Source organism: Reyranella sp. GW821-FHT12G01 (assembly GCF_058806575.1).
Genome location: NZ_JBXAPV010000002.1, coordinates 279,927 through 391,979, shown reverse-complemented (window position 1 = coordinate 391,979; position 112,053 = coordinate 279,927). Strand labels below are relative to the sequence as shown.

Sequence of the window (112,053 nt, the reverse complement as noted above, 5' to 3'; positions counted from 1 at the left end):
GCCGGTGTCGAGCACCAGACCGAGATCCTTCACGAAGATCTCGACCGCGGAGAGCGGCGAGTAATCGTCATCCAGCATGTGCGGCACCCGGTTGCCGAACATCCAGGAATTGCCGGCGCTGGCCGAGATCACCTCATAGACCGCGCGCGTGTCGGCGCCGGCCTTGGCGGCGAGCGCCATGGCTTCGGCGGCCGTCGCGATGTGCACGCCGGCCAGCAGCTGGTTCACCGTCTTCACCAGCGAGCCGATGCCGGCCTTGTCGCCGAGGCGGAACACCTTGGCCGAGGTGGCCGAGAGAATGGACTCCGCGGCGGCGTAGGCGCCGGCGTTGCCCGAAGACATGAAGGTGAGCTCGCCCGACTCCGCGCGTGCCCGTCCGCCGGACATCGGCGCGTCGAGCAACTCGTGGCCGGTCGCGGCCAGACGCTCGTCGAGCTTGCGGATGAAGGCGGCGGGGCAGGTGGCGCACTGCATGACGAGGCCGCCCTTGCGCAGCGTGCCGGCCGCGCCGCCTTCACCGTAGAGCACGCTCTCGACCTGCTGCGCATTCACGACCGCGACGACCACCACGTCGGCGGTCTTCGCGGCCTCGGCCGGAGACGCAGCCGTGGTGCCGCCGGCCGCCACGAAGGCATCGCGCGCGGCGGCGCTAGGATCGACGCCGATCACCTTGTGGCCGTGCTTCAGCAGGTTCTTCGCCATGCCGAGGCCCATCGAGCCCAGGCCCACGAAAGCAACGACGGGCGTGTTCTTGTCGGTCATCGGTCAGGCCTTGATGCCGTACTTGGCGGCCCAGCCGAGGCCGGCGCCGGTGGTCGTCTTGGGCTTATATTCGAGGCCGACATAGCCGTCGTAGCCGAGGCGATCGAGTACATCGAGCAGGTAGAGGTGATTGACCTCGCCGATGTCGGGTTCGTTGCGATCGGGATTGCCAGCGATCTGCACGTGCGAGGTGATCGGGAACAGCCGCTCGGTCCGCTTCTGCAGGTCACCCTCGGTCACCTGCATATGATAGAGGTCGAGTTGCAGGCGCAGATGCGGCGCGCCGACTTCCTCGATGATCGCCTTCACCTGGTCGGTCGTGTTGGTGAAGTAGCCGGGAATGTCGCGATGGTTGATCGGCTCGAGCACGATGGTGATGCCGTTCTTGGCCGTGCGATCACAGATCTTCTTCAGGTTGGAGACGAAGGTGCGGTGCATCGCCTTCACGTCGGCGCCGGGCGCGATCATGCCCGACATGACGTGCAGTGTCCGGCACTCCAGCACCTGGGCATATTCCAGAGCCTTGTCGATGGCGGCGTCGAACTCGGCTTCGCGACCCGGAAGCGCCGCCAGCCCGCGCTCGCCCTTGCTGGCGTCGCCCGGCGGCAGGTTGAACAGCGCCTGCGTCAGTCTGTGCTTCTTCAGCTCGGCCGCGATCTCGGCGGCGGGCGCCTCGTAGGGAAACAGGATCTCGACGGCCTTGAAGCCGTGCGCGGCGGCGGCGCCGAAGCGCTGCAGGAACGGCACTTCCTGGTAGATCCACGAGAGATTGGCGGCGAGCTTGGGCATTCTTCTTGTTCCGATCAGGAAGGATAGGCTTCTTCGACGTCGCGCACCTGTGCGTCCGACAAGGTACGCAGCTTGAACCCCTGCAGCAGCAGGTGGAGCTTGGCCGTTTCCTCCAGCTCCTCGATCGAGGCGGAGGCGGCCGACAGTGAGGTGCCGGCGACGACAGGACCATGGTTGGCCAGCAGCACGGCGCGATGGCCCTTGGCATAGTCGCGGATGGCGTCGGCGAGCTTGGGATCGCCCGGCTTGAAGTAGGGGACCAGCGGCAGCTTGCCGACCCGCATCACGAAGTAGGGCGTGATCGGCGGCAGGGTGGTCTCGGCATTGTGGTGGCAGGACGGATCGAGGCAGGAGATCGCCACGGCATGCGTGCAATGGAGATGCACGATTGCGCCGTCCTTGGGCCGCACGTCGTAGACCGAGCGATGCAGCAACGCTTCCTTGGTCGGCGGATCGCCCGCGACATGCTTGCCCGAGAGGTCGATCTTGGAGAGCTGGCCCGGTTCCAGTTCGCCCAGCGAGGAGTTGGTCGGCGTCATCAGCCAGCCGTCGGCGATCCGGGCGCTGATGTTGCCCGAGGTGCCGGGGCAAAGGCCGCGCGCGGCCAGCTTGGCGCCCAGCGCGCAGATCTGCTCGCGTGTCTTGGTCTCTGCGGTGCTCATAGCCGTTCGAAAGCCTTCGTGAAGAAATCGGGGGCGCCGAAATTGCCGGACTTCAGCGCGAGCAGGAGCGGCTTGGCGCCGACGGAAGCCGTCCACGGCACGCCGGGATCGATCTCGGGTCCGATGCGTAGCGCGGTGACGTCGAGCGCGCTCACGACGGCGCCCGAGGTCTCGCCGCCCGCGACGACCAGCCGGCCGACGCCGGCGGCAACGAGGCCGCGCGCCAGCGCCGCCATCGTCTTCTCGATCGCCTGGCTCGACTTCTCGACGCCGTACTTCGCCTGCAGCGCCTTCACCACCTCGGGCTTGTCGCTGGCCGACAACAGGACCGGGCCATTCCCGAGCTTGCCCTTGGTCCAGTCGAGCGCCTTGCCGGCGACGTCCTCGCCGCGGCAGATCGCGTCGGTGTCGAGCGCCAGATGCGCGCCCTTGAAGGCGGCGATCTGGCCGAGCGTGGCGGCGGAGCAGGAGCCCGCCAGCACCGCTGAAGCACCGCCGACCTTGGGCAGGGTATCCGCACCAGAGCGATGTTCCATCAGGCCGCGGCGACGATAGGCGGCCGGCAGGCCGAGCGCGACGCCGGAGCCGCCCGTGACGAGCGTGTCGTCACCGATCGCCTCGCCGATGATTCCGAGATCGGTGTCGGCCACCGCATCGACCACGACATGGCGCACGCCGTCGGCCGCGAGCTTGTCGAGCGACTCGCGCAGAACGGCAGAGCCGGACTGAACCTGCTTCAACGCGACGAGCCCGACCTTGTGCGGAGTCTGCCGCGCCAGCACACGCACCAGGCTGGCGTCGGTCATCGGCGTCAGCGGGTGATGCCTCATGTGCGAGTCCGACAGCAGGATATCGCCGACGAAGAGATGGCCGAAGAAGATGGTGCGGCCGTTCACCGGGAAAGCCGGGCAGTAGATCGCCTGCTTGGCCTTCAGCGCGTCGAGCAGCGCATCGCCCACCGGGCCGATGTTGCCGGCGTCGGTCGAGTCGAAGGTCGAACAGTATTTGAAGAAGAAGCGCACGCAGCCCGCCGCCTGCAACGCCTTCAGCGCCTCGAGCGACTGGGCGATCGCCTCAGGCGCGGGGATCGAGCGTGTCTTCAGTGCGACGACGACGGCATCGACGTCGTCGGGGATGGTGCCTTTAGCCGGCACGCCAATTGTCTGGATCGTGCGCATGCCGCCTTTGACAAGCATGCCAGCGATGTCAGTTGCGCCGGTAAAATCGTCGGCGATCACTCCAAGAATGGCCATGGGGCGACGTTAGGCGATGACGGTCGCTGGCATCCAGAACTTTCGGCGCCGGGCGCGCCGCCGCGCCTCGTCCTCGCCGTCGTAATGGTGCAACGGCGGTGCAGCATCGAAGATATCGCGGATATCGAGGGCGTTGACGTTGACGATGCCGATGGTGCCGTTTTCCTCGGGCATCACGGCGCCAACATAGGCGCCGCAGTTGGCGCAGAGCAGGTAGTCGGTGATGCCGAGGCCAAAGCGGTAGCGCGAGAGGGCATTTGGTGCGCTGCGAAACTCCACTCGGCCGCCAGGATCGCCCATGGTGCGCGCCCCATGGCGGCGGCAGAAGCTGCAGGCGCAGCGGCCGACTCGCATTTCCTCGGGCTTCTTCTCCGATGAGAGCGCGATCGTGATCGCGCCGCAGTGGCAGGAGCCCGGATAGGTCGTCATGGCGCGATCAGGGTGACCCGGAAGTCGTTGACGTTGGTCCGCGTCGGACCGGTGATCAGGCCATCGCCCAACAGCTCGAAGAAGCTGTGCCCGTCATTGTCATCGAGCATGGCCTGCGGGTCGCGCCCCTTGGCGCGCCCGCGAGCCAGCGTGTCGGGTGTGAAGATGGCGCCGGCAACTTCCTCTGCGCCGTCGACGCCGTCGGTATCGGCCGACAAGCCCCAGATGCCGGCCGCGCCGTTCGCGGCGATGGCCTGCGCCAGCAGATATTCGACGTTGCGTCCGCCGCGGCCCTTGCCACGCACCGTGACCGTGGTCTCGCCGCCGGAGAGGACCGCTACCGGCTTGCCGCCGCGCTTGGCGATCTCGATGGCCTGCTGTGCATGTGCGGCGCCCAGCTCGCGCGCCTCGCCTTCGAGATTGTCGCCCAGCATGACGACTTCGACGCCGTGTTCCTTCGCGACGGCGGCAGCGGCTTCGAGCGAGCGCTTGGGAGTCGCGACCATGATCGTCTCGACCTTCGCGAGACGCGGATCGCCGGGCTTGGGCGTCTCCTCGATCCGGCCGGCGGCGCCTTGCTTGAGATGGGCGAGCACGGCAGTCGGCGGATCGATCTTGTACTTGGCGAGCACGGCAAGGGCGTCGGCGAAGGTCGTCTTGTCGGCGACGGTGGGGCCCGAGCCGATCACGCCCGGATCGTCGTTGGGCACATCGGAGATCAGCCAGGAGAGCACACGTGCTGGCTGGGCGGCGATGGCGAGCCGGCCGCCCTTGATCGCGGAGAGGTGCTTTCGCACCGTGTTCATCTCGACGATGTTGGCGCCCGACTTCAGGAGCGCGCGGTTGACGTCCTGCTTGTCGTTCAGCGTCAGCCCTTCGGCCGGCAGCGCGAGCAGGGCAGAGGCGCCGCCCGAGATCAGGCAGAGCAGGAGATCGTCGGCGCTGAGACCCTGGACGCGCTGGAAGATGCGGCCGGCGGTCTCGCGGCCCTTGTCGTCGGGCACGGGGTGCGCGGCCTCGACGATCTCGATGCGCTTACAGGTCTCGCCATATCCGTAGCGCGTGACCACCAGTCCTTCGAGCGGGTGCGGCCAATGATCCTCGACGGCGCGCGCCATGGCGGCGCTCGCCTTGCCCGCACCGATGACGATGGTCCGTCCCTTCGGCGGCTGCAGCTTCGCGATGTAGGGCGCAAGGCAGGTTGCGGGGCGAGCGGCGGCGAGGGCGGCATCGAACAGGGCGCGCAGCAGGGCGCGGGCGTCAGCGTCTTTCATTTGCCCGATCTTCGCACTATAGGGGCGCGATGCAACCGTTGCTCCAGCCGGACGATCCGCCACCGTTTTCCGTTTTCAACGAGCAGGGCAAGGCGCCGCTGTTGCTGCTCTGCGATCATGCCAGCAAGGCCGTGCCGCAAACGCTGGGCGATCTCGGCATTCCAGAGAGCGAACTGGCGCGCCACATCGGCTGGGACATCGGCGGCCTTGATTCGGCGATCGAGCTGGCCAAGGCGCTCGACGCGCCGCTGGTCTCGTCCGGCTATTCGCGGCTGGTGATCGACTGCAATCGCTGGCCGGGCGGCGAGGGCTCGACGCCCGAGATCAGCGACGAGACGGTCGTACCCGCCAACAAAGGACTCACCAAGGAACAGGTCGACGCGCGAGCCGAGGCCTGCTTCTGGCCTTATCATCGCGAGGTTGACCGCCTGCTCGACGCGATGACCGAAGGCGGCCGCCAGGTCTGCATGCTGGTGATGCACAGCTTCACGCCGGTGATGAAGGGCTTCGTGCGGCCCTGGCATGTCGGCGTGCTGTGGAACGACGATCCGCGCCTGCCCGAGCCGCTGCTGACCGAGCTGCGGCGCGATACCTCGCTGGTGGTGGGCGACAACGAGCCATACTCGGCGCGCGCCTCGTACGAATACACGCTGACGGCCCACGCGCGGCCGCGAGCGCTGCCGCATTGTTCGGTGGAAGTGCGGCAGGACCTGATGGGCACACCGGACGATGCGCGTGCCTGGGGGCGCCGGCTCGCGCCGGCGATCTCTGCCGCGGTCGAACAAGCGCTGGCGTCTGGTTAATCCCGCCGGTCGAGCCTATATCCTGAGCAAGATTTCAGCCTGAGGTTCAGGAGAGCATCATGGACGACAAGACCCGCACCGAACTCGAGGCCGCCGCCTTTCGGCGTCTGGTGTCGCACCTCCAGGAGCGCACCGATGTCCAGAACATCGACCTGATGAACCTGGCCGGTTTCTGCCGAAACTGCCTGTCGCGCTGGTATCGCGAGGAAGCGGGCAAGCAGGGCATCGAGATCGCCGATCCCAAGGCCCGCGAGATCGTCTACGGCATGCCCTACGAGGACTGGAAGGCCAAGCACCAGAAGGAGGCTTCCGGCGCCCAGAAAGAGGCCTTCGACAAGGGCGCTCACAAGCACGGCTGACGCAGGCACTGCCAGCATAGTTGGTGCGACTTCGGGGCCCGTCCCCGTTATCCCCATCATTCATCACATCGTCACGATTGAGCCGACCGGTCCGCTCCCCCTATGGTCCGGCGGTCGAGAGCAAGGAGCAGGGACATGCCGGACGGCAGCGACATTTCCAAGAAAGTTAAGGCCGGCCCGATCTCCGCAGACCGCCTGAAGGCCTTCGTCGAGCGCATCGAGAAGCTCGAGGAAGAGCGCAAGGCCATCGGCGGCGACATCAAGGACGTCTACAGCGAGGCCAAGGGCGTCGGTTACGACGTCAAGACCATGCGCAAGATCGTGTCGCTCCGCTCGATGGATGCCGCGGACCGTGCGGAGCAGGAGACGCTGCTCGACGTCTACAAGCACGCGCTCGGGATGGTCTGACCCGAGCGGTCCGAATACGGAAATTTGATTTCGCGCGCCCAGCGCAGGCGCTAGGGTCCTCCACGGCACGAACGCTCCACTAAGGAGCCGGCCCTGGAGGAAAACCCATGCGAAACACCGTCATCACTGGCGTTTGCGTTGCCTTGAGTCTCGGCGCTGCGCAGGCGCACGCACAGCTCGCCGTCTCCTCGAACGATCACAAGATCGTCCAGGAGAACGGCGTCAACCGGAACCTCACCAACCCGCCGCCGGACACGATCACGGTCCTCGATCTCGGCGCCCTTCCGGTGAAGGTCGTGGGGACGGTCAGCAACGTTCCGGGCAGCGTCGTCGGCCCGCCGCTCTCGGTCGCGATCACGCCGGATGAGTCGATCGCGCTGATCGCCTCCTCGTCGAAGCTCGATCCCGCCGACCCGACCAAGCTCGCCAACGACGATCGCGTGACCGTGGTCGACCTCAAGGATCGCAAGATCCTGGGCACGCTGAACACGGGACCGGGCGCGGCCGGTATCTCCATCACCAAGGACGGCAAGCGGGCGTACGTCGCCAATCGCATGGCGGGCTCGATCTCGATCCTGTCGATCGACGGCAAGGACGTGAAGCTGGTGAAGACCGTGCCGCTGATGGACGCCAAGACGCTGCTCAGCCACATGGCGGTCTCGCCGGATGGTGCGACCGGCGTGGTGACGCGCAACGGTGACGCCAAGGTCGAGCTGATGAAGCTCGGCGGCGACAACATCACCTCGTCTTCCGTGCTCGACGTGGCGCCGCGACCCTATGCCGTGTCGGTGACGCCCGACAGCAAGACCGCGGTCGTCGCGAGCCTCGGCGATCCCAAGGCCAACGGCATCCTGACCGTGATCGACCTCGCCACCGGCAAGATCGTCGGCACCGCCGACATCGGCCACGAGAGCCTCGAAGGCATGATGATGTCGAACGACGGCCGCTGGATCGCGGGCGTCGCGCATGCCGGTTCGACGCGGCCCAAGGATGCGCCGCAGTTCAAGCCCAACGGCATGGTCGTGCTCTACAAGCTCGACGGCACCACCCTGACCAAGACCGGAGAGGCGCCGATCGGCGGCTGGTCGCAGGGCGCCTCGTTCTCGCGAGACGGTTCGGCCATTGTCGTCCAGAACATGAACGAGAAGAACCTGCAGGTGTTCAAGAACGACGGCGGCAAGCTCAGCGACACCGGCCAGAAGATCGATGTCGGCGGTGGCGCGGCGGCGGTGCGGGCCTCGACCGATCGATGATCGAACGGCGTAGCGTACTGCTTCTTCCGCTCGCCGCTGCTGCGGCGGGCGGATTGCCGGCACGGGCCCAGAGCTTTCCATCCCAGCCCGTCCATCTCGTGGTGCCGTTCCCGCCCGGAGGCGGCACCGATTCGCTGGCACGTGCGATCCAGGAGCCGATGCAGAAGGCGCTTGGAGGCACGGTGATCGTGGACAACAAAGGCGGGGGCGGCGGCAGTATCGCCCACGAGTTCGTGGCCAAGCAGCCGGCCGACGGCCACTGGATGGTGGTCGGCGCCAACAACCTGCCGCTCTATCCGCACATCGTGGCCAAGCTCGGCTTCGACGCAAAGACGGCCTTCACGCCCATCGGCTTCATCGCCAAGCAGGAATCCGTGCTCGTCGGCAGCCTCGATGCGCCATGGCCCGACCTCAAGGCGATCATCGCGGCGGCCAAGGCCGCGCCCGGCTCGGTGCAATACGGCACCGCCGGCCTCACCACGCCGATGCACCTCTCGACCGAGCAGTTCGCGATGCTGAATGGCATCAAGCTGACGCACGTGCCGTTCCGCGGCACCGGCCCACTGGTGACCGATCTTCTGGGCGGCCACATCAAGCTCGGCATGTCGAGCATCACCAGCGTCTCGCAGCAGATCGCGGCCGGGAAGCTGAAGCCCTATGCGATGGCCTCGCTGGAACGCTCGTCGGTCGCACCCGATATCCCGACCTTCAAGGAGCTGGGTGCGGGCGATGTCGACGGCACGATCGTCTACACGCTGCTGGCACCAGCCGGCACGCCGCCGGCCATCGTGGCGAAGCTGAACGAGGCATTGAATGCCGCGGTGGCGACGCCGGAGCAAAAGGAGGATCTCTCCAGGCGCGGCTTCGTCGCCATGGGCGGCACGCCGCAGCAGCTCGGCGACTGGCTAAAGGTGCAGGAGCCGATCTGGGTGCCGGTGCTGCAGGCGGCCGGCATCAAGCCAGAGTAGGGCAGTAAGGGTCCTCGCTTTCTTCATCGCCAACTGCTCAGAACCAGATGTTCATCGGTAAGCCGTAGCGGTCGCGCGCGTCGGCCAGACCGAGGCGCGTCGCCGTGCCGTTTGCGATCAGCGTTGCCGTGCGACATACGGCGATGGCGTCGAGGACGTCGTCTCGGGCGGCGCCGGAGACGGTTTGAGGCTTCCAGTCGAAGCCGTGCCGGGCCAGCAGGTCGAGGCGTTCGGCAAAGCCGTCGGGTTTGCGCTTCTTGGCAAGCACCGGCTTGCCGCCGTTCATGCGGGCGAAGGCAAGTTCGGGATGCGCCTCGTGGACGATCGAGTGCAGGGCCTCGTTGCCGCGCATTAGCGCGTCGACCTCGCGCATCTTGGGGAAGAGGTGAAACGTCTGCTGGTTCAGCCCGACCCCCAGGCTCTTGCTCAGCGCATTGGCCTCGGCATGTGTGGTGCAGTCGAGGGCGGGGCGGCAAGGCGTGGGGAAGACCGAGCTCGCTTTGCCCGGCAGCAGCTTGCGGGCTTCGACTTCGCAGGCGCGCGGCGGGCGCGGCACGTCGACGAAGCCGATCGGCATGTCGACCGCCAGAATCGAAAGACCCTCGCAGGCCTCCGCGAGGGTCTTCACGACTCTTATGTCGAGGGCGCCATTGCTCTCGCGCCGGCAGACGACCCAGCCGGTGCGGCAGCCGTCGGCGCCGGCGACGATCAACGGCGTCCTACCAGCTCGCCATTCTGGTCTTGAGGCCGCCATCCAGCACCGCGAGGAATTCCTCGGTGGTCTGGTAGGCCTGGTTCGGACCGATGAGGAGCGCGAGGTCCTTGGTCATCTTGCCGCTCTCGACGGCTTCGACGCAGACCTTCTCCAGCGTGTCGGCGAACTTCACGACGTCGGGCGTGTCATCGAAGGTGCCGCGATACTTCAGCGCCTGCGTCCAGGCGAAGATCGAGGCGATTGGATTGGTCGAGGTCGGCTTGCCCTTCTGGTGTTCGCGATAATGACGCGTCACCGTGCCGTGGGCGGCCTCGGCTTCGACGGTCTTGCCGTCCGGCGTCAGCAGCACCGAGGTCATGAGGCCGAGCGAGCCGAAGCCCTGGGCCACCGTGTCGGACTGCACGTCGCCATCGTAGTTCTTGCAGGCCCAGACGAATTCGCCGTGCCACTTCAGCGCCGAGGCGACCATGTCGTCGATCAGGCGGTGCTGGTAGATGATGTTCTTCGCCTTGAACCTGTCGGCGAATTCCTTGTCGAAGACTTCCTGGAACAGGTCCTTGAAGCGGCCGTCGTAGCGCTTGAGGATTGTGTTCTTGGTCGACAGGAAGACCGGCCAGCCACGCATCAGGCCGTAATTGAACGAGCTGCGCGCGAAGCCGACGATCGATTCGTCGAGATTGTACATCGTCATCGCGACGCCGCCGGCGGGGAAGTCGAACACGTTGTGCTCGATCACCTTGCCGTCCTCGCCCTCGAAGCGGACGGTGAGCTTGCCCTTGCCCGGCACCACGAAGTCGGTGGCGCGATACTGGTCGCCGAAGGCGTGGCGGCCGATGACGATGGGATGCGTCCAGCCCGGCACGAGGCGCGGCACGTTCTTGCAGACGATGGGTTCGCGGAAGATCGTGCCGCCGATGATGTTGCGGATCGTGCCGTTGGGCGACCGCCACATCTCCTTGAGCTTGAATTCCTCGACGCGGGCCTCGTCCGGCGTGATGGTCGCGCACTTCACGGCGACGCCGTACTGCAGCGTGGCCTTCGCCGACTCGACCGTGACCTGGTCGCTGGTCTTGTCGCGGTTCTCCATGCCGAGGTCGTAGTACTTCAGGTCGACGTCGAGATAGGGAACGATCAGCTTTTCCTTGATGAACGCCCAGATGATGCGAGTCATCTCGTCGCCGTCCATCTCGACGATCGGGTTCTTCACCTTGATCTTCGGCATCACGCTTCCTTTCGCACCTCAAAAATCCGGTGCGGGCGCGTTCTACCGAAGCAGGGAACAGCCGGCAACGCGGCTTGCCCGCGCATCGGCGTGCAAAAAGGTCAGACCCGGTCGAGGCGCTTTTCGAAGCCGGCCGACTGCGGCATTGCCCGGATGGCGGGCAGGACGTCCTTCAGTTCGCGCACGAAGGCCACATGGGCGAGATGTGACGGTTCCGCGAACCCGCCGGCCACGACGTTCTTCAGGAGATCGGCCAGCGGCTGCCAGTAACCGCCCTGGTCGATGATGACGATCGGCTTGCTGTGGAGGCCCAGGGTCCGCCAGGACAGGACCTCGAAGAACTCCTCCAGGGTGCCGAGGCCGCCGGGCAGGACGGCGAAGGCGTCGGACCGCTCGAACATCTGCAGTTTGCGTTCGTGCATGGTCTCGACGACCACTGTCTCGGTGAGAGCCGGATGGCCCGCTTCACGCTGCAGGAGGAAATTCGGGATGATGCCGATCGCCTTGCCGCCGGCGTCGAGGGCTGCGTTGGCCACCAGACCCATCAGGCCCACGCCGCCGCCGCCATAGACCAGCGTGATGCCCTCGCCGGCCAGCAACCGGCCGAGGCCGGTCGCGGTCTCGCGGGTCGCGGGATCGTTGCCGAAACGGGCGCCACAGAAGACGCAGAGGGAAGAGAGGGTGAACTCGGGCACGAAAGCTGCTTTTCTGGGACGATCCAGCGCGTTTCAGCGCGGGTGTGACATGGTATTGTTACGCAAAGGTTGGCTGCGACGCCAATGGGGATGGTGGTCGCACCGTTGGGAGGGCGATGTCACGAACTGTTTTCGGGCTGGTCGCTGTGGGCGCGGTGATGATCGCGATCGCGCTGGGAGTCGCATGGCGCGGGAAACTGAGCGAACAGGCCGCCATCGACCGGCCGTCCCACAGCGTCGCCGCTGCCACGCCTGAGTCCCTAGCCGCCACCCCCAAGGGGCCGGCCGCGGCAGCCGCCGCCACTGCACCCGCGCCGCCGCCCGCCGCTGCTCCGCCCGCAGCCACGGGAGCCGCCACGGGCGTGCCGACCTTCGACGTGGCCCGTATCGGCAACGACGGCCGCGCCGTGATCGCCGGCCGCGCCGCACCCGGCGCCAAGATCGTGCTGCTCGATGGCGGCAAGGAGATTGCCAAGGCCGAGTCCGACCAGCGCGGCGAATGGGTCGTCATCGTGCAGGATCCGCCGCTCGCCGTCGGTCAGCACGAGCTTCGCGTCGTGCAGCACATCGACGGCAAGGCGCCGCTGACCTCCGAGCAGGCCGTGGTCGCCGTCGTGCCCGAGCCGCCGGCGGCAAACGCCCCGGCCGGACAGCCGCGGGCGGAGACGTTGGTCATGATCACACCGCCTGTCGGGACGCCGACGGTCGTGCAGCCCCCCTCGACCGCCGGCCTGCCGAAGTCGGCCGATCTCTCCGTGTCGACCCTGGACTACGACGACCGCGGACATGTCACCGTGTCGGGCCTCGCCGCGCCGGGCACCGTCGTCAGGGCTTACGTGAACGACAAGATGGTGGCCGAGGGCACGGCGGCGCCGGATGGTCGCTGGCGATTGAAGCCGGTGGATCCGATCGCCCAGGGCAAGCATGTGCTCCGCCTCGACCGCCTCGCCACGGACGGCAGACCGGTCGCGCGCCTCGAGATGCCGTTCGAGCGCGTCATCGTCGAGCCGGTTTCCGGCACCGATGGACGGCGCCTGCATATCGTGAAGGGCGACAATCTCTGGAGCATCGCCCAGGCGCACTATGGTGCGGGCTGGCGCCACACCGTCATTTTCGCCGCAAACAAAGATCAGGTTAAAAACCCCGATCTGATATACCCCGGGCAAATTCTCAGCCTGCCCAAGGTCAATAACTGACCTTCGGACAACGGAGACTGCGCGACCCATGCTGGCCAATTTCCTGGTGCCGATCCTCTCTGACGGTTGGCGCTTCATCGCTCTTTTTGCCGCCGCGACCTTTCTGGCCGCGCTGACCGGCGTGGCCTGGCTGTTCTGGCCGCTGATGGTCGTGACCTTGTGGTCGATCTATTTCTTCCGCGATCCACCGCGCGGCGTGCCGCAGGATGACGGGCTGCTGATCGCACCGGCCGACGGGCTGGTGCAGATGGTGGTCGACGCCGTGCCGCCCCAGGAGCTGGGGCTGGGCGACAAGCCGCTGACGCGCGTCTCGATCTTCCTCAGCGTCTTCGACGTCCACATCAACCGCAGCCCCTGTGCCGCGACCGTCGAGGTCGTGGCCTACCGTCCGGGCAAGTTCCTCAGCGCCAACGCCGACAAGGCGAGCGACGAGAACGAGCGGACGGCGCTGGCGCTGCGCCGCGCCGACGGCCGCGTCATCGGCTGCGTGCAGATCGCGGGCTACGTGGCCCGCCGCATCGTCTGCTACGTGAAGCCCGGCCAGACCGTCACGGCAGGGGAACGATTCGGTCATATCCGCTTTGGTAGTCGTACGGATCTCTATCTGCCGGAAGGCGCGCGTTTGCTGGTCTCACCGGGCCAGCGCATGATCGGCGGCGAGACCGTGATGGCCGAACTCGATCCCGTGGTGGCCGGACCGCGCACCGCCATCGAGTTCTAGTCCCGAAATCCAGGGAGCCCGATATGGACAACGACCTGCGCTCCAACCGCAGCGGATTGCGCGGCTTCTCCATCAACCGCCTGATCCCGAACATCCTGACGCTGGCGGCCCTGTGCTCGGGCCTGACGGCGATCCGCTTCGGCCTGCAGGGCAAGATGCAGCTGGCGGTGATCGCCATCCTCGTCGCGGCGATCTTCGACGCGCTGGATGGCCGCGTGGCGCGCCGGCTCGGCGTCACCAGCCGCTTCGGCGCCGAGCTCGATTCGCTGTCGGACTTCCTGTGCTTCGGCGTGGCCCCGGCGATCGTGCTCTATCTCGCCTCGCTCACTCACGCAGGAGCACTGGGCTGGGTCGTGACGCTCATGTTCCCGATGTGCTCGGCGCTGCGCCTGGCGCGCTTCAACACCGCGCTGGAACCCGATACGCCGCCGCCGGCCTGGACGGGGTCGTACTTCACGGGCGTGCCGGCGCCGGCTGGTGCGTTGCTGGCGCTGATGCCGCTGATGGTGAGCTTCGAAGTCGAGGCCGCGTGGCCGCGCCATGCGGTCGTCGTCGGCATCGTGCTGGTGGGCGTTGGCGGCCTGATGGTGAGCCGCCTGCCGACCTTCTCGTTCAAGAAGGGCAGAATCCCGCGCCATCTCGTGCTGCCGGCCATGCTGGCGGCGGCGCTGGTGATGGGCGTGCTCGCCAGCGCCCCGTGGATCGCGCTGTCGATGATTTCGCTCGGATATATGGGCCTCATTCCCTTCAGTGTGATGGCGCATCGCCGCCAGACCCTGCAGGACCGCAAGGCCGCCGAGGCCGCGGCCGTCGTGCCGCTGCGCTCCGTCGACAAGGGAACGCCGCCGCGCGACTGAAGACGCGGCGACGCCGATGCTCGACTCCGTCCTGCGCCCCTGGATCGATCCGCCGCTCGATCGTGCCGGCGCCTGGATCGCCGCCCGCGGCCCGTCGGCGAACGAGCTCAGCCTCGCCGGATTGGCGATCGGGCTCTCCGCCGTGCCGCTGCTGGCCTTCGGCCACTATGCATGGGCGCTGGCTGCAATCCTGTTCAATCGTCTGCTGGACGGGCTAGACGGCGCGGTCGCGCGACACCGAGGGCCCACGGCGATGGGCGGTTATCTCGACATCGTCTGCGACATGGCGTTCTACGCCGCGGTGCCGCTGGGCTTTGCCCTGGCGCAGCCCGAGAACGCGGTCTGGGCGGCGCTTCTGCTCGCTTCCTTCGTGTGCACCTGCGCGTCGTTCCTGGGGCGGGCCATCGTGGCGGCCGGCCGGGGCGAGGCGGATACTGGGGCGAAGGGGCGCAAGTCTTTCTTCCATGCCTCCGGCCTGATGGAAGGCACCGAGACGATCCTGGCGTTCGTCCTTTTTTGCCTGTTCCCGGCGGCGTTTCCCTGGCTGGCCGGCTGCGTCGCCTTCCTGTGCTTCTGGACGGCGGTGGTGAGGGTCGCGATGGCCTTCTCGTCCGAGTCAGAATCCTGATTTTCCGGTTTTTGGAACGGTCCGGCGATTCGCACAGCGAGCGAAGCGTTCCTCAAAGATTCCCCATTGGAATCATATTGTTAGAAATGATGACACAAATTCGTCTAGTTTCAATTGACCTGCCAATTTACATTAAGTACGGTCGCTAAGTTGATTCGGCGCAGGACTGCTGCCGGCCTCGGGATTAAGCTGGAGACAGGGAATGCTTTCGATTTTCCGCCGCTTGATGAAGTGCACCGATGGCGCCACCGCGGTCGAATACACCCTCATCACCTCCCTGATCGCCGTCGCCGCCATCGCGTCGATGCGCTCCGTGAGTGGCAAGGTGAGCCACGTCCTGGGCGCGGCGACCAACGCCCTCAACTGATTCTGCCGACGCTCCTCCAGACCGGCTGCCTGATCGCCTTCGCGGGCCTTTTGGTCGTTGCCGCTTGGCAGGACCTCAGGACGTTGCGGATCGGCAACGGCCTGTCGATCGCCATCGTGATCGTCTTCTGCGTCTGGGCCGCCAGCGGCCTGCAGGCGGGAAGCTTTAGCCTCCAGTCCCTCGGTCTCTCCGTCGCGTGCGCGGTGGCGCTGTTCCTCGTGGGCGCCGCTGCTTTTGCCGCCGGCATGATCGGTGGCGGAGACGTGAAGCTTCTGGCCGCCGTTGCCCTGTTCGCGGGGCCTGCCTTCGCCACGGACCTGCTGCTCGTAACAGCATTGGTCGGGGGCGTGCTGGGCGTCGCCATGCTGGCGGGAGCGCGGCTCGGGCCCGTCGCGATCCCGGCCGAGGCGACGATGCACAATCGCCTGCGCGGCAGGGTGCCCTACGGGCCGGCCATCGCCGTCGGTGGCTTATGGGTTGCCATGAGGCTGGCTGTCGGCTGAGATCGGTCCCTGAAGTTAGGGGAGAACCGATGCCGCCGTTTGCTCTGAAGACGATCCTCGCTGCCTTTGTGGGAATGACGCTGGCCACCGCAGCGGGCGCGCAGGCGCCGATGCGCAGTTCAGTGGACGTCGCATCGACGCCGGGCGTTCCAGAATTCCGCGATCCCAAGACGGGCCAGATCTGGACGCCGCTGAATGTCGGCCGCGGTCCGATCGGCAAGCCCACGCCGGCCGACCTTGCGTTCGACCCGCTGGCCCAGGCGGTGCGCATCGAGGGCGTGGTGATCCAGCGGCCGGTCTTCGTGCCGCTCGGCTGGTCGGCGCCGAGCGCCGGACCGGGCGTTCCGCTGGTGACGCTCGACAATGCGAGCCTCCGCGCCGTGCCGGCGCGACGCTGGCAGGTCGTGCTCTACGTCAGCAACAACAGCGCCGGCACCCTGGCGCCGATGGTCGACTGCCGCTTCACCAACGCCGGCAAGCCGGTCGAGGAGACGCGCGTGCTCGTGCCGGCGGTCGCCGCCGGCGTGCGTGGCGGCCTCACGATCTACGGTCCCAAGACGGACCTGTTCGTCGATCGCGCGGCCTGCCGCGTCGTCTCGCCGTAGTCGACTGGCTAGCCCTGCACCGAATAGCCGCCGTCGACGGTGATGGCGGCACCGGTGACATAGTCCGACGCCGAAGCGGCGAGGAAGACGGCGATGCCCGCGAAATCGTCGGGCGTGCCCCAGCGTCCGGCCGGCGTGCGCTTCAGCACCGAGTCGTGCAGCGCCGGCACGTCGGTCCGCGCGCGCCGGGTGAGAGCGGTATCGATCCAGCCGGGCAGGATCGAGTTCACCTGGATGTTGTCCTTGGCCCACGCCGTGGCCATCGCCTTGGTCATCTGCACGATGCCGCCCTTGCTCGCGGCATAAGCCGTGGTGAAGGAGGCGCCGAAGATCGACATCATCGATCCGATGTTGATCATCTTGCCGCTGCCGCCCTTCTTCATCTCGGGGTAGGCGGCGTGGCTGCACAGGAAGGCGCTGGTCAGGTTGCTGTCCAGCACCTGGTGCCATTCGGCCAGCGTGTATTCCTGCGGCTGCTTGCGGATGTTGATGCCGGCATTGTTCACGAGGATGTCGAGGCGCCCGTAGGTCTTGACCGTGTCCGCGATCAACGCGCGGCAGGACTCTTCCTTCAGCACGTCGACCGCGATGGCGCTGGCGTTGGCGCCCGTCGCCTGCAGCTCCTTGACCGCGGCCGCATTCTTCGTGGCATCGCGGCCCGCGACGACAACCGTCGCACCGGCCTGTGCCAGACCCATGGCCATGCCGAGACCGATGCCCCCATTACCACCCGTGACGACGGCCACGCGGCCCGAAAGATCGAACAGCTTCATCGCAGTGCCTCCCGTTTCCATGACCGTCTGTATAGCGGAGCGGCGGAACCCCAAACAGGGCGGCCCCGTTAGCTTCCCGCAGCGGCGCCAAGCGATTGGCGACAGGAAATTGGAAGGACGAGTTCGCGGCGCGTCGGCCGGGCTGACCGGCGGGTTGTGAACAAGGGTGGCGGCGGTCTCACGACCGCCGCCATTTCTTTTGAGTTCAGGTTTTCAGTGAAGGGATCAGGGCCCCACCTTGGTGGCCGGACCGTCTTCGCGCAGTGCAGGGGCGTCGAGGCGTTGCTGAGCCTTCTTCACGTCGGCGAACAGGCTGTGCTCGCCGTCGTTCATGCCTTCCTCGCTCGCGACCTGGAGCAGGCGGGCGTCGAGCTCCCACTGCTTGAGGATTCGGGTCTTGTCGGCTGTCTCGAGTTCGCGGCTGTCGACGACGTCGGCAGGATGGCGAAAGATGCTGCTGGGGTTCGTCAGCGCCTTCTTGAGGTCTTCGTTGCTGAGCATTGAGTGCCTCCATGTCGGTGAGGCACTCGCAACGAACGGCGCGGGGAAGAAGTTCCTGAAACTACTTCTTCGGTGGTTCTTCGGACGCGTCGCCCTTCTTGCCGCTCTGGGCCGCGTCCTTGTCGATCAGGTTCAGAAGATCGTCAGGCAAGGGCTCGCTCGCGATCTCGTCGTACATCGCGTGCAATTGCTTGTGGAGCCACATGTCGAACGGTCGATCGTTGCTGCGAGGCTTGGAGCGCGCCGGCGTGCCGGCGCGTCCATCCTCGGGCTTGTCGTCGTTAGTGGCCATAACATGCTCCCCGGAGGCGGAAGTCCACTCCGCGGGATCCTGTCCGACCCATTCAACTCTCCCCCTGGGACCACTCATGACTATTTTGCACTCAAATGCCGGACTGGGAAGGAGTCTCTTTAGCGGGTCGCGGCAATAGCATCGGAGTCATGATCGTCGGCAGAGATCCTGCCGGACTCGGACGGGCGGCGGGTCTCGCCTTCCATCAGCAGTCGCTCGAGCGTGTCGCGCGCGCGAGAGATACGGCTCTTCACTGTGCCGACGGATACGCCGGTGTGCTCGGCAATGGTTTCATAGGGAAGGCCCTCGAGAACAGCCAGCAACAGCGCCTCGCGCTGCGCCGCGGCAAGCTTACCGAACGCGGACATGAACTCACGCATGACCAGACCACTATCCTGATGAGGGGGATGGGAGAGGGTTTCCGCGATCGCGGTGTCGACCGGAACGGTCGGACGACGACGACGGAGGCCGGAGATGAATTCATTGCGCTGAATACGGAAGAGCCATGCCGCCAGGTTCGTGCCCGGCTGGAAGCTGTTGCGGCCCGTGAGTGCCTTGATGACGGTGTCGTGCACCAGATCGTCCGCCGAGTCGCGGTCCCGGGTGAGGGACAGGGCGTAGATGCGCAGGCGGGGCAGGATGGTCTTCAGCTGCTCATGGAAGTCCAGAGTGCCGGCGTCCTGCTTGGTCTGCGTCGTCGTCATTAGGTGTCTCCCGATGATTGCGTCGTGTGCAGGATGAATGTCGGGGACGGAGATTGGTTACACGAGTTCGAATGTAATTTTATAAGCCTTTGAATTTGCTTGATAATTTTCTGCAAATTTATTGCAACTTGTCCGACAAATACTTCCGCGCTCGCGAAACGCGGGCCTTCAAGGTGCCCACCGAGCAGCCGCACAGGCTCGCTGCTTCTTCATAGGAGAAGCCACCCGCGCCGATCAGCACCAGCGCTTCGCGCGATTGCGGATTGAGCTTCCACAATTCCGACGACAGTTCCTTCAACGCCAGGGTGGCTTCGGGATTGTCGACCGCAGGGAGAGGCGTGGCCGCCTCATTGTCTATGGTCAGGGGGCGACGGCGCTGGGTGCGAAGATCGGAATAGAAGCGATTGCGCATGATGGTGAACAGCCAACCTTTGAGGTTGGTGCCGGGCATGAATTGCTCATGCTTGTCTAGCGCGGCGAGGATGGTGTTCTGAACGAGATCGTCGGCGGCTTCGCGCTCGCGGCACATGAAGCGCGCAAACGCACGCAAATCCGGGAGAAGCGCGACGATCTCATCCTTCATCATCTCTCACTTGGGGATTGTCTCGTCATCGTGAAAGGGCAAATCGAGAGGGCAACCACATCTAGGCGCATTTGTTGTGCATGGGATACCTGGAATCGGGCAGTGCGGAACCGATCGTGCAGTCATGCGTTGTTGTGGCGATATTCAAACCTGCCATGACGGCGAAGCGGAAGAGGATCGTATGGGACGCGCGGCAATCCTGTGGCTTCTTGGGGTACCGATCCCCGTGCTGTTGCTGATGTGGGTGCTGGGCTGGCTTCACTGAAGCATCGGATTTCGAGGAAGCGACAATGATCAAGAACGTGATGCCCGTTGCGGTGCTGGTTACCCTGGGGTTATTGACGGCAGCCTGCGGCGATCGACCGGTCGACCGGGCTCTGACCGGTGGCGCCATCGGCGCCGGCACCGGCGCGGTCGTGGGCTCGACGGTAGGCAATCCGATTGCCGGCGCGGTGATCGGCGGCGCGGCGGGAGCGACGATCGGTGCCGTAACGGCGCCGGGACGCTAACACACAAGATGGAGTAGAGACCTTGCGGACGGGTACTTCGAGCCCGTCCGCAAGCATTTCCGCAAGGTCGGACGCGGGGCAGCGTCCTCCGGAAAGTCCATTGGCGAGTTGTCAGTACGCTCACACAGCGTAGTGTAGGCAGGGACGACGGTACGACATGCGGTGCGAGACGATTTCCGAGTGATGAGGGAGAACGACGTGGCTGAAGAGCAGGTAGCTTCCAAGAAGGTGTCCGAGGCAATCACCAGGACGTTGCCGTTCCTGCGTCGGTACGCTCGCGCCGTTACCGGCTCGCAGCAGCAGGGGGACGAATGGGTCCGCCTCTGCGCCGAGGTCGCCGTAGAGCAGCCGGAACTGATCGCCGAAGCCCAGGACACCAAGCTCGGCGTGTTCGCGCTCTTTCATCGCCTGCGTCAGCCGTTTGGCGATATGGAAGCGGCAGCGGCCGGTGGCGAGAGCGTGCGCGGACGCCTGAAGGAATCCCTCACCGACATGGCGCCGATGCAGCGCCAGGTCCTGCTCCTCACCGTCCTCGAAGGGTTCACCGTGGGCGATGCCGCCCACATTCTCGGCGTCAGCATCGATGCCGCCGAGCGCAGCCTCGAGGAGGCGCGTCGCGAATTGCAGCGCGTCGCGTCGGTTCGCATCTTGGTGATCGAAGACGAGGCGGTCATCGCGCTCGACGTCGCCGACATCGTGCGCAACGCCGGCCACGAGGTCGTGGGCATTGCCGCCACCGAGAAGGCCGCCATCGAACTCGCCAAGAAGCATTCGCCGCATCTCGTGCTGGCCGACATTCAGCTCCGCGGCTCCGACAGCGGCATCTCCGCGGTGAACCAGATCATGAAGTCGATGTCCGTTCCGGTCATCTTCGTGACGGGCTTCCCCGAACGATTGCTGACCGGCAAGCAGGTCGAGCCGGCGTTCGTGATCTCCAAGCCGTTCGATCCTGATCTTCTTCGCGCGGCGATCGCCCAGGCACTCGACACCGTATCGATCTAGGGTCCGAGACGGCTCGTGGCGCGTTGGTCGCTTCGCTCCAAGCTCGTCACGCTGGTCGCGCTGGCCCTGTTGCCCGTCCTGGGATTGGCGGCTTGGCAGGCTAAACAGCAGGAAGAAGCCGGGCTGTCGCTCCGGGGGGCCGCCCTGAGCTCGGTTTCCGATCTGGCGGTCGCGCGATACAGCGGCCTCTTCGACGCGTCGAAGCGCATGCTGTCGGCGGCCTGCGCCGACGACCAGGTGGAGCAGAGCGCCACGCCCGAGCCCGTCGCGGCCAATGTCGGCCAGTGCGGCGGCTATCTGACGAAGGTGCTTAGCCCTTATCCCGGCCAGTATTCCACGATACTGGTGACGGACGAGCAGGGCGTTGCCCGCTGCGCCACGGCCGCCAATGCGATCGGCATGAGCTTCGCCGACCGCGATGTCTTCCAGAAAGCGCGCACCGCCAGGGACCTCATCATCGGCGACACCATCGCCAGCCGCATCGGCCCCAATGCGATCATCCCGATCGCCGTGCCGATCGTGCGCGACGGGACGTTCCGCGGCATGTGCGCTCTCGGGATCACCTTGAAGGCGCTGGCGCAGGCCGCAGCCCAGGCGGATGGGCCGGTCGGCACAGCCGTTGCCGTCGTCGACAGGTCGGGCGCTGCCATCGGCGGTGACGCGCAGGCGATGCGCCGGCTGCCGGTGCCGGCCCGCCTCGCCGAAGTGCTGACCGGCAGCCAGGTCGGCTTCTCCGATTTCGGGCAGGACGGATCGTTCTACGAATTCAGGATAAGGCCGGTCGGCGGCAATGCACTCTTTGCCGTCGTCTCGGCCCCGGTCGTTGACGGCCCGATGGCCTTCGCCGGCGCATGGGCGCCTTTCTTTTTCGTCCTGCTGTCGGCAGTGGTGGTGCTGCTGGTGATCTGGTTCGGCGCGGATCGCTGGTGCGTCAAGCCGCTGCGCTACATCCAGGACTTTGCCGACAAGGTCGCACGCGGCGAGAACATCACGCTGGCGCCGCCGCATCCCTGGTCGCCGGAAATGGCGTCGGTCGGTGCCGGCGTGACGGCGATGGCCGAAGCCATTGCCAGCCGCGAGGCTGCGCTTCGCGCCAATGTCGAGCAGCGCGACCACATGCTTCGTGAAATCCATCATCGGGTGAAGAACAATCTCCAGATGATATCGAGCCTGCTCAACCTCCAGGCTGGCGAGATCAGGTCGCCGCGCATCCGGCGCTTCTTCGGCGATGCGCAGAACCGCGTGCTCACTTTGTCGATCCTGCACCGCCACCTGTACGAGCGGTCGAGCTGGTCGCTGGTCGACTTCCAACAGTTCATCAGCGATCTCGTGCGGCAGATCTCGGTCGGCCGCACGCCGGCCGGCAGGCAGGCCCCGCGCTACCATATCCGCGCGCCGATCATGGCGGTCGGACCCGATACCGCCATTCCAATCGGGCTGATCGTGACCGAGGCCGTCAGCATGGCGCTGACCCATGATTTCAGCCGCAGCCCGACGCCGGAGATCCGCATCGAGACGGCCGAGCACGGGGAAGAAGTCCAGCTCGTCATCGAGGACAATGGCGTTGCCCGGGACGAGGTCGCGCCGGTGCCCGAGGGAAGGGGTGGATTTGCGCTCACCCTGATTCGCGGCCTTGCAATGCAGCTCGGCGGAGAGGTCACGATCGAACGCAAGCCCGTAGGCGGGAGCCGTGTTACCGTGGTGTTCCCGACACCGGCCGCGGACGAACCGGCAAATGCCTAGACTGCTGCGATCCGCACGTTCGACCGGCGTCATCGCCGGCATCACGCTCGCCGTGCTGATCGCGACCGGCCTCATGCTGGCCTTCACTCACTCGAAGTCGGCGGCGCGGCAGCAGCGTCTGGTCGTGGCGAACTACGAGACGATGGCGCTGATGCGCGAGATGGTGATCGCGGTGCAGGACGCCGAGATCGGCATGCGCGGCTTCCTGCTGACCGGCGACGTCACCAGCCTCGAACCCTACGAGCGGGCGCGGCTGCGGATCGAATCGAGCATGCGCCAGCTCGAGGCCGCGGTCGCGAGCGATCCCGACACGACGCGCCACTTCCAGGAATTCCGCAACGTCACGGCGCAGAAGTTCGACCAGCTCAACGCCACCGTCGGCGCCTATCAGGTGAACGGCCGCGATGCGGCGCTCAATCTCGACCGGACCGGCGCCGGTCGCGCCATGCTGGGACAGGTCAGGCTGCTGGGCGACGCCCTCGTCGAAGGGCAACGGCTGCTGTTGGCGCGACGTCTGACGGCGCTGCGCTCGGAGCAGGAGCAGGCCGACATTGCCGGTCTGCTGGTGATGGCCGGCGCCTTCGTCTGCCTGGTCGTCGGCATCTGGATCGTCGTGCGGAGCGCGGGCCGGCTGGAGCGCAGCCAGTTTGCGCTGGCGGGCAGGACGCGGCTGCTGCAGGCGACGCTTGAGAGCCTGCGCGATCCGATCTTCGTGATCGACGGCGAGCGGAACGTCGTCGCCTGGAACGAGGCCTTCGCCAAGCTCGCGCAATGGGAGCCGGGCAAACAGGCGCCACCGACCCTCGATCAGCTGCTGTCCGAGCGTTCGGCCGCGACGCGGGCGCTGCTCCAGCCGCTTCAGCTCAATGCGACACCATCCAAAGGCCCCGCGGTGACACGCGTGGCGCATGACGGGCGCGATTACGAGATCTATCGCGGCGAGATGTCGGGCGGCGGCGCGGTGGTGCGTTGCGTCGACATCACCGAGAAGCTGCATGACGAGGCAGCCCTGCGTCAGGGCCAGAAGATGGAAGCCACCGGCCAGCTGACCGGCGGCATGGCGCACGACTTCAACAACATCCTGCAGGTCATTCGCGCCAACCTCGATCTGCTGAAAGGCGAGGTCGGGGCGAACGAGGCGATGCTGTCGCGTGTGCAGAGCGCGACGGCGGCGGCCGATCGCGGCGCCCGCCTGACGCAGCAGCTCCTGGCCTTCGCGCGGCGCCAGCCGCTGACGCCGCAACCTACCAACGTGGCGCGGCTGGTGGCCGACCTCGCCGACCTGATGCGCCATTCATTGGGTGAGCGCATCGGCATTGAGCTCAAGACGGCCGACGATCCGTGGAACGCCAGGATCGATGCCGGCCAGCTCGAGAACGCCATTCTCAATCTTTCGATCAACGCCCGCGACGCCATGCCGGACGGCGGCACGGTCCGGGTCGAGGTCTCGAACGCCACGCTGGATCGCCGTTACGCCGCGCTGCATCCCGACGTGACGCCCGGACCCTATGTCCTGGTCGATGTCAGCGACACCGGCACCGGCATGCCGCCCGAGGTCGCCGCCCAGGCCTTCGATCCGTTCTTCACCACCAAGGGCGACGGCAAGGGCACGGGCCTCGGCCTCAGCATGGTCTACGGCTTCGTGCGCCAGTCGAACGGCCATATCCGGATCGACAGCGCGATCGGGCAGGGGACCAGCGTGAAGCTCTACCTGCCGCGCACCGAGGATCCGGTGGTCGAGGAGAGCACCGACGCGGGCAGCGCGGTGAGCGGCACAGAGCGCATCCTGGTGGTCGAGGACAGCGAGGATGTCCGTCGCGCCGTCGTCGACATGCTGACGGGCTGGGGCTATCGCGTCGAGGCGGCCGAGGATCCCGATGTGGCCGCCGCCATCCTGGAAAAGGATCCGGCCTTCGATCTGCTGTTCACCGACATCGTCATGCCAGGCACGATGACCGCGGTCGAACTGGCGCAACTGGCGCAACGGCTTCGGCCGGGCATCGCGGTGTTGCTGACTTCCGGGTTCGCGCGCGGCCTGATCCCGGATCATACGCGGTCGGGTTATCCGATGATCGCCAAGCCCTACAGCAGCGACGCCCTCTCGGCGAAGCTGCGCAGCGTGCTGGCCAACCGGCGGCCCGCTCCCGCGCCGCCGCCGGAGGAGTCTTCCGAGGACATTGCCGCGCAGGCCGCTGCTGTCGGCCGGGCGAGGCGGGTGTTGCTGGTCGAGGACGAGGTCGTGCTGCGCATGTCGACCACGGACATGCTGGAGCGCCTGGGCTGTTCGGTGTCCGGCGTCGGCAGTGGCGAAGCGGCCTTGGAACTGCTCGGGCAGGAAGGCGACTACGATCTCCTGCTCACGGACGTGGGCCTGCCGGGCATGAGTGGGGAGGAACTCGCAGCGAAGGTGCGGGAACAGTATCCTTCTTTGCCCGTCGTCATTGCCAGCGGCTACGGCCGGTCCGGCATGCAGGCCGAGGGCATGCAATTCATCTCCAAGCCTTACTCCTCGATCGATCTTCAGCAGGCTCTCGACCACGCGATCCGCAAGGCGGCGTGAGCGCTCCCTCAGTTTTCCCCCGAGGAATCACGCGCGGCGGCTGCAACCCCTGACGAATTTGCGGCGTTCATCTGGCGAGCGTGGGGCAATCGTGGAGGGGAATATGAAGTCCAAGCAAGCGCCCGAAGCGTCCAACATCATTCGTCAGGATCATGCGGACCACAGCCCGCTGGCCGATGAACTGATGGACCTCTACGTCGCGTTGCTGATCGTCGTTCCGATCGCCTTCCTGCTGAAATCGATCTGGATCTGACCTGGCATCGGCCACGGCAAGCCGTCCGGTTCTGCCTTAATTGAGACCGGCAACCTCGGTTTGGGCGCACCGTTAACAGGTCCCAATCAGGAGGTACTCCATGCGTTCAATCGCAATGCTGGCCGCGTGCGCCGGCCTCGCCGTCGTTTCCCTTCCGCTCGTCGCCAGCGCCCAGACGTCGAGCCAGACGACCACCCAGAATGACGTGAAGACGATCTGGGAGAAGTTCAAGGGCAATTGGACCCAGACAAAGGGCTCCGTGAAGGAGCAGTGGGGCAAGCTCACCGACGACGATCTGCTGGCCATCGAGGGCCGTCGCGATCAGCTCGTGGGCAAGATCCAGGCCCGCTACGGCATCACCAAGCAAGAGGCCGAAGCCCAGGTCGGGACCTGGGAGCAGCGCCGCTTCCGTGACATGTAAGGAGGGATGACCATGAAGCGCTCCATCAGCCTGGTCGTCCTGACCGGCGCCATTGCGATAGTCTCCTCCGCCGCCGCTTTCGCGCAGGCTCCCGGTACCGTGGGAGCCGGCGTGTCGGCGAACGGCCTCACGCAATTCAAGGACGAACGGACCGGCAAGGTCTGGACGCCCGAGAATGTCAGCAAGGACAACCAGACCCCGCAGCAGCAGGCCGCGATGCCGAAGACTGCCGCCGACAAGGCGTTCGATCCGAACAGCCAGATGGTCGGCACCCAGATCGTCGTGCAGCGTCCCCGCGGCAACCTGATGGGCACGGTGCCGATCACCGCCGGTCCGACGGTGCCGGCGGTCGTCATCGACAGCCCGTGGCTGCAGGCCGTGCCGCAGCAGAACTGGTTGTCCGTGCTCTACGTCACGAACAACAGCGCCAATGTCGTCGACGCGGTGGTGGGCTGCAGCTTCACCAATGGCGGCCGACCGGTTCAGGACACGCGCGTCGTGCTGCCGCCATCAGGCCCCGGCGAGCGGTGGGGCGTGCCAGTCTACGGCCCGCCGGTCTCGACCTTCGTGGACCGCGTGACCTGTCGCATCCTGTCGCCGGCGTAATACGCCGTGTCGTTTCGGCCATCGTGGGCCGGCCTTCCGAAAGGAAGGCCGGCCCGTTTCGTTTGGCGTGAAAGACGGCTACGTTGTCTGTCCGGGGTTTAAGGGGATTTAAATGCGTAGGACTGTATTGGGACGTCGGACGGCACTGGCAGGCGGTGTCGCCCTGGCGAGCGCTTCATTGATTCGGCCGCGCGAGGCGAGGGCGGCCAAGGGACTGACCGTGGTCCTCGAATCCGAGGTGACGATCCTCGATCCGCACGCCACCACCGCCGCGATCACGCGCACCTTCGGCACGCACGTCTTCGACACGCTCTTCGCCATGAACGACAAGGGCGAGATCAAGCCCCAGATGGTCGAGAGCTTCGACAGCAGCTCCGACAAGCTCACCTGGAATTTCGTCCTGCGCGACGGCCTCAAGTGGCACGACGGCACGCCGGTGACGGCGGAGGATTGCGTCGCTTCGCTGAAGCGTTGGGCGCCGCGCGATGCGCTGGGCAAGATGCTGCTGGCCGACACGGACGTGCTGGAAGCCTCCAACCCGAAGACCATCAAGCTCGTGCTGAAGCAGCCGTTCCCGCTGCTCCTCGAAGTGCTGGGCAAGCCCAATGCGCCGCTGCCGGTGATGATGCCGGCGCGCCTTGCCGCGACGCCGGGTGACCAGCGTATTGCCGAGCCGATCGGCTCGGGCCCGTTCCGGTTCGTGAAGGACCAGTGGCGGCCGGGCAACGCGATGATCCTGGAGCGCTTTGCCGGCTACGTGCCGCGCAAGGAAGCGCCGGACTTCCTGACCGGCGGCAAGAACGTGAAGATCGACCAGCTCACCCTGCGCGTGATGCCGGACCAGTCGACCGGCGCCAATGCACTGATCGCCGGCGAGATCGATTACATGCAGTACCTGCCGTTCGACATGCTGCCGGTGCTGGAGAAGGAAAAGTCGGTCAAGCTGCTGGGCCTGGGCGGCATCCACCAGTTCCAGGGCAACTTCCGCCTGAACCATGCCTTCCCGCCGTTCGACAATCCCGCGGTGCGCAAGGTGATGTGGAAGCTGGTCGATCCGAACGCGACCCTCCAGGCGATCGGCGTGCCCGACAAGTACCAGACCAAGGACTGCTCCTCGTTCTGGATGTGCGGCGCGCCGTTGTCGACCGACGCCGGCGCCACCGGCAACAAGTTCGACCTCGCGGCCGCGCGCGCCGAGCTGAAGGCCTCGGGTTACAAGAACGAGCCGGTGATCATCCTCGAGGTCGCCGGCTCGATCAGCCAGACCGCCTCGCGCGTGCTGGCGCAGAACATGAAGGACGTCGGCTTCAACGTGGAGCAGCAGCCGCGCGACTGGCCGACCGTCCTGGCGCGCCGCGCCAAGAAGGACGGCTGGTCGATGTTTCCGGTCTATTCGAACGGCACGGACATGTACTCGCCGCTCACGCACTTCTACGTGGCGGCGACCTGCAACGACTTTCCCGGCTGGTCCTGCGACAACCGCATTCCGGACCTGCTGAAGGCCTTCACCCGCGCCGCCACGCCGGAGGAGCGCAAAAAGATCGCAGCGGAGATCCAGGTGCTCGCTTACGACCTGGTGCCGGCCGTCATGTGGGGACAGTTCACGATCCCCGCCGGTTACAGGAATGACCTGAAGGGCCTGATCCAGTCGTCCTACCCGATGTTCTGGGAAGTCGACCGCTAGGAGGAACCAGCCATGCGATCCAGCGTTGTCGGCCAGGGTGCGGTGCGCACCCGGAGGAGCCGAAATGCTGGGTCGCAGTCTGCTGATCGTCGTTGCCGCCGTGACCCTCGGGGCCTGCGCCACCGAAACCCGCGTAGTGGTTGCCGACGATTCCTGCACGGCCTACGGCTTCCGGCCGGGCACGACGGAATATGCCAACTGCAAGTCGCGCGAGCTTGCGGCCCGTCGCGAGGGACGGGTGGCGGTCGCGACATACTCTTCGCAGCAGGTGCTCGCGGATTCGCAGGCAGCTTGCCGATCCTATGGCATAGTTCCCTACAGCGCCGGCTTCGACCAATGCGTCCAGCGGGAGTTCGCGGCGCGCCGACCTGTATGATGGATGTTCAATGACCGTTACGCACAATGCCGCGCAGCAAAGGTACGAGCTGGCGGTCGATCATGGTCTGGCGATCGCCGCCTATCGCCAGCAGGGTGACAGCCGCATCTTCACCCACACCGAAGTCCCGCCCGAGGACGAAGGCAAGGGCATCGGCGCAAAGGTGGTGAAGGCAGCACTTGAGGATACCCGCCGCAGCGGCTTCAAGATCGTGCCGGCCTGCAGTTTCGTGGTTGCCTACGTGCGCCGCCATCCCGAGTTCGACGACAGCAAGCGCTGATCAGGGTTTTACGACCAGGAAGGCCACCAGCGTGGCCGCCGCGGTCGCCACCGCGCCCCAGGCGAGATCGACCGCACTCACGGCCATCGGCCAGCCGCGCAACGTCGCGAGATTGGTGATGTCGTAGGCGGCGTAAACGCAGAAGCCGAACAGGCCGCCATAGAGGAGGGCGCTGGGCCACGTCCCGGCGTTCACCGCCAACGGCACCGCGAAGACGGCGATGCCGGCCGCGTGGATGAGATAGAACAGGATCGCCACGCTCCAGATCGGTGTATCCAAGAGCATCTGCCCCAGTCGCGCCTTGTAGAACTCGCGACTGACGACGCCGAGCCACAGCGCATCCAGGATGGCCAGTACGACGAGCGCGACGAAATAGCTGACCACCAGGGTTTTCATGGTGCGCAGTGTAGCCTAGCCGTGCGGGACAAGCAGGTACCAGGCAAGGGCAAGAGCTGCGACCGCGCCGATTGAGGACAGGGTGAGAACGAGAAAGACTCGGCCGGTCGCAACGCCGCTTCGGGCCTCCGTGGGGGTGAGTTCGGGCTGCATCGGGTACTCCAGTGTTGGGTGTTCACTTCACCAACGCTGTCTCGGCAAGGAGGGTTGCCCGGCGGAACCGACGCGAGCGACCCGGCGTTACCCGCACAACAACTGCCAATGCGCACAAGGAGCGAGCAATGTTGTACTGGGCCCTCATGTTTCTCGTGATCGCGCTGCTGGCCGGCATTTTCGGTTTCGGCGGCATAGCCTCGACGGCGACCGGCATGGCGCAGATCCTGTTCGTGATCGCGCTGGTGCTGTTTATCGTCAGCCTGTTCGCGGGCTTCGTTCGCCGCAATCTTTAAGCGGCGAAATGATCGCGGAGCAGGGAACGGGCTTCGTTCCCTGCTGCACGATCCAGGCAATTGACGATGGCGACCCGGAAGCCGCCGGGTGGCATTGCGTGGCGCTCGGGCGCCACACTTTCATGGAAAGTGATCTGCGCGCTCGAGACATCCTGCATCTCCTCGATGCGTCGAAGGAGAGACTGCGGTGGATGCCGGTAGCGCCGCCCATGCGGCATGAAGAGGACGACGCTGTAGCCCGTGCGCCTGTCCCGGTCGTCGAACTTCCATTTGCGCTTCGCATAGAGCCCGACCAGCGCGTCCACCCAGCCGTCGCCGTAGAGATCGGGCCATTGATCGGCGAAGCGCAGATGCACCTCGATGATGCGTCCGCCGATCGTCTCCAGATTGATCATGCCGGTGTAGCCAGCGAGATGCTCGCGACACCAATCGCCCGCCCAGGCTTCGACGGCGGGCTCCGAGCGTGCGCGGATTTCCCAGTAGTCGAAGGTGCCGTCAGTGCCAGCAATGCCAGCAGCGTGCCGCCACCACTTCGGCACGCCATTGACCAGCGCGACGTCGCTGCTGATGTGCTCACCTTCGAGCAGGGGCATCCACATGTGACCCGGCTGGTAGGCGGCCTCGTAATCCGCCTGTGACCGCAGCGTTCGGCTGCCGACCCCCATGCCCTTCAAGTTGTAGATCGGCTTGGAGAAAACGGGATAGGCGGGCGGTGTTACGCCATGCGGCGCGGCCTGGAGGCCCTGGCGGGTCGCCACCGCCAGCTTGTCGTAGGCCCAGCGATGATCGGGATTCCACAACCAGGCGTCGGAGTCCTCAGTTGGTATGAAGACGTCCGCAGGGCAATCCACTCTCTCGAAATATTGAGTGCGCCACGGATCGATCTCGCAAATCGGCACTTGCTTCCCTCACGTATAGGAGTGGACGCTGACAAGGTGGTCGTGCGCCGTCGGCCTTGCAACCGGCTCGCGCGGCACCACGTTAGGACTGCGGAGGTCCCGTGCCCAAGACGATAACGCGTTCCGTGCAGGCGCACGGCCTCGACTATTTCCAGACAGTCCGATCTCGTACCGAGGAACTCGCCGCGCCGCTGTCGGCCGAGGACCAGACGGTGCAGTCGATGCCTGATGCCAGTCCGACCAAATGGCACCTGGCGCACACGACGTGGTTCTTCGAGACATTCGTGCTGCGACCGCATGCGAAGGATTACCGCGTCTTCGATCCGGCTTTCGAATATCTCTTCAATTCCTATTACGAGGCCGTCGGTCCCCGGCATCCCAGGCCTCAGCGCGGGTTGATCACCCGGCCGGGCGTAGAGGAAGTGCTGGCCTACCGCCGGCATGTCACGGCGGCGATGCTGGACTTCCTGGGTGGGGATCACGGCGCTGCAGAGCTCGTGGAGTTGGGACTGCATCACGAGCAACAGCATCAGGAGCTGATCCTGATGGACATCAAGCATGCGTTGTCGATGAACCCGCTGCGGCCGGCCTATCGGATGCCGCGCGTGCGGGACGCCGGCGCGGCCGGTTCACTGGAATGGCGCGAGTTCGAAGGCGGGCTGATCGAGACCGGCCATGACGGGCAGGGGTTCGCTTTCGACAATGAAGGCCCGCGCCATCGGTCGTGGGTCGATGCCTTCGCGCTTGCGATGCGGCCGGTGAATTGCGGCGAGTACATCGCCTTCATGGAGGATGGCGGCTACCGTCGGGCGGAGTTCTGGCTGTCGGCCGGATGGGACTGCGTCAACCAGCGCGGATGGGACGCGCCTCTCTACTGGGAGAAGAAGAACGACGCGTGGCATGTGTTCACGCTGTCCGGCCTCGAACGGGTCGATCCCTCGCGGCCGGTCTGCCATGTCAGCGCCTTCGAGGCGGCGGCCTTCGCCAAATGGGCAGGCAAGCGCCTGCCGCGTGAAGCCGAATGGGAGGTCGCGGCCGAGGCGGTGCAGGGCACCGGCGAAGTCTGGGAATGGACCGCCAGTCCCTACGTCGCCTATCCGGGCTATCGCGAACCGCCGGGCGCCATCGGCGAATACAACGGCAAGTTCATGGCCAGCCAAATGGTGCTGCGCGGCGGATGCGCCGCGACGCCGCCCGGCCATGTCCGATCGACCTATCGCAATTTCTTTCCGCCCGACGCGCGTTGGATGTTCGGGGGAATTCGTCTCGCGGAGGATCTCCGATGAACGTGCCGCTTCTGGCGATCGACGACGGCGAGGTCGCCGATCGCGAAGACTTCCGGCGTGAGGTCCTTGCGGGCCTTAGCGGCTCGCCTCGCGCCATCCCCGCAAAGTTCCTCTACGACGCCCGCGGCTCGGCGTTGTTCGACGCGATCTGCGAACTGCCGGAGTATTATCCGACGCGGACCGAGACCGAGATCCTGCGCAAGTACGCGAGCGAGATCGCGCGACTTGCCGGGCCGGGATGCGCGCTCGTCGAATATGGCAGCGGCTCGAGTGTGAAGACGCGCCTGTTGCTCGAGGCGATGCCCGATCTCCATGCCTATGTGCCGATCGACATCTCGCGCCAGCATCTCGATGCGACGGCGGCGCGCCTGCGCGAGGATTATCCGGGGCTGCGGGTCGATCCCGTGAGCGGCGACTACATGGCGCTCGATGCACTTCCGCCCGCGATCAACGGCGCGCGGCGCATCGGCTTCTTTCCGGGCTCGACCATCGGCAACCTGACGCCGGAGGAGGCTGTCCTCTTCCTGCGCCGCGCGCGTCGCCTGCTGCGTGCCGACGGCGCGCTGGTCCTGGGTGTCGATCTCAAGAAGGATCCGCAGCGTCTGCACGACGCCTACAACGATGCGGCGGGAGTCACCGCGCAGTTCACGCTGAACCTGCTGCGGCGCATGAACCGCGAGCTCGATGCCAACTTCGATCTGTCGGCCTTCGCCCACGAAGCCTTCTACAATGAGGCCGAGGGCCGGATAGAAATCTACTTCCGCAGCCTGCGCGACCAGACCGTCACGGTCATGGGCCGTCGCTTCGTCTTCGCCGAAGGCGAGCGGGTCCACACCGAGTATTCGTACAAGTACGACGAGGCCGGCATCGCTGACCTCGCGCGGCGTGGTGGCTTCTCGATCGGCCATACCTGGACCGATCCGGCGCGGCTCTTCGCGGTCGTCTTCCTGACGTGAACCCCCAAAACAGGCAGCCCGCCCCTGAGAAGCTCAGGGACGGGCTTGGTGTAGGGCCGGACGGGGAGAGAGGCGTTGCTGAGCGGGGGCAGAGGCAACGCCAATTATCCAGCCATGTGAAAGAAACGGCGATTGCCGTGTGAAAGTTGCCGACTGGCCAGAAAAAAGATCAGACCGCCTAATTCATTGATTTTACGAGATTAATTGTCTGCCGGCTTACGCTGGATGCCACCAGCGGCCCGCCAGAACGACACCCGCCGAGAGGAGTCGCCGGTCACCGACCAGCTTCTCGCCGATCGAATCGGCGTAGTCGAACTTGCCGCTCACCTGGTCGATTACCGTGGCCTCGCCGACGCTGCCGACCTTGAGGGTGCCGAGATCGGGCCGCTTGATCGCCGCCGCCGCATTCGTGGTTGAAAGCTTGATCACCGTCGCGAGGTCGACGCCGAGGCACAGGAATTTCGACATGGTGGTGAGGAGGTCGAAGGCCGGGCCCTCGATCGAGATCGCGTGCACGTCAGAGGAGATCACGTCGGGCATGAAGCCCGCCGCCAGCATCTTGCGGGTCGTGCCGAAGCCGAACGAGCCGCCGCCATGGCCGATGTCGAAGATCACGCCGCGCGCCCGTGCCGCCACGATCTCGTCGCGGACCTTGCCGTCGGGCTGGACCGGCGCGTTGGGGAAGGGGCGGAAGCAGTGGGTGAGGATGTCGCCGGGGCGCAGGCGGCTCACCACCTCGTGGCGCGACGGCGGCGGCGAGTCGAGATGCGCCATCATCGGCAGGCCGGCTTCCTCGGCGACGTCGAGCGCGATGTCGAGCGGCATGATGCCGGAATCGCCGCTGGCCGATTTGCCGACGCGCACCTTCACGCCAAGGATCAGGTCCTTGTGCTCGCGCGCCACGCGAACCGCCTCGCGCGCATCGAGCAGTCGCATGTCGGCGCTCTCGCCCACCATCACCGTCTTGGAGAAGGCGAAGATGCCGGGGAAGGAGACGTTGAGGAACGGCAGGATGCGGACCGGCGAGGTCTCAATCACGTGCTTGCGGAAGCCGTGGAAGTTGCCGGGTCCGGCGCTGCCGGCATCGATGAAGGTCGTGACGCCGCCCGAGCGCGCGAGCAGTTCGGCCTCGACGCCGAGCGAGGTGCCACCCCAGTAGACGTGGGTGTGCAGGTCGATCAGGCCCGGCGAGACGATCTTGCCCGCGACGTCGCGCGTGTCCTTGCCCGACAGCTCGTCGCCGATGGCGGCGACCTTGCCGCCCGCGAAGGCGATGTCGGTCACCTTGTCGATGCCCTGCGAGGGATCGATGACGCGGCCGCCCTTGAGAACCAGATCGTTCATGCTCTTGTCTTCCTTCCAACGCGTATCACTTGCCCATCCTACTCCACTCGCGGCCCAACGCCCCAGCGCGAGGCAAAGCGAGGCCTTCGAGACCCAGCCAGTCGGCCATCAGCCGAAGCTCCTCGCGCATCGGGCCGGCGACGTCGCGCGCCTCGATGCCCGGTTCGAGGTGGGCGGCCGGCACCAGCAGCTTCGAGTTGGCGCGGTCCGACTTCAGGTCGACGCGACCCACCAGTCGGTCGCCCAGCAGGAAGGGCAGGACGTAGTAGCCGTGTTTGCGCTTGGCGACCGGCGTGTAGATCTCGATGCGATAGAAGAAGTCGAAGATCCGCTCGGTGCGATCGCGCTCCCAGATCAACGGATCGAACGGCGCCAGCAGGGCGCGGGCCTCGATCTGGCGCGGCTGACGTGCCGCAGGATCGAGGAAGGCCGGTCGGTTCCAGCCCTCGACCTCGACCGGGATCAGGTCGCCCGCTTCGACGAGTTCGGCCAGCCGCGCCTTGGTGTCGGCGACGGGCAGGCGATAATAGTCGCGCAGGTCGAACTCGGTCGCGACGCCCAGCGCGCGGGCGGACAGGCGCAGCAGCTCGCGCTGCGCTTCCTCGGGCGATGGCGTCGGCAGCGATTGGATGGCGGCCGGCAGCACACGCTCGGTGAGATCGTAGACCCGCTCGAACGTGCCGCGCCGCGTCGCCGTCGTGACGGTGCCGGCGAAGAACAGCCATTCGAGCGCCAGCTTGCCGTCGTTCCAGCCCCACCAGGGACCGCGCTTGGGCCCACCGTCGGCCAGCTCGGAGGCGGCGATAGGGCCGCGATCCTCGACCTCGCGGCGGACCTCCTCGATGTAGGCCGCCTTCTCGCGACGGAACTCCTGCAGCTTGCCCTTGCTGGTGCCGGCGGCGGCGCGGTCCATGCGCCAGCGCAGCAGCGGCTGGGAGGCGAGCGGCAGCAGCGAGGCTTCGTGCGCCCAGAACTCGAACAGGCCGCGGCGGCTCTTGCGGCCCCAGGCGAGACTATCGAGATGCGCGCTGTCGTAGTTGCCGAGGCGCGAGAACAGCGGAAGGTAGTGGGCGCGCGCCAGCACGTTGACCGAGTCGATCTGCAGCAGGCCCAGCCGGTCGATGGCACGCTTCACATGGCCGAGATTGGCAGTGTCGTCGGGACGTTGGTTGCCGAAACCCTGGGCCGCCAGCGCGATGCGCCGCGCGGCGGCGGCCGAAACTTTCTGACGCTTCACGAACGATGCCCCGATTTGCCAGCGCACAGACTTACCGATGAAGGCAGGCCGTGCAACCGCCGTGAAATGCAGGCGTTGCAGTCAATTCCGTGCTCAATGGATCGGAAGGAAGTCGTCATGGAAGTCCATCGCGGGCGTTTGATCGATCATCTCCACCTGAAGGTGAAGGATCTCGAAGCCTCGAAGCGATTCTATAAGGCCGCGTTGGCGGCGCTCGAAATCCCGCTCGTCGAGGGCGAGGGGCATTTCTTTGCCGACGAGCTGTGGGTCGATGTCGGACCGGCGGTGGCGCATGTCCACTTCGCCTTCCAGGCGAAGGACCGCGCCATGGTCGACCGCTTCCATGCGGCGGTGCTGGCGGCCGGCGGTCGCGACAACGGGGCGCCGGGCGAGCGGAGCTATCATCCGGGTTATTACGCGGCCTTCGCGCTCGACCCCGACGGCAACAACGTCGAGGCGGTCTATCATGGTCCGCACAAACGCTCGTCGGAGAGCGTGCACATCACCTGGTAAGCGATCAGTTCGGCTTGACCATCGCCTTCAGCGCCTGCTCGTCGATGAACCGCGCGAGCAGGTTGGCGCCGAGCGCCGACCAGTGGGCGCCGGTGGGCGCGAAGAGATCGGCCTTGTCGCCCTTGTAGTCCTTCACGACGTCGTTGGAATCGATCACCGGCACACCCATCTCGCGCGCGATCGCGGCGCCTTCCTTCGAGTAGCGCAGCAGCAGCCGGTTCTGGCCGATCTCGTGGATGCCGCCCATGATGACGTAGAGCGGCTTGGCGTTGTTCTTCCGGATCAGCTCGATGAACTCGCGCAGGGTCTGGTTGAAGTTTTCCCGCACCTCCGGGACGATCGGATATTCGGGCGTCTGCCCGCCCGCCGGCGCCACGCCGAACAGGTTCGTGTATTCGAGGAAACGCACGATCATCGAGTTGCGCTTGAGCCAGCGCGCCTGGTCGAGGTTCTTGCTGAACAGGCCGTGCCGTCCGGCTGCCAGCTCGCTCTTGAGATCGACGCCGTCGGCGATCAGATGGCCGAAGTTGGCCTCCTCGTTCAGGCCTGAATAGATGATCACGACATCGGGCTTGAGCTTCGGCAAGTCGCGCTTGGCACGCGCCACTTCCTGGCCGATCGACCAGACGATCGCACCGGCGTTCAGCACCTGGGACTGCGGCCCGGCATATTTGCGCAGTTCTTCCTGCAGGCGCAGCGGCCACGCCTGGTCGGTTTCGAGATTGTAGCAAAACGTCGTCGAGCCGCCGTAGGCGATCACGCGGATCGAGTTCGGCGGCTTGGGATCGAGCACGTCCTCCTTGTTGCGGAAGCCGTAATTGTTGGTCTCGGAGTTCGAGTTGTAGGCATTGGAGGCGTGGATCGCGCCGATCTCCGAATCGTAGGTCCAGAGGCCATAGGACTTGCCGGCCACGCCATACTTGAAATGCATGATCGCGTAGCCCGCACCTTCGAGCAGCAGGATGCCGGCGACCGGGAATCCGATCAGCAGGATCAGGCTGAAGAGCACCTTCTTCCACAGGGGAAGGCTGGCTGTCGTCGTTTTGGCGGGGGCGGGCATGCGTTGGTCTCGGCGGGCTGAATGTCGGCGGGACTATCGGTCAGGGGCGGGCGGGGTTCAACGCGGGAGTGCCGGCCGGCCTACTTCGCCTCGAGGCGCTTCAGTGCCTTTGCAACGGCTTCGGCCTGGCGGTTTGAGACATGACCGTTGGCCTTGAATTCAAGGACGACCTTCTTGAGGAACGGACTGCGCTCGGTGTGAAGTTCGGCGCGCTTCATCAGGCCTTCGTGGATGTGAGCGGGCCCGCGATCGCGGGCGGCGCGGCGCGCGCGCACCACCTGGATCACGATGGCGACGACAAGCGCGGTGACGACGACGATGATGATTTCAGTCAATTGCATGATTTCCACGCGGCAACGTTGGCGGCGAGATGATCAGCGCCAAACATCGAGCAGACGAGCGCGTCGCAGCGGCAGGCTTCGCCCAAGGCGGGCAGGAGGGTGGCCAGCGTCGTGAGCGCGCCGCCGCTCTCGGCCTGCTGGCGCATGAAGGTGAAGGGCGAATGCGCGATGAATCGCACGTCGCGCCACTGCGCCGGCAGAGAAAGCAGTGTCGCGCTGACGGGCACCTGCACCACCGCGCCGGCCAGCAGATCCGTGGCTGCAAGAAACTCGAGCCCTTCCAGCAGGTCGCCTTCGACCGAGAAGCCGAAGCGCCGGATCGTGCCGGCACGTTGCAGGCCCTTGAACCAGGCGCCGACTTCTTCGAGGCCCGGACGGTCGGGCGAGAAGTTATGCAGGAGAAGATCGTCGATGTAGGTGACGCCGAGTTGAGCAAGGCTCGTCTGCAGGCTGCCGGCCAGTACGTCGATCTCGTAGGTGCGAACAGGCTGGAAGCTTTCGGAACTGGCGACCTTGCGCACCTGCGCCTTGAGACCCGGCGCGAGCGTGAGCAGCGAACGGGCGACGGACTTGGCCAGGCCGAGCAGGGGCGTGTTGCGCACCGGCAGGATGCCGCATTTGGTGACGATGCGAATGTCCTCTCGGCGGTGCCTGCCCAGCACCGCACCGACGACGCCCTCGGCCTCGCCCCAGCCATAGGAGCGCGCCGTGTCGAAATGGCGAATGCCGGCGGCATGGGCGCGTTCGAGGGCGGCGCTGCCGGCGCGTCGCGAGACGCGCCCCATGATGGCGGCGGTGCCGAAGCCGAGGGCAGGAACGGTCATTGGTAACGCAACTGGAGCATCAGCCGGTCGCCCGTCTGCGGCGGCAGGGCCTTGTGATAGCAGGACGCGTCTTCGAGGAAGCCGAAACCCGCCGGTCCTTCCAGCGTGCGCTCGGCCTCGCGCCCGTAGGTCTCCCATACCTGGGCATCGCTGAGCCGCGCGCTGCCCAACAAGTGGCCGAGGCGCTTGTGGCGACTGCTTCCGGCAATCAGCGCATGGGCGCCGTTCTTCGCCGTCGTGTCGAGCAGGTAGAAGTTGGCGTACATGAAGTTGAAGCCGTCGACATCGTAGTGATAGTCGATGGTCTGGGCGGCCTCTCGCCGTTGCTCGGCGGAAAGTTGATTGGCCAGGCTCCAGAACAGCCAGCTCGAGACCTGGCGCGGCCGGTAACCCAGGAACAACGAGGCTGCCTCGTAGAGATATTTGTCGCCGGCGATCGTGCGCACGATCTCGAGCTTCGATGATTCGTGAACGGTCGCCAGCGCGATGGTCCCGCGCGTCCCGGCCAGTGTTGCGTAGTTTCCGATCGGGTCGTCCTTGGCATTGAGCTGCCGCTGTCGCGCCTGCGCCTGAAGCTCGGCCAGGGCGGCGTCATCGAGGCGCGGCCCCAGCGAATAGGAGTGCCGTCGCATTTCCTCGACCTGCTCGGCGGCGCTGCGCGAGGACAGGACATGACCGGAACGCGCGACCTCGACGGTCGAGTTCGTAGGCTTGTAGAGATCGCCGATCCTGAGCGGTGTGGCTGGGACGAGGCCATCTTTCAGGCCGTTCAGGGCCGAATAGGCGTCGCGCACGGTCGCGAACCGCCCCAGCACATAATGCGGCTCGTGCATCACCTTGGTTCCCAGCCGCTTGATGCGCTGGAAGTGTCGTGAGGCGAAGCCTGCCATGCCGGTCCCTGCAGTGCGCCCGCCGTCAGGCGAGCGCCGTCTCCGCGCGCTGCGCCATCGCCAGCAGCGGCCGGTCGTGCAGGCGAGGGGCGACGATCTGCATTCCCACCGGCAGCCCGTCGCGGCCGGTGCCGCAGGGGATCGAGATGCCCGGTACGAGCGCCAGGTTGAACAGCGGCGTGAAGGCGGCGTGGCCGCGCGGGCCGACCTCCTTGTTCTCGATGATCTTCGGATAGACCTGCTCGACCGGCCAGGCGACGCAGGCGGTCGTCGGTGTCAGCAGGTAGTCGTATTCGGTGAAGAACTGCGCCACTGAACGCGCGCAGGCATCGGCGAAGCGGAACGCCGCGACGACGTCGGTGCCCGGCACGGAGCGTCCGCGCTCGATCAGGCCCGTGATATTGTCGCCGAACAGATCTTTGTCGGCCGCCTGCCGCTCGCCATAGAGCAGCGCCGAGGCCGAACTGTTCACGGCCGCGAAGGCGGTCTCGGTCGTTTCGTCCGGCCAGGCGATGTCGGCTTCCTCGATGTGCCAGCCGGCGGCGCGCAGCTTCGCGACCGCGGCCTCGAAGGAAGCCATGACATCGGGATCGACCGCGACGCCGAGGCCGAGGCGAGAACTCACGGCGATGCGTGGCGTGCTGGGCGGCGGCACGTCGAGCAGCGCCACCGAATGCGGATCGCGGCGATCAGGACCGGCCATCACCTCGAACGCGACCTTCGCGTCAGCGACGGTGCGGCCCATCGGCGCCGTCACGCCGTAGAGTGGGCCGTAGGCGCCGCCGAAGCCGAAGGGCGAGGGAATGGCGCCGGCCGAAGTCTTCAGGCCGACGACGCCGCAATGCGAGGCCGGCCGGCGGCCCGAGCCGCCACCGTCGGTGCCGAGCGCGATCGGCGTGAAGCCGGCCGCGAGGGCGGCCGCCGCGCCGCCGGAAGAGCCGCCGGGCGTCAGCGCAGGATTGTGGGGATTGCGCGAAGGGCCATAGACCTTGTTCTCGGTGTGGCCCTTGGCCGCCATCTCCGGCGTGTTGGTCATGCCGAGGAAGATGCCGCCCGCCGCCTTCAGGCGCTCGACGGCGACGGCATCGCGCGGCGGCTTGAAGTCCTTGTAGAGGAGCGAGCCGTTGGTGACCGTGCGGCCCTGCACCCAGGTCGTGTCCTTGACCGTGTAGGGAACGCCCAGGATGGCGCCGTCGAAACCCTGCTTGCGTTTGGCATCGACGGCATCGGCCGAGGCGCGTGCTTCGGCGGGATCGAAATCGACGATGGCGGTGAGCTGCTTGTTCCGCGCCTCGACGCGGGCGATGGCCATCTCGGCCACGTCGCGTGCCCTGGTCTTGCCCGTCCGCACGGCGGCGGCAATGGCGGCGGCGCCCTGATCCAGCAACTCGGTCATCTGCATTTTCCTCAATCTGCCCACTTCCTTAGCATGATAGCGTGCGCCGCCATGACGTTGGAGAGCGACCTATACGCACCGGTGAAGGCCCTGCTCGAAGGACAGGGCTACGTGGTCAAGGGCGAGGTGCGGGGCTGCGACGTGGTCGCGGTCCGGGGCAAGGAGCCGCCTGTCGTGGTCGAGCTGAAGCGGGCTTTCGGGTTGGGGCTCGTGCTGCAGGGCGTCGACCGGCTGGCGTTGACGGATCTGGTCTATCTCGCGGTCGGCCAGTGGCCCAAGCAGATGAAGAACGTGAAGAAGCTCTGCCGCCGGCTGGGGCTGGGCTTCATCGTGGTCGCCAAGGACAAGGCCGACGTGGTGCTCGATCCCGTTCCCTACGTGCCGCGCCAGAACAAGCGCAAGGCGGGCCGCATGCTGGGCGAGCATGCGCGGCGCGTCGGCGACCCCAATCTCGGCGGGCAGGCGATGCGGGCGCCGCTGATGACGGCCTACCGCCAGGAGGCGCTGCGGTGCGCCGAACTGCTGGCGGCGAACGGGCCGATGAAGGTGGCCGCCCTGCGCGCAGCCTGTGACGCACCCAAAGCGGCCCAGATCCTGCAACAGGACGTCTATGGCTGGTTCGAGAGGGTGGAGCGCGGTGTCTATGCGATCACGCCGAAGGGGCGGGAAGGTCTGGAGCGGTTCGACCGCAAGCCGGTCTGAATGCTGATCGCGCACCTCTCCGATCCGCACGTCCGTCCCGATGGCGAGCTCTATCAGGGCGTCGTGGATTCCAACGCGCAGTTCGCGGCCGCGATCGCGCATGTGAATGCACTCGACCCGCGGCCCGATCTCGTGCTGCTGAGCGGCGACCTCGTGGATCACGGCCATGCCGACGAATACGCGATGCTCGCGCGGCTTCTGGCCGATCTGAAGATCCCGGTGCTGGCCATTCCCGGCAACCACGACGAGCGCGAAGCCTTCAGGACGACCTTCGCTGGCCAGAACTGGCTACCGGCGGACGGACCGGTGAATTACGTGCTGGGAGATCATGGACCGGTGCGCATCGTTGCGTTCGACGTGACCTTGTCTGGCCTGCATCACGGCGTGGTGAGCGAGGAGGGCGCGGCCTGGCTCGACGGCGTGCTCGCGGCGGAACCGACGCGGCCGACGATCGTCATGATGCACCAGCCGCCGTTCGATACCGGCATTCCCTACATGGATCCCTATTCCTGCCGCGAAGGACAGCGGCTGGCGGCGGTGCTGGCGCGCCATCCGCAAGTCGAGCGCCTGCTGTGCGGCCACGTCCATCGCGTCATGCAGTTGCGCTTCGGCGGCACGACCCTGTGCACCGCACCGTCCACAACGACGGCCATTGCGCTGCAGCTTCGGCCGGATGCCAAGCCGGCGTCCCATATCGAGCCACCGGCGATGCTGCTGCATCACTGGCAGGAAGGGACGGGGCTGATCACGCACTTCGTCCCGATCGGGACGTTCCCCGGGCCTTATCCCTTCGCCTGAGCGGGTCGCTTCGCCTTCAGTTTGAGGAGCTTCGCGGCGTTGCCGCCTAAAATCGCCTGCTTGTCGGCGGCGGTGAGCTTCGCGCCCGACACGAACTCGATGGGTTCGTACATGCCCATGTCGAAGGGATAGTCGGTGCCCATCAGGATATGGTCGCTGCCGTAGGTCTTCACGAGATATTCGAGCTGGCTCTCCTCGAACACGATCGTGTCGAAGTACATCTTCTTCAGGTACCAGCTCGGCTTCTTCTTGATGCACAGGCGACAGTCCGAACGCGCGCCGTGGGCATGGTCCATGCGGCCGGCATAGGCGGGCAGGAAGCCGCCGCCATGCGCCACGCAGACCTTGAGCTTGGGATAGGCGTCGAGCACGCCGCCGAAGATCAGGTGGCTGACGGCCATGGTCGAATCGAGCGGGTTGCCGATCACGTTGCTGAAATAGTGCTCGGAGAAGCGGCGCCCGTCGGGAAAGCCGTTGGGATGCAGGAAGACCAGCACGCCCAGTTCTTCCGCCTTGGCGAATACCGGCCGGAACCTCTCTTCGGAAAGATCGGCGCCCGCGACATTGGTGCAGAGCTCGACGCCGCGCAGGCCGAGCGTCTTCACCGCGCGCTCCAGCTCGGCCACGGCGAACTCGGGCGCTTGCATCGGTACGGTGCCGAGGCCGACGAGGCGGTCCGGATGCTTCGCCACGGTTGCCGCGATGTTGTCGTTGATAAGGCGCGCGGCGTCGCGGCCGAGTTCGGGCGGCGTCCAATAGAAATATTGCGGCGGCGCGGGCGAGATCGCCTGTATGTCGACGCCCATCCTGTCCATGTCGGCGATGCGGCGCTCGACCGAGGTGAGCATCGGGCGGACCGTTTCGGTCTGCGCCTTCTGGACCGCGCGCGTCGCTTCGTTGGAGAAGCGGCCCATCGGTTCGTCGGGCGCGATGCCGGAGGCGGCGACCAGCGCGGCGGCCTCGGGCGAGACGATGTGACAGTGGATGTCGATGACCGGCCCCGACGTCTTGCGGGCGCCTCGTTTGACGGCGGCGGCGAGACGGCGCGGCCTCGGATCACAGGTGTAGAGCATGGCGGCGGTCCTTCCGTTCCGTTGTCACGGAAACGATAGGCCCGCCGCCACGGTCGTCAAATCACTCCTCAGAAAATCTGGAGGAAGATCATGTAGAGGCTGGCCGAGAGTGCGATGGCGCAGGGCAGGGTGAGCACCCAGGCCATCAGCAGGTTGCGGACCGTGGCCCATTGCAGGCCCGAGCCGTTGGCCGCCATCGTGCCGGCGACGCCCGACGACAGGACGTGTGTCGTCGAGACAGGCAGGCCGTAGATGTCGGCGGCGGCGATGGTGCCGGCGGCCACCAGCTCGGCCGACGCGCCCTGCGCGTAGGTGAGATGGCTCTTGCCGATCTTCTCGCCGACGGTCACGACGATGCGCTTCCAGCCGATCATGGTGCCGAGGCCGAGGGCAATCGCCACGGCAACCTTCACCCAGGTCGGGATGAAGCGCGTCGCCATGTCGAGTTCCTTCTTGTAGGTGTTGAGTACCGCCACCTCAGGCTTGCTGAGCGAGTTCTCCTTGTCCTTCATCAGGAAGCGAATGGCTTCCGAGGCGAGGTACATGTCGTTACGCGTGTTGCTGACGGCATCGGCCGGGATCTTGTCGACCGAGCCGTACTTGGTCACCTGATCGGAGATCTCCTTCACGAGAGCGGCGAGAGAGACGTAGGTGCCCTCGTTCATCTTGCGCTGCGACACGAAGGTCGTGACGGCGGGGCGCGGATTGCCGATCGCGTTGTAGCCGGCGGCCTGCTTCTCGATCACGACCGCGGCGGCGGCAGAAGCCGCCTGGAAGGATTCGACATAGGCGGGCGCCGGCGTGCGGTTCAGCGCATAGGCCGTGGGCACCGTGCCGATCAGGATCAGCATGATCAGGCCCATGCCCTTCTGGCCGTCGTTCGAGCCGTGCGCGAAGCTGACGCCGGTGCAGGTCAGGATCAGGATGCCGCGGATCCACCACGGCGGCGGCTGCTGGCCCTTCGGCTCGGCGTAGAGCGCGGGATTGCGCACCATCACCTTCAGCGACAGCAGCACGAGGCCGGCGGCGCAGAAGCCGAACAGCGGCGAGAGCAGCAGCGCGTAGCCGATCTCCGTCGCCTTGCTCCAGTCGACGCCCGAGGTGCCGTCCATGCCGCGCGACAGCGCGTTGGCGATGCCGACGCCGATGATCGAGCCGATCAGGGTGTGCGAGCTGGACGCCGGGAGGCCGAGCCACCAGGTGCCGAGGTTCCAGACGATGGCGGCGATCAGCAGGGCGAAGACCATGGCGAAGCCGGCGCTGCTGCCGACCTGCAGGATCAGTTCGACCGGCAGGAGCGAGACGATGCCGAACGCCACGGCGCCGGTGGAGGTCAGCACGCCCAGGAAATTGAAGACGCCCGACCAGACGACGGCGAACTCGGCCGGGAGCGAATGGGTGTAGATGACGGTCGCAACTGCATTCGCTGTGTCATGGAAGCCGTTCACGAACTCGAAACCGAGCGCGATCAGCAGCGCCACGAACAGCAGCAGGTAGGGCAGGAAGGTGGTGATCTTGGTGCCTGACGCCTGGACGTCCGAATAGACGCTGTAGATGACGTAGAGAAAGCCCGCCGTGAGGAGGCCGACGAACAGGATCAGTGAAAGCGGATTGAAACCTTTGTCGAGATTTGGTCGTGAACCGCCGGCGGCCGGTTCGATCGGCGGCGCCTGCATCGCGATGTTTGTCATGATTCTCCCCCTTGAGAAGTGGGATGATCATCGCCGGGTGATTTGACGCCCGAATGACATTTGGATTCAGACGAGATGCAACCTAGTCACCCTCCAGGCATTATAGCGCTCTGATGCGAACCCTCGAAATCGTCCACCGCACTCGCTACGAATATTCAGAACCGGTGTCCCTCGGCGATCACCGGCTGATGTTCCGGCCGCGCGACAGCCACGACCTGCGGCTTCTGCACACTGGTCTCGTGATCGAGCCGGCGGCCCACGTGCGATGGATCCACGACCCGTTTGGCAATTCCATTGCCATCGCCTCGTTCGACGCTCCGACCCAGGTGCTGGAACTGGTCAGCACGATCCAGCTCGAACATTTCGGCGTGCCGCCCGAGCTACCGCCGATCGAGGAATTCGCCCGGACCCTGCCGTTCAGCTACGCCTCCGAAGAAGCGCCCGATCTCGCGCGCTACATCGAGCGTTCCTATCCCGATCCGAACTCGGTGGTCGGCCCATGGACCAAGCAGTTCATGGAAGGCGAGGGCGGGAACGATACGTTCGCGCTGCTGACGCGGCTGTGCACGGGCATCCAGGAAAAACTGAAGTACGCGATGCGCTTCGAGATCGGCACGCAATTGCCGGCGGTGACGCTCGAGACCGGCGGTGGCACCTGCCGTGACTATGCGCTGCTGATGATCGAGTGCTGCCGTTCGCTCGGCCTCGCGGCGCGCTTCATCACCGGCTACCTCTACGATCCTGCGCTCGACACCGCGCCGGGCGAGGCGACGACGCACGCCTATCCCCATGCGTGGATGGAGGTCTATCTGCCAGGCGCCGGCTGGGTGGAGTTCGATCCGACCAACGGAATCATCGGCAGCGAGCGGCTGATCCGCGTGGCGGTCGGCCGCGATCCCGAGCAGGCGATGCCGATCAAGGGCACGTTCACCGGTTCTCCCGATGTCACGGTCAATGCAGCCGTCGACGTGCAGGTCCACACGCTGACCCCGGCGCCGCTTCCCGATCCGGCAATACCGCTCGACCCTGTGCCTTCACAGGGCTCGTCCGAGGCACCGTTTCCGCCCGCCGTGCCGGCTCCTGCCGGCGTTCCGGGCGCTCCGCCCGCAGCTCCCCAGACGGTACCCGCGTAAGCCCTTTGACATCGCCGTTCGGCGGCGGTTGAGTGGGCGCGCGACGCGACACGTGCCGACTGTATCTGGGGGCGGATTTCTGGGCATTTCAATCGATGGGCTGGTGCGTGGCCTGCTGGGCCTCGGCGGGGCACTTCTCGTCTGGCTGGCCTGGCCGGTGACGAGAAGCGCCTGGCAGGCTCAACAGGCCGATACGGCGACCACGGCACTCCGCCTCAACTACAAGATCACCCTCGACGCGCTGCTGAACGCCATCGATGCGCTCGACCGCGCCGTCGATTCCGACCCCACCGCGAGCCGCCATTTCCAGCGCTCCGAGCTGCTGGTCGGCGCGGCGATGTCGCCCAATTTCGCGCCGACGGCCCAGCAGCGTACCGAATGGCTGAAACGCGCCCAGGACGATCTCGATGTCGGATTGGGGAACGATCCCGCTCGCGGTCTGCAGTGGCTGCGGCTCGCGTCCGTCCGGCTGGCGGCGGAAGGGCCCTCGCAGCGGTCGGTCGCGCCGCTGCTGATGTCGATCGACACCGCGCCGATGCTGCTGCCGCTGTGGCCGGCCCGGCTCAGGCTGATCCTTGACAACTGGCAGGTGCTGACGGCCTCGCAGCGCGAGAAAGTCGCGCTGTACGTCGCGCGGACCTGGCAGCTTTCGCCGCGGCACGACTGGTTTGCCGACACCATCCGGAACTCGATCGACGAGCTGTTCGTCCGCTACTTCGTGCGCAATGAGCCGGGAGCACAGGAAGAACTCACGCGCCTGCTGAACGAGCGCAGGAAAAAGAAGCCATGATCGAATGGACGGAGAAGGGGCACGAGGCCGGCGTGGTCATCCTGCGCGACTGGCGCTGGTTTGCCCGTCGCGCGATCGACAAGACCACAGCCTTCGTGTTCTTCGCCATGGTCGTCCTGGCCGCTCTGCCAATGGGGGCCAACCGCGACTGGGCGTGGGGGCCGCTCTGCGTGATGCTCGGCCTGATTTCCATACCTATATCGCTGGGGCTGGGGGGCCGCGACGGCCATTCCGTGGGGACGGTCGAGCGGCCGCCGTTGCTGGCCTTGGCCGGCTGCTGGCTGTTCTTCGTGGCGTTCGCGCTCTGGCAGATGACGACGTGGACGCCGCTCACCGCCGATGCCTGGCTGTTCCAGCGCGCCGCCGAGATCCTGGGCAGCGCCCATGCGCCGATCCCGGCGATCGCCGCCGACGCGGCGCGAAACTCCCTGCTGAAGTGCGTGGCGTGCGCGCTGATCTTCCTGATGGCGCGGGCCGTCTGTCGCGACCGCGACAATGCGAGATGGTTCCTCGTCGCGCTGGTCGCCAGCGGCGTGCTGGTCGTGGCTTACGGCATCGCCATGCAGATGGCGACGAACTCCTGTTATCTCGGCAGTTATCTTCGAAAGCAGTTCGAACTCACTGCCCAGGATCGTTGCCCGATGGGCGGCACCTTCGTGAACAGCAACTCGTTCGCCTGCTACATGGGGATGTGCATCGTCGCGGCCCTTGCCCTGGTCTTCAGCAGCCACCGCAAGAAGAGCAGCGTGAACGTCCCCTATGGCTACGACGACGAGGATGAGGATGTCCGCCTCATCGACTGGTTCACCGGTCCCCGCGTCGTGTTCCTCGCCGTGTCGTTGCTGATGCTGGGCGGCATGCTGATGTCGGCCTCGCGCGCCGGCTTCGGGGCATCCGCGGCGGGCATCCTGATCCTTGGCCTGCTGCTGATGCAGGGGCGCTGGCGGTCGCGCCCCGACCTCGGCCGCATCTTCTTCGCAGGCCTCGCTTTGTTCGTCGTGGTCGGCCTCATCGCCGGCAGTGCGTTGCTTTCCAAGTTTGCGGTGTCGGTCGACGATTCATCGCGCCTGCGCATCTGGTCGGCCGCGCTCCAGGCGATCGGCATGTCGCCCTGGCTGGGCTGGGGGCTGGGCAGCTTCGGCGACGTGTTCTCGCTCCTGCAGCCGGGCAACAGCCTGCAGCCCAACGATATCGCGCATTCGACGCCGCTCGAGACGGTCGTGGAGCTGGGCATCTTCGCATCGATCCCTGCAATGGCGGTGGTGGTATTGCCGTGGTTGGTCTGCCTGCGTGGCGCCATCAAGCGGCGGATTGCGCATCGCTACCTGCCGGCCGCGGCCTTCGCGGTGGCGGCGGTTCCGATCCTGCATTCCCTGATCGACTTCAGCCTGCAGATGCCGGCCATCGGCTTCGTCACCTCGGCCCTGCTCGGCATGGGATGGGCACAGGCATTCGGTCGCAGAGAGCAGTTCGAGCAAAGCTTTACGTCGCGGGAACAATCGCGATAAAAGCATTGTCGGTGCAAGTATGCTATTGGGACGCCGATGGCCGGAAACATCCGGCCTCCCGGCGGTAGCGTATGATGGGACGCAGCCGGCCAGCCGAAAGCAGGGGCCCGCTCGGTCTACATGGGGAGACGGCGTGCGGAGAGCGATCACGGCCGGGGAAGAGGCGTCGCCCGACGAGCAGCGGACGACCAGGACACCGCGCATGCGGTCCGCCCCGCAGCGTTTCATCGAGACCTGGGTCGACGCGGTTCTCGGCTTCCTGTTCTGCGTCGTGCTGCCGATTCCGCTCTATGCGACCGACGAGCCGTTCAATGGTCCGTTCGACGCCTCGGAACTCACCATCATCACGACGGCCATCGCTTACGCGATCGTCTGGTATTGCGGGCGGCGGCTCGACGCCTTTCCCGGCGCGGGCCTGAACGCCGCGCAGGTCGCGCCGGTCGCGATCATCACCTACGCGGTCATCGCTGCGTGCCTGCTGTTGCTGCGCCTCGAATATTCGCGCGTCCAGCTCTTCGGCAGCGGCTTCCTGACGGTGCTTTGGATGGCGGTGATCGCCCAGCTTCGTGGGCGATACCTCGTGCGGAACTACGCCGTGACGCCTCATTCGGCGATTGCCTCGATGCCACGGCTTCCGACCTGCCGCTGGCTCGACTTCGACGATGTCCGCCAACGTCGCCTGAGGGTCGACGCGATCGTGGCCGACCTGAGTGGCGATCTGGGAGAGGGACAACTCGCGGCGCTTGCCGATGCGGCCATCGCGGGCGTGCCGGTTCTCGACCGGCGTTATGTCGTGGAGAACATGACCGGCCGCACGCCGCTCAGCGGCCTGTCGCCCAACGAATTCGGCTCACTGTTGCCGTCGCGCCAGTATCTCGTTGTCCGCCGCGCCCTCGAATGGGGCATGACCGTCCTCTTCCTGCCGCTGCTGCTGCCGATCCTGGCGATCGTGGCGCTCATCATCCGGTTCGACAGCCCCGGTCCGGTCTTCTTCCTGCAGACCCGCATCGGCCGGCGGGGCCGGGCATTCCGCATGATCAAGTTCCGCACGATGTTCGTGGGCGTGCCTGGCCCCAGCTTCACGACCTCGTCGGACCCGCGCATCACGCGCAGCGGCCACTATCTCCGGCTCTGCCGGCTGGACGAGCTGCCGCAGCTCTTCAACATCCTGAAGGGCGACATGAGCTGGGTCGGCCCGCGCCCCGAGGCCGCCTCGCTGGAGCAGGGCTATGTGCGCGACATCGAGCACTTCGCACTGCGCGGCATCGTGCGGCCCGGCGTCACCGGCTGGGCGCAGATCAACCAGGGCTATGCCCACGAAGCCGACGCCATGCGTGCCAAGCTGGAGTACGACCTCTATTACCTGAAGCACTGTTCGCTGTGGCTCGACATGGTCATCGTCCTGCGGACCTTCGCGGTGGTGTTCCGCGGCACCGGCGCGCGCTAAGCTCGGGCGCAAATCCATGTGCGGCATAGCAGGCATCCACGCCTATCTCGACGTCGCGCCCCAGGTCGACCGCGGCGAAATCGTTCGCATGAACGATCGCATGGTCGCGCGCGGTCCTGACGGCAGCGGCCTGTGGCTGAGCGACGACGGCCGCGTCGGTTTCGGCCATCTGCGGCTGGCCATCATCGACCTGTCCGAGGGCGGTGCGCAGCCGATGCACGCCAGCGACGGTCGCCTCACCATCACGTTCAACGGCGAAATCTATAACTATCGCGAACTGAAGGCCGAACTGCAGGCGAGGGGCCACACGTTCCGCAGCGGCTCCGACACCGAGGTCCTGCTCCACCTCTATGCCGAGTACGGCGCGGCGATGGTCAGCCGGCTGCGCGGCATGTTCGCCTTCGGAATCTGGGACGCCGACAAGCGCACGCTCCTGCTGGCGCGCGATCCGCTTGGCATCAAGCCGCTCTATTGGGCCGACGACGGCTGGACCGTGCGCTTTGCCTCGCAGGCCAAGGCACTGTTGGCGGGAGGCGCGGTATCCCGCGATCCCGATCCGGCGGGCATCGTCGGCTTCCATCTGTTCGGCAGCGTGCCGGAGCCCTTCACCGTCTGGCGCGGTATCCAGTCCCTGCCGGCGGGCACGACCTTGACGGTCGACGCCACGGGACCGGGTCTGCCGCAGCGCTATTACGATGTGGCAACGGCGCTTGCCGAGCGTGCGGCATCGATCGGCGCGGCAGGCGATGCCAAGTCCCGTGTCGCCGATGCCGTGCGCGAGTCGGTGCGCTACCACCTCGAAGCCGACGTTCCGGTGGCGGTGTTCCTGTCGGCCGGCATCGATTCGGGTGCGTTGCTCGGCACGATGGCCGGCCTCGGCGTGCGCGACATCACCGCGGTGACGCTGGGCTTCCAGGAATTCGAGGGCCTGGCGCTCGATGAAGCGCCGCTCGCGGCCGAAGTCGCGAAACGCTACGGCGCACGTCACTTCGTGCGCACGGTCGATCGCGCCGAGTTCGAGCGCGACCTGCCGGCGTTGCTCGATGCGATGGACCTGCCGACGGTCGATGGCATCAACACATGGTTCGTCGCCAAGGCCGCGCACGAGGCGGGCATGAAGGTGGCGCTGAGCGGCCTCGGCGCCGACGAGTGTTTCGGTGGCTATCCGTCCTTCACTGACGTGCCGCGCAGTGTGCACTGGCTGCGGCCGGTGTCGTGGCTGCCGGGCCTCGGCGCGCTGGCGCGACGCGGCCTGACGGGCGCCATCGCCGCGGGCCTCAAGTTGCATCCCAAGGCGGCGGGCGTGCTGCAATACGGTGGCAATTGGGCCGGTGCCTATCTCTTGCGGCGCAGCGTCTACATGCCGTGGGAGCTCGACGAGGTGCTCGATCCGGCGCTGGTGGAGGAGGGCTTGCGTCGCCTGGCGCCGCTCAGCCGCATCGCCGCCGCGATCCAGACCGGCCGTCCGCTCGGTGACTTCGATCGTGTCGCCGCACTCGAGACATCGCTCTACATGCGCAACCAGCTCCTGCGCGATGCCGACTGGGCGGGCATGTCCCACGGGATCGAGATCCGTGTGCCGTTCGTCGATCCGTTCTTCCTGGCCGCCCTCCCGCCGGGTGCGGTGCTGGCCGACATGAATGCCAAGGACGCCATCGCCGAAGTGCCCCAGCCACCATTGCCCGACAGCGTCCGCCATCGGCGCAAGACCGGCTTTTCGACGCCGGTCGGGCGCTGGCTGCGCGAAGCGAGCGGCGCACCGCAGCACAAGGGCATCGATCTCTCCGCGGCCTCGCGGGCCTGGGCGCTGGATGTCTGGCGCGCCGGCTGGACCGGCCCGGCCTCGGTCTAAGTGGGTTCCCGCATCCTCGCTCTCGTCGGCGACTGCTATGGCGCGCGCGGCGGCATCGCCCGCTACAACCAGGATCTGTTCGACGCGCTGGCCGACGGCAAGACCGAGATCCTGATTCTGCCCCGTCATGGCGATGCCAGCGGGATCGTTCTACCCAAGGGTGTGCGCCAGAATCCGCCGATCTTCGGGCGGCTGAAATTCTCGCTGGTGGCGCTGGTCGCGGCGTGGCGTTTCCGGCCAGTCGACGCCGTATTCTGCGGACACGTCTTCATGGCGCCGCTGGGCTTCCTGCTCGCACGCCTGCTGGGGGCTCATTACTGGGTCCAGGCGCACGGCACCGACATCTGGAAAGATCGTCGCGGCCTCGTGCGGCGGCTGCTCGGGCGTGCCGATCTGGTGAGCGTGGTCAGCCGCGAGACACGGCGCATCCTGCTGGGCTGGGTCGACCTCGCGCCCGAGCGCGTGCGCGTTCTACCCGACACAGTGCAAGATGTTTTCACCCCGGGGCCGCCATCCGGGGCCTTGCGCGATCGACTGCAACTCGGCACCGGGCCCGTCCTGCTGACCGTGGGACGGCTCGCCGCGAACGAGCGCTACAAGGGCCACGAGCCGGTCTTTTCGGTCCTGGCGGGCCTGCGGAAGAAATTTCCCGACCTCGTGCATGTCGTGGCGGGCGATGGCGACGACAGGGCGCGGCTCGAAGCGGTCGCCGCCGAAGTGGCGCCCGGGGCCGTGCGCTTCCTGGGCTTCGTGCCCGACGCCGACCTGCCCGATCTCTACCGCCTGGCCGACCTCTATGTGATGCCGAGCACAGAAGAGGGCTTCGGCATCGTCTACCTCGAAGCAGCCGCCTGCGGCCTGCGGGTTGTCGGCGGCAAGGGCGGGGGCACCGCCGACGCCATTCCCGACGAGCGTGTCGGCGTCATCGTCGATCCGGCCGACCGGCCCGCTCTGGCAGCCGCGATCGAGCGGCAACTCGGGTTGGGCAGGGCTGATCCGGCGGCCGTCGAACCCTACCGCCGGCCCTATTTTGTCGCCGCGGCCCGTGCACTCTACGCTCGCCTAGCGGGCCAGCCGCGTCGTATGACTGCCCGCCCATGATTTCCAGCGATCGCCCTTCGCAGCGGCTCATCCTCGAAGCCGGACGTGCCGACCGTCAGTACTGGCGCGACCTGTGGCGATACCGGGAGCTCTTCTTCATCCTCGCCTGGCGCGATGTGGCCGTGCGCTACAAGCAGACGGTGATCGGCCTCGCCTGGGCGTTCGTGCGGCCCTTCATCACCATGGTCGTGTTCACCATCGTGTTCGGCAAGCTCGCCAGGCTGCCGACCGAAGGCGACGCGCCCTATGCCGTCCTCGTCTTCGCGGGCCTGCTGCCCTGGACGCTCGCCTCGTCGATCCTGAGCGATGCGTCCGGCAGCGTGCTGAGCAACTCCCAACTGGTCAGCAAGGTCTACTTCCCGCGCATCATCATTCCCTTCGCGACGGTGATGGTGGGCCTCATCGACTTCTGCGTGAGTCTCGTAATCCTGGCCGGCGTCATGGTGTGGTACGGCGTGATCCCCGACTGGCACATCCTGATGCTGCCGTTCTTCGTCGCCCTGGCCGTGCTCGTCGCGATCGGTCCGGCGCTGTGGGCGGCGGCGGTCGTCGTCAAATATCGCGACTTCCGCTTCGTCATTCCCTTCGTGGTGCAGATCGGCCTCTACGTCTCGCCGGTCGGCTTCTCCGCCAAGGTCGTGCCGCCGGAATGGCAGCTGCTCTACAGCATCAACCCGATGGTCGGCGTGATCGACGGATTCCGCTGGGCCATCCTGGGCGGCGACAGTCCGCTCTACCTGCCGGGCTTCGGCGTCAGCCTGCTCGTCACCGCGTTCATGCTCTGGCTCGGCATCCGTACCTTCCGCCGCACCGAGCGCGGCTTTGCGGACCTGATCTGACCATGTCCGATACCGTCATCAAGGCTGAGAAGCTCGGCAAGAAATTCATCATCGGCCACAAGGTCGAGTACGGCACGATCCTGGGCGAGGCGCTGGTGCGAAGCGCCCGCGGTCTCGTGCGGCGCGGCGCCGACATGCTGCGCGGCCGGGCCGTCATCGAAGGCGACGAGGTCGAGGAATTCTGGGCGCTGCGCGACGTCGATTTCGAGATCAAGCGTGGCGAGGTCGTCAGCATCATCGGCCACAACGGCGCCGGCAAGACGACCCTGCTCAAGATCCTGTCGCGCATCCTGGAGCCGACGCTCGGCCGGGTCGAACTGAACGGCCGCGTCGCCAGCCTTCTGGAAGTCGGCACCGGCTTCCATCAGGAGCTGACGGGCCGCGAGAACATCTTCCTGAACGGCGCCATCCTCGGCATGACGCGCAAGGAAGTGCAGGCGCGCTTCGACGAGATCGTCGATTTCTCCGGCGTCGAGAAGTTCATCGACACGCCGGTGAAGCGCTATTCGGTCGGCATGTACGCCCGCCTGGCTTTCGCGGTGGCGGCCCATCTCGAGACCGAGATCCTGTTCGTCGACGAGGTTCTGGCGGTCGGCGATTCGGAGTTCCAGAAGCGCTGTCTCGACCGCATGTCGGCCGTCGCCAGCGAGGGCCGCACGGTGCTGTTCGTCAGTCACAATCTTGCGGCCGTGGCGGCGCTCACCAAGCGCGGTATCGTGCTAAAGGGCGGGCAGCTCCTGTTCGACGGCCCGATCGACGCGGCCATCGCGCAGTATTCCGCCTCGCTCAGCAAGGGCAAGTCGGACCGCGACTGGGGCAAGGGCCATCATTCGGCGATCATCTCCGCCGACCTGCTTGACGCTCAGGGCCTGCCGACCGAGATCTACGAGCCCGGCACGCCCTTCAACCTGCGGGTCGAGGTGGAAACGACCAACATGCCGGGTCTCGGCCTCGAACTGCAGTTGCGCGACGCCAACAATCTGCCGGTCGGCTTCTACTCCTCCAGCATCTTCTCGCAGACCGCCTTGCCGAGCGAACCCGGCCGGCACGTCTTCACGCTGAGCCTGCAGCCGCTGTTCCTGGCGTCGGGCGACTATAGTTTCGACATCGCGACGAACTCGCTGACCATCGTCGTCGACCACGGCGTTTCCAACGCGATCGCCTTCAATGTCGCGGCATCGAGCCCGGGCGGCATCGCCTACGACTTCAAGCAAAGCCTCGGCAACGGCGTCATCGCCATGCAGCTCTCCTCGCCGCTGCGCATCGAGCGCAAAGAGCCGGAGCCGGCCTGATCGCCGGACCCATGCGTCGCACGGTTTGCATCGTCAGCCCCGGCAATCTCGCGTCCAATCCGCGGGTGCTCAAGGAAGCGGATGCGTTGCATGGCGCGGGCTACGACGTCACCGCCATCGTTTGCAACTACAACGAAGTCCTGCGCCAGGCCGATGACGAGATCGAGGCTTCGGTGCCCTGGAAAGTCATACGCGTGCCGCGCTCGGCGGACGAAGGCGTGACGGCGCGAGCCGCTGCCGTACTCGCCAAGGGACTGTCGACGCTGGGGCTCGAGGTGCCGGTCGGTATTGCCGCGCGTAGTGCCCGCACGCCGGTCTCGGCGCTGATGCGCCGGGCACGCGAAGTCCCGGCCGATCTCTACATCGCACATTACGTGGCGGCCTTGCCGGCGGCCGCGGCGGCGGCCCGACGGCATGGCGCGCTGCTCGGGTTCGATGCCGAGGATTTCCATTCGGGCGAGGGCACGGGAAGCGCCGACGATGCCTTCCGCATGCGCATGATCGAAATCGTCGAAGGCGCAATCCTGCCGTCCTGCACGCATGTCACTGCCGCAGCGCCGCTGATCGGCAAGGCCTATGCAGAGCGCTATGGAATCGCCGAGCCGGCCACCGTGCTGAATGTCTTCCCGTTGTCGATGGCGCCGCCGCAGCCGAAGGCGGCCCGGAGGGAGGAGGGGGCGCCCGCGCTGCGTGCCTACTGGTTCTCGCAGACCATCGGCCCCGATCGCGGCTTGCAGGCTTTCATCCAGGCGATGGCGCAAACGACCGCGCGCGTGACGCTCGACATCCGGGGCAGCAATCGCTGGGGCCATGGCGACGCACTGCTGGCGCTGGCCGCATCGCTGGGGATCGGCGACAGGGTGAAGCTGCTGCCGATGGCGCCGCCGGCCGAGATGGTGCGTCTCGCCGCCGAGTACGACATCGGCCTGTCGCTGGAGACCGATGTCAGCGAGAACCGCCGCATCTGCCTCACCAACAAGATCTTCACCTATCTGCTGGCCGGCGTGCCGGTCGTCATGAGCGACACGCCCGCGCAGAAGCTGCTGGCGGCCGATCTCTGGCGGGCCGCCAGGCTCTGCTCACTGGCCGATCCGGCAGGCCTCGCGCGGACGCTTGACGTGCTTGCGTCACCTCCGATCCTCGCCGAGTCTGCGGAAATGGCGTGGCGCCTGGGGCGCGAGCGTTACAACTGGGACAGGGAGCAGGATGTGCTGCTGCAATCCGTAGCGGCCGCCTTCGCGCGGCAAGAGAAGGGCCGCCGCTGATGCGCTTGTTGCTGACCGCCGATCCGGAGATCGAAGTCCCGCCACGGCTCTATGGCGGCATCGAGCGTATCGTCGACGTGCTGGTCCGCCGGCTGAGGGCGGCCGGCCACACGGTCGGACTGGTCGCGCGGCCCGGCTCCGAATGCCCGAACGACGCGTTCTTTCCCTGGCCCGGCCTCAGTTCGCTGTCGCGGCGCGACACCGTGCTGAACACGCTGGCGCTGTCGCGGGCGGTGCGGGCCTTCAAGCCCGACGTCGTGCACAGCTACTCGCGGATTGCCTACCTGCTGCCGCATCTGCGCGGCCGCATTCCGCTCATCATGTCCTTCCAGCGTGAACCGACGCATCGCACCGTCGGCCTCGCGGTCCGGCTGGCGGCGCCCGGACGCATCACCTTCACGGGCTGCAGCGAATACATCGCACGCCGTGGCCGGCCCGCGGGTGGTGAATGGCACGGCATTCCGAACTTTGCCGACACCGAAGGCCTCACGCTCGGCGCCACGTCGGTGCCGGACGATGCGCCGCTGGTGTTCCTGAGCCGGGTCGAGGAGATCAAGGGCGCACACTGGGCGATCGAGATTGCGCGGCGCACCGGCCGCCGGCTGATCATCGCCGGCAATCATTCCGACCGCGACGACCCGGAAGGCCGCTTCTGGCGTGAGAAGATCGCGCCGGAGATCGGCAAGGGCGGCATCGAATATGTCGGGCCGGTCGACGACGTGCAGAAGAACGTGCTGCTGGGACAGGCGCGGGCGATGCTGGTGCCGATCCAGTGGGATGAACCGTTCGGCATCGTGTTCGCGGAATCGCTGGCCTGCGGGGCGCCGGTCATCTCGTGCCCGCGCGGCGCGCTGCCGGAGATCGTGCGGCCGGGCGTCGACGGCTTCCTGATCAAGTCGATCGAGGAAGGCTGCGAGGTAGTGGAACGAGTCGGCCCGCTGGATCGCGCCGAATGCCGCCGCCGCGCCGTGGAACATTTTTCGGCCGACGCCGTGGTGGCGCGCTACATCGATCTCTATTCGAAGGTCCGCGCCCGACTGGCGCGAGCATGATCCGCAGCCCATGAAACGCCGAGTCGCCCTGGTCAGCGGACACTTTCCGCCGAGCAATCTCGTGGGCGCACAGCGGGCACGCCTGTGGTCGCGTTACCTGCCGGAGTTCGGTTGGGAGCCGGTCGTCGTCACGGGTGACCCCGCCAAATACGAGGAGCGGCCCGATCCCGATCTCGAGCGGTTGGTCGCGCCGGGCCTGAAGGTCGTGCATGCCAAGACGATGTCGACGCGGCCGGTGCGGCTGGTCGGCGACATCGGCATTCGCTCTTTCTGGGGGTGCTATCGCGCGCTCACCCGGATGGCGAAGGCGCGCGAGATCGATTTCGTGATGGTGACGATCCCGTCGAACTTCCTGGCGCCGGTCGGTCGTCTCGTGCACCTGCGGCAGGGACTGCCGTTCGGGATCGACTATCAGGACCCCTGGGTGAATCGCTGGACGGGCAACGAGAAGGCGTTCAGCCGGGCCTGGTCCTCCAACAAGCTGGCCGAGATTTTGGAGCCGTGGTCGGTCCGCGACGCCGCACTGATCACCGGGATGGCGCCCGGATATGTGGCGGGCATGCTGGAACGCAATCCCGAGGTCGCGGCGAAAGCCGTGCTGGCCTACATGCCGATGGGCACTGCGCCCGAGGACTACGCGCTGGTGCGCGGCCTCGGCCGGGCGCCGTTCCTGTTCGATCCCGCCGACGGCAACTTCCACATGATCTACGCCGGCGCGTTGCTGCCGGCGGGCTATGTCGTGCTCGACGCCTTCCTTGCGGGACTACGGACTCTGCGCGAGCGCGCGCCGCAGGTGGCCGCGCGGCTTCGCGTCCATTTCGTCGGCACCGGCAGCTCGCCCGACGATCCAAACGGCCATCGCGTGCTGCCGCGCGCGCAGGCGGCCGGTGTCATCGAGATGGTCGACGAGCATCCGCATCGCATCGGCTACGTCGATACGCTCAATCACCTGATGCACAGCAGCGCCGTGCTGGTGCTGGGCTCGACCGAGCCGCACTACACGCCCTCGAAGGTCTTTCAGGCGATGCTGTCGGAACGCCCGGTCTTCGCGCTGCTCCATCGCGACAGCACGGCGGTGACCATGATCCGCTCGGCCCATGTCGGCGAGGTCCTGACCCTGACCGAGGGCGAGCTGCCGTTGCCGGAGGCGGTGGCCACCGCACTCCAGGGCTTTATCGAGCGGCCGGCCTACGACGCGGCCGCCGTGGATCGCAGCGTCTTCGAGGGCTATTCCGCACGCGAGTCGACGCGCCTGTTTGCCGAGGCGCTGGATCGCGCGTGTGCGGCGAGTGATCGGCCATGAAGCGGCGGGTCGGCTTCTTGGTCAGTCATCCGATCCAGTACTACACGCCGATCTTCCGCGAGCTGGCGCAGCGCTGCGATCTCACGGTCTTCTTTGCCCACAAGCAGGATGCGGCGGGGCAGGGCAAGGCCGGCTATGGCGTCGCCTTCGACTGGGATGTCGATCTCCTGTCGGGCTACGAAAGCCATTTCCTGAAGAACGTGGCGCGCACGCCTTCGACGCAGACTTTTGCCGGCTGCAACACGCCCGAGATCGCCGACCGGATTGCGGCGGGCCGCTTCGATGCCTTCGTCGTGCCGGGCTGGTCTTTGCGCTCCTACTGGCAGGCGGTGCGGGCCTGCCATCGTGCGCGCGTCCCGGTGATGGTGCGGGGCGATTCGCAGCTCGCCGGCCAACGGGGCGGCGCGGTCGGCAAGCTCAAGGGCGTGATCTTTCCGCATGTGCTGAGGCAGTTCGATGCCTGCCTCTATGTCGGCCAGCGCAATCGCGAGTATCTCGAACATTACCTGGTGCCGTCGAGCCGGCTGTTCTTCTCGCCGCACTGCGTCGACAACGACGCCTTCCGGCGCGCCAGCGATGCAGCGCGCCTGCAGCCGGGGCAGGGAGCGAGTGACGGACGACGGCGCGTCCTGTTCGTCGGCCGACTCGTCGACAGCAAGCGGCCGTTGGACGTGGCGCAGGCGGTGGCGCGGCTCGTGGGAGAAGGCCAGCCGATCGATCTCGTCGTAGCAGGCACGGGCGAGCTTCAGGGCAGGATGGAGGAGGTCGCGCGCTCCGCGGGCGTCGACGCGCAGTTCCTGGGGTTCGTGAACCAGAGCAAGCTGCCGGCGGTTTATGCTTCTGCCGATGTCGTCGTCCTGCCGTCGATTGCCATCGAGACCTGGGGGCTGGTGGTCAACGAGGCGATGGCCTGCGGCGTGCCCGCCGTGGTGTCGGATGCCGTCGGCTGCGGCCCCGACCTGATCAAGCCCGGCGTGACCGGCGCCGTCGCGCCGCTCGGCGACGTGCCGGCACTGGCCTCGGCCATCGCCGGGGTCCTCGCCCTCGACCGGGATCGGGTCCGCCAGGCGCTCGCCAACCGGATGGCGATCTACTCGCCGGCACGGGCCGCGGATGGCGTGCTCGAAGCCACCGATGCGCTGGCCGCCGGGAGTGGGCTAAGGTGATCGCGTGAGCGACATTTCCGTTGTCATCCCGACATACAATCGACTGTGGGCCCTCCCGCAGGCCGTCGAATCGTGCCGGGCCGGCAATGCGAACGTCGAGATCGTCGTCGTCGACGACGGCAGCACCGACGGGACCTGGGATTGGCTGCAGGCGCAGCGGGACATCGTGGCGATCCGCACCGACAACTGGGGCAAGGACTGGGCCGTCGAGACCGCGCTCGCCGCGGCGAAGGGCGAGTATGTGCGCTTCCTCGATTCCGATGACTGGCTCTGCGAGGACACGAACGAGGGCCAGCTCGCGCTGGCGCGGGAAACCGGCGCCGACCTCGTCGTGGCGGGCTATGAGGATTACGACGACGAGAGCGGGGAGCGCCGGGTCAACGACTGGGACGATTGCGACGACTTCATCGCCCAGCAGCTCGGCGAGGGCTGGTCGTCGCACTATTCGGCGTTCCTGTTCCGGCGCGAGCTGATCCGCGGCATTCCGCATCGACAGGACTTCGCCCTGCGCGACGACCGGCTGTTCATCCTTGAAGTCGCGATGCGCCAGCCGAAGCTCGCGGTCTATCGCGAGCCGGCGTTCGTCCATCGCCGCCATGCCGGCGATCGCCTGCAGTACACGGCAGGCTTCAAGCGCGACCTCGGCTACTGGACCCACATCTCGATCTACCGCAAGGCGCTCGCCCTGCTGGAGGCACGTGGCGAGCTCACCCTGCGCCGCAAGCGGGCCGCCATCCGCATGCTGTGGCCCAACGTGCGTTCGTTCGCCAAGGCCTATCCGCGCGAGGCGGGGGAGGTCGTGGACTGGATCTACCAGCTCGATCCGGAGTTCGTGCCGCCGGTCCGTCCGGTGCTGGCGCTCGCCTACAAGGTGCTGGGTTTCGCCGCGACCGAACGGTTGCTGCGGCTTCGGAAGTTCCCGCAATGACGCCACCGGATGTGGTTGTGCCCGGCACGGCGGGCAAGCGGCGGCTGCGCGTCGTCCATTGCGTCGGCTTCTACTTTCCCGATTCGACCGGCGGCACCGAGGTCTATGTGCGCGACCTCGTCACGGCGCTGTCGAGGCACGAGGTCGACAGCACGATCATCGCCGCGACGGACGGATCCTACGCCCGCTATTCCTGGAACGGCGTCGAAGTGGTGCGCTATCCGATCGACGCGCCGGAGATCCAGCGATTCCGCGACAGGAGCGTGCGCAAGCGGCGCACCATGTTCCAGGAGCTGGTCGAGATCACCAAGCCCGACCTGTTCCATCTCCATTCCTGGACCAGCGGCGCGGGCCTGCGTCATCTCCGGCAGGTCGCGCGGATGGACCTTCCCAGCGTCGTGACGATGCACGTGCCGTCGCCGATCTGTATGCGCGGCACGATGCTGCTCTACGACGAGAAGCCATGCGACGGCTTTATCGACGACCGGCGCTGCGCGGAGTGCTGGGCGCTCGACCGCGGCCTGCCGGCGCCGGCCGCCTATCTCGTGTCGCGCCTGCCGCGATGGGACGTGACCGACAGCGCGATCTCGCGCGTCTCCCAGCGCGCGGCGACCTTGCTCTCGGCGCGCGCCGCCGCCGCGACCAAGGCTCGCCAGTTGCGCTCCATGGCAACGCTCAGCGAACGCATCGTGGCGCCCAGCGAATGGGTGCGCGCGGCGCTCGCCGAGAACGCCATCCCACCCGAGAAGATGGTGGTGTCGGGCCAGTCGGCGAGTGCGGAGTTCTCCGAGCGCAAGCAGCGGCCATTGCAGGGCGTCAACCGCCGCGAGATCGTGATTGGCTTCCTGGGGCGCCTCGAACGCTACAAGGGCGCCGACATGCTGGTGCGGGCTCTCGAATTGCTGCCGGCCGACCTGCCGGTGCACCTGCGGATCGCGGGCGTCGGTCAGGACGCGCGCTTCGCCCGGCGCATGGAGGAGGCGGCCCGCAAGGATCCGCGCATCCGGCTGATGGGACTGGTCGAGCACGAAAAGGTGCCCGAATTCCTGGCCGACATCGATGTGCTGGCGGTGCCGTCGCGCTACATGGAAACAGGCCCGATCGTCGTGCAGGAGGCGAGGGCGCTTGGCATCCCGGTGATGGGCGCCGATATCGGTGGCATCGCAGAGCGCGTCAATCACGGCGTGGACGGTTGGCTGCTGGCGTTCGACGATCCCAAGCCGTGGGCGGAGGCCATCCGCGTCGCGGCGACAGATCGCGCCGAGGTCGCGCGCCTGTCGAGCAACATGCGCCGCACGCGATCGATCGACGATGTCGCGGGCGACATGGCGAAACTCTATCGCGAGATCATGGAAGAGCGCCCGCGGCGCATCGAGGCGCTGCGCTGATGTCTCTGCGCGCGCCCCTCAATCTCTTCTACGAAGAGCCCGATTCGGATCGCTGGGCGCCGTTCGACCGCTATCCGCGCCGCATGGTGCGCTGGGCCCTGCGCGGCCCCAAGCAGCCCGGCGGCACGATGCGCGTCTATCTCAACCTGTGCGCAGGGTTGGATCGGCTGAACGTGCCGTATCGCGTCAACGACTACAGGCACATCCGAGAGAACCCCAACGAACTGGCCTGCGTCATCGGCCAGCCGCACGTACTGGCGAAGATCCCGCAGGAGACGCCGATCCTGTTCGGCACCTCGATCTACAACCATCCCAGCGACGATCCCGAGCTGCTGCGCCGCCGCAAGATCCGCCGCGTGCTGGTGCCGAGTCCGTGGGTGGAGCGGATGTTCTCGACCGTCTGGCCAGGAAACATCAGCGTCTGGCCCTCGGGCATCGACACCGATCGCTGGTCGCCGTCCAAGCGCGCCAACAAGGACGTCGACGTCCTGATCTACGACAAGGTCGTGCGGCATCGCAGCCGCTACATGCGGACCATCGTCGAGCCGATGCTGAATGAGCTGCGGCGCCGGCGATTGAGCGTGCAGATGCTGCGCTACGGCTTCTATCGCGAGGAGCGGCTGCACGATCTCAGCCGGCGGACGCGCGCCATGGTCTATCTCAGCCATCACGAGACGCAGGGACTGGCTGCGCAGCAGATGCTGGCGTCCGACGTGCCGCTGTTCGCGTGGGATCATGGCGGGCTGTGGAAGGATCCGAAATATGCGCCGCATCTGGTGCGGTTCGGGCCGGTGACGTCGGTGCCTTATTGGGACGAGCGTTGCGGCATGAAGTTCAAGGGCAGCGGCGATCTCTTGCCGGCCTTCGACAAGTTCTGGTTCGGCGTTGAGGCGGGATTGTTCGCGCCGCGCGAGATGATCGCGGAGAAGTTCACGCTTGAGAGCCAGGCCATGGCCTATCTCGCGCTGGTCGACCGCTACGGTCCTAGTTGACTGGCGGCGCGCCGCGTCCTCTCTTGAACCGCCGCAGCAGGGCGCGCGGCAGGCCGAGTTCGACGAAGAAGCGGCGCGTCACGTCGAACAGGCCGTAGGCAAACGCCCTGAAGCTCGCATTGGCATGGACGACGATGCGGAAGTTGGCGTCGATCGTGTCGGTGTACCAGGTCTTGTAGGTGCCCAGCGTGCGCATGAAGTCGAACGTGGTGCGCGTGCGGGCATAATGCTCGACGAGCGCCAGCAGCAGGACCGCGCCGACCCGCTCGTTCTGGAAGGTCCGGTCGCGCGCGGGCATGTAGTAGTAGACCTTCTCCTTGTCGACGAAGCCGAAATGGGCGGCGGCGATCCGGCCTTCCGACAGCACGACGGAAAGGTCGAGGTGATCGCGCATGCCCTCGCTCGCGACCAGCGCGTCGAAGAACTGCCGCTCGTTTTCCCTGCCGAACACGCTGCCGGGCCAGCTCTGGATGTGAAGCTCGCGAAAGGCCGGCCAGCGCGCGGCAAAGTCGTCGCCGCCGACACGAACGTCGAAGCCGCGCTGCTGCAGGTCCTCGAGCCGGGCCCGGATGCGGCGCAGCCGGCCGGCATCCTCCGTCGCCCGTCCGGGGCGCAGGTCGCGCACCGCGACCGGCGTCTGGATATGCGTGCGCACGGTCCAGTCATGGTGCGCCTGCGCGGCGTTCACGATCTGGAAGGTCGTGGGATCGCGGCTGCAGAACTGTTGCAGGTCGAGCACATCCCATCGCGCGGCGTGGTCGCCGAGGAAGGCGAGGATGTCGGCCGCGGCGCGGCCCCTGTGCACGCTGGCCCTTACCAGGAAGTTCTGGTAGTCGGCCAGGCCCGCGACGATCGTCTCGGCCACCGTGACGGCGATCCCGAAAGAGCGTGTGCGCCGCAGGCAAAGTGGGGCGATGGCCGCGATCCGGCCGCCGGGTGCATCGCGGGCGACGACGATGAACGGCTCGTCGCCTTTGCGGCAGTGCCGGAAGAACAGGAAGTTCCATTCCCAGCGATAGAAGATCTCCGGGAAATCCATGCCGTCGACGAGTTCGTTCCAGTCCGCGTGCAGGCGTTCGAACGCTTCGACCGACGTGACCAGTTCGAGGGAGAGGGCCATCGTCAGGTCCGCCCCGGCTTGCGCGACACGTAATAGATCCATGGATTCGGATCCCGCGACAGGCCGGGGTCGCTGCCGCTCACGAACTCGGTGCTCTCATTGCCGGCGCAGACGATGTCGACCATGCCCAGGCGACGAAGCTCTGCGACGCCGAGATCGGGCCGCACATAGTAGAGCGCCGACGACCGGAAGGAGTGCGTGCCGTCATGGACGCGGCCTGCGGCGAGCGGCATCCGGTACTGCAGCAGGCGGTTCTTCACCCAGAACACGCCCGACCATTTGAGCGAGCGCAAGGTCTCGCGCAGGCTGGTGTGAATGCGGAAGCGGAAGCGGTCGATGATCGCGGGCAGGTAGTTCGCGTTGTGGCTCGAGAAGACCATTAGCCCGCCGGGCCGCAGGACGCGGCGCATCTCGGCAAGCGCCATCCCGCGCTCGGCTTCGTCGAGATGATCGATGCCGTTGTAGCTGAATAGGACCAGGTCGTAGCTTTCGTCGGCCGCGAAATCGAGGCGACGGGCGTCGGCCACGGCGAAGCGGAAGGCGGGGAACTCCACCTTGCAGCGCTCGATCATCGCGGCAGAGTAATCGACGCCGAGATAGGAGCGGACGAGCGGCGCGAAATGACGGGTGGTGCGGCCGCCGCCCACGCCGATGTCGAGCATGTCCATCGAGCCCAGCGAGGGGCGGAGCTGCGCCAGCAGCGTCTCTTCCGGCTTCTGCAAGCCGTCGGGCCGGGCGTAGAGCGCCACGATGTCGGGCGATTCGTAGGCCGTGTGGCTGAGGTCGGACGCGAAGCCGGTCACGCCTTGCCCCATTCGCTATCCCAGTCGGTGATCGTGCCCATGCGGCCGATCGTACCGAGTTGCACCGGCAGGATCCTGTCGACGAGACGTGCCGGCAGCCGGCGACGAAGCGCCAGCACGAAGCGAAGATAGGACCGGTCGAAATCGAACGGGCGACGCCGCGGGCCGCCGGCAGTGCGCGCGACCAGCCGGTCGGGATAGCCACGTGTCGTCACCAGAGACGGCGCGTTCTGGCTCACGAAGGCCGCCAGCATGCGCCGCTTCTCGGCCAGTTCCGGGAGCGCCATGCGCAGTTTCAGGACCGGCCGGCCGTCGACGCCGTCGGGCGGTCCGTTGTAGGCGACGAGGCCGAACAGCCAGCGCGCCGACAGGGCCAGGATCCGGTGCGGCGTGTTCAGCAGCGAGACGTAGGGGCTGTATTCCGGCGCCTCGAACACCGCGAAACGGTCGGCCGGCGTGACCAGAAGGTCGATCAGGGCCGCGACCATATCGTGATGGACGTGGCCGCCTTCGAAGGCCGGCATGACGATGGCCGTCGGCGCGAACTCGTCGATCAGGCCGCGCAGCGTCGCGGCGGCCGCGCGCAGCTTTGCAGGATCGCGGCTCTCCAGCGGTGGCATCAGGTCGAAGAAGCGGAGGTCGGCGTCGCCGAGGCCCGCGATGCTCCAGGCCGCGCGCGCCTCCGCCTCGCGCCGCTCGGGCAGCGCCGGCGTCTCATCGCGCGCGAGATAGATCACGCGGGTGGCGCCGCCCAGCCGGCTGTTGCGCAGGCCGAGGCCGCCGGCGGAGATGACGCAATCGTCCTCGTGGGGCGCCAGGATCAGCAGGCGGCCCGGCCGGTCCCAGCCCATCCAGCGCTCGATCATCAAAATCCGCACGAGAGCCAGACAGGCGATCGCGAGCAGGAGGGAATAGAAGACGGCGAAGGGGAGGGCGATCCAGAAAGCACCAGGCAAGCGCGTCGCCAGCCAGAACAGGAGAGCGGCGGCGGCCAGCAGCGCCACGACGATCGACGGCCGGAAGTCGATACGGAGCTTCATTCGATCGCGGAGCCCATTCCTTCAACACCTATGCTATCAATTGCCCCGATACATCAAGTCCTTGCGAATCAGTGGTTAAGCCGTTGCGCCTCCTTCACGTCGTCCCGACCTATCTGCCGGCCACTCGATATGGCGGGCCGATCCGGTCGGTCCACGCGCTCTGCCGTGAACTCTCGGCGGCCGGCCACGACGTTCAGGTTTTCACCACCAGCGTCGACGGCCCCAACGACAGCGACGTGCCGCTGGGGGTGCCGGTCGATGTCGAAGCGGTGAAGGTGACCTACTTCCCGAGCCGCGTGCTGCGCCGGCTGTACTGGTCGCCCCCGATGGACCGGGCGCTGCGTGCTGCGACGGCCGGCTTCGATGCCGTGCATCTCCATTCGGTGTTCCTGTGGCCGATCCTGGCCGGCGCCCGTGCGGCGCGCGCCGGCGGCATTCCCTACGTGATCTCGCCGCGCGGCATGCTGGTGCCGGAACTGATCCGGCGGAAGAGCCGCGTCGTGAAGGAAGCCTGGATCCGCCTGATCGACCGGCCCAACCTCGAACACGCGGCGGCCGTGCACGCCACGTCGACGGTGGAGGCGCAGCACATTGCGAGCTTCGGCTGGCGCCTGCCGCCGATCGCGATGATCCCGCACGGCGTCGACGATCCGCCACCGCCGTCGAAAGCGGCGCTGTCGCCGGACGTGGCCGCCGCGATTGCAGGCGGTCCGATGATCCTGTCGTTCGGCCGCTTGAGCTGGGAGAAGGGGCTCGACCGGGTGATCGCCGCGTTGGCCGAAGCGCCGTCGGTGCGCGCGGTCATGGCGGGCGACGATGCCGGCGGACATGCGGAATACCTCGCCACTGAGGCTGCTCGCCTTGGCGTGTCCGACCGGGTGACGATCATCGCGCGCCATGTTTCCGGCGCCGACAAGGAGGCTCTGTTCGCGGCGGCGCGTCTGTTTGCGATGACGTCGCTGTCGGAGAATTTCGGCATCGCGGCCTTCGAGGCGATGCGGCGCGGCGTGCCGGTGCTGGCGACGCCCGATGTCGGCATGTCGGAGATCGTGCGTGACGTTCAGGCCGGGCTGGTTGTCGATCCGACGCCGGCCGCCATTGCTGCGGGCTTGCGAAGCATGTTCGCAGATCCGGACCTCTGCCGCCGGCAGGGCGAAGCTGGGCAGCGTCACGTCATCGATCACTATGGCTGGCCCGCCGTCGCGCGGCGCATGGCCGAGCTCTACCGGTCGATCGCCGACGCCGCGAAACGCGGAGCCGCTGCCTGATGGAGCTGCTGGCGCAAAGCCCGTTCGATCCCGCGACGGAGCCCCGGATCGTCATCATCGCCGACTGGCTACCGCCGGACTTCGGTGCGGTCGGCCAATACATGCAGATGCGCGCTGAGGCGCTGGCGGAGCAGGGGCATGCTGTCACCCTTGTCGGCTTGGCGGCCGGCGCCGGTAGCAAGGTGCAGCGCGAGATCGGCAAGGGGAGCCTGACCGAGATCCGCCTGTCCGCGCGGCCCGTGCCGCGCGGGTCACTGGTCGGGCGCATGCTGTGGACGATCGCCACCAACCTGCGCCTCATCCGGGCGGCCTTCGGTCCCCTGCGGGCGGCCGACGGCATCCTGTTCACGGGCTCGCCGCCGTTCCTCATTCACCTGCTGGTGCCGCTGAAGCTGCTGTGGCGGGGCCGGCTCGTTTACCGGATCACCGATTTCCACCCCGAATGCCTGATCGCGGCGCGGCCCCGGCCGTCGCGGGCGCTGGGCTGGCTGCTGGGATTGACCAACTTCTGGCGCCGCCGGGTCGATGGCTTCGAGGTGCTGGGCGAGGACCAGCGGCGGCGGCTGAACGAAACCGGCGTGCCGGCCGCGCGGATCGCCCTGGTCCGGGACGGGTCGCCGGTGACGTTCGTGCCAGACGGTCCGGTCGAGCCGCTGCCGGCCGACCTCGCCGGGCACTGCGTGCTGCTCTACTCCGGCAACTACGGGGTCGCCCACGAGGTCGAGACCGTGGCGCGGGGCTACGAGCTCCACCACCGCGACGGGACAGGTCGAGTCCGGCTGTGGCTTAGTGCCACAGGGGCGGGCGCGGAGGAGTTGGCCGGCCGCTTCACGGAAGCGGGCGTTCCCTTCCATCGATCCCTGCCGGTCCCTCTGGAGAGGTTGCCCGGCCTGCTGCGCGCCCCGGCGGCCCATCTCGTCACGCTGCGCGACTCCTTCGTGGGCTACGTGATGCCGTCCAAGATTTACGCATGCATCGAATCGGGCAAACCCGTTCTTTTCGTGGGCAGTGCCGATTCGGACGTCGATATGCTCGCCCGGTCGGCTCCCGCCGGATACTGGCGCGTTCCCTGCGGCGATTTCCGTGGATTTGCCGCGGCACTCGAAGACTTGGCCAATCGTGCCGTAGCCAGGTGATTTTGCCTGACTGCAGATACATTGCAATTTCCTCCTTCGATTTGCCGCAAATTGATTCCATTTTGTTCTCATCCCAAACCGATTCCGGATCGTATGCGGGGAAGGCAATGGGAGTGTTCGAGGCGGTTCAGGGGTGGTGAATCGCAGTAAGGATCGGGCGCTTCTGGCCTTTCAGGGTCTTGGCTTTCTGCATGCAATTCGCTAGTTTGTTCATCGACTTGGGTGGGACCGATCCGAAGATTCCGGAGCGGGCCAAGTGGGTGGTGCCTCCAAAAATTGATCGCGACCTCTCTTCGGGCTCGTGATCGGGTTGGGTTGAATGTTTAAAATTGCACTCCGGGCGCAGGGTTTAGCGGCAATGTCGGTCCTTCTTTGGGCCGCTGGCGCTTCCGCACAGGTCGGTCCCGAAGTAGCCCAGGCCCCGCCGGGTGCTGCCCAGCAGGGTGGTGGTCCGAGCCAAGGTGCCGGTCCTATGCAGGGTGCCGGCCCGGTTCAGGGCGCTGGTCCCGGCGGCGGTCCGACGATTGCGGCCGACAGCCCCGCGAGTGGTCCTCAGCAGGCACAGCAAGGTCCGCAGCAGGGCGGTGGTCCGCTGCAGAACGCCGGTCCGTTGCAGGGCTCGGGTCCGGTGCAGACGGCTGGCCCGTTGCAGAGTGCCGGTCCGTTGCAGAGCGCGGGTCCGCTTCAGAGCGCCGGCCCGCTGCAGAGCAATGGCCCGTTGCAGAACGCTGGCCCGCTGCAGCCCGCAGCGCCGTTGCAGAACACTGCTCCCGACAGCGGTCCTCCGGGTGGCCTCGAAGGCCTGAACACGGCCGGCGGCCCGATGATTCCGCCGCCGAACGACACGCCGGTCTATGGCGGTGTTCCGTACGGCCCGACCGGTGGTCCGACGATGCAGGAACTCGTGGCGCAGATGCTGGCGGGCCCGGATGGCACGTCGTCGCCGACGCTGGTGTCCATGATCAACAACCTGACGCCGCCGGATTCGCCGCCTTCACCTCCGGGCACGCAGCCGCTGCCGCCGGGACCGCCGCCGCCGCCGTATACGCCTGTTTCGAATCCGCCGCCCGGCAGCCCGCCGATCCCGCCGCCGACTGGTCCGCTCCCTCCGGTAATCTATGACCCACCGCCGGCGCAGCAGCAGAGCCAGAGGTAGTGCCTACGAGCGTCTGCGTGGAAACTTCTTCCAGCCGACACTCGGACCGCTACCCGGATGGCCCTCGGAACCCATGGCAATTAGCGCGAATCAATCGCGGCTGATCTGGTCGCCTGTCGTTGGCTGGGTCTTGCTGACCTGTGCGGCATCGGTCGCGCAGGCGCAGAGCGAGACCTCGTCTCCGGCCGCGCAGATCCTGATCGAGCAGACGCCGACGGTCGACATTCCGGACATCCCGGTTTCCTCGACCGGGGCGGTGAATGGTCCCGGTGAGCTCGGCATCGCGATGGGCGCGTTCACGCTCTACCCGTCTCTGGAAGTCCAGGCCGGCTATGACAGCAACGTCTACGCGATGTCGGCGCCGAGCGTCGGGTCGCCGTACACGCTGATCCGCCCGGTGGTGGAGTTGAAGTCCGACTGGCTGAACCATTCGCTGCGCGTCGCGGCGGGCGGCGGCTTCGGCTTCTATTCGAACGCCAGCACCCAGAACTACTGGAACGGCTATCTGCAGACCGACGGCCGCATCGATATCCAGGAAGATTTCTATGTGACCGGCATGGTCGGCGTGCGCCGCGTGACGGAAGCACTGGGTACGCCCAACGCCCTGGTCGCCAGTTCGCCGACCGTCGTCGATTCGATCCCGGTCGAGATCGGCGTCTACCAGCGCTTCAACCGTTTCTTCTACGATTTCAAAGCCTCGGTGACGCGTTACAACTACACCGACAACAGCATCATCTCCGTGGGCGGCCTGCCGGCCGCCAGCCGTAACCGCATCGAGTACGACGAGCGGGTGCGGCTGGGCTACGAGATCATGGATGGCGTCGACGTCTGGGTGACGCCCGGCCTGAACCAGCGCATTTACGACCAGTTCGTGAACGCCTTCGGCCAGCAGCGCGATTCGACCGGCTGGAACATGGCCGTCGGCGGCACCATCAAGTTCACGACGAAGAGCATCCTCGAAGGCTATGTCGGCTACACCAACCAGACCTATCTGGCGGACGGCACCTCGACCCCGGCCTTCACTTTCGGCCTGAGCGGCAGCTGGAACGGCTACGAGCCGCTGACCCTGCGGCCGGCCTTCATCCGGACGATCAACGAATCGGCCTACAGCAACTACATCAACTACGTTTCGACCACGATTGGCGTCGATTTCACGTACGATATCCACGACGCCTGGCAGATGGTCGGCGGCACGGGCATCAATATCGCCGATTATACACCGGCACCCGGCTCGGGTGTGGGGCCACGCACAGATTACTACTGGCGCGCGTCTCTCGGTTTGCTGTATGCACTGCGCCCGCAAGTACAGGTTGGGCCTCTCTACGAACATACGACCGGCTGGTCGACCAACGTCGCCGATGGCGGACCGTCGTACACCCGGGAAGTCATCTCTCTTCGAGTCGTTGCAAAGCGGTGATCTGGTGAATTTGAGTCGTTTCCTCTCTCGCTGCCTCGGGCCGCTCTTCGTAGCGATGGCATTGACCCTCGGCGCCTGCGATCCGCAGCCGCCGAATTCGACGATGACCATCCAGCAGCCGTCGCTCGGCACGCAGAACCTGCGTCTTGGCGAATATCGCGTCGCGCCGGGAGACCGGCTGCGCGTGGTCGTGCTGTCCGACACCGAGCTGTCCGGCGAATACGAGGTCGACTCGACGGGCATGATCTCGCCGCGCATGGCCGGCCGGGTCATCGTGCTGGGCATGTCGATGCCGGAGATCGAGGCGATGCTGGCCGACCGCTATCGCTCGGGCGGCTACCTGCGCAATCCCAGGATCAGCGTCGATCTGATTTCGCGCCGTCCGTTCTACATCGTCGGCGAAATCGGCCGCCCGGGTTCGTTCCCCTATGTGTCGGGGATCAACGTCCTGCAGGCCGTCGCGATCGCCGGCGGCTACACGCGTCGCGCGTCCAAGACGCGCATCACCATTCAGCGCTTCAATGCGCAGCAGGGTCAGGAAGAGACGGTAACGGAAGATACCCCGGTGGGGCCGGGCGACATCATCCGCGTGCCGGAGCGTTGGTTCTAAGCTCGCTGTAAGGCGGGCGGCTTAAGTAAAGCGTAGGCGTTAAGCGTTTCTTGGGGATGGGCGATGTGGGATCGCCCGTCGGGTTGACGGCGCAAAGCGACAGGTCCCGGAACGGGCTGGCGCGGCGCGTCGTTCGATCGGGTGTCATCGCGAGTTGTCTTTTTCGCGGAGTGTTGTGGGATGGGATCGTTGCCAAGGGCTGACCACATGGTCGATGAGCCCAACCAAAATCGCATGGTGCCGGCGTCCGATGCGGGCGTTCTGGCTCCGGTTCGTCCGGTCGAATCGCCGAACGAGCTGTGGGAGTGGCTGCGCCTGCTCAATCGCCGCAAGGCGTTGATCATCGGCTGCGGTCTGATCGCGACGGCGCTGATGGCGCTGATGATCGCCCAGGCCACGCCGCTCTACAAAGCCTCGTCGCGCATCATGCTCGACACGCGAACCTTCAAGGTCGTCAGCACCGAGGCGGCCCTGTCGGGCGTCGACACGCTCAACATGGGCGCCATCCAGAGCGAACTCGAAGTCATCCAGTCCGAGTTCCTGATCGGCCGCGTTGTCGACAAGCTCGGTCTCGCGAACAATCCTGAGTTCAACGGCACCAAGCCGCCGGGCTTCATCGACAACGCCCTGCAGCCGCTTCGCGACCTGTGGAGCACCGGCATCTCGACGCTTCTGGCGCCGCCGCCCAAGCCGCAGCAGGCGACTGCAGCGGCCGCGCCGGCCCGCACCGGTCGTCCGGCCGAGGACAGCGATCCGCGTCGCCGCGCCGCCATCGGCGCCGTCGCCGGCCGTCTCAGCGTCACGCTGTTGGGCCGTACCTTCGTCATCCTGGTCACCGTGGAAAGCCCCGACGGCACCATGTCGGCGCGCATCGCCAATGCGATTGCCGAGGCCTACCTGGCCGACCAGATCGACACCAAGAACGAGGCCAACCGCCGCGCCACCGAATGGCTGGAGCAGCGCCTGGCCGAACTGCGCCGCAACCTGCAGGTCGCGGAAGAGGCGGTCGCCGCCTATCGCCGCGACAAGGGCCTGGCCGGCAGCCCCGAGGGCGCCGTGTCGACCCAGACCCTGTCCGATCTCAACGGTCGCTACACGGCCGCCAAGGGCCGCCGCATCGAGCGCGAGGGCCGTCTGATCGCGCTCAGCAAGGCGAGCCTCAACCCGGGCGAACTCGCCAACATCCCGGAAGTGTCGGGCAACACCACCCTGGCCGCGTTGCGCATCCAGGACGTCGAGCTGACCCGCAAGAGCGCCGAGCTCGCGTCGCAGCTCGGTGAGAACCACCCGAAGATCCAGCAGGTCCGCAACGAGCTGGCCTCGATCCGGGCGCGCTTCATCACCGAGACGCAGCGCATCACGCTCGCGGTCCGCGCCGAACTCGACGCGGCCAAGTCCGAAGAGGACGAGCTGAAGGAGCTGGTCGACAAGGCCGCGGTCGTTTCCGGCACCGCCAGCCAGTATGAGGCCGAGCTGAAGCAGCTGGAGCGCGAGGCGCAGTCCAACCGCACGCTCTACGAAGGCTTCCTGACCCGCTTCAAGGAACTGCGCGAACAGCAGGACATCCAGCGCGCGGATGCCCGCATCCTGGCCTATGCCCATCCGTCGGGCGCGCCGTCCTCGCCGAACTACAAGACCGGCCTGATGGCGGCGTTCATCATCGGCTCGCTGCTCGGCATGGCCGGCGCGGTGGCCGCCGAGAAGCTCGATCGCGTGTTCCGCTCGGCCGCCCAGGTCGAGGAGGCCACCGGCGTGGGCGTGCTCGGCATGGTGCCCGAGGTGAAGGGCCCGGCGACCACGCGTTCCAACGTCGTGACGCACGTGCTCGAGAACACGACGTCGCCGGCGGCGGAGTCGATACGAGCGGTGTTCACCGCGATCAGTCTCGGCAGCCTCGACCGGCCGCCGCGCATCATCGCGATCACCTCGTCGACGCCCAGCGAAGGCAAAACCACGTTCGTCGCGGCCCTCGGCGGCCTGCTGACGAAGATGAACGCGTCGCGTCGCGTGCTGATCGTCGACCTCGACCTGCGCCAGGCCCGCTTGTCGGCGGCGCTCGGCCTCAAGGATCGTGGCGGCACGATCGACGAGTACCTGATGGGCATCAAGACGCTGGAAGAGTGCACCCGGCGTCACGACCTCTCGGGCGTCGATTACATCTGCGCTCGCCCGAACACGCCGAACGCGCCGGAAATCCTCGAGTCGCACGCCATGAAGGCGGCCCTCGGCGTCTTCGCCGAGCGCTACGACCTCGTGATCCTCGACGGCCCGCCGGTGATGGCGGTGTCCGACGCGCGCATCATCTCGCGCCTTGCCGACTACACGGTGTTCATCGTGCAGTGGGCCAAGACCCCGCGTGAAGTCGTCAAGACGGCGATCTCGGCGCTGATGAACGTCACCAGCCATGTGGGCGTCGTCATCAACCGCGTGAACCTGGCCAAGCATGCGCGATACGGCTACGGCGATCACGGCGACTACTACTCGCGCTACCGCGGCTACTACGGCTCGGGTGCCGACATGGCGGCAAATGCCGCCAACCGTCCGCCGCTCAAGCTCGCCAAGAAGTAGCGTTCCATCGTCGCGCGGCGGTCCTGAACCGCTCGCGCGACGCTCACGCAATCGTAAGCGGCCCAGAGGCCGCTTACATGCGACCGTCGCGTCCCACGTCAGGAGACGCCCCATGAAAAACTTCCGCCTCGTTACGAGCTGCGCCGCCTTTATGGTCGCCGCAGCTGTCGCTGCTTCTGCTTTTGCGCAGACCCCGCCCACACGTTTGCGCGGTACGCTCTCCGCGATCGACGGCAAGACGGCCACCATCGCCACGCGCGAGGGCACCTCGGTCGACGTGAAGCTTGCCGACAACTGGGGCGTGGCCCTGGTTGGTCCGCTTACTTTGTCGGACATCAAGGAGAACAGCTTTGTCGGCGTCGCTTCGATGAAGGGACCCGACGGCAGCCTGAATGCGCTCGAGGTCCTGGTGTTTCCCGAGGCCGCCCGCGGCAGCAACGAGGGCCACTATCCCTGGGATCTGCAGCCCGAGAGCATGATGACCAACGCCACGGTGGCGACGGTCGCGCCCGGCGGGGACGGCCAGACGTTGACCTTGAAGTACAAGGACGGCACCCAGACCATCAAGGTGAAGCCCGGCACGCCGGTCGTGACCTTCCTGCCCGGCGACAAGTCGGACGCCAAGCCCGGCGCCAAGATTTTCGCCGGAGCGGCGAAAGCGGCGGACGGCACGTTCACCGTCACCCGCCTGCTGGTCGGCAAGGACGGCCTGACGCCGCCGATGTGAGGAGAAAGTGCGGGCTCTGGCGTCCTAGAGGCGCCAGAGCGTCACGCCCTCGGGCGTGGCCTTGCGGTCGAGCAGGCCGGTGACGTCGGCCACGAAGCCACCCGGCGTCGGCTTCAGCAAAGGCTTCACCAGCGACCACCCGCCTTCGCGATAGGGGCTGTGGGCCACGGCGAGCACCACGGCATCGGCAGGCTTCAGCCTGTCGAGCGGCGTCAGGGCGAGATCGTATTCCTCGCGCAGCAGGTCGCCGTCGGCCATCGGGTCGTGAAGCTGCACCGTGATTCCGAAATCCTCGAGCTCGCGGACGATGTCGACGACGCGTGTGTTGCGGATGTCGGGCACGTTCTCCTTGAACGTGACGCCCAGCACCGTGACGGTCGGACGGCCGTTGCCGGCATGGCGCATGACGCTGCGCACCACGCGGTTGGCGACGTGCACACCCATGCTGTCGTTGACCCGCCGGCCCGAGTGGATGACGTGCGGGTGGTAGCCGACTTCCTCGGCCTTGTGGGCGATGTAGAAGGGGTCGACGCCGATGCAGTGGCCGCCGACCAGGCCGGGCTTGAACGGCAGGAAGTTCCACTTGGTGCCGGCCGCGTCGAGCACGTCGCGCGTGTCGATGCCCAGCCGGTCGGAGATCAGCGCGACCTCGTTGATCAGCGCGATGTTGATGTCGCGCTGGGTGTTCTCCAGCACCTTGGCAAACTCGGCGACCTTGATCGATCCGGCGCGGTGCGTGCCTGCCGTCACCACGGCCTTGTAGGTGGCGTCGACGATGTCGAGCGTCTCGGGCGTGTCAGCGGAGACGATCTTCAGGATGTTGTCGAAGCGGCGTTCCTTGTCGCCGGGATTGATGCGCTCGGGCGAGTAGCCGACGTTGAAGTCGGTCTTCCACTTGAGCCCCGACGCCTTCTCCAAAACGGGGATGCAGATATCCTCGGTGACGCCGGGATAGACGGTCGATTCATAGACCACGATGTCGCCGCGCTTCAGCGTCCGGCCGATCGTCTCCGAGGCGCCCTTGAGGGGGGCGAGATCGGGTTGCTTGCTGGCGTCGATCGGCGTCGGCACCGTCACGATATGGAAGTCGGCCGCCGCGAGATCCTTCGGATCCGACGAATAGCGCAGGCCCGGCGCCTTGAGCAGCTCAGGCTCGACCTCGCCGGTCCGGTCGTGGCCGCGGCAGAGTTCGGCGATGCGACGCGAATCGACGTCGAAGCCCAGCACCTGGTAGCCGATCCGGCCGAAGCCGACGGCGACGGGCAGGCCGACATAGCCGAGCCCGATGACGGAGATATGCCGTTTCATTCCCTCGATTTCTGACAGGTCATGTGGCCGCTGGCATCCACTTTTCAGCGGTCCTTGCCGGCCGGCGGCTCGTCGCGGGCAAGCTGGCCGAGTTGGGCGGCCATGCCGATGGCGTAGAGGCCGAGATTGACGGCGATCCAGACGACGCCGAGCGCGTCGCCGTAGCCCAGGCTGAAGCCGGCGATGTCGAACGGCACCGGCGGCTTCAGATAGAGCGCAACGTTCAGCGCGAGGAAGAGGCAGCGGACCTCGGTCAGGCCGAAGCCGGCGCTGGCGAGATGGAAGGTGCGGGCGACCTCGGCGCGCAGCAGGGACTGGGCGGTCATCATCAGATAGGTGGCGAGGCCGATGGCGGCGATCTCCATGCTGACGAACCCGGACAGGCCGAGGCCGATCGCGAACAGGAACTGGCTCAGCACGTCGATCGACTGGTCGAGGAAGAAACCGTAGCGGGGCCGCTCGATGCCGCGCCGGCGGGCGATGGCGCCGTCAAGCGAATCGCCGAACCAGTTCACGAGCAGGGCGGCATTCACCACCCAGAGCCAAGCGGGATTCCTGGCCGCCAGCGCATAGGCAGCGCAGGCCACGATGGCGGCCACGAATCCGAGCGCGGTCAGGAGATCGGGCGACATCCAGCGTGGCAGTCGGGGTGCAATCCATGCGATAAGCCATTGCTCCGGCACCGACAGCCAGCCTTGGTTGGAACGTGTGAGGGGAATGTCGCGGTCCGTCGGCATGGTCTGCAGAGACTAACCTATCTCATGCCGCCTCGTATGTAGCAGGACCGTTCTTGCCCTCGTTGATACCGCACAGAACCTGGGCTCGCCGTCTGGTCTACGAACTGGTCTATGCCTGGCCGGGCAGCCGGCGCGCCACGACGTTCAATGTCGGGGTGGCTCCCGTCGATGCCGACATCCTCGCCGATCCTGCCCTGGCCCGGGATGCGAGCCAGATCCAGCTCTATGCCGAGCTGTTCGCCCTTGCCGGGCTCGATGGCGATGCCTGGCGAAAGGCCGACGTGATCGAGGTGGCGGCCGGATGCGGTGGCGGGCTGCTCTACCTGTCGAAGCGCCACAAGCCGCGCAAGGCGATCGGCATCGATATGTCCGCCGTTGCGGCCCGCCGGGGACGTCGCCTCGGCGTCGATGTCCGGCAGGGCGAGGCGACCCGGCTGCCGTTCGGGGACGGGCAGTTCGACTGCCTGGTCTGTGTCGAGGGGTTGAACTATTTCCCTGAACAGGAGTTCGTCCGCGAGGCGTTGCGTGTGCTGAAGCCATCGGGTCGGCTGCTGCTGGCGGAATCCTCGCCGACCTTTGCCGACGCCGAAGCGCGCTTCAAGCGCCTCGCCCGGTGGGGGAGATTGATCGTCGATACCCAGAAGGATTTCTCCGACGGTGCCCGGCGGTCCATCCGCGAGCGCAGCCCGCGCATGGCGAGGATCATCGCCTGGGTGCCGGCTTTCCTGCGCGACCGCGTGCGCGAGATGCTGGTCGCCGAAGGCAGCGAGCGTTATCGCCGATGGCAGGAGGGTGGCTACTGTTTCGCGATGGCCGTGCTGAGCCGGCCGGCGGCCGGGCGCTGACCTACCGCCCGACGTGAAAGCGCGTGCCCCGCATGTTCCAGCGGCGGATCGACTCCGGCACGAGCAGGCTGAGGCGCGACAGCCAGAAAGGCACCAGGGGAAAGCCGATCATTCCCTTGTTGCGTTGCAGTCCGACCAGGATCCGCTTCGCCGCATCGTCGGCTGAGATCTCGCCGGGACGCGGCCCAAGGTGCTTGTCGGCCATCGCGGTGGCGACGAAGCCGGGGCAGGCGACGAGCACACGCACTCCCTCCGCCGCGACGGCGTCGCGGAGCGCCAGTCCGTAGGACAGGAGTCCCGCCTTGGAAGCGGAGTAGGCGGGGGCATCGGGCAACGGCACGAGTGAGGCAAGCGAGGCGACCAGCACGATATGGCCGCGCTTCGCGCGGCGCATCGCGGGCAGCACGAGATGGACGAGATCGACCGCGGCGAGGAGATTGGTCTCGAGCACCCGTCGCGCGACCTTGCCGTCCTCGACGGTCTGGTCGGCCGGGCGTCCGTCGAGGATGCCGGCATTGGCGATCAGCAGGTCGATGGGCGCGTCACGCCCGACCTCCTCGAGGAAGGCCGAGAGGCGGTCGGTCTCCAATACGTCGAGGCTGGCGATCCGGCAGGTCGCGCCCTTTGCCCGGCAAGCGGCGGCGACGCTTTCGAGGCGTTCGGCGTTGCGGCCCAGCAAGGCCAGTGTGCGATCCGGCGCCGCGAGAGCATGCGCGAGTGCCGCGCCGATCCCGCTGGAGGCGCCGGTGATGACGATCGTTCTGAAGTCCATCCCGGTTCAGCGACCGGCGATGGTGCTGACAAAGGAAGCGGCGCTGCGGATTTTCGGCAGCTCTTCGGCCACGGCGTCGATCACCGCGTCGATCTGTTCCTGCGTGTGCTCGGACGTGATGAAGAACCGCAGCCGCGCCTGGTTCTCCGCGACACCCGGGAAGACCGCGGGGACGACGTTGAAGCCGCGCTGCAGCAGGCGCTCCGACAGCATCACCGTCTGGGGTGAATTGCCGACGATGACCGGCACGACCGAGGCGCCGATGCTGAGCCCCGTGTCGAGGCCGCGCGCCTTCGCCTTCTCGAGGAGAGATCGCCCGTTGCGGCGCAGGGCGGCGGCGCGCCAGGGTTCGCGGGCCATGACCTCGATCGCGGCGGTGGCGGCGGCGGCCACCGGCGGCGACAGGCCGACGCTGAAGACGAAGCCCGGCGACGTGTACTTCAGCAGCTCGATCAGCGCGCGGCTGCCGGCGATGTAGCCGCCGGCGCCCGCCAGCGTCTTGCTGAGCGTGCCCATCCAGATTTCGACTTCGGCCGGATCGACGCCCTGTTCCTCGGCGATGCCGCGGCCGGTGGCACCGAGCGCGCCGGTCGCATGCGCCTCGTCGACCATCAGCCAGGCATTGTAGCGGCGCTTCAGCTTGATCAGGCCGGCCAGGTCGGGGACGTCGCCGTCCATGCCGTAGAGGCCCTCGACGACGATCAGGGCCCGGCGATAGCGCGCGCGATTGAGGCGCAGCGCGCGCTCGAACGCGTCGAGATCGCCGTGCGGGCAGAGGATGCGCTTGGCGCCGGAGAGCTTGGCGCCCTCCATGATGCTGTTGTGGATGACCGCATCGGCCACGATCAGGTCTTCGGGACCGAGCAGCTCACCGATCACCGAAACGTTGGTGCCGTGGCCGCTCACGAAGGCCAGCGCGTCTTCCGTGCCGCTGAGGCGCGACAGTCCCGCCTCGAGGTCGCGATGCACCTGGCGCTCGCCGGCCGACAGCCGGCTGGCCGACACGGAGGTGCCGAATTGGTCGATCGCAGCCTTTGCCGCAGCGGCGACGTCGGGATGTCCGTTCAGGCCGAGATAGTCGTAGGAAGAGAAGTTGACGATCTCCCGGCCGTCGATCGACGTCGTGCTGGAAGCGCGGCCGTCGTGCAGGCGGTAGAACGGGTTGCCGATGCTGGTGAGGTCGCCGACCGCCTTCCAGATCTTCAGGATCTCGTATTCGGGCAGCGTCGTGAAATCGAAGTCCTTCCGGCCGACCGTCGTCGGGGCAGGCCGGCTGTGGGGCGCCGAGGAATGGCCAAGCGCCTGCCGTACGCGATCGACCGTTTCCTGCGCGGCGTTCGATCGCGGTTGGCTCATAGCGGTCCGTCGATCTGCTTGACCCGCTGCATCACGGCACTGACGGCCGCGCGCTGTTCGGAGGCGTCGGCGGCCTGCGCCTGCTCGGCAAAATGGCTCGACGACAGGGCCGACAGCGTGCCCGGCACCTCGTCGCGCTTGGCTTCACCCGTGACGAGCGGGGTGACGCGGCGCGCGACGTCGGCCGGCGTGATGCCACTGGCCAGCGACATCATCGGCAGCTCGATCTGCAGCGACGCTTCCACGGTCGTGCGCAGTTCGAGCATCATCAGCGAGTCCATGCCGATGTCGGCCAGCGGCCGGTGGCGATCGACTTCCTTCGGCGGCAGGCGCAGGACGCGGGCGATCTCCTCGACCACGATGTCGAGAAGGGCCGCGGTCGCCTCTTCCGCCGGCATGGCGCGCAGCCGTTCGAGCGTGACCGCCGCCTGGCCGCCCTGCCGCGAGACGCTGCCGGTGTCGATCGCGTTGAAGGTCGGGGAACGCACGGCGGCAAGCTCGCGCTTGGCCATCGTCCAGTCGACGCGGGCGATCGCGCAGGCGTCGGCAATCTGCCGGCCTTCGGCGTCGAAGGCCCAGTCGAGGCCGTTGAGCGCCATGCGCGCGGGCATCAGCGTCGAGGCGAAGCGCCGCTTCAGGCTCGCATTCGCTTCGATGTGCCGGGCGAGATAGCCCGCATCCTCGATGGCGCCCCAGGCGACCGCGAGGGCCGGCAATCCCCTGGCGCGGAGGCGACGGGCGATGCCTTCGACATAGGCGTTTCCGGCGACGTAGTTGAACTGGCCGGGATTGCCGAACAGCGTCGTGGCCGACGAGAAGAGCAGCAGGTAGTCGAGCGAGAGCCGTCCGGCGACCCGTTCGAGATGCAGGGCGCCGCTGGCCTTGGGACGCAGGACCGTCTCGATCGACTCGCGGTCGATGCCCTGGATCAGGCGGTCGTCGAGCACCATGGCGGCGTGGACGATGCCCTTGATGGGACGCTGGCGGCCGAGCTGATCGACGAAGCGGTCGAGCGCGGCGGCATCGGTCACGTCGACGGCCGCGACCTCGACGGTCACGCCCTTCTCGCGCAGGGCCTCGACCTGGGCGGCGACGACATCCGACAAGTGACCCGACCGGCTGATCAATGCCAGGTGACGGGCGTTGCGATCGGCCAGCCATTCGGCCGTCGCGAGGCCGAAGCCGCTGGTGCCGCCAATCACGACGTGCCAGCCCTCGCCATCGACGGGGAAGGTGTTCACCGGCGTCTCGGTGACGCTGGCCTGCCGGGCCGGCGTCACGACGATCTTTCCGATATGCCCGGCGCGCTGCATCAAGCGGAACGCCTCGGCGATATGGGCGCCGTCGAAGGCGCGGTGCGGGAGCGGCGAGAGCTCGCCCTCGGCGAACAGGCCGATGACGTCGGCGAACAGCCGCTGCGACAGTTCCTTGTGCGCGCCGATGAGCTGGTCGACGTCGACGCCGAAATAGCTCAGGTTGCGGCGCAACGGCCGCAGGCCGAGATGGGTGTTGGCGTAGAAGTCGCGCTTGCCAAGTTCGATGAAGCGACCGAATGGCTTCAGGCAGTCCATCGAACGGATCATCGCCTCGCCGGCCAGCGAATTCAGGACGACGTCGACGCCCTTGCCGCCGGTGAAGCCCATCACCTCTTCGGCAAAAGCGAGCGTGCGCGAGTTGCTGACGAAGTCGGCGCCGAGGTTGCGCAGCAGCGCGCGCTTCTCGCCGCTGCCCGCCGTCGCGATGATGGTGGCGCCGCGAAGCTTGGCGATCTGCATCGCGGCCAAGCCGACCGCGCCGGCGCCGCCATGGATCAGGACGATCTCGCCGGGTTCCAGCCGGGCGAGATGGACGAGCGAATAGTAGGCCGTGAGGAACGCGACGGGCAGGGTGGTCGCATCCTCGAACGACAACTGGCTCGGCAGCTTGCTGACGGCGAAGGTGCGCGCGATGACGTGGGTGGCGAAAGCGCCCGGCACGAAGGCGAGCACCCGATCGCCGATCGCGAGATCATCGACGTCGGGACCGACGCTGACCACCGTGCCCGCACACTCCATGCCGAGGCCGGGACCGGAGTAACCGTCTTCCAGCGCCTCTTCGGGCAGCAGTCGAAGGTTCCACATCACGTCACGGAAATTGAGGCCCGTGGTCGCGACTTCGATCTCGACTTCACCAGCCTGCGGCGTGCGGCGCGGTTCGGGAATCCACCCGAGCATGCCGCGACCCGCGCCTTGCCGTGTCGCAAGGCGCAGCGCTGTGTCGCTCGCCGGACGTTCCGGCGGGCGCGGAGCCGTCGCGCCGCGTTCGACGCGGAAGACGATCCGGTTCTCGCCGGCGAAGAAGACCTCGCGCTCCTCGCCGGGAGCGAGCATCTCGACGGCGGCCCGTTCGAGCACGAGGGCGCGCGGCTGGCCGGAGAGGCCGACGCACCTGATGTGCAGGCCCGGATACTCGTTGCGCGCGACGCGCGTCGCGGCGATCAGCGCGCACCAGAGCGGCTGTTCGAGGGGAGCGGGACCCTGGGCATCGCCGAAGTCGACGACGATCCAGAACCGGGCGGGCGTGTCGGCGAGGCGCCGGCACTGCTCGGCGATCTCGTCGAGCTGGTCCGTGAGGAAGGCCGTCGGGTCGGCCGCACCGTCGACGGCCGAGATCGCCAGGACGAAATCGGTGGGGGCGGGCTGATCGGATCGCGCGGGATCGCCGTGTCCAACGACCGTACGAAGATCGGCGGCAGCGGCACCTTGCCAGGAGAAGATGGACGGCTCTGCCGCCGCCGTGGCGCGGTCCGCACCGCGGCCTGCGCGGCCACGCACGATCACGCCAATGCGTGCTTCGTCCAGCACGGGCGACAACGAGATCCCGCGAACGCCCACGGTTTCCAGTTCGTCGATCCATTCCTGGTCGGTCAGCAGGGCGCCGACCGGGAACTCCGCGTTGGCGGAGCGGGCCCACCAGCGTTGCCGGCTTCCGCGCACGATGTCCCAGAATGCGCTCGGCGCCAGTTCGCCCGCGACGATCGGTGCGTCGGGGCGCAGCAGTCGGGTGAGGGCGGCCAGCCCATCGTCGCTGCCGGCGGCGATCTCGCTCAACGCGTCGATGGCGAAGGCCATGTCCAGTGAGGCGGCGGGCAGTGTTTCGAGCTGGGCCCAGGTGAGGCAGCGGACCAGCGGCGCCTGATCGCCGATGGTGGCGCGCGCCTGTTCGAGGCGATCCTCGTCGAGATCGGTCAGGATGATCTCGAGATTGGCGAAGCGCGCGCTGAGATCGACAGCCGTGGCGGAATGATCGGCGCCCACCATCAGCAACCGCAGCAACCGGCTGCTGTCGTGGCGCGAGAGGGAAGCCGTCACATCGCTCACCACGGCATCGCGCAGCCAGCTGATCTGGTTGGAGGCGAGGCCGAGATTGCGCCAGTGCGGAGAGCCGAGTTCGCTGACGGCCGTCGGATCGCCGTTGCTCAAGCGACCGATGATGTTCTCGAGGCGCGAGACGCTGGCTGCTTCGGCGGCCATCGTCGGATGTCGGACCAGCAGCGTGCTGGCGATGGAGCTGATCTCGGGAAGGTCGCAGGTGGGTGCAAGGACGCGAACGCCGTCGCGGTCGACCGCGAGATTCTTGGCCTCGAGGTGCCACAGCAGCGCCGAGCGGAGATAGTTCGCCCAGGTGGCCTCGTCTTCGGAAGCAGCCTCGTCCTGCGACTCGGCCGCGACGTTGCTATTCTGCAGTGCCGACCAGGTCGCGCGCAGGGTTCCGGCTTCGAGCAGAAGCAGGGCTTCGGCGAGTGCCGCCGCGCTGCCGGCCGGCCGATTCACCTCGACGGTGACCGGCGCAACGGTCGACGGCATGCCGGCGCGTTCGAGCTGCCAGGGTGCCGTGCGATAGCTGAGCGACTTCGGATCCACGGCCAGCTCGGCCGGCGCTTCGATCAGCCGGACGTTCTGGGCGGTGACGACGATCTTGCCGTGCTCGTCCCAGAGGTCGATGTCGACGACCATCGAGCTCAGCGACTGGCGCAATGTCCTGGCGGTGATGCGCGTGGCGATCGCGCCGGATTCGAACACGCGCACCGTGCCGAAGCGGACCGGCAGCATGCGCTTCATCGGCATGTCGGCGACGCCGGCCTCCTCGGAGGCGAACAGCGCGTGGAAGGCCGAATCCAGAGCCGTGATGTCGATGACCTGTGTGCCGCTCGCCAGCGCGTCGGGCCGGTCGAGGTTTGCAACCGCGAACTTCGGCTCGGGAAACACGACCTGCCGGACACGCTGGAAGGTCGGGCCATAGTCGAAGCCGAGATTGTTCGCCCAGGCATAGACGCTGCTCTTCGGCACGATGACCGCGTGGGCCGGCGCCTCGGGCAGGACCGCGGCTTTGCCGGCGATCGGCGAGCGACCGATGATGCCGCGCGCATTGAGCGTCCAGCCCGCGCCGCCGCCGCGCTGCCGCGACAGCAATTCGACGATGCCGGTTTCGTGGGCCAGCCGGATGGATGTCTCGAACGACGTCTTGCCGTCGAAAACGAGGGGCCGGAGGATGTCGAGGTCACGGAGCTCCAGCGCGCCTTCGGGATGGATCTCCCGCGCGGCCGCCAGCATGGTCTCTACATAGCCGGTCGCTGGAAGGACCGAGACGTCGCCGACCTTGTGGTCGTCGATCCAGGGGAAGAGAGCCGGATCGACCGTGGAAAGCCATTCGGCGCTGTCGAGACGGTGACGCGTTCCCAGGAGCAAATGGGGGTGCGGGCGCGGCAGCAGCGTGGTGGCCGCCTCGTCGGTCGTGGCGAACTTGAAATGCGTGTGCTGCCAGGGATAGAGCGGCAGTGCGACGGCGGTGGCGGGCGCCGGACCGAAGAACCGCTGCATCTCGACCCTGCCGCCCGCGAGGGCGATCTTCGAGGCGGCGCGTTCGATCGGGTCGACGGCCGACTGGCCATCGCCTTCGCTCATCGTCTCGACGACGACGCCACGGGTGCCGGCTTCGCGCAGCACGTCGCGGACATAACTGGCCAGGATCGGGCGCGGGCCGACCTCGACGAACACGCGCATGCCGTCGTTCAGCAGGCCGTTCAGGGCCGGCTCGAACTGGACGGGTTCGCGGACGTTGCGCCACCAATGCTCGGCGCCGAGCATGTCGGCCGTCGCCGCGGCGCCGGTCACCGACGAAATGAACTGCTTGTGGACCGGCAGCGGCCGCAGTCCCTGCAGCTCACGGAGCAGGGGCGCGCGCACCGGATCGATCAGGGCGCTGTGGAACGGATAGTCGAGGTCGAGCCGTCGCGCGCTGATGCGCATGTCGGCCGCCGCCTGCAAAACCCGGTCGATGTCGGCGATCGTTCCCGACACGGTGACGCTGCGCCAGCTGTTGATCGCGGCGATCTCGACGCCGGGCGCGCCGGCGGTCTTGAGGAAACGGCGAGCCTCGCGGTCGCTCAACATCAGCGCGGCCATGCCGCCGCTGCCGCGCACTTCTTCCTGATGGCGGCTGCGGGCGATCACGACGTCGATCGCCTGGTCGAGGCTCAGCGCGCCGGCGCACCAGGCGGCAGCGATCTCGCCGACACTGTGTCCCAGCGTGGCGCTGGCCACGATGCCGCGTTCCTCGAGGGCGCGGACGGCGGCCACCTGGAGGGCGAGCAACAGCGGTTGTGAGTAGGTCGCGCGGCGCAGCCGCGGCGCCAGGTCGTCGGCAAACAGCGTGTCGACGATCGACCACTTCTGGACCTTGGCGAAACGCGCGTCGATGTCCTTCAGCGCGTTCTGGAAGACCGGATTGGTCTCCCAGGCATCGCGGCCCATGCCGGCCCACTGCGAGCCGTTTCCGGAGAACAGGAAGGTGAGCGGCTGGTCGGTGCCCAGCGCCTGGCCGGTGAGGACGGAAGAGGAAGACTCACCCTTCGCGTAAGAGGCGAGGTGGTGGCGGATCTCGTCCGTCGTGTTGCCGCGCGCGATGAGGCGGTGCGGCAGCGCATCGCGCAGATAGGCGCTCGCAGAAATGAAGGCGGTGGCTTCGCGCTGCGCGGCCGGCCACTTCTCGACATAGTCGGACGCCAGGGCCGTCAGGGCCTCGGCATTGTGCGCCGTCAGCAACAGCGGCGGCGGCATGGTCGCGTTGTTGACCTGCACCAGATGCGCGACGGTACGGTCGCTGCGCAGGATGACATGCGAGTTGGTGCCGCCAAATCCGAAGGAGTTGACGCCGACCAGTTCCGGTCCGCGCTGGTCGGGCAGGCGGCGGTTCTGGCTGATGACCTCGAGGTTGAGATCGTCGAACGGAATGTCCGGATTGGGGGCGCGTTGATGCAGCGTCGCCGGAACCAGGCCGCGGTCGAGCGCAATGACGGATTTCAGCAGGCCCGCCAGGCCCGATACCGGCTCGAGATGGCCGACATTGGATTTGACCGAACCGATGGGAAGCGGCTGGCTGCGCTTCTGGGCGAGGCCCTTGCCGAGCGCATCGGCCTCGATCGGGTCGCCGACCCGGGTGCCGGTGCCATGCGCCTCGACGAAACTCAGGTCGGCGGGATCGACACCGAAATCGCCATAGACCTGTTCGAGCAGACGGCGCTGCGAATCCGCCGACGGCAGCGACAGGCCGGTGGTGCGGCCGTCCTGGTTCACGCCCGAGCCGACGATCACCGCATGGATGCGGCTGCGCGCCTTCAGCGCGGAGGACATCGAGCGGAGCACGACGACGATCGCGCCTTCGGCGCGGACATAGCCGTCGGCCGACGCATCGAACGGACGGCAAAGTCCGGTCGGCGACAGCATCGAAGCGCGCGAGAAGCCGATGTAGGAGAAGGGCGACAGCAGCAGGTTGACGCCGCCCACGATGGCAGTGTCGATCGACCCGTTGCGGATCGCTTCGGCCGCGAGATCCAGTGCGACCAGTGACGAGGAGCAGGCGGTATCCACCGCCAGGCTCGGCCCGCGCAGGTCGAACGTGTAGGAAATGCGATTGGCCATGATGCTGAGCGAGTTGCCCGTCATCATGTGCATGCCGGCGGCCGAAGGATCGGCGAAGAAGTGCGCGGCGTGGTCTACCGACGATGCGCCGACATAGACGCCGATCGGATTGCCGGCCAGTGTGGAGGGGCGGATGCCGGCGTGCGCGAGGGCGTCGTGCGCCACTTCGAGGAGATGACGGTGCTGCGGATCGACCTGTTCGGCCTCGCGCGGGCTCATGCCGAAGGCGGTGGCGTCGAAGCCCCACACATCGTCGATGACGCCGGCGGCGAACGAATAGCTGCGGCCGATCTGATCGGCGGAGGGATGATAGTATGTCTGGGCCGGAAAACGGTCGGGTGTGATCTGGGTCACACTGCAGCGGTTGTTGCGCAGCAGTTTCCAAAAGGCGTCACTGTTCCGGGCGCCAGGAAGGCGGCAGGCATAACCGACAATGGCTACTTCGTCCCGACGCGTCATTGAAAGGACCTCCCGCCGACGCTCAAGCGCGTCGTCTTCGACCCTACGCACAACATGTCAAAAAACCCCGCTCCCCCGATGTCGATGCCCTAGCGATTTTTATGCCCAGCATCAAACCAACAGCCCGTGAATAACCAGAGATTGTGTTGTTCTTGCGTCAACCGCCCAAGCTTGGGGCAGCTTTCCTTTCAGAGGTTCGTACTCGTTCTTTATAATAGAAGATCGTCTGCCGCGACACGATAGGTCTCGGTACATGGGGGAGAGCTGGGCAAAGGTGAAAAACGCGTCAACTTCGGAAGCTGCTTCGGCGGGCGATCGTGGTTGAACGCCGCGTTTTCCTGAGGGAAAGGGCTTCGCCCGGGCCGCCCGCCGATTATTTGCAGTTCGAACTCGTCTTTGTGAATGAGTTGCGAACCGGCCGCTGGTTGCGCCTGTGCTATCGGACGACGCTCCACGGCTCGGCGGGCCGGCCCGTCATCCGTTTTGAAGCGGACGAAGAAGAGATCCAGACGACGATGCCGGCCGGGTTGTTCGGCACCGGGGAATGGGTGGGACTGGTGCCGCCGGAGACCCGCCGCATCCTGATTTCATTGCCAGCCGGATGTCCCGCCACGGGATTCAGCCTGACCTCCTGTGAGCTGCTGTCATTTCCCGACGTGCTGCTGCTGGCGAGCCGGCGAAGCGTCGGAAAGGCGCTGTTTGCCGCGAGCCTGATGCTGGTCGGACGGAAAACCGATGCGAACGGGCTGCTGAAGGACTTTCTCGGCGCCACGCCGGTCTCGCGCTATCACGAATGGCGTGTGCGGGGGGAGCGGCCGTCCGACCCGTCTGGCCTGGAAGCGCCGCAGGCGGCGTGGAGCGAGGGACCGCACATCCGCGTGGTCGTCCAGGCCGATGGAAAAGATCCCGCGGATCTCAGGGCAACCCTGGAATCGCTCAGGCGACAATCCTATCCGAAATGGTCGCTCGCTCTCGTCGGCAAGGAGATGAAAGGCCAGACGCACCCGCGACAGATTCTCTCCGTCGACGGGTCCGAGACTGCGGCTTGCCTGTGGAACGATCTCGAAGCGTCGGACATCGTGCTGCCGATCTTCGCCGGCGACGTGATGCCCGATCATGCGATGGCGGCGCTGGTCGAGGTCGTGTCGAGCCGTCCCGATGTGTCGCTGTTCTACGGCGATGAAGATTCGATCAGCGGCGGACGATATGTCGAGCCGGAGCTGAAGCCCGACTGGAGCCCGATCTTCCACAGGGCGCGCCCCTATATCGGCCGCGCCGTCTATTTTCGCCGCCGGGCCCTGGAAGGCCATGCCGATCTCTCTTCGGCCGAGATTTTGCGACCCTCGACGTGGAACGCCGTTTTTGCCGCGGAAGCAGGGCCTGTCGGTCACATCCGGCGCGTTCTGCTGACGAAAATCTGGGAAGCCCCGGCGCCGGCTGCTCGCGAATCGACAGCGCCGCCTGTGCCGACGGCGGGAGAGGCCATCGAGGCCACGCTCATCGTGCTGACGCGCGACCGCGCCGATCTTCTGGCCGCGTGTCTCGCCGGCCTCGAGAAGACCGAGCCGCGCACGTTCGATCTGCTGATCGTCGACAATGGCAGCGAACAGCCCGCGGCGCGGGAACTGCTCGATCGCGTGAAAGGCCAGCCCCGCGTTCAGGTGCTGGAGGCCGCGGGGCCCTTCAACTTTGCCGCCTTGTGCAATCGCGCGGCGGCGCTCGCCAGGGGCCGTGTCCTGGTGTTTCTCAACAACGACACCGAAGCGATACAACCGGATTGGCTCGCCGGTCTGATCGGCTGGGCAACGCAACCGGATGTCGGCGCCGTGGGCGCGAAACTCCTCTTTTCCTCGGGGCGTCTTCAGCATGCCGGGCTCGTGCTCGGCCTGGGCGGCCATGCGGCCCATATCGATGTCGGCGCCTGGCCCACCGACGAGGGCTATCTGGGGCGGCTGGTCGTTCCGCACGAAGTCTCTGCGGTAACCGGCGCCTGCTTGGCGGTCGAGCGGAGCAAGTTCGAGGCGGTCGGTGGCTTCGATTCCGTGAAGTATCCGATCGAACTGGGCGACGTGGACCTTTGCCTGCGGCTGTCGCGGCGTGGTTGGAAGACGGTGCTCGCGCCCGAGGTTGTGTTGATGCATCGCGAATCCGCGACGCGCGGCAAGGTGGATTTCGCCCGGCGCTATACGTGGGAGAGGCGGCATTTCCTGTCGGATTGGAAGAACGCCGTGGCCGACGATCCGTGCTTCCATCCCGCGCTGTCGCTGACGGCGCTCCACACCAGCCTCGACAGTTAGGCAGTGCACATCCCGACACCTTCGCGGTACGCGCCGCCCTTGCGGCAGGCCGGCTGGATGCGCCGCAAGATCCACGAAGGGCTGGAGGTGGTCTTTGCGCGGCTCGTCGTTCTGTTCGTCGAAGGCATGGTGCTTGGCCGCCTGTTCGGCCTGCTGTGGCCCGCGACGCTCCATGTCATGGCGCCGCGCCTGGCCGTGCTCGAGCGCGGCTTCGATCGCGATTTCTACCTCCGTCAGTTCAGCGACGAACGCCAGCGCCGGCGCGTCGCCCGGGCGCCGCTGCTGCACTACGCGCTTCTGGGCTGGCGGACGCGGCGTTCGCCGGCGCCTTCTTTCGACCCGGCATTCTACCGGCGGTCGAATCTGCGGATGCCGCCTGGAATGGACCCGCTCTTTCATCACTTGGAAAGGCCGCGCCTGGAGCGGTCACCGCGCAACGAAGTGGAGGCGCGGGCCGATCGCGCGGCATGGCGGGAAGGCGCGGAAGCCGTCCTCGTGTTCCATCACGGGCGGGGCGGCGGGAGCAGCCATTTCCTCGATCTCTACGAACGATCTCTGGAGGAGTCGGGGAAAAATGTTCTCCGGGCCAGGACGATTCTCAGCGCGCCGAAGCTGGCGGTGGTGGGCGACAGGACGTTCGACCTCGATACCGGGCTGGAGGGGCTGGTCCAGTTCGCCCGCCAGCGGGGCGTCACGCGCCTTCTGGTGAACCATCTCATCGATCGTCCGGTGCAGATGATGGCATGGATCCGCGCCCTCGGCGCACGGCTGGGCGTGCCCTACGATGTCGTCCTGCACGACTATTTCATGCTGTGTCCGCGGGTCGATCTGGTCACCGGGCAGGGCGTGTTCTGCGATGTGGCGCCGCCCGAAACCTGCGTCCAGTGCGTCACGGAATACGGCGCCGAGGCGAGTGAATTCGATCCGCTGTCGTGGCGCGCCGATCACCTTGATTTCCTGGCCAACGCGGATCGTGTCGTCGCGCCAAGCGACGATCTCGCGGCGCGGATGCAGCGCCATCTCACGAGACCGATCACCGTCTGGGAGCCCGGTCGTGATACGGATTTCCCGCCCGAGCGCGTGCCGAGCCTGCTGCCGACCGAATATCTGCGTGTCGTCATCCTGGGCTCGTTGAATGTCTCCAAGGGCCTGCGCGTCGTGCAGGCGTTGGCCGCCGCGACAGAAGAAGCGGGCGCGCCGCTGCTCCTGTCGGTCATCGGGCCTGTTTCTGAGGCGATGCCTCCCAGTGTGACGGTGAGCGGGGTCTATCGTTCGGAGGATCTCGGGCGAATGCTCGCGGAAGCTGCACCTCATGCGGTCTTCCTGCCGGCCATCTGGCCGGAGACATGGTCCTTCGTGCTGACATCGGCCCTGGAACAAGGGCTGCCGGTGATCGCGTTCGACATCGGCGCGCCGGCGGCACGGTTGCGGCGGCTCGGCCGTGGACATTTGTTGCCACGGGAATTGTCGGGCGACGCGGCCAAGCTGCTCGCGAGGCTTCTCGAACTTCGCCAGTCCTGGGTGGCGCGATGAGCGACGCGCGGTCGCCCAAAACAGCAAGCGACGTCCTCTTCGGCCTGGCCTGCAAGAGCGACGGCCTTGCATCGATTGCGGCACGTCTTCTGCCGGGATGGGTTGGCCGGATTTGCTGGCAACATGGCCTCGGACCGGGGGCGATCGACCTTGAGCACTACCAGCGCTCGGCGGGACGATCTTTTTCGTCGGCCGAAGCCGCGTCGTTCCATTATCTGGCGATCGGCTCTGCGCGCGGCTTCTCGCCACGGCCGGGCTTCTCGCCGACCGTCTATCGCCAGCGCAACCCCGATGTCGAACGGGCGGGTTATGAGCCGCTGGCCCATTGGCTGCGTTTCGGTCGCGAGGAGGGGCGGGGCGATGTCCCGCCTGCAGATCCTGCGCCGGTCGACATCCGTCATTTGCTGGCCCATCGCCGCCCCGACAGGGCGCGGGCGACGGTCGATATCGTCATGCCGGTCTATGGCAGCCGCTCGCTGGTGCTGCAGGCGATCGACAGCGTGCTGGGGGCGCCGACGAAGGCGGCCTATGAGTTCGTGGTCGTGGACGATGCCTCGCCCGATCCATTGCTGCGCGGCGAGCTTGAGGCGTTGGCGGAAGCGGGGCTGATCACCCTGCTGGCAAACGATCGGAATGTCGGCTTCGTCGGATCCGCCAATCGCGGCTTTGCCCTCCATCCGGACCGCGACATCGTCCTGCTCAATTCGGATACGATGGTCTTCGGCGACTGGCTCGATCGCCTGCTGGCGGCGCTGGGGACAGCGCGGGCCGCGACGGCAACGCCCTGGTCCAATGCCGCGACGATCCTCAGTTACCCCGCGACGCTTTGTGAAAACGGCCTGCCTGCGAATGGGGTTACCGCCGAATGGGACCGCCTGTGTGCAGGCCTCGATGCGTCGCCGATCGAGATCCCCACAGGTATCGGCTTCTGCATGGCGGTCAGTCGCGCCTGTCTCGAGCAGATCGGCGGCTTCGACGAGCACCGCTTCGGCCGTGGCTATGGCGAGGAGAACGATTTCTGCCTGAGGGCGACGGCGGCCGGCTGGCGGCACGTCGCGGCGACCAGCCTTTTCGTGTGGCACCGAGGCGGCGCTTCCTTCGCCGGCGAGCGCGAGGCGCTTGTCGCAGCGGCGCAGACGACCATCGAAGCGCTTCATCCGGGATATGCCGCGACAATAGGGCGCTTTATCCACAACGACCCGCTGTCGGCGCTCAGAACGGCGTTGGATGTTGCCAGGATTCGAACCGATCCGCGGCCCAAGCGCCTTTGCCTGGGGACGGCCGAGGCGCCGCTCGCAAGCGATGCGCTCGAGATCGTGCTGATGCCGGATCTTCCACCTTATGGCGGTCAGTATCGGTTGTTACCGAAGGGCCTCGGTGCCTTTCCCAACCTGCCTCGAATCCATTCCGCGATGGCCAGCGGCCGCTTGGCCAGGTTGTTGCGAGATCTCGCCATCGAGGAATGTCATTTGGGGAGCGAGGGGACGGTGAATGCGATGTTGATCGAGCAGGTGGAGAGGGCGCTCCAGATCAACGGCATCCAACTTCATCGAAGGCAAAGCTGACTGTTGCGAACGTGCCACAGTGCGCGACATTGCGGCTGCGATAACATAACTGTTTCATGAGTAGAGTACCCTGCCTGTGGTAAGGTGCTTGTAATAACCCTCTGTATTTTACCTTCACCCGTGGGGAGAATTATGAAGAAAGCTGGTTTGGCTCTGTTGGGCCTGAGCATGATGTTGCCGGGTGCGGCCAGTGCGCAGGCGATCAACGCGCAGGAAGGCTTTTACATCGGTGCCGGTGGCGGTGCCGCCTGGTTCATCGGTTCCAACCCGAACACTCAGACCTGGACCGGTTGGTCCGCGGGCGGCAAGGTCGGTTACGACTTCGTCGGTCCCCGCCTCGAGCTGGAAGCCGGCTACGGCCAGATCCCGACCTCGGCGAACATCCCGGGCACGGCGATCAACGGTAAGGTCGGCCAGCTCACGGTGATGGCGAACATCCTGTACGACTTCATGCCGACTTCGGTCATCACGCCGTACATCGGTGCCGGTGCCGGTATCGCCTTCGTCGACAGCAACTCGTCGCTGGGCAGCACGCAGTTCGCCTATCAGGGCATGCTGGGTGTCGCCTACAACGTCAGCGAACAGCTCCGGTTCATGGTCGAAGGCCGTTACCTCGGCACGACCAACCCGAACGTCAACACGCCGATCGGCAACGTGACCTTCCAGAACCAGAACATCCTGGCGCTGGTCGGTGTCACCTACAAGTTCAACGCCCCCCCGCCGCCGCCGCCGCCGGCCGCTCCGATGGTGGCTCCGCCGTCGTTCATGGTGTTCTTCGACTGGGACCGTTCGAACCTGTCGGCCCAGGCCCTGACGACGATCAAGCAGGCTGCCGGCGCCTACAAGGCGAAGGGTAACGCCCGCATCACGGCGACCGGTCACACCGACACGTCGGGCACCGAGGCCTACAACATGGCGCTGTCGCTGCGTCGTGCGAACGCCGTCAAGGACGCCCTGGTTCGCGAAGGCGTGCCGGCGACCGCGATCGCGGTGGTTGGTCGTGGCGAGCAGGGTCTGCTGGTGCAGACCGGCCCGAACGTCCGCGAGCCGCAGAACCGCCGCGTCGAGATCGTCATCCAGTAAGCTGCCTGCTCACTGGAATATCCGAGACATGAAGAAGGCGGCCCTCACGGGCCGCCTTTTTTATTGCTCCAGACGCCTCAGGGCTGCGTCGACCTCGATGAAATGCTGTGCCCAGGTCGGCTGAGACCACCCGTCGAGCCGCTGGAGCTGGGCATGCCGTTTCGGGGACTGCTTCTGTGCATAGTCCAGCACGGCGGACCGCCAGGCAGCTTTGTCCGTGGGATCGAGATAATCCGGAACACCACCGCCGACCTCGCGGAAGACCGGTATGTCGCTGCAGAGAACAGGCGCGCCCTGCGTGAGGGCTTCGGCCAGCGGCAGACCATATCCTTCGGCGAACGAGGGCAGGAGCAGGGCGCGGGCGCCCTTCAGAAGGCCGGCCACGGCCGCATCGGGCAGCCGGCCGCATTCTTCCACGGCGCCTTGCGGCGGCGCGCTGCGCTCCAGCAGCGCGAATACGTCCTTGTTCTTCCAGCCCCGCTCGCCGACCACGAGCAGGCGAGGGGTGGCAGCTCCCAGTTCGCGATGGAGGTCTTGCCACAGGTCGAGGATCAGCCGGTGATTCTTGCGGGGCTCGATCGTGCCCAGCATCACGAAATAGGGTTGGGGTGGAGGCGTTGGCGTCGGCTCGGTTTTCGCCGGACCGGCGACGCCGAGCGGTGCCACGGTCAGCGTGTCCGGCGGCAGGTTCGCGCCAAAGCGATCGCGGAAGGCATCGGCCGTCACCTGGGAGTTCACGACGATGGCGTCGGCCAGCCGCTCCGCGTTCTCCATGCGCCTTCGATCGCGGTCGGGAAGACTGTCGGAGAAATATTCCGGGAAGATCGTCGAGAGAATGTCGTGCACGAAGTAGAGCAGCCTGACGTCGCCGGCGCGCTTCACCGCCTCGATGAGCGAGGCGTGTTCGAGCTGAAGCTGGGACGGAATGACGTAAAGCGAGCGGCCGCGATATGAGGCCACGAGCTGCTTCAGGTCGCCCCAGGGCCTCAACACCAGGACGGTGTGAATCCAGAGAGCCCGCAGCACGACCCGAAGGTAGGCGCCGGTAGAGGCGACGTCGCCCTGCCAGTAACCGGCGATCTCCCGGGTGAAGGCGATGGCCGGACCGTTGTCCACGACTCTCAGGCGCCCCCATGCGTCGAGCACGGCAAATCGCAGCCTGTCCGGCCGGGTTGCGATGAAGTGCTGCGCATAGGCGAGCTCGACGCGCGGGATCCCCTTCGGCGTCCGCGACCAGGCGGCATAGACCAGCCTCGAAAGGTCGAGGACCAGTTGCGCGGGGGGCGAAGAGTGCGACGGGGCGGGGCTCATCGATGCGATCCAGGGCCCAGAGTTAATTGCATATCTTGGCGTTATCCAGTTCGACGTGTCCGCTGACCGAAATCAACCGCTCGGGGGCCTTCCCGTGGGGAGCCGGAGCGCGGCATGATCGGTGCCGACATTCGGGACATCAACAGCCACCGGGGATACAACCATGCAGCGGCTCAAATTCGGCGCGTTCATCGCTCCCCACCATCCGATCGGCGAGCACCCGATGCTGCAGTTCCGGCGGGATCTCGATCTCGTCGAGCAGCTCGACGGTCTCGGTTACGACGAATTCTGGTGCGGCGAGCATCATTCCAGCGGCTGGGAGATGATCGCCTCGCCCGAGATGTTCCTCGCGGCGGCCGGCGAGCGCAGCAAGCGCATCAAGCTCGGCACCGGTGTGATCTCGCTGCCCTACCACCATCCCTACAACGTGGCGCAGCGCATGGTGCAGCTCGACCATATGACCGGCGGCCGAGCGCTCTTCGGCTCGGGCCCCGGCGCGCTGGCCTCCGACGCGCATACGCTCGGCATCGACCCGATGGTCCAGCGAGATCGCCAGGATCACGCGATCGGCATCATCCGCCGCCTGTTCAACGGCGAGCGGGTCACCGACAAGACCGACTGGTACACGATGCAGGATGCCGCCCTGCAGCTCCTGCCGCTGCAGGAGGAAATGCCCTTCGTCGTCGCCTCGCAGGTCAGTCCCTCGGGCATGACGCTGGCGGGCAAGCACGGCATCGGCATCATCTCGATCGGTTCGATGTCGAACGAGGGCCTTCTGGCCCTGCCGACCCAGTGGAAGTTCGCGGAGGACGCCGCGAAGAAGCATGGCCAGACGGTCGATCGCAAGAACTGGCGCGTGCTGCTGTCCTGGCACATCGCCGAGACCCGCGAGAAGGCCCGCGAGGAAGCGCGCGTGGGCCTGCACCGCTGGCACAACGAATACATCGTCGGCACCCTGCAGCGCCCGGGCGCGGAGCCCTTCGCCAATCCGGACGAGGCGGTGGACAAGACCGCGTTCACGCCGGGCTCGGCCGCGACCATCGGCACGCCCGACGATCTCGTAAAGGTGATCAAGGACGTCTACGCCAAGAGCGGTGGCTTTGGCGTCTGCGTGGGCTTCGTGCACGACTGGGCCAACCCGGAGAATACGCGCCGGAGCTGGGACATGGTCGCGCGCTACGTCGTGCCCGAGATCAACGGCTACGTGAACAAGCTGCGCGAGTCGCAGAAGTTCCTGATCGAGAATCGCGGCGTCTTCGACCGCGCCCAGCAGGCGATCATGGCCAAGATCATGCAGACCGAGGGCGGTGCCGAAGCGCTCAAGGTGACGAAGTCGCCGCGCTTCGCGGCGGCCTCGGCCGCGGTGCCGGACTTCGAGAAAGAGAACGCCCGCTAAGGGCTGGAACGGGGCGGCGCTTTCGGGCGCCGCCTCAGTTCTGCTGCTGCCGCCAGACGAAGATCGAGCTCATCGTGTAATTGAACGTGGCGCCGACGACGACGCCCGCGATGCCGGCAATCCACCAGCTTTCGTTCGACACGAACAGCCACGACGCCACGCCGATATTGGCGAGCGCACCCACGCCGCACACGACATAGAACTTCAGCAATCCGCCGAGCGCCGCCAGGCCGCGCAGCTTCATGTCGCTGTAGGTCAGGAGATTGTTGACCAGGAAGTTGGACGTCATGGCGATGACGGTCGCCACCGACTGCGCCACTTCGAAACCCAGCCCGCCCAGCATGCCCACGCGCAGGATGATCAGGTGGATGGCGAGGCCGATGGCGCCCACGATCATGAAGAACAGGAAGCGGACCGAGATCGCGCCGCCGGTCAGGCGGTGCAGCAGCAGCCCGAGGAAATCCATCATGGCGCGGCTGTCGAACTTGGAGAGGCCCTCCTGCCGGGAACGGAACTGGTAGGCCACTTCGGCGACGCGCACCTGGCCGCGGGTGCTGGCCAGGATATCGAGCAGGATCTTGAACCCCGACGAGATCAGGCTGGGGGCGACCGTCTCGAACACCTCGCGCTTCAGGGCGAAGAAGCCGCTCATCGGGTCGGAGACCGTCCGGCCGATGACGATGGTGGAGAGGCGGGTGGCGACCTTGCTGGCGAAGGCGCGGCGGGCGGAGAAGCCGTCCTCGGCGCTGCCGTCGCCCACGAACCGGCTGCCGATCACGATATCGGCCTCGTCGGCCTGCAGCTTGGCGATCATCGCCGGCAGGATGGTCTCATCGTGCTGGAGATCGGCGTCCATGACCGCGATGTAGGGCGCGGCAGAGCTGAGCGCGCCTTCGATGCAGGCGCCGGCGAGGCCGCGGCGACCGACACGGCGCAGGCAGCGCACGCGCGGATCGTCCTGGGAAAGCTGCTTGGCCACCTTCCAGGTGCCGTCGGGGCTGTTGTCGTCGACGAAGACGACTTCCCAGGGAATGTCGCCCATCGTCTTGTCGAGCAGCGCCACAAGGCGCGGCAGGTTCTGTGACTCGTTGAACGTCGGCGCGACGACGGTAACCGTCGGAGAAATCGATTGCATCCGCGGCCATTATATTGCGCTCACTGGTACCGTCCTACTGCGATTTCCGTCGCAGATCGGCCTTGTCTGGCGGGGCGGGGTCCCTAGACTCCGGCCAGATTTTTCAAGCGGCCGGTGCATTGGATGGTTCGATCGTTGGGGGGAGCGGGCAGGGGCTCCGACCGTCTCGTGGCTTGGTTGCCGGCGCTGTGCCTGGCGCTCGTCGTCGTCCTGACGGTGGCCTACACCGCGGCCGGCGCGATCGTGCGGCCCAACATGTATTCTGACAGCGGCTGGGGCTTCGTCGGCTGGTACACCCAGGCCCGGGCCTCGACGTTCAACCATTCGCTCGGACCTGACCTCGCGGACATCTCGCGCGAAGTCGAATCGTTCATGAGCACCTGGACGCCGGGTCAGCACATGGTGCCCGGCCTTGTCGAGAAGCTCGGCATGAGTCTCGGCCTCGCGATCATCGTCGTGGTCGCCGCCTTTTCGGTGCTGGGCCTGTTCGGCTGGTACGCGCTCTACCAAGCTTTCGGTTTCCCGCTTCAGACGATAGCGCTGACCCTGGCGATCATCGTCTGCAACCGGTTCTACAATCTCTCCTTCACCAACTATTCCGGCGGCGAGGTGCTGCTGTTCGGCGTCGCCCCCTGGTTCATCCTGATGGTCTGGCGGCTGCGCGATTTCAGGTGGTTTTCCGTCGTGCCGTTCGTGCTCGGCACTGCGGTGCTGGTCTTCGCCAAGCTGAGCGGCATCATCATCGGCGCCGCGATCGTGGGCGCGGCCGCGATCTGCGGCGACAAGGCATGGCTGAAGTGGGACACGGTCCGCAAGCTGGCCGTGGCAGGCGTGTCGATCGCCCTGATGGGCGTGATCTTCTACGTCTCCTGGTACACGCGCGGCGTCACGGCGGCCTCGATCCCCGCGACCATCCATCCCGACGGGCTGCTGTTCTATGTGTCCTTCGGGCTGGGCTCCATCTGGAGCGCCAGCCTGTCGCTGCTCGACCTCGGCAACTACCTGTTCCTCAATCCGGGCCGGCAGGTCCTGAAGTCGATCGACGCCATCTCCTATGTCTTCTTCCCGCTGGCCGTCGTCACTTTCGCCGTGACCTGGGTGCGGCTGCGCGACAGCTACGGCGAATACCTGCGCTTCGCCTTTTCCATGTCGGCCGCGATGCTGGCGGTCTTCCTGCTGACCTGGATGGCGGGAAAGTCCGTCAGCTTCGACGAGCGCCACTTCCGGGTGCCGTCACTGCTGCTGTTCGTCGGTGTCGTGCACGCCTTCATCACCAGCCGGTCGTGGCTGCTGCGACTCTCTTTCGCCGCCGTGGTGGGCCTGGCATGCCTCTATGGGGTGACCTCGTTCGTGACGCGCACGATCGCCAATTCGCACTATCCGATGGGTGACCGCGGCTTCCGGCAGATGAACGCCTCGGCCGAGGCCATCGCCTTCATCAGGACGATCGACCTTTCGGGGCCGGACGCCAGGAAGACGCTGATCTTCATGCCGTCGCCCGAGATCGCGCTGGAAGTCCGTAATGCGCGGACCTGGTCCAACCTGGCCGACTTCGATTCGCTGGAAGACCTCAAGGCGCAGGCCTATCGCGGCCATGTCGACCGCCTCTACGTCTTCGTCCAGAAGAGGCTGGTGGGCAACGGCAAGGCCGACGCCATCCTGCGCTCCTTCGTCGACTATCCGATCGACGGCTGGACCATGGTGCCGCTCGGCGACATGGTCTGCTTCTATCAGGTCCGCAATTAGCGGGCGGTGCTGTACTTGTAGTAGCGCACGATCTCGATGGGCATGAGATTGCCCTCCGAGTAGCGGTTGCTGACGCCGCCCAGCAGGCTGTTGATCGGACAGGCAAAGGAAATCAGGAAGCCCAGGATCGCGATGCCGCGCAGGTCCTTGAGGCCAAGCTTCGCCCGGGCGGCCACCGCCATCGACACGAACACGAGCGGCAGGGAGAAGGCCAGGCTGCGGTCGACGTCGAGCACCATGAACGACGCCGCGACGATCGCGCCTGTCGTGCCTGCGATGGCGAGCAGGGAGAACCACCACCGGTTCCGCACGAGAATGATGCAAGCGATGAGGAACCACAGCCACATGCCGGCCAGCACGTGTGGCAGCTCGTACTGCAGGTTCGGCAGGTTGATCGGCAGGACGCTGAAGCCCACGTCCTTGCCGGCGCCGATCGGGAGATGGAGCCCGTAGCCGAACATCAGCACGAGGCGGATCGCGCCGGAGATCAGGATGGCCGATGCCACGCTGAGGGTCTGCAGGTTGAACCAGCTCGGCCTGAGGTCGCTGCCGTTGCGCACGGCCCAGAACACGACGAGCAGCGGCGAGACGATGACGGCGCGTTCGTCGGTGAAGCAGGCGGCGATGACGGCCGGAATGATGACGACGGGATTGCGGAAGGCCACGGCGACCGTGAGGAATGCGAATGCGAAGGCATCGCCCATGCCGCCCAGCTGCAGGAAGGCGGCCTTGCCGGCGTAGATCGACGCGACGCCGAACACGCTGGCGAGCGCCACGATCCGGTCGCGGAACAGGTCCATCGCGATCTTGCCGACAAGCCACAGCATCAGGATGCCGAGTCCGTACTGGATCGCCAGCATCCCGCGCCAGTCGATGTGCAGGACCTTCATGGTGAGCGGCAGGGTCAGCCGGAAGGCGAGCTTCGCGTCGTGCAGCGCCTGGTCCTTGTACTGTTCGCCCGCGGTGGCCAGCGGATTGGCGGCCTGGCGCTCGAGAACCGGCCAGAAATTGACGATCTGCGAATCGGTGCCGAGGAAAAAGCTGATGCGGGGGAAGGAGATGAACAGCGATACCGCGACGGCCAGGGCCACGCCCCAGACCAGCCACAGGCGGCCGCCAGCCAGCAGGCCGAAAGCCCGCTCGAAGGTCGATATGACCGCGTCGTAGATCTCTTTCAGCATCAGATGTTGAGCCTGTTGAAGATGAAGTTGGGCAGGTTACGCACTACGAACATGATGAGCTGCCACTTGCGGGGCAGGTAGGCGACCGGCGTGCCGCGCGCGATGGCGTTCACCGTGCCCTCCGCCACGGATTCGACCGATGCGAGCTTCCGACCCTGGGCCTTGTACTGGGCCGTCATCGGCGTGTCGGTCGGGCCGGGCTTGATCAGGACGACCTTCACCCCGGTGCCGGCGAAGCGGTGCTGCATGCCCTGGGCATAGCGATCCATCAGCGCCTTGGAGGCGCCGTAGACATAGTTGGCGCGGCGGCCGCGGTCGCCGGCGACGGAGCCGATCATGCCGATCGTGCCATGGCCAGCCTGGGTCATCGCCCCGGCAAAGGCCTCGGCGAACAGGACGGGCGACACGCCGTTGACCTCGATTGCTTCGTGCGCCAGCCCGATATCGTCCTGGCAGGGCTGCTGCGGCGAGAGCACGCCATGGGCGATCAGCGCCACGTCGACCGGGGCTGTCGCGGTCCAGCGGGCCACGGCTTCGGCGATCGCCGATGCGGAGAGGAAGTCCATCGTCTCGACCGAGACCTCGGCCTCGGCGCCGCGCGCCTGAAGGTCGGCGGCGATGCGTCCGGCGAGGGTGACGTTGCGCGCCACCAGGATCAACTCAACGGGGCCCTGCTGCACCCACAGCCGGCAGCAATGCTCGGCAATGGCCGAGGTCGCGCCGATCACGACGATGCGCTTCTTCTGGTCCAACTCAATGCCCCATCAAACGGCGGGACATGCCGGAGCTCATCCCTGGATCGCGGAATCTCTCAAGTTGAGATGCCTTTGGATAGCCCGCTTCGAACAGGTCGCGCGGCATCCGCGCATCCTTGGCGAGGTAGAGACGCCCGCCGGCGGAGCGGACGACGGCGTCGAGCTCGACGAACAGGCGCTCGGTGCGGGCTCCCTTGTTCGGAAAGTCGAGCGAGAGCGTGATGCCGGCCGTCGGGAAACTCAGCAACCCGGGCGAGGGGCGTTCGCCGAAGGTCTTTATGACCGCAAGGAAGGAGCCCTGGCCGGACCGCGCGATGATGTCGAGGATGTCGCGCAGCGCCGCGGCCCCGGCGTCGCGCGGCACCACGAGCTGGTACTGGAAGAAGCCGCGTGGGCCGTAGAGCCGGTTCCAGTCCTGCATGTCGTCGAGCGGGAACAGGAAGGTGTCGAAGGGCCGGCGCTTGGTGCCGCCGCGATGGCTGTTCAGGTGATAGTAGACGCTGTTGAAGACCGGCAAGCTCAGCCGGTTGAACAGCGACAAAGGCGGCGTGAAGGGGATGGCGCGGCGGCGCGGGAGCGGCGGCTTGCCCGACTGGTCGACCGCCGGATTGGCGCGCAGGAAGATCCCGCGCAAGCGGCTGCCGGCGGTGCAGTCGAGCCACGAGACCGTGTGCTCCCACAGCGACTCCGAATCGTCGGCCAGGGTCAGGAACTCGTCGAGGCTGCGATAGGGCAGGATCTCCGTGTCGAGCCAGGGTCCCGCCACCGGCTGCAGCTGGAGCTCGGCGGTGGCGATCAGGCCAGTGAGGCCGATGCCGCCCACGGTGGCGGCGAACAGGTCGGGACGCACGCCCGGCCCGCAATCGACAACCTGGCCGTCGGTGCGCACCAGCGTGACGTTGCGGACATGATGGCCGAACGAGCCGACGCGATGATGGTTCTTGCCGTGGACGTCGTTGGCGATGGCGCCGCCCACGCTCACGATCTGCGTGCCGGGGATCACCGGCAGGCTCCAGCCGCGCGGCACCATGAAGCGCTGGATGTCGCGCAACTGCACGCCGGCCTCGCAGACCAGCCGGCCCATCTCCGGATCGAACGAATGGAAACGGTCGAGGCGCGCCGTGCTCAACAAGGAGCCACCCGGGTTCAGGCAGGCGTCGCCATAGCTGCGGCCCATGCCGAGCGGAATCGCGGGTCCCTTGCCCTGCACCTGTTCGAGGAGGGCAGAGATGTCGGACAGATCGATGACTTGATGAGGCTCCGCGCTCAGGCGTCCCCAGGAGGAAACAGGTCTCATCCGTCCTGTGCCCAAGATGCGAATTGTTCCGACAATGGTACTTGGTCCGACCATCGAAGGCCACGCCAATAACGTTGGCCGGCAAGGCACGGGGGCTCGCGAGGGATTGCCAGACTCCGGAAGAGTGCGCATACATGGCCCTCATGAAGGGTGTCTTGGGGCAATGAGTTCGCCTTCGTCCGGGGGAACGATCGTGGGGCTGATCCAGCTGGTTCGCCCCCGGCAGTGGGTGAAGAACGTCTTCGTCTTCGCGCCCCTGGTCTTTGCCCGCGAGTTCACAAACCCGGCGTCGATCAAGCTGTCGCTGCTGGCCTTCGCGCTGTTCTGCGCGGCCTCGTCGGCCTGTTACATCGTGAACGATCTGCACGATATCGAACGCGACCGACGCCACCCCACCAAGCGCCTGTCGCGCCCGCTCGCTGCGGGGCGCGTGTCGCGCGGTGGCGCGCTTTCGTTGCTGGGCCTGATCCTGGCGGGCCTCGCCGTGGCCGCGATCTTCCAGCCCTACGTGATGGCGGTGATCGCGGGCTATCTCGCGCTCAACATCGCCTACACCTTCGTGCTGAAGCAGCAGCCGGTGCTCGACATCTTCAGCATCGCCATCGGCTTCGTGCTGCGCATCTGCGCCGGCGCCGTGGCGCTCGACCTGCCGCTGTCGGGCTGGATGCTGATCACCACGCTCTGCCTCGCGCTTTACCTCGCCGCCGTGAAGCGGCGGCAGGAGCTGCTGGGCAGCGGCTCCGACGGCCGCGAGGTGCTGGACAAGTATTCTCCGTCGCTGATCGAGCGCTATGCGGAGATGTCGGCGACCGGCGCGCTGGTCTTCTACAGCCTGTTCGTGATGTCGGCGAACCAGAAGCTGACGGCGACCATCCCCTTGGTGATCTTCGGCCTGTTTCGCTACTGGTACGTGGTGGAGCGGCTGGGCGCCGGCGAATCGCCGACCGATGCGCTGCTGTCGGACCTGCCGCTGCTGGCCACCGTGGTGGCCTGGGTCGGCGTCTGCGCGATCGTCCTCTACGCGTAGACGACGCGTCCGTTACTTGCGGGCGAACGTATAGAAGCGGTGGCCGATGAAGCTGGTTGCCGCGGGCGCCATCACGCCGATCAGGTGGGCAATGTCGTCGGCATGCCAGGTGAAGCCGATGGCCGGGAACAGCACGCGCGCCAGGCCGACACTGATCATCCAGACGAAGCAAAGCGCCACGAGGTTGACCAGGACGAACCGGCGGGCTTCCGAGGCAACCGAGCGGCCCGAGGCCTCGAACACGAAGCGGCGCGCCAGCAGGTAGGCCGTCACCATGCCCAGCAGATAGGCCACCACCACGACTGCCTCGAACGGCATGAACTGGTTGAGCGCGTAGCGGCTGAGCAGGTTGACGAGGGCGGCGATGCCGCCTGTCGCGAGGAACTTCAGGAACTGGAGACTCATCGTCCCCAGTCTACCGGTTCTCGGCGCGCCAGACGCCGGGATCGTCGATCGCCTGCGCCATCAGCCTGCCGTAACGCACGCTTTCGGAGATGCCGCGATCCTCGGGGTAGTAGAAGCAGGTGTCGGCGATCTGCAGGCCCTCGATCGCGGTCTGCACCTTGGGGATCTTGGCGAGGAAGCCCGGCTCGCAGACGGGCTGGGCGTAGTTGAGCCGGCCGACCTGGCTCGCGCGGAGGTCGCTCGCCTGAAGGGCGGGATTGAGCTTCTGCAGGTAGCCGAACGCCTCGGCGACGAACTCCTCCGAGCTGCGGCCGAACTTCGGATGCGTCTGCGGCATGTAGTAGGGCACGTAGACGACGGTCTCCGGCAGGTGCCGCAGGTTCGAGAATTCAACGATGCCCGGAATGTCGATGCCGGCTTCGTTGATGTTCAGCCAGAAGTGTTTGGTGACAGGCTTGGCGAGCTTCAGCAGCACGCAGACGACGCCGATATTGTGGATCGCGTCGTACTTCGCCTTGGCCTCAGCGGACAGACTAGGCACCAGCTTCGACACGAAGGGCGTCGGCACGGTCGAGATGACGGCGTCGAACGGCTGCGCGGCGCCATCGACGACCAGTCCGGTGACCTTGCCGTTCTCGCTCGTGATCTCGTTGACCCGCGCGCCAAGCCTGAGGCTGCCGCCGCGCTTCACGACGGCGGCGACCAGTGTGTCGATCAGCGTCTGCGAGCCGCCGTCGATGTAGCCCAGCTCCTCCTGCAGGATCGAGGCGCGCGAGGTGCCGACGCGCTTGATGCGGGTCCAGATCCAGGCCGCCGAGATATTGTCGGCATACTCGAAGAACTTCAGCTCGAAGAGGCGGCGCCACAGCACGTCGTAAGCTCGCTGGCCGTCCCATTTCAGGATCCAGTCCCTGGCGTTCACCTTCTCTAGCGACGACCAGTCGGTGCGCCGGGTCGACAGGAACATGTGCAGGCCGTAGCGGATCTTCGAGATCAGGCCGAGCTTGGGGAAGGCGAGGAGGGCGAGCGGATCGCCCCAGCGATAGTGCTTGCCGTCGACGAAGTAGCCCATCGACGTCTTGCGCCAGACCATGCGGTCGGCGATGCCGAGTTCCTTCATCAGATCGAAGGTCGGCTGATCGGACTTGCAGACGAAATGGTAGAAGCGCTCGATCGACAGGCCGCCGAAATCGAAGTGAGCCGCCATGCCGCCGGCGATGCGATCGGCCTCGAAGACCGTGACCTCGTGCCCGCCCTTGAGCGCATGGTAGGCGGCGGCCAGCCCCATGGCGCCTGCTCCGATGACGGCGACGCGGGCCAAGCTCAGAACTCCAGCACGACGCTGGAATAGACCGGATCGCGGAAGGTCTCGCGCAGCCCGTCGAGGATTGGCGTCGACTTCACGCCGAAGATCCGAGGCCAGTCGATCACCTCGAACGTCTCGGGCACGACCAGGGCGGCGAGTTGGCTCACGGTAAAGGGCGGGTTGGAATCCACCATCGCGTAGAGCTGCAGCAGGGTGCGGAAGAGGCCGTAGGGGATGCGGACGATGGCGGCCTTGGCGCCGCTGGCTTCCTTCAGCGCGCGGATCAGGTCGATATAGGCGATCTGTTCCTGGCCGGAGATGTTGAACACCTGGCCGGGGCGCGGCTCGGCGATGCAGGCGGCGATGATGTTGCAGAAATCGCCGACATAGAGCGGCTGGCGGAGATACTGGCCGTGGCCCGGGATCGGGAACACCGGCGTGCGTCCCATGAAGCGCGCCAACCAGCCGAGATGCTTGCGGTCGAACCAGCCGTACATCAGCGTCGGCCGCAGCACGCAGGTCGGGATACCGCTTTCGAGGGCGAGCCTCTCCTGCGCCTTCTTGGACTCGGTGTAAAAATCATGCGCCAGCGAGTTCACGACCGACGAGCTGATATGGACGATCTGCCCGACGCCGTGCCGCCGCGCCGCCTCCAGCACACGCTCCGTGGCGACCACGTTGTTGGCGATGAAAGGCGCCTCGGTGAGGGCGGCGATCTGGGCGTGGCAGAGGACAAGGGTGCCGGCGCCGGCCAGCGCCTCCTGCCAGCCATCGTCGGTGGCCAGGTCGGCCTCGACCAGCCGGACGTCGGGATGGAGCCGGGCGAAGATCTTGTTGTTGGCGGGGTGCTTGTCGATGGCGATCAGCGGGCCCATGCCGCGCGCCTTGAGGCGGGGGATAAGATTCTGCCCGGCTAGGCCCGCCGCGCCCGTGATCACGATGGGGCCGCGGCTCATTGGAATTGCTTCCCGTGTGCAAATTGGGTCAAGGCACGGCGAAGGGCCGGAGAAGGAGGCACCGGAAAACCGATTTCACAACGAGGTTGGGAAGGGCGCGCTGGCTGGGGGACCTAGGGTCCCACCATAACTAGCCGTATGCCCTTGAATCAATGACTCTTTCGGTACCCGCAGATGGTTTATGGGAGCACCTTGGGAGCGATTGTGGGAGTGGTCAAGTGTTCCTGTCTTGTTCGTGATAGGGTGGCACCAACAATAGGCACTGGTCGTTGTGGAGCGTGAGGCATGGACATCAAGTCGCTTGCTGACAGGCTTGCCGAGCTGGAGGACCCAATCGGGGGCCACCGTAAAATGCGGGAGCTTGAGAGCATCGTCGATCCGCTCCGCGCCGCAGAGCGAGCAACATTAGGGGTGACCGACCATATGCCAAGCGCCGCTGAACAGGCGTATCGTCAGGCCGTCGGAGACGCAGCGACCGGCAGGGCTCGGCAGACTTCTGTCCTAGATGTGATGGAAGAGCGTATGCAGGTGCACTCAGCAGTAAGCCTCGCGGCGAAGATGGCTTCCAACCTTGCCGCGGACCTAGCTCGGCGCGAGTTTGCGGCAGCCTACCCCAGACCTACATCGGCTTGGCAAGTCGCTCAGCAAGAGATGGCGTCCGTCAGCGCCGCCTTGCGACGTGGAGATATGGCCTATGAAGCCGCGCGGCTTACTGCCCAAGATGCGACGCGAAGCGCCACTCGTCGTGCTGCAAGCGTACTCGCCGACGATTTGAAGGCCTATACCGGTGTGGGGGGTGCGCAGATGGCCGCGTTGGCCGAGGCGCAGCACATTCGGCGGGTCGCCGACGAGTACGCAATGGGCTTCCGACTTCCCGGGCTAGAAGAGGCCAACCGGCTGTATGCCGATGCAATACGAGGCTCAGGCTTCGCTGGAACGCTCGGCCAGCTCACAAGTGCCGCCGAAGCGAACAGAGCTTTCAATGAGATGCATCGTCCGTGGCTGCATGAAGCTGACCCCGCGAGATCGGTCCGCGGGTTTATCGAATTGCAAGCTGTTGGCAGGCTCTTGTCCGTCTCAATGCCGTTTTCCGTCGAGGCTTCGGCAGCCTACCGATCGGTGCTTGGCGACTGGCGCGATACCGTTCCTGTTGGTTCCGCGATCATTGCAGACCTAGAGGCTCGGGCGGAACTATACCGCTCAAGAGGATTCGACGGGGCCTTGACGGACATGCCTGCCGATGCCTTCGCCGAGAGCACCAAGGTAACCAGGGTCAGTACGGAAAGGCCCGCACTGATCGCTATCTTCGCCCCACCTGTCGAGGCGCCCGATGACGAGGCAGAGGAAGCGGCGTTCGAGAGGACCAACAAGGCGCACGACTGGCTGCAACGCTTTGAGACGCAGGTTCGGCGGTTCATCGACGAAAGAATGCGAGCGGCATTCGGCGGGGGATGGCCTAAGCATCGCCTGCCAAACGGTATGTACGACAAATGGCTAGAGAAGCGCAGCGCGGCGGGCGCCCGAGCAGCGGCAGTACCGATTGTTGCCTTCGCTGATTTCACTGACTACCTCGCTATCATCTTACGCCGAGACAATTGGCGCGAGGTGTTCGCTCCGTACTTCGAGCGTGAAGAAGCTGTGCGGGAATCCTTCCAAAGGCTCTACCCAATCAGGCTTGATACGATGCATGCCCGTTTGATTACGACCGACGATGAGCTGTTCCTCTATGTCGAGGTCAGACGAATAATACGGGCGATCACACGGCACTAAAATGTCCTCGGCTCCCAAGGTTATTGAGGGCAGAAGGGACTCTCACTCTCGGCAGCTCTCGCGTAGACCGACGACGTGGCAGCGTGATTGAGCTACGACCCAAAGCGGGGACCGTCTAATGTGGGGCACCTGCTTGTCCGGCTTGCTGCATCGTTGGCGACCGTGTGCCAAGTTACCCCCATCTTCCCTCGTGTAGGACAATCGGACCGGCCGTTGCGCGCATGTGGAAGGGCGCGCGTTTGGCGGAGGGGCGCGCAATGGGGAGTGACGAGCCAACGCTGTTGGGAGGGCTCAGAGATTTTCCTGCGAATCGTCGGGCATCGGCACTGGTCCGTTTGCTTCTCGTATCAAACACACTCACAGTGCCCGCACAAGTTGCAGATAAGTGCGGGACCAAATGGCTAAGATTTTCATTTCCTCAACCGACTACGGCATCGACGAAGTTTGGGCAATTCATAGCGCGCTTGTTGCGAGAGGCCACGAAGTCACAAATTCTCACGAAGTACCTCCAGGAGATGCGGCTCTCGATTTCAGTTTGGCTCGCATAAATGAGGCAGAAGTTTTTATCCTTTTCATAGGGGGGATGCTTGCTGTCGGTGTTGAGCTGGAATTAGGACACGCCCTGGCAAAAAGAGAAGAAACAGGCGTGCCGCTAGTTCTGCCGGTTCGCGTCAACAATGCGCAACTTCCCCCGGAACTCCGCAGCGTAGTTTGCATTGAACTCACGCAAAGTCGGACCCTCGAACAGATCATGAGGGACATCGATCGCGGAATTGAAGCATTTATGGTGCGAAGGGCGGCAGAGAAGCTAAAGGTCGCAGTCGCAACAGAAAAGATCGAATCGAGTTCCGCCACTTTTATCGATGATACAATGAAGGATCTTCGACAAGGCGCTCTTTCAAATAACAGACAGAGTCTCTTTTGGTATTGCCTTGGCTTCTCAGCTCTACTCGGCGGAGCCGGAATAACCTTTCTTGCGTATTCGTCGCTATCGAAAGCGCCCTCAGATGACGGCTGGGCATTAGTCGCGCTATTGGCGGTCAAAGGCGTAATCGTGGTCGGCCTACTTGTTGCGTGTGCCAAATACGCCTTTGCGTTGGGAAAGGCATATTCAAACGAGGCGCTGAAAAATCTAGATAGAATTCACGCGATCGCCTTCGGACGCTTCTACCTCCAGCTCTATGGAACCAACCTTAAATGGGAAGAAGTGAAGGAAGCGTTCCAAAACTGGAACATTGATAGGCAGTCGTCGTTTGCGGGAATCGAGGCAAACCAGATAGATCCGCAGCTCTTGGATAAAGTCGTTGATTTGGTGAAATCAATGAAGCCAACTAAGTGATGGGGCTATCCAAGCTGCGCTGAGGTGATAGCTCGGTGCGACCTAGGAGGGCTTGGGCGAATTGCCGTTCTCTTGGCCATCATCCTGGCAGCACGTAGTACGACAGCATCGCGTGTCGATGCGGATGCGGTTCTCCATCTCTTCCTAGCAGACGCACTATAGTCTCCGGCAGCCCACAGGAGAGCACCGGGCGGATGCTCTCTGGTAGGCCGTGCTCCTTGATCAGCCGGTCTGCGGCCTGCTTAACAGTCCGATCAATCCAACCAGCAAGCCCCTCTCGGGCATCCCAAGGGCGTCCGATGCGACCTCAAGATCGAGGCCAATGCTGTCACGCTGTTCGTCCACATCAGCGAACCGGGCGTACACGTGCCGTACTCGCGACGTCAGGAGGCGGACGTGTGTATCGTTCCCGAGAGCTTCCGCTAGGCAGGCTTGGTGAATAGCTTGAAGCGTTGGGGAGAGGACACTGTCAGAGCTGCATGATCGCAGAGAGAACTGAGCCTTCGGCAAGGTCTTCAGCCTGCCTGCAATTACGTGTAGATACCGAGACTGCGGTTTCGCTGCTCAACGGTCCAAGGAGCAGGTGGCGAAAATGGTAGACGACCCGTTTCCGGGCGAGGGCCGTGGAGTTGTTATGGGAAAATCTGTGGGCGCACCATGGGCGCTTGGCCGGCAAATCCGCACTTTCCGAAGTTGCTCCGGAACTGAAAGCAGCCAATTTTCAAGGAAAACACCACATGAGGTGGCTGGGGGACCTGGATTCGAACCAAGACTAACCGGGTCAGAGCCAGTTGTTCTACCGTTAAACTATCCCCCAAGGACCTTGCGGACCTCGCGCGCCGCACGATTTAGCGATGACGGACAGGATTGGCAAGCACCCCTCGCCGTGGACGTTTTCCTCAGATACCATCCCGCCAAGGAAAAGGTTGAGAATGGCCGGGGAATCCACCCTCAAGGGAGGCTGGCACAGCGGTCGATTTGCGCACACTTTCGCTGCCATTGATCTCGGCACCAACAATTGCCGGCTTCTGGTCGCGAAGGCATCGGTCGAGGGTTTTGAGGTGATCGATGCCTATTCTCGCCCCGTCAGGCTGGGCGAGGGGGTGGCGCTGAGCGGTTCGCTGTGCGGTGAAGCCATCGAACGCACGCTGCATGCGCTTGGCGTCTGCGCGTCCAAGATCGAGCGCAATCGCGTGACACGCGCCCGTCACATCGCCACCGAGGCCTGTCGCCGCGCCTGCAACGGCGAGGATTTTCTGGGCATGGTGAAGGCCCGCACCGGGCTCACCTTCGACCTGATCCAGCCTGCCGAGGAGGCGCGGTTGGCGCTCGCGAGCTGCGAGAACCTGCTCGATCCAACGATTCCATTCGGCCTGCTGATCGACATCGGCGGCGGCTCGACCGAGGTGAGCTGGATCCGGGTCAAGCCGCGCGACGGGCGACAGGGCTGCGCGACGACCGAGCTGATCGGCATGACGTCGGTGCCGTGGGGCGTCGTGACGCTCACCGAATCCTGCACCCGCGGCCAGCCGCGCGAACGACCGCTCAGCCGCGCCTGCTACGATGACATGGTCGAGAAAATCCGCGCCGACCTGCGGCCGTTCTGTGCCCTGCACCAGATCGGGCCGGCGATCGCGCGTGGCGAGGTCCAGTTGATCGGCGCTTCAGGCACCGTGACGACGGTTAGCGCTCACCATCTCGGCCTGAAGCGCTATAACCGGACCATGGTCGACGGTTCGAGGATCGGCCGAGAGGAAGTTTTGCGTATCTGTGACGAGCTTTCCGTGATGTCGGTCGACCAGCTGACCCATCTGCCCTGCATCGGCGACGATCGCGCCGACCTCGCGCTGGCGGGCGGGGCGATCCTCGAGGCGGTGTGCCGCCAGTGGGCGGCGCCGGTCGTGCGCGTGGCCGATCGCGGCCTGCGCGAGGGCGTGCTGATGGACCTGATGCGCCAGGCCGACCGCGAGGCCGACCAGCTCTGCCGTCGGGCCAACTGACGATGGCCAAGGACAAGAAAGGCAGCCTTCCGACAGGTCGGCGCGCCACGGTCCGCGTGAAGACGGCGCGCGGCCGCACGGTGTCGTCGCAGCGCTGGCTGCAGCGCCAGCTCAACGATCCCTATGTCGAGGAGGCCAAGAAGCGCGGCTATCGCTCGCGGGCGGCCTTCAAGCTGCTGCAGATCGACGACCAGTTCAAAATCCTGAAGCCCGGCGCCCGCATCGTCGATCTCGGCGCGGCGCCCGGTGGCTGGACCCAGGTCTCGGTCGAGAGGGTCAGCTCGGGCAAGAACAAGGGCGTGGTGATCGGCATCGACATCACGCCGGTCGAGCCGATCGCCGGCGCCACGGTGCTGGCCAAGGATTTCTATGACGAGGATGCGCCTTCCGTGCTCACGGAGCTGTTGGGCGGCCCGGCCGACGTGGTCATGAGCGACATGGCGGCGGCGGCGACGGGCGAGACCCAGGTCGACCATATGCGCATCATGGGACTGGCCGAGCTCGCGCACGACTTCGCGCGCGAGATCCTGAAGCCGGGCGGCGCCTTCGTCGCCAAGGTGCTGCGGGGCGGCACCGAGCGGACGCTGCTCGACCGGCTGAAGAAGGATTTCGAGAAGGTCCGCCATTTCAAGCCCGAGGCCAGCCGGGCCGACTCGGCGGAAATGTATGTCGTCGGGACGGGCTTCCGCGGCTAGATTTCGCCGCCTCAGCCCAACCCGGAGAATTCCATGTCGCTCGGCATGTACGCCGCTTCCATCCCCGTCTATCAGCGCCAGCTCGGCGCCATGGCCAAGGTCCTCGAGAAGGGCTCGGCCTGGGCCGCCGCCAAGAAGGTCGACGAGGCCGTCCTGGCCGCCACCCGCATGACGCCCGACATGCTGCCGTTCACGCGCCAGGTCCAGATCGCCTGCCGCTTCGCCGAGGAGAGCGCCGCCCGCCTGGCCGGCGTCGAAATCCCCGCGCCGCATGACAATTCGGAGAAGACGCTGGCCGATCTCCAGAA

At 66.3% G+C, this 112,053-nt stretch carries 104 protein-coding genes and 1 tRNA gene (2 of these 105 running past the window's edge); 63 read left to right on the top strand and 42 right to left on the bottom strand.

Features of this window, described 5'->3' with window-relative positions:
* The 6 genes in view from ltnD to AC1RP5_RS21295 are tightly spaced (at most 14 nt apart) and all read right to left on the bottom strand, a layout consistent with a single transcriptional unit that may run on beyond the window.
* Positions 1 to 762, bottom strand: the 5' portion of a protein-coding gene (gene ltnD / locus AC1RP5_RS21320; RefSeq protein ID WP_493114029.1) for an L-threonate dehydrogenase. Its footprint begins 153 nt before the window's first position; 762 of the gene's 915 nt are visible here — the first part of the coding sequence; it begins with the start codon at positions 760 to 762; the stop codon falls past the left edge of the window.
* A gap of 3 nt (positions 763 to 765) precedes the next feature.
* Entirely contained in the window at positions 766 to 1,551 is a 786-nt protein-coding gene (otnI, locus tag AC1RP5_RS21315) for a 2-oxo-tetronate isomerase (RefSeq protein ID WP_493114027.1), read from the bottom strand.
* Positions 1,552 to 1,565: 14 nt separating this feature from the next.
* The gene (otnC, locus tag AC1RP5_RS21310; RefSeq protein ID WP_493114025.1) at positions 1,566 to 2,213 is read right to left on the bottom strand and encodes a 3-oxo-tetronate 4-phosphate decarboxylase; all 648 of its coding nucleotides are present in this window, start codon (positions 2,211 to 2,213) and stop codon (positions 1,566 to 1,568) included.
* Complete coding sequence (gene otnK, locus AC1RP5_RS21305) at positions 2,210 to 3,466, bottom strand: 3-oxo-tetronate kinase (RefSeq protein WP_493114024.1); 1,257 nt, start codon at positions 3,464 to 3,466, stop codon at positions 2,210 to 2,212. The genes otnC and otnK overlap by 4 nt, the downstream gene beginning before the upstream one ends.
* A gap of 9 nt (positions 3,467 to 3,475) precedes the next feature.
* Positions 3,476 to 3,895, bottom strand: a complete 420-nt coding sequence (locus AC1RP5_RS21300; protein ID WP_493114022.1) for a GFA family protein — start codon at positions 3,893 to 3,895, stop codon at positions 3,476 to 3,478.
* Positions 3,892 to 5,169 carry a glycerate kinase type-2 family protein gene (locus tag AC1RP5_RS21295; RefSeq protein WP_493114020.1) on the bottom strand — a complete coding sequence of 426 codons (1,278 nt, stop codon included), beginning with the start codon at positions 5,167 to 5,169 and terminating at the stop codon, positions 3,892 to 3,894. Before AC1RP5_RS21295 ends, AC1RP5_RS21300 begins: the two co-directional genes overlap by 4 nt.
* 29 nt (positions 5,170 to 5,198) lie before the next feature.
* On the opposite strand from AC1RP5_RS21295, the gene AC1RP5_RS21290 reads away from it, so the two are divergent.
* From AC1RP5_RS21290 to AC1RP5_RS21270, 5 genes are all read left to right on the top strand, one after another.
* Complete coding sequence (locus AC1RP5_RS21290) at positions 5,199 to 5,972, top strand: N-formylglutamate amidohydrolase (RefSeq protein WP_493114019.1); 774 nt, start codon at positions 5,199 to 5,201, stop codon at positions 5,970 to 5,972.
* 59 nt (positions 5,973 to 6,031) lie between these two features.
* Positions 6,032 to 6,331, top strand: coding sequence for a DUF1244 domain-containing protein (locus AC1RP5_RS21285; RefSeq protein ID WP_493114017.1), 300 nt, complete (start codon positions 6,032 to 6,034; stop codon positions 6,329 to 6,331).
* Between the two features lie 135 nt (positions 6,332 to 6,466).
* Positions 6,467 to 6,739, top strand: a complete 273-nt coding sequence (locus AC1RP5_RS21280; protein WP_493114015.1) for a DUF2312 domain-containing protein — start codon at positions 6,467 to 6,469, stop codon at positions 6,737 to 6,739.
* A gap of 107 nt (positions 6,740 to 6,846) precedes the next feature.
* On the top strand, positions 6,847 to 7,992 hold the full coding sequence (locus tag AC1RP5_RS21275) for a YncE family protein (RefSeq protein ID WP_493114013.1): 1,146 nt from the start codon (positions 6,847 to 6,849) through the stop codon (positions 7,990 to 7,992).
* A complete protein-coding gene (locus AC1RP5_RS21270; protein WP_493114011.1) occupies positions 7,989 to 8,960 on the top strand; it encodes a Bug family tripartite tricarboxylate transporter substrate binding protein in 972 nt (323 codons plus the stop codon). Before AC1RP5_RS21275 ends, AC1RP5_RS21270 begins: the two co-directional genes overlap by 4 nt.
* A 37-nt stretch (positions 8,961 to 8,997) precedes the next feature.
* Here AC1RP5_RS21270 and AC1RP5_RS21265 read toward each other — a convergent pair whose 3' ends face one another.
* The 3 genes from AC1RP5_RS21265 to AC1RP5_RS21255 all read right to left on the bottom strand — a co-directional run bounded on the left by AC1RP5_RS21265 (position 8,998) and on the right by AC1RP5_RS21255 (position 11,592).
* Positions 8,998 to 9,672, bottom strand: a complete 675-nt coding sequence (locus AC1RP5_RS21265) for a DUF429 domain-containing protein (RefSeq protein ID WP_493114009.1) — start codon at positions 9,670 to 9,672, stop codon at positions 8,998 to 9,000.
* A 7-nt stretch (positions 9,673 to 9,679) separates the two neighbouring features.
* Positions 9,680 to 10,897, bottom strand: coding sequence for an NADP-dependent isocitrate dehydrogenase (locus AC1RP5_RS21260; RefSeq protein WP_493114007.1), 1,218 nt, complete (start codon positions 10,895 to 10,897; stop codon positions 9,680 to 9,682).
* A 101-nt stretch (positions 10,898 to 10,998) separates the two neighbouring features.
* A complete protein-coding gene (locus tag AC1RP5_RS21255) occupies positions 10,999 to 11,592 on the bottom strand; it encodes an LOG family protein (RefSeq protein WP_493114005.1) in 594 nt (197 codons plus the stop codon).
* Between the two features lie 116 nt (positions 11,593 to 11,708).
* On the opposite strand from AC1RP5_RS21255, the gene AC1RP5_RS21250 reads away from it, so the two are divergent.
* The 7 genes from AC1RP5_RS21250 to AC1RP5_RS21220 all read left to right on the top strand — a co-directional run bounded on the left by AC1RP5_RS21250 (position 11,709) and on the right by AC1RP5_RS21220 (position 16,469).
* Positions 11,709 to 12,788: a LysM peptidoglycan-binding domain-containing protein gene (locus AC1RP5_RS21250; RefSeq protein WP_493114004.1), complete on the top strand. Its 1,080-nt coding sequence runs from the start codon at positions 11,709 to 11,711 to the stop codon at positions 12,786 to 12,788.
* Positions 12,789 to 12,816: 28 nt separating this feature from the next.
* Entirely contained in the window at positions 12,817 to 13,509 is a 693-nt protein-coding gene (locus tag AC1RP5_RS21245; RefSeq protein ID WP_493114002.1) for a phosphatidylserine decarboxylase, read from the top strand.
* 23 nt (positions 13,510 to 13,532) lie between these two features.
* On the top strand, positions 13,533 to 14,366 hold the full coding sequence (pssA, locus tag AC1RP5_RS21240; protein ID WP_493114000.1) for a CDP-diacylglycerol--serine O-phosphatidyltransferase: 834 nt from the start codon (positions 13,533 to 13,535) through the stop codon (positions 14,364 to 14,366).
* 16 nt (positions 14,367 to 14,382) lie between these two features.
* Complete coding sequence (locus AC1RP5_RS21235; protein WP_493113999.1) at positions 14,383 to 14,994, top strand: CDP-alcohol phosphatidyltransferase family protein; 612 nt, start codon at positions 14,383 to 14,385, stop codon at positions 14,992 to 14,994.
* Positions 14,995 to 15,196: 202 nt separating this feature from the next.
* Entirely contained in the window at positions 15,197 to 15,361 is a 165-nt protein-coding gene (locus AC1RP5_RS21230) for a Flp family type IVb pilin (protein WP_493113997.1), read from the top strand.
* Entirely contained in the window at positions 15,358 to 15,864 is a 507-nt protein-coding gene (locus AC1RP5_RS21225; protein ID WP_493115237.1) for an A24 family peptidase, read from the top strand. The genes AC1RP5_RS21230 and AC1RP5_RS21225 overlap by 4 nt, the downstream gene beginning before the upstream one ends.
* 29 nt (positions 15,865 to 15,893) lie before the next feature.
* A complete protein-coding gene (locus AC1RP5_RS21220) occupies positions 15,894 to 16,469 on the top strand; it encodes a hypothetical protein (protein ID WP_493113995.1) in 576 nt (191 codons plus the stop codon).
* An 8-nt stretch (positions 16,470 to 16,477) separates the two neighbouring features.
* Here AC1RP5_RS21220 and AC1RP5_RS21215 read toward each other — a convergent pair whose 3' ends face one another.
* The 5 genes from AC1RP5_RS21215 to AC1RP5_RS21195 all read right to left on the bottom strand — a co-directional run bounded on the left by AC1RP5_RS21215 (position 16,478) and on the right by AC1RP5_RS21195 (position 19,322).
* On the bottom strand, positions 16,478 to 17,242 hold the full coding sequence (locus tag AC1RP5_RS21215; protein ID WP_493113993.1) for a glucose 1-dehydrogenase: 765 nt from the start codon (positions 17,240 to 17,242) through the stop codon (positions 16,478 to 16,480).
* 225 nt (positions 17,243 to 17,467) lie between these two features.
* Entirely contained in the window at positions 17,468 to 17,743 is a 276-nt protein-coding gene (locus tag AC1RP5_RS21210; protein WP_493113992.1) for a hypothetical protein, read from the bottom strand.
* A 61-nt stretch (positions 17,744 to 17,804) separates the two neighbouring features.
* Positions 17,805 to 18,035 carry a NepR family anti-sigma factor gene (locus AC1RP5_RS21205; protein ID WP_493113990.1) on the bottom strand — a complete coding sequence of 77 codons (231 nt, stop codon included), beginning with the start codon at positions 18,033 to 18,035 and terminating at the stop codon, positions 17,805 to 17,807.
* A 119-nt stretch (positions 18,036 to 18,154) separates the two neighbouring features.
* A complete protein-coding gene (locus AC1RP5_RS21200; RefSeq protein WP_493113989.1) occupies positions 18,155 to 18,739 on the bottom strand; it encodes a sigma-70 family RNA polymerase sigma factor in 585 nt (194 codons plus the stop codon).
* A 118-nt stretch (positions 18,740 to 18,857) separates the two neighbouring features.
* Positions 18,858 to 19,322 (bottom strand): sigma-70 family RNA polymerase sigma factor, encoded by a 465-nt coding sequence (locus AC1RP5_RS21195; protein WP_493113987.1) that lies wholly within the window; start codon positions 19,320 to 19,322, stop codon positions 18,858 to 18,860.
* A gap of 290 nt (positions 19,323 to 19,612) precedes the next feature.
* Here AC1RP5_RS21195 and AC1RP5_RS21190 point away from each other — a divergent pair, with 290 nt between their 5' ends.
* The 10 genes from AC1RP5_RS21190 (at position 19,613) to AC1RP5_RS21145 (ending at position 28,756) form a co-directional block, all read left to right on the top strand.
* Positions 19,613 to 19,831, top strand: coding sequence for a YMGG-like glycine zipper-containing protein (locus tag AC1RP5_RS21190; protein ID WP_493113985.1), 219 nt, complete (start codon positions 19,613 to 19,615; stop codon positions 19,829 to 19,831).
* A 198-nt stretch (positions 19,832 to 20,029) separates the two neighbouring features.
* On the top strand, positions 20,030 to 20,833 hold the full coding sequence (locus AC1RP5_RS21185; RefSeq protein ID WP_493113983.1) for a response regulator: 804 nt from the start codon (positions 20,030 to 20,032) through the stop codon (positions 20,831 to 20,833).
* A gap of 15 nt (positions 20,834 to 20,848) precedes the next feature.
* Positions 20,849 to 22,576, top strand: a complete 1,728-nt coding sequence (locus AC1RP5_RS21180) for a sensor histidine kinase (RefSeq protein ID WP_493113982.1) — start codon at positions 20,849 to 20,851, stop codon at positions 22,574 to 22,576.
* The gene (locus AC1RP5_RS21175) at positions 22,569 to 25,136 is read left to right on the top strand and encodes a response regulator (protein WP_493113981.1); all 2,568 of its coding nucleotides are present in this window, start codon (positions 22,569 to 22,571) and stop codon (positions 25,134 to 25,136) included. Before AC1RP5_RS21180 ends, AC1RP5_RS21175 begins: the two co-directional genes overlap by 8 nt.
* 103 nt (positions 25,137 to 25,239) lie before the next feature.
* Complete coding sequence (locus AC1RP5_RS21170) at positions 25,240 to 25,389, top strand: hypothetical protein (RefSeq protein ID WP_493113980.1); 150 nt, start codon at positions 25,240 to 25,242, stop codon at positions 25,387 to 25,389.
* Positions 25,390 to 25,603: 214 nt separating this feature from the next.
* Positions 25,604 to 25,810: a CsbD family protein gene (locus AC1RP5_RS21165; protein WP_493115235.1), complete on the top strand. Its 207-nt coding sequence runs from the start codon at positions 25,604 to 25,606 to the stop codon at positions 25,808 to 25,810.
* 12 nt (positions 25,811 to 25,822) lie between these two features.
* Positions 25,823 to 26,416, top strand: a complete 594-nt coding sequence (locus AC1RP5_RS21160; protein WP_493113978.1) for a hypothetical protein — start codon at positions 25,823 to 25,825, stop codon at positions 26,414 to 26,416.
* Between the two features lie 112 nt (positions 26,417 to 26,528).
* A complete protein-coding gene (locus AC1RP5_RS21155) occupies positions 26,529 to 28,100 on the top strand; it encodes an ABC transporter substrate-binding protein (RefSeq protein WP_493113977.1) in 1,572 nt (523 codons plus the stop codon).
* A gap of 64 nt (positions 28,101 to 28,164) precedes the next feature.
* Positions 28,165 to 28,476, top strand: coding sequence for a hypothetical protein (locus AC1RP5_RS21150; RefSeq protein WP_493113975.1), 312 nt, complete (start codon positions 28,165 to 28,167; stop codon positions 28,474 to 28,476).
* A gap of 10 nt (positions 28,477 to 28,486) precedes the next feature.
* Entirely contained in the window at positions 28,487 to 28,756 is a 270-nt protein-coding gene (locus AC1RP5_RS21145) for a GNAT family N-acetyltransferase (protein WP_493113974.1), read from the top strand.
* On the opposite strand, the gene AC1RP5_RS21140 is transcribed toward AC1RP5_RS21145, so the two are convergent.
* Positions 28,757 to 29,152: a DUF2177 family protein gene (locus tag AC1RP5_RS21140; RefSeq protein ID WP_493113973.1), complete on the bottom strand. Its 396-nt coding sequence runs from the start codon at positions 29,150 to 29,152 to the stop codon at positions 28,757 to 28,759.
* 281 nt (positions 29,153 to 29,433) lie between these two features.
* Between AC1RP5_RS21140 and AC1RP5_RS21135 the strand changes: the two genes are divergently transcribed.
* Complete coding sequence (locus tag AC1RP5_RS21135) at positions 29,434 to 29,601, top strand: DUF1328 domain-containing protein (protein WP_493113965.1); 168 nt, start codon at positions 29,434 to 29,436, stop codon at positions 29,599 to 29,601.
* Here AC1RP5_RS21135 and AC1RP5_RS21130 read toward each other — a convergent pair.
* Complete coding sequence (locus AC1RP5_RS21130; RefSeq protein ID WP_493113964.1) at positions 29,598 to 30,500, bottom strand: hypothetical protein; 903 nt, start codon at positions 30,498 to 30,500, stop codon at positions 29,598 to 29,600. The two genes, AC1RP5_RS21135 and AC1RP5_RS21130, sit on opposite strands and share 4 nt — an antisense overlap.
* A 101-nt stretch (positions 30,501 to 30,601) precedes the next feature.
* Between AC1RP5_RS21130 and egtB the strand changes: the two genes are divergently transcribed.
* Together egtB and egtD are read left to right on the top strand one after the other, a co-directional pair.
* Positions 30,602 to 31,786 carry an ergothioneine biosynthesis protein EgtB gene (egtB, locus tag AC1RP5_RS21125; RefSeq protein ID WP_493113962.1) on the top strand — a complete coding sequence of 395 codons (1,185 nt, stop codon included), beginning with the start codon at positions 30,602 to 30,604 and terminating at the stop codon, positions 31,784 to 31,786.
* A complete protein-coding gene (gene egtD / locus AC1RP5_RS21120) occupies positions 31,783 to 32,742 on the top strand; it encodes an L-histidine N(alpha)-methyltransferase (protein ID WP_493113961.1) in 960 nt (319 codons plus the stop codon). The genes egtB and egtD overlap by 4 nt, the downstream gene beginning before the upstream one ends.
* A 216-nt stretch (positions 32,743 to 32,958) precedes the next feature.
* Here the strand turns inward: egtD and AC1RP5_RS21115 are convergent, their stop codons facing one another.
* Both AC1RP5_RS21115 and AC1RP5_RS21110 read right to left on the bottom strand, forming a co-directional pair.
* Complete coding sequence (locus AC1RP5_RS21115; protein ID WP_493113959.1) at positions 32,959 to 34,086, bottom strand: amidohydrolase/deacetylase family metallohydrolase; 1,128 nt, start codon at positions 34,084 to 34,086, stop codon at positions 32,959 to 32,961.
* Between the two features lie 25 nt (positions 34,087 to 34,111).
* On the bottom strand, positions 34,112 to 35,323 hold the full coding sequence (locus tag AC1RP5_RS21110) for a winged helix-turn-helix domain-containing protein (protein WP_493113957.1): 1,212 nt from the start codon (positions 35,321 to 35,323) through the stop codon (positions 34,112 to 34,114).
* A gap of 117 nt (positions 35,324 to 35,440) precedes the next feature.
* Here AC1RP5_RS21110 and AC1RP5_RS21105 point away from each other — a divergent pair, with 117 nt between their 5' ends.
* Positions 35,441 to 35,836: a VOC family protein gene (locus AC1RP5_RS21105; RefSeq protein ID WP_493113956.1), complete on the top strand. Its 396-nt coding sequence runs from the start codon at positions 35,441 to 35,443 to the stop codon at positions 35,834 to 35,836.
* 4 nt (positions 35,837 to 35,840) lie between these two features.
* Here AC1RP5_RS21105 and AC1RP5_RS21100 read toward each other — a convergent pair whose 3' ends face one another.
* From AC1RP5_RS21100 to AC1RP5_RS21080, 5 genes are all read right to left on the bottom strand, one after another.
* On the bottom strand, positions 35,841 to 36,896 hold the full coding sequence (locus AC1RP5_RS21100) for an SGNH/GDSL hydrolase family protein (protein WP_493113954.1): 1,056 nt from the start codon (positions 36,894 to 36,896) through the stop codon (positions 35,841 to 35,843).
* An 80-nt stretch (positions 36,897 to 36,976) separates the two neighbouring features.
* The gene (locus tag AC1RP5_RS21095) at positions 36,977 to 37,237 is read right to left on the bottom strand and encodes a hypothetical protein (protein WP_493113952.1); all 261 of its coding nucleotides are present in this window, start codon (positions 37,235 to 37,237) and stop codon (positions 36,977 to 36,979) included.
* Complete coding sequence (locus tag AC1RP5_RS21090) at positions 37,228 to 38,061, bottom strand: aldo/keto reductase (protein WP_493113950.1); 834 nt, start codon at positions 38,059 to 38,061, stop codon at positions 37,228 to 37,230. The genes AC1RP5_RS21095 and AC1RP5_RS21090 overlap by 10 nt, the downstream gene beginning before the upstream one ends.
* Positions 38,058 to 38,951: a hypothetical protein gene (locus tag AC1RP5_RS21085; RefSeq protein ID WP_493113948.1), complete on the bottom strand. Its 894-nt coding sequence runs from the start codon at positions 38,949 to 38,951 to the stop codon at positions 38,058 to 38,060. The genes AC1RP5_RS21090 and AC1RP5_RS21085 overlap by 4 nt, the downstream gene beginning before the upstream one ends.
* Positions 38,952 to 38,976: 25 nt before the next feature.
* Complete coding sequence (locus tag AC1RP5_RS21080) at positions 38,977 to 40,347, bottom strand: amidase (protein ID WP_493113947.1); 1,371 nt, start codon at positions 40,345 to 40,347, stop codon at positions 38,977 to 38,979.
* 51 nt (positions 40,348 to 40,398) lie between these two features.
* Between AC1RP5_RS21080 and AC1RP5_RS21075 the strand changes: the two genes are divergently transcribed.
* Together AC1RP5_RS21075 and AC1RP5_RS21070 are read left to right on the top strand one after the other, a co-directional pair.
* Positions 40,399 to 41,049: a DUF2161 domain-containing phosphodiesterase gene (locus AC1RP5_RS21075; protein WP_493113945.1), complete on the top strand. Its 651-nt coding sequence runs from the start codon at positions 40,399 to 40,401 to the stop codon at positions 41,047 to 41,049.
* A complete protein-coding gene (locus tag AC1RP5_RS21070) occupies positions 41,050 to 41,847 on the top strand; it encodes a phosphodiesterase (RefSeq protein ID WP_493113943.1) in 798 nt (265 codons plus the stop codon).
* On the opposite strand, the gene AC1RP5_RS21065 is transcribed toward AC1RP5_RS21070, so the two are convergent.
* Both AC1RP5_RS21065 and AC1RP5_RS21060 read right to left on the bottom strand, forming a co-directional pair.
* Positions 41,832 to 42,920, bottom strand: coding sequence for an amidohydrolase family protein (locus AC1RP5_RS21065; RefSeq protein WP_493113942.1), 1,089 nt, complete (start codon positions 42,918 to 42,920; stop codon positions 41,832 to 41,834). The genes AC1RP5_RS21070 and AC1RP5_RS21065 overlap by 16 nt on opposite strands.
* Positions 42,921 to 42,988: 68 nt before the next feature.
* Positions 42,989 to 44,611: an inorganic phosphate transporter gene (locus AC1RP5_RS21060; protein ID WP_493113941.1), complete on the bottom strand. Its 1,623-nt coding sequence runs from the start codon at positions 44,609 to 44,611 to the stop codon at positions 42,989 to 42,991.
* Positions 44,612 to 44,724: 113 nt separating this feature from the next.
* On the opposite strand from AC1RP5_RS21060, the gene AC1RP5_RS21055 reads away from it, so the two are divergent.
* The 15 genes from AC1RP5_RS21055 to AC1RP5_RS20985 all read left to right on the top strand — a co-directional run bounded on the left by AC1RP5_RS21055 (position 44,725) and on the right by AC1RP5_RS20985 (position 62,667).
* On the top strand, positions 44,725 to 45,744 hold the full coding sequence (locus AC1RP5_RS21055; protein ID WP_493113939.1) for a transglutaminase family protein: 1,020 nt from the start codon (positions 44,725 to 44,727) through the stop codon (positions 45,742 to 45,744).
* A gap of 103 nt (positions 45,745 to 45,847) precedes the next feature.
* Positions 45,848 to 46,534 carry a hypothetical protein gene (locus AC1RP5_RS21050; protein WP_493113938.1) on the top strand — a complete coding sequence of 229 codons (687 nt, stop codon included), beginning with the start codon at positions 45,848 to 45,850 and terminating at the stop codon, positions 46,532 to 46,534.
* Positions 46,531 to 48,042 (top strand): O-antigen ligase family protein, encoded by a 1,512-nt coding sequence (locus AC1RP5_RS21045; protein WP_493113936.1) that lies wholly within the window; start codon positions 46,531 to 46,533, stop codon positions 48,040 to 48,042. The genes AC1RP5_RS21050 and AC1RP5_RS21045 overlap by 4 nt, the downstream gene beginning before the upstream one ends.
* A gap of 202 nt (positions 48,043 to 48,244) precedes the next feature.
* On the top strand, positions 48,245 to 49,489 hold the full coding sequence (locus AC1RP5_RS21040; protein ID WP_493113935.1) for a sugar transferase: 1,245 nt from the start codon (positions 48,245 to 48,247) through the stop codon (positions 49,487 to 49,489).
* A 16-nt stretch (positions 49,490 to 49,505) separates the two neighbouring features.
* Entirely contained in the window at positions 49,506 to 51,341 is a 1,836-nt protein-coding gene (gene asnB, locus AC1RP5_RS21035; protein ID WP_493113933.1) for an asparagine synthase (glutamine-hydrolyzing), read from the top strand.
* On the top strand, positions 51,342 to 52,442 hold the full coding sequence (locus AC1RP5_RS21030; RefSeq protein WP_493113931.1) for a glycosyltransferase family 4 protein: 1,101 nt from the start codon (positions 51,342 to 51,344) through the stop codon (positions 52,440 to 52,442). It abuts the gene before it with no gap.
* Complete coding sequence (locus AC1RP5_RS21025) at positions 52,439 to 53,281, top strand: ABC transporter permease (protein ID WP_493113929.1); 843 nt, start codon at positions 52,439 to 52,441, stop codon at positions 53,279 to 53,281. Before AC1RP5_RS21030 ends, AC1RP5_RS21025 begins: the two co-directional genes overlap by 4 nt.
* A 2-nt stretch (positions 53,282 to 53,283) precedes the next feature.
* The gene (locus tag AC1RP5_RS21020) at positions 53,284 to 54,573 is read left to right on the top strand and encodes an ABC transporter ATP-binding protein (RefSeq protein WP_493113927.1); all 1,290 of its coding nucleotides are present in this window, start codon (positions 53,284 to 53,286) and stop codon (positions 54,571 to 54,573) included.
* A gap of 11 nt (positions 54,574 to 54,584) precedes the next feature.
* Positions 54,585 to 55,838, top strand: coding sequence for a glycosyltransferase family protein (locus tag AC1RP5_RS21015; protein WP_493113926.1), 1,254 nt, complete (start codon positions 54,585 to 54,587; stop codon positions 55,836 to 55,838).
* Positions 55,838 to 56,890 carry a glycosyltransferase gene (locus AC1RP5_RS21010; protein WP_493113924.1) on the top strand — a complete coding sequence of 351 codons (1,053 nt, stop codon included), beginning with the start codon at positions 55,838 to 55,840 and terminating at the stop codon, positions 56,888 to 56,890. Before AC1RP5_RS21015 ends, AC1RP5_RS21010 begins: the two co-directional genes overlap by 1 nt.
* Before the next feature lie 10 nt (positions 56,891 to 56,900).
* Complete coding sequence (locus AC1RP5_RS21005; protein WP_493113923.1) at positions 56,901 to 58,193, top strand: glycosyltransferase family protein; 1,293 nt, start codon at positions 56,901 to 56,903, stop codon at positions 58,191 to 58,193.
* The gene (locus AC1RP5_RS21000; RefSeq protein WP_493113921.1) at positions 58,190 to 59,359 is read left to right on the top strand and encodes a glycosyltransferase family 4 protein; all 1,170 of its coding nucleotides are present in this window, start codon (positions 58,190 to 58,192) and stop codon (positions 59,357 to 59,359) included. The genes AC1RP5_RS21005 and AC1RP5_RS21000 overlap by 4 nt, the downstream gene beginning before the upstream one ends.
* A gap of 4 nt (positions 59,360 to 59,363) precedes the next feature.
* Positions 59,364 to 60,287 (top strand): glycosyltransferase family 2 protein, encoded by a 924-nt coding sequence (locus tag AC1RP5_RS20995; protein WP_493113920.1) that lies wholly within the window; start codon positions 59,364 to 59,366, stop codon positions 60,285 to 60,287.
* Complete coding sequence (locus AC1RP5_RS20990) at positions 60,284 to 61,675, top strand: glycosyltransferase (RefSeq protein ID WP_493113918.1); 1,392 nt, start codon at positions 60,284 to 60,286, stop codon at positions 61,673 to 61,675. The genes AC1RP5_RS20995 and AC1RP5_RS20990 overlap by 4 nt, the downstream gene beginning before the upstream one ends.
* Positions 61,675 to 62,667, top strand: coding sequence for a glycosyltransferase family protein (locus tag AC1RP5_RS20985; protein WP_493113917.1), 993 nt, complete (start codon positions 61,675 to 61,677; stop codon positions 62,665 to 62,667). Before AC1RP5_RS20990 ends, AC1RP5_RS20985 begins: the two co-directional genes overlap by 1 nt.
* Here AC1RP5_RS20985 and AC1RP5_RS20980 read toward each other — a convergent pair.
* The 3 genes from AC1RP5_RS20980 to AC1RP5_RS20970 are packed head-to-tail and all read right to left on the bottom strand — an operon-like array spanning position 62,660 to position 65,630.
* Complete coding sequence (locus tag AC1RP5_RS20980) at positions 62,660 to 63,787, bottom strand: GNAT family N-acetyltransferase (RefSeq protein ID WP_493113915.1); 1,128 nt, start codon at positions 63,785 to 63,787, stop codon at positions 62,660 to 62,662. The genes AC1RP5_RS20985 and AC1RP5_RS20980 overlap by 8 nt on opposite strands.
* Before the next feature lie 2 nt (positions 63,788 to 63,789).
* Positions 63,790 to 64,602, bottom strand: coding sequence for a class I SAM-dependent methyltransferase (locus AC1RP5_RS20975; RefSeq protein ID WP_493113914.1), 813 nt, complete (start codon positions 64,600 to 64,602; stop codon positions 63,790 to 63,792).
* Positions 64,587 to 65,630, bottom strand: coding sequence for a PIG-L deacetylase family protein (locus AC1RP5_RS20970; RefSeq protein ID WP_493113912.1), 1,044 nt, complete (start codon positions 65,628 to 65,630; stop codon positions 64,587 to 64,589). Before AC1RP5_RS20970 ends, AC1RP5_RS20975 begins: the two co-directional genes overlap by 16 nt.
* An 83-nt stretch (positions 65,631 to 65,713) precedes the next feature.
* Between AC1RP5_RS20970 and AC1RP5_RS20965 the strand changes: the two genes are divergently transcribed.
* The 7 genes from AC1RP5_RS20965 (at position 65,714) to AC1RP5_RS20935 (ending at position 74,512) form a co-directional block, all read left to right on the top strand.
* Positions 65,714 to 66,898 carry a glycosyltransferase gene (locus AC1RP5_RS20965; protein WP_493113911.1) on the top strand — a complete coding sequence of 395 codons (1,185 nt, stop codon included), beginning with the start codon at positions 65,714 to 65,716 and terminating at the stop codon, positions 66,896 to 66,898.
* Positions 66,898 to 68,034, top strand: a complete 1,137-nt coding sequence (locus AC1RP5_RS20960) for a glycosyltransferase family protein (RefSeq protein ID WP_493113910.1) — start codon at positions 66,898 to 66,900, stop codon at positions 68,032 to 68,034. The genes AC1RP5_RS20965 and AC1RP5_RS20960 overlap by 1 nt, the downstream gene beginning before the upstream one ends.
* A gap of 358 nt (positions 68,035 to 68,392) precedes the next feature.
* Positions 68,393 to 69,190 (top strand): hypothetical protein, encoded by a 798-nt coding sequence (locus AC1RP5_RS20955; RefSeq protein WP_493113908.1) that lies wholly within the window; start codon positions 68,393 to 68,395, stop codon positions 69,188 to 69,190.
* A 73-nt stretch (positions 69,191 to 69,263) separates the two neighbouring features.
* Positions 69,264 to 70,607 (top strand): outer membrane beta-barrel protein, encoded by a 1,344-nt coding sequence (locus tag AC1RP5_RS20950; protein WP_493113906.1) that lies wholly within the window; start codon positions 69,264 to 69,266, stop codon positions 70,605 to 70,607.
* 55 nt (positions 70,608 to 70,662) lie between these two features.
* Entirely contained in the window at positions 70,663 to 71,217 is a 555-nt protein-coding gene (locus tag AC1RP5_RS20945) for a polysaccharide biosynthesis/export family protein (protein WP_493113904.1), read from the top strand.
* A 207-nt stretch (positions 71,218 to 71,424) separates the two neighbouring features.
* Positions 71,425 to 73,785, top strand: coding sequence for a GumC family protein (locus tag AC1RP5_RS20940; protein ID WP_493113902.1), 2,361 nt, complete (start codon positions 71,425 to 71,427; stop codon positions 73,783 to 73,785).
* 112 nt (positions 73,786 to 73,897) lie between these two features.
* Positions 73,898 to 74,512 carry a hypothetical protein gene (locus AC1RP5_RS20935; protein ID WP_493113900.1) on the top strand — a complete coding sequence of 205 codons (615 nt, stop codon included), beginning with the start codon at positions 73,898 to 73,900 and terminating at the stop codon, positions 74,510 to 74,512.
* A 24-nt stretch (positions 74,513 to 74,536) separates the two neighbouring features.
* Here AC1RP5_RS20935 and AC1RP5_RS20930 read toward each other — a convergent pair whose 3' ends face one another.
* Both AC1RP5_RS20930 and AC1RP5_RS20925 read right to left on the bottom strand, forming a co-directional pair.
* On the bottom strand, positions 74,537 to 75,820 hold the full coding sequence (locus AC1RP5_RS20930) for a nucleotide sugar dehydrogenase (RefSeq protein ID WP_493113898.1): 1,284 nt from the start codon (positions 75,818 to 75,820) through the stop codon (positions 74,537 to 74,539).
* Between the two features lie 44 nt (positions 75,821 to 75,864).
* Positions 75,865 to 76,452: a CDP-alcohol phosphatidyltransferase family protein gene (locus AC1RP5_RS20925; RefSeq protein ID WP_493113896.1), complete on the bottom strand. Its 588-nt coding sequence runs from the start codon at positions 76,450 to 76,452 to the stop codon at positions 75,865 to 75,867.
* A 158-nt stretch (positions 76,453 to 76,610) separates the two neighbouring features.
* Between AC1RP5_RS20925 and AC1RP5_RS20920 the strand changes: the two genes are divergently transcribed.
* Complete coding sequence (locus AC1RP5_RS20920; protein WP_493113894.1) at positions 76,611 to 77,402, top strand: class I SAM-dependent methyltransferase; 792 nt, start codon at positions 76,611 to 76,613, stop codon at positions 77,400 to 77,402.
* Between the two features lies 1 nt (position 77,403).
* Here the strand turns inward: AC1RP5_RS20920 and AC1RP5_RS20915 are convergent, their stop codons facing one another.
* Genes AC1RP5_RS20915 through AC1RP5_RS20905 form a run of 3 tightly spaced genes read right to left on the bottom strand, consistent with a single transcriptional unit; the run spans position 77,404 to position 86,948 of the window.
* Complete coding sequence (locus AC1RP5_RS20915) at positions 77,404 to 78,174, bottom strand: SDR family NAD(P)-dependent oxidoreductase (protein WP_493113892.1); 771 nt, start codon at positions 78,172 to 78,174, stop codon at positions 77,404 to 77,406.
* A gap of 6 nt (positions 78,175 to 78,180) precedes the next feature.
* Positions 78,181 to 79,530 carry an aminotransferase class I/II-fold pyridoxal phosphate-dependent enzyme gene (locus tag AC1RP5_RS20910; RefSeq protein WP_493113891.1) on the bottom strand — a complete coding sequence of 450 codons (1,350 nt, stop codon included), beginning with the start codon at positions 79,528 to 79,530 and terminating at the stop codon, positions 78,181 to 78,183.
* Entirely contained in the window at positions 79,527 to 86,948 is a 7,422-nt protein-coding gene (locus tag AC1RP5_RS20905; RefSeq protein WP_493113890.1) for an SDR family NAD(P)-dependent oxidoreductase, read from the bottom strand. Before AC1RP5_RS20905 ends, AC1RP5_RS20910 begins: the two co-directional genes overlap by 4 nt.
* 317 nt (positions 86,949 to 87,265) lie before the next feature.
* Between AC1RP5_RS20905 and AC1RP5_RS20900 the strand changes: the two genes are divergently transcribed.
* The 4 genes from AC1RP5_RS20900 (at position 87,266) to AC1RP5_RS20885 (ending at position 93,426) form a co-directional block, all read left to right on the top strand.
* Positions 87,266 to 89,245, top strand: a complete 1,980-nt coding sequence (locus AC1RP5_RS20900) for a glycosyltransferase family 2 protein (protein ID WP_493113889.1) — start codon at positions 87,266 to 87,268, stop codon at positions 89,243 to 89,245.
* A gap of 57 nt (positions 89,246 to 89,302) precedes the next feature.
* The gene (locus tag AC1RP5_RS20895) at positions 89,303 to 90,778 is read left to right on the top strand and encodes a glycosyltransferase family protein (protein ID WP_493113887.1); all 1,476 of its coding nucleotides are present in this window, start codon (positions 89,303 to 89,305) and stop codon (positions 90,776 to 90,778) included.
* Complete coding sequence (locus tag AC1RP5_RS20890; RefSeq protein ID WP_493113885.1) at positions 90,775 to 92,343, top strand: glycosyltransferase family 2 protein; 1,569 nt, start codon at positions 90,775 to 90,777, stop codon at positions 92,341 to 92,343. Before AC1RP5_RS20895 ends, AC1RP5_RS20890 begins: the two co-directional genes overlap by 4 nt.
* Positions 92,344 to 92,475: 132 nt before the next feature.
* Positions 92,476 to 93,426: an OmpA family protein gene (locus AC1RP5_RS20885; RefSeq protein WP_493113883.1), complete on the top strand. Its 951-nt coding sequence runs from the start codon at positions 92,476 to 92,478 to the stop codon at positions 93,424 to 93,426.
* Positions 93,427 to 93,486: 60 nt separating this feature from the next.
* Here AC1RP5_RS20885 and AC1RP5_RS20880 read toward each other — a convergent pair whose 3' ends face one another.
* Complete coding sequence (locus tag AC1RP5_RS20880) at positions 93,487 to 94,737, bottom strand: glycosyltransferase family 4 protein (protein WP_493113881.1); 1,251 nt, start codon at positions 94,735 to 94,737, stop codon at positions 93,487 to 93,489.
* Between the two features lie 163 nt (positions 94,738 to 94,900).
* On the opposite strand from AC1RP5_RS20880, the gene AC1RP5_RS20875 reads away from it, so the two are divergent.
* Entirely contained in the window at positions 94,901 to 96,133 is a 1,233-nt protein-coding gene (locus AC1RP5_RS20875; protein WP_493113879.1) for an LLM class flavin-dependent oxidoreductase, read from the top strand.
* A 34-nt stretch (positions 96,134 to 96,167) separates the two neighbouring features.
* Here AC1RP5_RS20875 and AC1RP5_RS20870 read toward each other — a convergent pair whose 3' ends face one another.
* Positions 96,168 to 97,268 carry a glycosyltransferase gene (locus AC1RP5_RS20870; protein ID WP_493113878.1) on the bottom strand — a complete coding sequence of 367 codons (1,101 nt, stop codon included), beginning with the start codon at positions 97,266 to 97,268 and terminating at the stop codon, positions 96,168 to 96,170.
* Positions 97,269 to 97,436: 168 nt separating this feature from the next.
* On the opposite strand from AC1RP5_RS20870, the gene AC1RP5_RS20865 reads away from it, so the two are divergent.
* On the top strand, positions 97,437 to 99,014 hold the full coding sequence (locus tag AC1RP5_RS20865; RefSeq protein ID WP_493113876.1) for a hypothetical protein: 1,578 nt from the start codon (positions 97,437 to 97,439) through the stop codon (positions 99,012 to 99,014).
* On the opposite strand, the gene AC1RP5_RS20860 is transcribed toward AC1RP5_RS20865, so the two are convergent.
* The 3 genes from AC1RP5_RS20860 to AC1RP5_RS20850 are packed head-to-tail and all read right to left on the bottom strand — an operon-like array spanning position 99,011 to position 102,247.
* On the bottom strand, positions 99,011 to 100,195 hold the full coding sequence (locus AC1RP5_RS20860) for a hypothetical protein (RefSeq protein ID WP_493113875.1): 1,185 nt from the start codon (positions 100,193 to 100,195) through the stop codon (positions 99,011 to 99,013). The two genes, AC1RP5_RS20865 and AC1RP5_RS20860, sit on opposite strands and share 4 nt — an antisense overlap.
* Positions 100,195 to 100,947: an SDR family NAD(P)-dependent oxidoreductase gene (locus AC1RP5_RS20855; protein WP_493113873.1), complete on the bottom strand. Its 753-nt coding sequence runs from the start codon at positions 100,945 to 100,947 to the stop codon at positions 100,195 to 100,197. The genes AC1RP5_RS20860 and AC1RP5_RS20855 overlap by 1 nt, the downstream gene beginning before the upstream one ends.
* Position 100,948: 1 nt before the next feature.
* On the bottom strand, positions 100,949 to 102,247 hold the full coding sequence (locus AC1RP5_RS20850) for an FAD-binding oxidoreductase (protein ID WP_493113871.1): 1,299 nt from the start codon (positions 102,245 to 102,247) through the stop codon (positions 100,949 to 100,951).
* A gap of 193 nt (positions 102,248 to 102,440) precedes the next feature.
* Between AC1RP5_RS20850 and AC1RP5_RS20845 the strand changes: the two genes are divergently transcribed.
* Entirely contained in the window at positions 102,441 to 103,274 is an 834-nt protein-coding gene (locus AC1RP5_RS20845; RefSeq protein WP_493113869.1) for a decaprenyl-phosphate phosphoribosyltransferase, read from the top strand.
* 12 nt (positions 103,275 to 103,286) lie between these two features.
* Here AC1RP5_RS20845 and AC1RP5_RS20840 read toward each other — a convergent pair whose 3' ends face one another.
* From AC1RP5_RS20840 to AC1RP5_RS20830, 3 genes are read right to left on the bottom strand one after another with little or no spacing between them, the layout of a single operon-like run.
* Entirely contained in the window at positions 103,287 to 103,679 is a 393-nt protein-coding gene (locus AC1RP5_RS20840) for a GtrA family protein (protein ID WP_493113867.1), read from the bottom strand.
* Positions 103,680 to 103,689: 10 nt separating this feature from the next.
* Positions 103,690 to 105,000, bottom strand: coding sequence for an NAD(P)/FAD-dependent oxidoreductase (locus AC1RP5_RS20835; protein ID WP_493113866.1), 1,311 nt, complete (start codon positions 104,998 to 105,000; stop codon positions 103,690 to 103,692).
* 2 nt (positions 105,001 to 105,002) lie between these two features.
* On the bottom strand, positions 105,003 to 105,941 hold the full coding sequence (locus AC1RP5_RS20830) for an NAD-dependent epimerase/dehydratase family protein (protein WP_493113865.1): 939 nt from the start codon (positions 105,939 to 105,941) through the stop codon (positions 105,003 to 105,005).
* 285 nt (positions 105,942 to 106,226) lie between these two features.
* Here AC1RP5_RS20830 and AC1RP5_RS20825 point away from each other — a divergent pair, with 285 nt between their 5' ends.
* Positions 106,227 to 107,711 carry a hypothetical protein gene (locus AC1RP5_RS20825; RefSeq protein WP_493113864.1) on the top strand — a complete coding sequence of 495 codons (1,485 nt, stop codon included), beginning with the start codon at positions 106,227 to 106,229 and terminating at the stop codon, positions 107,709 to 107,711.
* A gap of 397 nt (positions 107,712 to 108,108) precedes the next feature.
* Positions 108,109 to 109,050 (top strand): toll/interleukin-1 receptor domain-containing protein, encoded by a 942-nt coding sequence (locus tag AC1RP5_RS20820; protein WP_493113862.1) that lies wholly within the window; start codon positions 108,109 to 108,111, stop codon positions 109,048 to 109,050.
* Positions 109,051 to 109,793: 743 nt separating this feature from the next.
* Here AC1RP5_RS20820 and AC1RP5_RS20815 read toward each other — a convergent pair.
* Positions 109,794 to 109,867, bottom strand: a tRNA-Gln gene (locus AC1RP5_RS20815).
* Positions 109,868 to 109,982: 115 nt separating this feature from the next.
* Between AC1RP5_RS20815 and AC1RP5_RS20810 the strand changes: the two genes are divergently transcribed.
* The 3 genes in view from AC1RP5_RS20810 to AC1RP5_RS20800 are tightly spaced (at most 33 nt apart) and all read left to right on the top strand, a layout consistent with a single transcriptional unit that may run on beyond the window.
* Positions 109,983 to 111,050, top strand: a complete 1,068-nt coding sequence (locus tag AC1RP5_RS20810; protein ID WP_493113860.1) for a Ppx/GppA phosphatase family protein — start codon at positions 109,983 to 109,985, stop codon at positions 111,048 to 111,050.
* 2 nt (positions 111,051 to 111,052) lie between these two features.
* A complete protein-coding gene (locus AC1RP5_RS20805) occupies positions 111,053 to 111,745 on the top strand; it encodes an RlmE family RNA methyltransferase (RefSeq protein ID WP_493113859.1) in 693 nt (230 codons plus the stop codon).
* 33 nt (positions 111,746 to 111,778) lie between these two features.
* On the top strand, positions 111,779 to 112,053 hold the 5' portion of the coding sequence (locus AC1RP5_RS20800) for a DUF1993 domain-containing protein (RefSeq protein WP_493113858.1). It continues 235 nt past the right edge of the window; the window shows 275 of its 510 coding nt (coding positions 1–275); the start codon lies at positions 111,779 to 111,781; the stop codon falls past the right edge of the window.

What these genes read in the sequence shown, in the direction of transcription:
- otnK (WP_493114024.1), bottom strand. Translation starts at nt 3,466, where the DNA reads ATGGCCATTCTTGGAGTGATCGCCGACGATTTTACCGGCGCAACTGAC.
- AC1RP5_RS21105 (WP_493113956.1), top strand. Translation starts at nt 35,441, where the DNA reads ATGGAAGTCCATCGCGGGCGTTTGATCGATCATCTCCACCTGAAGGTG.
- AC1RP5_RS21000 (WP_493113921.1), top strand. Translation starts at nt 58,190, where the DNA reads ATGAAGCGGCGGGTCGGCTTCTTGGTCAGTCATCCGATCCAGTACTAC.
- AC1RP5_RS21145 (WP_493113974.1), top strand. Translation starts at nt 28,487, where the DNA reads ATGACCGTTACGCACAATGCCGCGCAGCAAAGGTACGAGCTGGCGGTC.
- AC1RP5_RS21150 (WP_493113975.1), top strand. Translation starts at nt 28,165, where the DNA reads ATGCTGGGTCGCAGTCTGCTGATCGTCGTTGCCGCCGTGACCCTCGGG.
- AC1RP5_RS21100 (WP_493113954.1), bottom strand. Translation starts at nt 36,896, where the DNA reads ATGCCCGCCCCCGCCAAAACGACGACAGCCAGCCTTCCCCTGTGGAAG.
- AC1RP5_RS21115 (WP_493113959.1), bottom strand. Translation starts at nt 34,086, where the DNA reads ATGAACGATCTGGTTCTCAAGGGCGGCCGCGTCATCGATCCCTCGCAG.
- AC1RP5_RS21230 (WP_493113997.1), top strand. Translation starts at nt 15,197, where the DNA reads ATGCTTTCGATTTTCCGCCGCTTGATGAAGTGCACCGATGGCGCCACC.
- AC1RP5_RS20985 (WP_493113917.1), top strand. Translation starts at nt 61,675, where the DNA reads ATGTCTCTGCGCGCGCCCCTCAATCTCTTCTACGAAGAGCCCGATTCG.
- AC1RP5_RS21295 (WP_493114020.1), bottom strand. Translation starts at nt 5,169, where the DNA reads ATGAAAGACGCTGACGCCCGCGCCCTGCTGCGCGCCCTGTTCGATGCC.
- AC1RP5_RS20950 (WP_493113906.1), top strand. Translation starts at nt 69,264, where the DNA reads ATGGCAATTAGCGCGAATCAATCGCGGCTGATCTGGTCGCCTGTCGTT.
- AC1RP5_RS20955 (WP_493113908.1), top strand. Translation starts at nt 68,393, where the DNA reads ATGTCGGTCCTTCTTTGGGCCGCTGGCGCTTCCGCACAGGTCGGTCCC.
- AC1RP5_RS20860 (WP_493113875.1), bottom strand. Translation starts at nt 100,195, where the DNA reads ATGCTGAAAGAGATCTACGACGCGGTCATATCGACCTTCGAGCGGGCT.
- AC1RP5_RS20825 (WP_493113864.1), top strand. Translation starts at nt 106,227, where the DNA reads ATGGACATCAAGTCGCTTGCTGACAGGCTTGCCGAGCTGGAGGACCCA.
- AC1RP5_RS21270 (WP_493114011.1), top strand. Translation starts at nt 7,989, where the DNA reads ATGATCGAACGGCGTAGCGTACTGCTTCTTCCGCTCGCCGCTGCTGCG.
- AC1RP5_RS21260 (WP_493114007.1), bottom strand. Translation starts at nt 10,897, where the DNA reads ATGCCGAAGATCAAGGTGAAGAACCCGATCGTCGAGATGGACGGCGAC.
- AC1RP5_RS21175 (WP_493113981.1), top strand. Translation starts at nt 22,569, where the DNA reads ATGCCTAGACTGCTGCGATCCGCACGTTCGACCGGCGTCATCGCCGGC.
- AC1RP5_RS21140 (WP_493113973.1), bottom strand. Translation starts at nt 29,152, where the DNA reads ATGAAAACCCTGGTGGTCAGCTATTTCGTCGCGCTCGTCGTACTGGCC.
- AC1RP5_RS21045 (WP_493113936.1), top strand. Translation starts at nt 46,531, where the DNA reads ATGATCGAATGGACGGAGAAGGGGCACGAGGCCGGCGTGGTCATCCTG.
- AC1RP5_RS20915 (WP_493113892.1), bottom strand. Translation starts at nt 78,174, where the DNA reads ATGGACTTCAGAACGATCGTCATCACCGGCGCCTCCAGCGGGATCGGC.
- AC1RP5_RS21195 (WP_493113987.1), bottom strand. Translation starts at nt 19,322, where the DNA reads ATGAAGGATGAGATCGTCGCGCTTCTCCCGGATTTGCGTGCGTTTGCG.
- AC1RP5_RS21075 (WP_493113945.1), top strand. Translation starts at nt 40,399, where the DNA reads ATGACGTTGGAGAGCGACCTATACGCACCGGTGAAGGCCCTGCTCGAA.
- AC1RP5_RS20925 (WP_493113896.1), bottom strand. Translation starts at nt 76,452, where the DNA reads ATGTCGCCCGATCTCCTGACCGCGCTCGGATTCGTGGCCGCCATCGTG.
- AC1RP5_RS21005 (WP_493113923.1), top strand. Translation starts at nt 56,901, where the DNA reads ATGAAACGCCGAGTCGCCCTGGTCAGCGGACACTTTCCGCCGAGCAAT.
- AC1RP5_RS21250 (WP_493114004.1), top strand. Translation starts at nt 11,709, where the DNA reads ATGTCACGAACTGTTTTCGGGCTGGTCGCTGTGGGCGCGGTGATGATC.
- AC1RP5_RS20890 (WP_493113885.1), top strand. Translation starts at nt 90,775, where the DNA reads ATGAGCGACGCGCGGTCGCCCAAAACAGCAAGCGACGTCCTCTTCGGC.
- AC1RP5_RS21080 (WP_493113947.1), bottom strand. Translation starts at nt 40,347, where the DNA reads ATGACCGAGTTGCTGGATCAGGGCGCCGCCGCCATTGCCGCCGCCGTG.
- AC1RP5_RS20945 (WP_493113904.1), top strand. Translation starts at nt 70,663, where the DNA reads ATGGCATTGACCCTCGGCGCCTGCGATCCGCAGCCGCCGAATTCGACG.
- AC1RP5_RS20885 (WP_493113883.1), top strand. Translation starts at nt 92,476, where the DNA reads ATGAAGAAAGCTGGTTTGGCTCTGTTGGGCCTGAGCATGATGTTGCCG.
- AC1RP5_RS20930 (WP_493113898.1), bottom strand. Translation starts at nt 75,820, where the DNA reads ATGAAACGGCATATCTCCGTCATCGGGCTCGGCTATGTCGGCCTGCCC.
- AC1RP5_RS20935 (WP_493113900.1), top strand. Translation starts at nt 73,898, where the DNA reads ATGAAAAACTTCCGCCTCGTTACGAGCTGCGCCGCCTTTATGGTCGCC.
- AC1RP5_RS21040 (WP_493113935.1), top strand. Translation starts at nt 48,245, where the DNA reads ATGCGGTCCGCCCCGCAGCGTTTCATCGAGACCTGGGTCGACGCGGTT.
- AC1RP5_RS20980 (WP_493113915.1), bottom strand. Translation starts at nt 63,787, where the DNA reads ATGGCCCTCTCCCTCGAACTGGTCACGTCGGTCGAAGCGTTCGAACGC.
- AC1RP5_RS21160 (WP_493113978.1), top strand. Translation starts at nt 25,823, where the DNA reads ATGAAGCGCTCCATCAGCCTGGTCGTCCTGACCGGCGCCATTGCGATA.
- AC1RP5_RS21070 (WP_493113943.1), top strand. Translation starts at nt 41,050, where the DNA reads ATGCTGATCGCGCACCTCTCCGATCCGCACGTCCGTCCCGATGGCGAG.
- AC1RP5_RS20910 (WP_493113891.1), bottom strand. Translation starts at nt 79,530, where the DNA reads ATGAGCCAACCGCGATCGAACGCCGCGCAGGAAACGGTCGATCGCGTA.
- AC1RP5_RS21020 (WP_493113927.1), top strand. Translation starts at nt 53,284, where the DNA reads ATGTCCGATACCGTCATCAAGGCTGAGAAGCTCGGCAAGAAATTCATC.
- pssA (WP_493114000.1), top strand. Translation starts at nt 13,533, where the DNA reads ATGGACAACGACCTGCGCTCCAACCGCAGCGGATTGCGCGGCTTCTCC.
- AC1RP5_RS20870 (WP_493113878.1), bottom strand. Translation starts at nt 97,268, where the DNA reads ATGCAATCGATTTCTCCGACGGTTACCGTCGTCGCGCCGACGTTCAAC.
- AC1RP5_RS20820 (WP_493113862.1), top strand. Translation starts at nt 108,109, where the DNA reads ATGGCTAAGATTTTCATTTCCTCAACCGACTACGGCATCGACGAAGTT.
- AC1RP5_RS21280 (WP_493114015.1), top strand. Translation starts at nt 6,467, where the DNA reads ATGCCGGACGGCAGCGACATTTCCAAGAAAGTTAAGGCCGGCCCGATC.
- AC1RP5_RS20940 (WP_493113902.1), top strand. Translation starts at nt 71,425, where the DNA reads ATGGTCGATGAGCCCAACCAAAATCGCATGGTGCCGGCGTCCGATGCG.
- AC1RP5_RS21235 (WP_493113999.1), top strand. Translation starts at nt 14,383, where the DNA reads ATGCTCGACTCCGTCCTGCGCCCCTGGATCGATCCGCCGCTCGATCGT.
- AC1RP5_RS21245 (WP_493114002.1), top strand. Translation starts at nt 12,817, where the DNA reads ATGCTGGCCAATTTCCTGGTGCCGATCCTCTCTGACGGTTGGCGCTTC.
- AC1RP5_RS21170 (WP_493113980.1), top strand. Translation starts at nt 25,240, where the DNA reads ATGAAGTCCAAGCAAGCGCCCGAAGCGTCCAACATCATTCGTCAGGAT.
- AC1RP5_RS20805 (WP_493113859.1), top strand. Translation starts at nt 111,053, where the DNA reads ATGGCCAAGGACAAGAAAGGCAGCCTTCCGACAGGTCGGCGCGCCACG.
- AC1RP5_RS20905 (WP_493113890.1), bottom strand. Translation starts at nt 86,948, where the DNA reads ATGACGCGTCGGGACGAAGTAGCCATTGTCGGTTATGCCTGCCGCCTT.
- AC1RP5_RS21155 (WP_493113977.1), top strand. Translation starts at nt 26,529, where the DNA reads ATGCGTAGGACTGTATTGGGACGTCGGACGGCACTGGCAGGCGGTGTC.
- AC1RP5_RS21065 (WP_493113942.1), bottom strand. Translation starts at nt 42,920, where the DNA reads ATGCTCTACACCTGTGATCCGAGGCCGCGCCGTCTCGCCGCCGCCGTC.
- AC1RP5_RS20895 (WP_493113887.1), top strand. Translation starts at nt 89,303, where the DNA reads ATGCGCCGCAAGATCCACGAAGGGCTGGAGGTGGTCTTTGCGCGGCTC.
- egtD (WP_493113961.1), top strand. Translation starts at nt 31,783, where the DNA reads ATGAACGTGCCGCTTCTGGCGATCGACGACGGCGAGGTCGCCGATCGC.
- AC1RP5_RS20840 (WP_493113867.1), bottom strand. Translation starts at nt 103,679, where the DNA reads ATGAGTCTCCAGTTCCTGAAGTTCCTCGCGACAGGCGGCATCGCCGCC.
- AC1RP5_RS20875 (WP_493113879.1), top strand. Translation starts at nt 94,901, where the DNA reads ATGCAGCGGCTCAAATTCGGCGCGTTCATCGCTCCCCACCATCCGATC.
- AC1RP5_RS21210 (WP_493113992.1), bottom strand. Translation starts at nt 17,743, where the DNA reads ATGCTCAGCAACGAAGACCTCAAGAAGGCGCTGACGAACCCCAGCAGC.
- AC1RP5_RS20970 (WP_493113912.1), bottom strand. Translation starts at nt 65,630, where the DNA reads ATGAAGCTCCGTATCGACTTCCGGCCGTCGATCGTCGTGGCGCTGCTG.
- AC1RP5_RS21010 (WP_493113924.1), top strand. Translation starts at nt 55,838, where the DNA reads ATGCGCTTGTTGCTGACCGCCGATCCGGAGATCGAAGTCCCGCCACGG.
- AC1RP5_RS20880 (WP_493113881.1), bottom strand. Translation starts at nt 94,737, where the DNA reads ATGAGCCCCGCCCCGTCGCACTCTTCGCCCCCCGCGCAACTGGTCCTC.
- AC1RP5_RS21060 (WP_493113941.1), bottom strand. Translation starts at nt 44,611, where the DNA reads ATGACAAACATCGCGATGCAGGCGCCGCCGATCGAACCGGCCGCCGGC.
- AC1RP5_RS21190 (WP_493113985.1), top strand. Translation starts at nt 19,613, where the DNA reads ATGATCAAGAACGTGATGCCCGTTGCGGTGCTGGTTACCCTGGGGTTA.
- AC1RP5_RS20830 (WP_493113865.1), bottom strand. Translation starts at nt 105,941, where the DNA reads ATGAGCCGCGGCCCCATCGTGATCACGGGCGCGGCGGGCCTAGCCGGG.
- AC1RP5_RS21200 (WP_493113989.1), bottom strand. Translation starts at nt 18,739, where the DNA reads ATGACGACGACGCAGACCAAGCAGGACGCCGGCACTCTGGACTTCCAT.
- AC1RP5_RS21085 (WP_493113948.1), bottom strand. Translation starts at nt 38,951, where the DNA reads ATGGCAGGCTTCGCCTCACGACACTTCCAGCGCATCAAGCGGCTGGGA.
- AC1RP5_RS21275 (WP_493114013.1), top strand. Translation starts at nt 6,847, where the DNA reads ATGCGAAACACCGTCATCACTGGCGTTTGCGTTGCCTTGAGTCTCGGC.
- AC1RP5_RS21285 (WP_493114017.1), top strand. Translation starts at nt 6,032, where the DNA reads ATGGACGACAAGACCCGCACCGAACTCGAGGCCGCCGCCTTTCGGCGT.
- AC1RP5_RS21015 (WP_493113926.1), top strand. Translation starts at nt 54,585, where the DNA reads ATGCGTCGCACGGTTTGCATCGTCAGCCCCGGCAATCTCGCGTCCAAT.
- AC1RP5_RS21220 (WP_493113995.1), top strand. Translation starts at nt 15,894, where the DNA reads ATGCCGCCGTTTGCTCTGAAGACGATCCTCGCTGCCTTTGTGGGAATG.
- AC1RP5_RS21135 (WP_493113965.1), top strand. Translation starts at nt 29,434, where the DNA reads ATGTTGTACTGGGCCCTCATGTTTCTCGTGATCGCGCTGCTGGCCGGC.
- AC1RP5_RS21025 (WP_493113929.1), top strand. Translation starts at nt 52,439, where the DNA reads ATGATTTCCAGCGATCGCCCTTCGCAGCGGCTCATCCTCGAAGCCGGA.
- AC1RP5_RS20990 (WP_493113918.1), top strand. Translation starts at nt 60,284, where the DNA reads ATGACGCCACCGGATGTGGTTGTGCCCGGCACGGCGGGCAAGCGGCGG.
- AC1RP5_RS20960 (WP_493113910.1), top strand. Translation starts at nt 66,898, where the DNA reads ATGGAGCTGCTGGCGCAAAGCCCGTTCGATCCCGCGACGGAGCCCCGG.
- AC1RP5_RS21055 (WP_493113939.1), top strand. Translation starts at nt 44,725, where the DNA reads ATGCGAACCCTCGAAATCGTCCACCGCACTCGCTACGAATATTCAGAA.
- AC1RP5_RS21205 (WP_493113990.1), bottom strand. Translation starts at nt 18,035, where the DNA reads ATGGCCACTAACGACGACAAGCCCGAGGATGGACGCGCCGGCACGCCG.
- AC1RP5_RS21090 (WP_493113950.1), bottom strand. Translation starts at nt 38,061, where the DNA reads ATGACCGTTCCTGCCCTCGGCTTCGGCACCGCCGCCATCATGGGGCGC.
- otnC (WP_493114025.1), bottom strand. Translation starts at nt 2,213, where the DNA reads ATGAGCACCGCAGAGACCAAGACACGCGAGCAGATCTGCGCGCTGGGC.
- AC1RP5_RS20975 (WP_493113914.1), bottom strand. Translation starts at nt 64,602, where the DNA reads ATGGGGCAAGGCGTGACCGGCTTCGCGTCCGACCTCAGCCACACGGCC.
- otnI (WP_493114027.1), bottom strand. Translation starts at nt 1,551, where the DNA reads ATGCCCAAGCTCGCCGCCAATCTCTCGTGGATCTACCAGGAAGTGCCG.
- AC1RP5_RS21300 (WP_493114022.1), bottom strand. Translation starts at nt 3,895, where the DNA reads ATGACGACCTATCCGGGCTCCTGCCACTGCGGCGCGATCACGATCGCG.
- AC1RP5_RS21290 (WP_493114019.1), top strand. Translation starts at nt 5,199, where the DNA reads ATGCAACCGTTGCTCCAGCCGGACGATCCGCCACCGTTTTCCGTTTTC.
- AC1RP5_RS21095 (WP_493113952.1), bottom strand. Translation starts at nt 37,237, where the DNA reads ATGCAATTGACTGAAATCATCATCGTCGTCGTCACCGCGCTTGTCGTC.
- AC1RP5_RS20850 (WP_493113871.1), bottom strand. Translation starts at nt 102,247, where the DNA reads ATGAGACCTGTTTCCTCCTGGGGACGCCTGAGCGCGGAGCCTCATCAA.
- asnB (WP_493113933.1), top strand. Translation starts at nt 49,506, where the DNA reads ATGTGCGGCATAGCAGGCATCCACGCCTATCTCGACGTCGCGCCCCAG.
- AC1RP5_RS21215 (WP_493113993.1), bottom strand. Translation starts at nt 17,242, where the DNA reads ATGAAGCTGTTCGATCTTTCGGGCCGCGTGGCCGTCGTCACGGGTGGT.
- AC1RP5_RS20810 (WP_493113860.1), top strand. Translation starts at nt 109,983, where the DNA reads ATGGCCGGGGAATCCACCCTCAAGGGAGGCTGGCACAGCGGTCGATTT.